Source organism: Buttiauxella ferragutiae (assembly GCF_022637515.1).
GTDB lineage: Bacteria > Pseudomonadota > Gammaproteobacteria > Enterobacterales > Enterobacteriaceae > Buttiauxella > Buttiauxella ferragutiae.
In genome coordinates this window covers 749730-865072 of sequence record NZ_CP093332.1, presented here as the reverse complement: position 1 = coordinate 865072, position 115343 = coordinate 749730, and the positions used below count along the sequence as shown (strand labels likewise).

At 49.4% G+C, this 115343-nt stretch carries 101 protein-coding genes, 1 other RNA gene and 1 riboswitch (1 of these 103 only partly in view); of the genes, 41 read left to right on the top strand and 61 right to left on the bottom strand.

Annotated features, from left to right (window positions below; all coding sequences use genetic code 11):
* Together dsbC and xerD are read right to left on the bottom strand one after the other, a co-directional pair.
* On the bottom strand, positions 1 to 272 hold the 5' end (the start) of the coding sequence (dsbC, locus tag MNO13_RS03985; protein WP_241939556.1) for a bifunctional protein-disulfide isomerase/oxidoreductase DsbC. The gene continues 445 nt to the left of window position 1, outside the view; only the first 272 of its 717 coding nucleotides appear in the window; the start codon lies at positions 270 to 272; its stop codon lies beyond the left edge, outside the window.
* A gap of 24 nt (positions 273 to 296) precedes the next feature.
* Positions 297 to 1193, bottom strand: coding sequence for a site-specific tyrosine recombinase XerD (xerD, locus tag MNO13_RS03980; RefSeq protein WP_074388528.1), 897 nt, complete (start codon positions 1191 to 1193; stop codon positions 297 to 299).
* A gap of 113 nt (positions 1194 to 1306) precedes the next feature.
* On the opposite strand from xerD, the gene fldB reads away from it, so the two are divergent.
* Positions 1307 to 1828 carry a flavodoxin FldB gene (fldB, locus tag MNO13_RS03975; protein WP_064543777.1) on the top strand — a complete coding sequence of 174 codons (522 nt, stop codon included), beginning with the start codon at positions 1307 to 1309 and terminating at the stop codon, positions 1826 to 1828.
* A 7-nt stretch (positions 1829 to 1835) separates the two neighbouring features.
* Here fldB and MNO13_RS03970 read toward each other — a convergent pair whose 3' ends face one another.
* Complete coding sequence (locus MNO13_RS03970; RefSeq protein ID WP_064543659.1) at positions 1836 to 2258, bottom strand: protein YgfX; 423 nt, start codon at positions 2256 to 2258, stop codon at positions 1836 to 1838.
* On the bottom strand, positions 2239 to 2505 hold the full coding sequence (gene sdhE, locus MNO13_RS03965) for an FAD assembly factor SdhE (RefSeq protein ID WP_064513590.1): 267 nt from the start codon (positions 2503 to 2505) through the stop codon (positions 2239 to 2241). The genes MNO13_RS03970 and sdhE overlap by 20 nt, the downstream gene beginning before the upstream one ends.
* Positions 2506 to 2752: 247 nt before the next feature.
* On the opposite strand from sdhE, the gene ygfZ reads away from it, so the two are divergent.
* A complete protein-coding gene (ygfZ, locus tag MNO13_RS03960; protein ID WP_064543657.1) occupies positions 2753 to 3739 on the top strand; it encodes a tRNA-modifying protein YgfZ in 987 nt (328 codons plus the stop codon).
* 151 nt (positions 3740 to 3890) lie between these two features.
* Here the strand turns inward: ygfZ and trhA are convergent, their stop codons facing one another.
* Positions 3891 to 4544 carry a PAQR family membrane homeostasis protein TrhA gene (trhA, locus tag MNO13_RS03955; protein WP_064543654.1) on the bottom strand — a complete coding sequence of 218 codons (654 nt, stop codon included), beginning with the start codon at positions 4542 to 4544 and terminating at the stop codon, positions 3891 to 3893.
* 189 nt (positions 4545 to 4733) lie between these two features.
* On the opposite strand from trhA, the gene MNO13_RS03950 reads away from it, so the two are divergent.
* Together MNO13_RS03950 and MNO13_RS03945 are read left to right on the top strand one after the other, a co-directional pair.
* Complete coding sequence (locus MNO13_RS03950) at positions 4734 to 5462, top strand: MurR/RpiR family transcriptional regulator (RefSeq protein ID WP_064543652.1); 729 nt, start codon at positions 4734 to 4736, stop codon at positions 5460 to 5462.
* Between the two features lie 165 nt (positions 5463 to 5627).
* Positions 5628 to 7061, top strand: a complete 1434-nt coding sequence (locus tag MNO13_RS03945; RefSeq protein WP_064543649.1) for a 6-phospho-beta-glucosidase — start codon at positions 5628 to 5630, stop codon at positions 7059 to 7061.
* Positions 7062 to 7213: 152 nt separating this feature from the next.
* Here the strand turns inward: MNO13_RS03945 and MNO13_RS03940 are convergent, their stop codons facing one another.
* The 11 genes from MNO13_RS03940 to MNO13_RS03890 all read right to left on the bottom strand — a co-directional run bounded on the left by MNO13_RS03940 (position 7214) and on the right by MNO13_RS03890 (position 20034).
* Entirely contained in the window at positions 7214 to 7756 is a 543-nt protein-coding gene (locus MNO13_RS03940; protein WP_241939555.1) for a hypothetical protein, read from the bottom strand.
* A gap of 158 nt (positions 7757 to 7914) precedes the next feature.
* Positions 7915 to 8652 (bottom strand): hypothetical protein, encoded by a 738-nt coding sequence (locus MNO13_RS03935; protein ID WP_241939554.1) that lies wholly within the window; start codon positions 8650 to 8652, stop codon positions 7915 to 7917.
* 25 nt (positions 8653 to 8677) lie between these two features.
* Positions 8678 to 9187, bottom strand: a complete 510-nt coding sequence (locus MNO13_RS03930; RefSeq protein WP_133522195.1) for a hypothetical protein — start codon at positions 9185 to 9187, stop codon at positions 8678 to 8680.
* Positions 9184 to 10371: a hypothetical protein gene (locus MNO13_RS03925; RefSeq protein WP_133522196.1), complete on the bottom strand. Its 1188-nt coding sequence runs from the start codon at positions 10369 to 10371 to the stop codon at positions 9184 to 9186. Before MNO13_RS03925 ends, MNO13_RS03930 begins: the two co-directional genes overlap by 4 nt.
* 86 nt (positions 10372 to 10457) lie before the next feature.
* A complete protein-coding gene (locus MNO13_RS03920) occupies positions 10458 to 13052 on the bottom strand; it encodes a CS1-pili formation C-terminal domain-containing protein (protein WP_241939553.1) in 2595 nt (864 codons plus the stop codon).
* Positions 13053 to 13139: 87 nt separating this feature from the next.
* On the bottom strand, positions 13140 to 13616 hold the full coding sequence (locus MNO13_RS03915) for a CS1 type fimbrial major subunit (RefSeq protein WP_133522198.1): 477 nt from the start codon (positions 13614 to 13616) through the stop codon (positions 13140 to 13142).
* A 71-nt stretch (positions 13617 to 13687) separates the two neighbouring features.
* Positions 13688 to 14425: a hypothetical protein gene (locus MNO13_RS03910; RefSeq protein WP_133522199.1), complete on the bottom strand. Its 738-nt coding sequence runs from the start codon at positions 14423 to 14425 to the stop codon at positions 13688 to 13690.
* A 664-nt stretch (positions 14426 to 15089) separates the two neighbouring features.
* A complete protein-coding gene (locus tag MNO13_RS03905; protein WP_133522200.1) occupies positions 15090 to 15527 on the bottom strand; it encodes a hypothetical protein in 438 nt (145 codons plus the stop codon).
* Complete coding sequence (locus MNO13_RS03900) at positions 15511 to 16251, bottom strand: winged helix-turn-helix domain-containing protein (RefSeq protein WP_241939552.1); 741 nt, start codon at positions 16249 to 16251, stop codon at positions 15511 to 15513. The genes MNO13_RS03905 and MNO13_RS03900 overlap by 17 nt, the downstream gene beginning before the upstream one ends.
* 1060 nt (positions 16252 to 17311) lie before the next feature.
* Positions 17312 to 18997, bottom strand: a complete 1686-nt coding sequence (locus MNO13_RS03895) for an NAD-dependent malic enzyme (RefSeq protein ID WP_133522202.1) — start codon at positions 18995 to 18997, stop codon at positions 17312 to 17314.
* Positions 18998 to 19086: 89 nt separating this feature from the next.
* Complete coding sequence (locus tag MNO13_RS03890; RefSeq protein WP_241939551.1) at positions 19087 to 20034, bottom strand: AEC family transporter; 948 nt, start codon at positions 20032 to 20034, stop codon at positions 19087 to 19089.
* 404 nt (positions 20035 to 20438) lie between these two features.
* On the opposite strand from MNO13_RS03890, the gene MNO13_RS03885 reads away from it, so the two are divergent.
* Positions 20439 to 21773 carry a 2-hydroxycarboxylate transporter family protein gene (locus MNO13_RS03885; protein WP_133522204.1) on the top strand — a complete coding sequence of 445 codons (1335 nt, stop codon included), beginning with the start codon at positions 20439 to 20441 and terminating at the stop codon, positions 21771 to 21773.
* Between the two features lie 101 nt (positions 21774 to 21874).
* Here the strand turns inward: MNO13_RS03885 and MNO13_RS03880 are convergent, their stop codons facing one another.
* Positions 21875 to 22795 carry an N-acetylmuramic acid 6-phosphate etherase gene (locus MNO13_RS03880; RefSeq protein WP_241939550.1) on the bottom strand — a complete coding sequence of 307 codons (921 nt, stop codon included), beginning with the start codon at positions 22793 to 22795 and terminating at the stop codon, positions 21875 to 21877.
* A 172-nt stretch (positions 22796 to 22967) separates the two neighbouring features.
* Here MNO13_RS03880 and MNO13_RS03875 point away from each other — a divergent pair, with 172 nt between their 5' ends.
* Positions 22968 to 24569: a sensor histidine kinase gene (locus tag MNO13_RS03875; RefSeq protein ID WP_241939549.1), complete on the top strand. Its 1602-nt coding sequence runs from the start codon at positions 22968 to 22970 to the stop codon at positions 24567 to 24569.
* Complete coding sequence (dcuR, locus tag MNO13_RS03870) at positions 24566 to 25285, top strand: two-component system response regulator DcuR (protein WP_133522207.1); 720 nt, start codon at positions 24566 to 24568, stop codon at positions 25283 to 25285. The genes MNO13_RS03875 and dcuR overlap by 4 nt, the downstream gene beginning before the upstream one ends.
* Here dcuR and MNO13_RS03865 read toward each other — a convergent pair.
* Positions 25266 to 26219 carry an FAD:protein FMN transferase gene (locus MNO13_RS03865; protein WP_133522208.1) on the bottom strand — a complete coding sequence of 318 codons (954 nt, stop codon included), beginning with the start codon at positions 26217 to 26219 and terminating at the stop codon, positions 25266 to 25268. The genes dcuR and MNO13_RS03865 overlap by 20 nt on opposite strands.
* A gap of 94 nt (positions 26220 to 26313) precedes the next feature.
* Positions 26314 to 29091, bottom strand: a complete 2778-nt coding sequence (locus MNO13_RS03860; RefSeq protein ID WP_241939548.1) for a flavocytochrome c — start codon at positions 29089 to 29091, stop codon at positions 26314 to 26316.
* A 637-nt stretch (positions 29092 to 29728) separates the two neighbouring features.
* Between MNO13_RS03860 and MNO13_RS03855 the strand changes: the two genes are divergently transcribed.
* A complete protein-coding gene (locus MNO13_RS03855) occupies positions 29729 to 31243 on the top strand; it encodes a DASS family sodium-coupled anion symporter (protein ID WP_241939547.1) in 1515 nt (504 codons plus the stop codon).
* A 57-nt stretch (positions 31244 to 31300) separates the two neighbouring features.
* Positions 31301 to 32944: a class I fumarate hydratase FumA gene (gene fumA / locus MNO13_RS03850; RefSeq protein WP_241939546.1), complete on the top strand. Its 1644-nt coding sequence runs from the start codon at positions 31301 to 31303 to the stop codon at positions 32942 to 32944.
* A gap of 57 nt (positions 32945 to 33001) precedes the next feature.
* On the opposite strand, the gene MNO13_RS03845 is transcribed toward fumA, so the two are convergent.
* On the bottom strand, positions 33002 to 34468 hold the full coding sequence (locus MNO13_RS03845) for a sensor histidine kinase (protein ID WP_241939545.1): 1467 nt from the start codon (positions 34466 to 34468) through the stop codon (positions 33002 to 33004).
* A 3-nt stretch (positions 34469 to 34471) separates the two neighbouring features.
* Positions 34472 to 35182 carry a response regulator transcription factor gene (locus MNO13_RS03840; RefSeq protein ID WP_074388527.1) on the bottom strand — a complete coding sequence of 237 codons (711 nt, stop codon included), beginning with the start codon at positions 35180 to 35182 and terminating at the stop codon, positions 34472 to 34474.
* A 143-nt stretch (positions 35183 to 35325) separates the two neighbouring features.
* Between MNO13_RS03840 and MNO13_RS03835 the strand changes: the two genes are divergently transcribed.
* The 4 genes from MNO13_RS03835 to MNO13_RS03820 all read left to right on the top strand — a co-directional run bounded on the left by MNO13_RS03835 (position 35326) and on the right by MNO13_RS03820 (position 38664).
* A complete protein-coding gene (locus MNO13_RS03835; RefSeq protein WP_241939544.1) occupies positions 35326 to 35937 on the top strand; it encodes a cytochrome b/b6 domain-containing protein in 612 nt (203 codons plus the stop codon).
* Between the two features lie 9 nt (positions 35938 to 35946).
* Positions 35947 to 36735, top strand: coding sequence for a molybdopterin-dependent oxidoreductase (locus tag MNO13_RS03830; RefSeq protein WP_241939543.1), 789 nt, complete (start codon positions 35947 to 35949; stop codon positions 36733 to 36735).
* A gap of 35 nt (positions 36736 to 36770) precedes the next feature.
* Positions 36771 to 37028: a pentapeptide MXKDX repeat protein gene (locus MNO13_RS03825; protein WP_237930993.1), complete on the top strand. Its 258-nt coding sequence runs from the start codon at positions 36771 to 36773 to the stop codon at positions 37026 to 37028.
* A 244-nt stretch (positions 37029 to 37272) separates the two neighbouring features.
* Positions 37273 to 38664, top strand: coding sequence for a cytochrome-c peroxidase (locus MNO13_RS03820; protein WP_064543638.1), 1392 nt, complete (start codon positions 37273 to 37275; stop codon positions 38662 to 38664).
* A 52-nt stretch (positions 38665 to 38716) separates the two neighbouring features.
* Here the strand turns inward: MNO13_RS03820 and MNO13_RS03815 are convergent, their stop codons facing one another.
* The 8 genes from MNO13_RS03815 to MNO13_RS03780 form a co-directional block, all read right to left on the bottom strand.
* The gene (locus MNO13_RS03815; protein WP_241939542.1) at positions 38717 to 39460 is read right to left on the bottom strand and encodes an SDR family oxidoreductase; all 744 of its coding nucleotides are present in this window, start codon (positions 39458 to 39460) and stop codon (positions 38717 to 38719) included.
* A gap of 381 nt (positions 39461 to 39841) precedes the next feature.
* Positions 39842 to 42715, bottom strand: coding sequence for an aminomethyl-transferring glycine dehydrogenase (gene gcvP, locus MNO13_RS03810; RefSeq protein WP_241939541.1), 2874 nt, complete (start codon positions 42713 to 42715; stop codon positions 39842 to 39844).
* Between the two features lie 128 nt (positions 42716 to 42843).
* Positions 42844 to 43233: a glycine cleavage system protein GcvH gene (gene gcvH, locus MNO13_RS03805; RefSeq protein WP_064543631.1), complete on the bottom strand. Its 390-nt coding sequence runs from the start codon at positions 43231 to 43233 to the stop codon at positions 42844 to 42846.
* Between the two features lie 23 nt (positions 43234 to 43256).
* Positions 43257 to 44354: a glycine cleavage system aminomethyltransferase GcvT gene (gcvT, locus tag MNO13_RS03800; protein WP_064543775.1), complete on the bottom strand. Its 1098-nt coding sequence runs from the start codon at positions 44352 to 44354 to the stop codon at positions 43257 to 43259.
* A 458-nt stretch (positions 44355 to 44812) separates the two neighbouring features.
* Positions 44813 to 46015 carry an FAD-dependent 2-octaprenylphenol hydroxylase gene (ubiI, locus tag MNO13_RS03795; protein ID WP_241939540.1) on the bottom strand — a complete coding sequence of 401 codons (1203 nt, stop codon included), beginning with the start codon at positions 46013 to 46015 and terminating at the stop codon, positions 44813 to 44815.
* Between the two features lie 24 nt (positions 46016 to 46039).
* Positions 46040 to 47218: a 2-octaprenyl-6-methoxyphenyl hydroxylase gene (ubiH, locus tag MNO13_RS03790; protein WP_241939539.1), complete on the bottom strand. Its 1179-nt coding sequence runs from the start codon at positions 47216 to 47218 to the stop codon at positions 46040 to 46042.
* Positions 47215 to 48531 carry a Xaa-Pro aminopeptidase gene (pepP, locus tag MNO13_RS03785; protein WP_241939538.1) on the bottom strand — a complete coding sequence of 439 codons (1317 nt, stop codon included), beginning with the start codon at positions 48529 to 48531 and terminating at the stop codon, positions 47215 to 47217. The genes ubiH and pepP overlap by 4 nt, the downstream gene beginning before the upstream one ends.
* A 24-nt stretch (positions 48532 to 48555) precedes the next feature.
* A complete protein-coding gene (locus MNO13_RS03780; protein ID WP_064543623.1) occupies positions 48556 to 49134 on the bottom strand; it encodes a YecA/YgfB family protein in 579 nt (192 codons plus the stop codon).
* A gap of 168 nt (positions 49135 to 49302) precedes the next feature.
* Here MNO13_RS03780 and zapA point away from each other — a divergent pair, with 168 nt between their 5' ends.
* The 3 genes from zapA (at position 49303) to MNO13_RS03765 (ending at position 50479) form a co-directional block, all read left to right on the top strand.
* On the top strand, positions 49303 to 49632 hold the full coding sequence (gene zapA, locus MNO13_RS03775; RefSeq protein ID WP_034498319.1) for a cell division protein ZapA: 330 nt from the start codon (positions 49303 to 49305) through the stop codon (positions 49630 to 49632).
* A 41-nt stretch (positions 49633 to 49673) separates the two neighbouring features.
* Positions 49674 to 49857: non-coding RNA, 6S RNA (ssrS, locus tag MNO13_RS03770), on the top strand.
* Between the two features lie 25 nt (positions 49858 to 49882).
* Complete coding sequence (locus MNO13_RS03765) at positions 49883 to 50479, top strand: 5-formyltetrahydrofolate cyclo-ligase (RefSeq protein ID WP_064543621.1); 597 nt, start codon at positions 49883 to 49885, stop codon at positions 50477 to 50479.
* 2 nt (positions 50480 to 50481) lie between these two features.
* Here the strand turns inward: MNO13_RS03765 and MNO13_RS03760 are convergent, their stop codons facing one another.
* The 3 genes from MNO13_RS03760 to rpiA form a co-directional block, all read right to left on the bottom strand.
* Positions 50482 to 51093: a DUF2238 domain-containing protein gene (locus MNO13_RS03760; protein ID WP_064543619.1), complete on the bottom strand. Its 612-nt coding sequence runs from the start codon at positions 51091 to 51093 to the stop codon at positions 50482 to 50484.
* Between the two features lie 116 nt (positions 51094 to 51209).
* Positions 51210 to 52448, bottom strand: coding sequence for a phosphoglycerate dehydrogenase (gene serA / locus MNO13_RS03755; protein ID WP_064543617.1), 1239 nt, complete (start codon positions 52446 to 52448; stop codon positions 51210 to 51212).
* Positions 52449 to 52851: 403 nt separating this feature from the next.
* Positions 52852 to 53511, bottom strand: coding sequence for a ribose-5-phosphate isomerase RpiA (gene rpiA / locus MNO13_RS03750; protein ID WP_064543615.1), 660 nt, complete (start codon positions 53509 to 53511; stop codon positions 52852 to 52854).
* A gap of 167 nt (positions 53512 to 53678) precedes the next feature.
* Here rpiA and argP point away from each other — a divergent pair, with 167 nt between their 5' ends.
* The gene (gene argP / locus MNO13_RS03745) at positions 53679 to 54578 is read left to right on the top strand and encodes a DNA-binding transcriptional regulator ArgP (RefSeq protein ID WP_133522217.1); all 900 of its coding nucleotides are present in this window, start codon (positions 53679 to 53681) and stop codon (positions 54576 to 54578) included.
* A gap of 417 nt (positions 54579 to 54995) precedes the next feature.
* On the opposite strand, the gene MNO13_RS03740 is transcribed toward argP, so the two are convergent.
* From MNO13_RS03740 to tkt, 18 genes are all read right to left on the bottom strand, one after another.
* Positions 54996 to 55739, bottom strand: a complete 744-nt coding sequence (locus MNO13_RS03740; RefSeq protein WP_064543611.1) for an oxidative stress defense protein — start codon at positions 55737 to 55739, stop codon at positions 54996 to 54998.
* A 108-nt stretch (positions 55740 to 55847) separates the two neighbouring features.
* Positions 55848 to 56483, bottom strand: coding sequence for an arginine exporter ArgO (gene argO / locus MNO13_RS03735; protein WP_064543610.1), 636 nt, complete (start codon positions 56481 to 56483; stop codon positions 55848 to 55850).
* A 134-nt stretch (positions 56484 to 56617) separates the two neighbouring features.
* Positions 56618 to 57478, bottom strand: a complete 861-nt coding sequence (locus MNO13_RS03730) for a small-conductance mechanosensitive channel MscS (protein WP_064543608.1) — start codon at positions 57476 to 57478, stop codon at positions 56618 to 56620.
* 488 nt (positions 57479 to 57966) lie between these two features.
* Positions 57967 to 60261, bottom strand: coding sequence for a formate C-acetyltransferase (gene pflB / locus MNO13_RS03725; protein ID WP_241939537.1), 2295 nt, complete (start codon positions 60259 to 60261; stop codon positions 57967 to 57969).
* 29 nt (positions 60262 to 60290) lie between these two features.
* Positions 60291 to 61499, bottom strand: a complete 1209-nt coding sequence (gene tdcD, locus MNO13_RS03720; protein WP_064543605.1) for a propionate kinase — start codon at positions 61497 to 61499, stop codon at positions 60291 to 60293.
* 41 nt (positions 61500 to 61540) lie between these two features.
* Positions 61541 to 62872, bottom strand: a complete 1332-nt coding sequence (gene tdcC / locus MNO13_RS03715) for a threonine/serine transporter TdcC (RefSeq protein ID WP_064543604.1) — start codon at positions 62870 to 62872, stop codon at positions 61541 to 61543.
* An 87-nt stretch (positions 62873 to 62959) separates the two neighbouring features.
* Positions 62960 to 63946, bottom strand: a complete 987-nt coding sequence (gene tdcB / locus MNO13_RS03710) for a bifunctional threonine ammonia-lyase/L-serine ammonia-lyase TdcB (RefSeq protein WP_064543602.1) — start codon at positions 63944 to 63946, stop codon at positions 62960 to 62962.
* Positions 63947 to 64047: 101 nt separating this feature from the next.
* Positions 64048 to 64986 carry a transcriptional regulator TdcA gene (tdcA, locus tag MNO13_RS03705; protein ID WP_064543600.1) on the bottom strand — a complete coding sequence of 313 codons (939 nt, stop codon included), beginning with the start codon at positions 64984 to 64986 and terminating at the stop codon, positions 64048 to 64050.
* A 519-nt stretch (positions 64987 to 65505) separates the two neighbouring features.
* Positions 65506 to 66582 carry a class II fructose-bisphosphate aldolase gene (gene fbaA, locus MNO13_RS03700; protein ID WP_064543598.1) on the bottom strand — a complete coding sequence of 359 codons (1077 nt, stop codon included), beginning with the start codon at positions 66580 to 66582 and terminating at the stop codon, positions 65506 to 65508.
* A gap of 102 nt (positions 66583 to 66684) precedes the next feature.
* Complete coding sequence (gene pgk / locus MNO13_RS03695) at positions 66685 to 67848, bottom strand: phosphoglycerate kinase (protein ID WP_064543596.1); 1164 nt, start codon at positions 67846 to 67848, stop codon at positions 66685 to 66687.
* A 49-nt stretch (positions 67849 to 67897) separates the two neighbouring features.
* Positions 67898 to 68917: an erythrose-4-phosphate dehydrogenase gene (gene epd / locus MNO13_RS03690; RefSeq protein ID WP_064543594.1), complete on the bottom strand. Its 1020-nt coding sequence runs from the start codon at positions 68915 to 68917 to the stop codon at positions 67898 to 67900.
* Positions 68918 to 69234: 317 nt separating this feature from the next.
* The gene (locus MNO13_RS03685) at positions 69235 to 69942 is read right to left on the bottom strand and encodes a nucleoside/nucleotide kinase family protein (protein WP_064543592.1); all 708 of its coding nucleotides are present in this window, start codon (positions 69940 to 69942) and stop codon (positions 69235 to 69237) included.
* Positions 69939 to 70448: an MltR family transcriptional regulator gene (locus tag MNO13_RS03680; protein WP_064543590.1), complete on the bottom strand. Its 510-nt coding sequence runs from the start codon at positions 70446 to 70448 to the stop codon at positions 69939 to 69941. Before MNO13_RS03680 ends, MNO13_RS03685 begins: the two co-directional genes overlap by 4 nt.
* Positions 70449 to 70463: 15 nt before the next feature.
* The gene (glpX, locus tag MNO13_RS03675) at positions 70464 to 71435 is read right to left on the bottom strand and encodes a class II fructose-bisphosphatase (RefSeq protein WP_064543588.1); all 972 of its coding nucleotides are present in this window, start codon (positions 71433 to 71435) and stop codon (positions 70464 to 70466) included.
* Positions 71436 to 71437: 2 nt separating this feature from the next.
* Positions 71438 to 72712 carry a zinc-binding dehydrogenase gene (locus MNO13_RS03670; protein WP_064543586.1) on the bottom strand — a complete coding sequence of 425 codons (1275 nt, stop codon included), beginning with the start codon at positions 72710 to 72712 and terminating at the stop codon, positions 71438 to 71440.
* A gap of 14 nt (positions 72713 to 72726) precedes the next feature.
* Positions 72727 to 74109, bottom strand: a complete 1383-nt coding sequence (locus MNO13_RS03665) for a PTS mannitol transporter subunit IIBC (RefSeq protein ID WP_064543584.1) — start codon at positions 74107 to 74109, stop codon at positions 72727 to 72729.
* Between the two features lie 22 nt (positions 74110 to 74131).
* On the bottom strand, positions 74132 to 74575 hold the full coding sequence (gene cmtB, locus MNO13_RS03660) for a PTS mannitol transporter subunit IIA (RefSeq protein ID WP_064543582.1): 444 nt from the start codon (positions 74573 to 74575) through the stop codon (positions 74132 to 74134).
* Between the two features lie 344 nt (positions 74576 to 74919).
* Positions 74920 to 76911, bottom strand: a complete 1992-nt coding sequence (tkt, locus tag MNO13_RS03655; protein WP_064543579.1) for a transketolase — start codon at positions 76909 to 76911, stop codon at positions 74920 to 74922.
* Between the two features lie 264 nt (positions 76912 to 77175).
* On the opposite strand from tkt, the gene loiP reads away from it, so the two are divergent.
* Positions 77176 to 77934, top strand: coding sequence for a metalloprotease LoiP (gene loiP, locus MNO13_RS03650; protein WP_064543577.1), 759 nt, complete (start codon positions 77176 to 77178; stop codon positions 77932 to 77934).
* Between the two features lie 136 nt (positions 77935 to 78070).
* On the opposite strand, the gene speB is transcribed toward loiP, so the two are convergent.
* The 4 genes from speB to MNO13_RS24410 form a co-directional block, all read right to left on the bottom strand.
* On the bottom strand, positions 78071 to 78991 hold the full coding sequence (speB, locus tag MNO13_RS03645; RefSeq protein WP_064543574.1) for an agmatinase: 921 nt from the start codon (positions 78989 to 78991) through the stop codon (positions 78071 to 78073).
* A 263-nt stretch (positions 78992 to 79254) separates the two neighbouring features.
* On the bottom strand, positions 79255 to 81231 hold the full coding sequence (gene speA / locus MNO13_RS03640) for a biosynthetic arginine decarboxylase (RefSeq protein WP_074388524.1): 1977 nt from the start codon (positions 81229 to 81231) through the stop codon (positions 79255 to 79257).
* Entirely contained in the window at positions 81224 to 81328 is a 105-nt protein-coding gene (locus tag MNO13_RS03635; RefSeq protein ID WP_370090879.1) for a virulence promoting factor, read from the bottom strand. The genes speA and MNO13_RS03635 overlap by 8 nt, the downstream gene beginning before the upstream one ends.
* Positions 81329 to 81473: 145 nt before the next feature.
* Positions 81474 to 81638 carry a hypothetical protein gene (locus tag MNO13_RS24410; RefSeq protein ID WP_422387207.1) on the bottom strand — a complete coding sequence of 55 codons (165 nt, stop codon included), beginning with the start codon at positions 81636 to 81638 and terminating at the stop codon, positions 81474 to 81476.
* A gap of 398 nt (positions 81639 to 82036) precedes the next feature.
* Between MNO13_RS24410 and metK the strand changes: the two genes are divergently transcribed.
* The 8 genes from metK (at position 82037) to ruvX (ending at position 89901) form a co-directional block, all read left to right on the top strand.
* Complete coding sequence (gene metK / locus MNO13_RS03630) at positions 82037 to 83191, top strand: methionine adenosyltransferase (protein ID WP_064543569.1); 1155 nt, start codon at positions 82037 to 82039, stop codon at positions 83189 to 83191.
* Between the two features lie 1059 nt (positions 83192 to 84250).
* On the top strand, positions 84251 to 85645 hold the full coding sequence (locus tag MNO13_RS03625) for a sugar porter family MFS transporter (protein ID WP_121814912.1): 1395 nt from the start codon (positions 84251 to 84253) through the stop codon (positions 85643 to 85645).
* Between the two features lie 71 nt (positions 85646 to 85716).
* Complete coding sequence (locus tag MNO13_RS03620; RefSeq protein WP_121814911.1) at positions 85717 to 86232, top strand: SprT family zinc-dependent metalloprotease; 516 nt, start codon at positions 85717 to 85719, stop codon at positions 86230 to 86232.
* Between the two features lie 92 nt (positions 86233 to 86324).
* Positions 86325 to 87032: a deoxyribonuclease I gene (gene endA / locus MNO13_RS03615; protein WP_064543538.1), complete on the top strand. Its 708-nt coding sequence runs from the start codon at positions 86325 to 86327 to the stop codon at positions 87030 to 87032.
* 75 nt (positions 87033 to 87107) lie between these two features.
* On the top strand, positions 87108 to 87839 hold the full coding sequence (rsmE, locus tag MNO13_RS03610; RefSeq protein WP_121814910.1) for a 16S rRNA (uracil(1498)-N(3))-methyltransferase: 732 nt from the start codon (positions 87108 to 87110) through the stop codon (positions 87837 to 87839).
* Between the two features lie 14 nt (positions 87840 to 87853).
* Positions 87854 to 88801, top strand: coding sequence for a glutathione synthase (gene gshB, locus MNO13_RS03605; RefSeq protein ID WP_121814909.1), 948 nt, complete (start codon positions 87854 to 87856; stop codon positions 88799 to 88801).
* Positions 88802 to 88918: 117 nt separating this feature from the next.
* Positions 88919 to 89482 (top strand): YqgE/AlgH family protein, encoded by a 564-nt coding sequence (locus MNO13_RS03600; protein ID WP_064543533.1) that lies wholly within the window; start codon positions 88919 to 88921, stop codon positions 89480 to 89482.
* Positions 89482 to 89901 carry a Holliday junction resolvase RuvX gene (ruvX, locus tag MNO13_RS03595; protein WP_064543531.1) on the top strand — a complete coding sequence of 140 codons (420 nt, stop codon included), beginning with the start codon at positions 89482 to 89484 and terminating at the stop codon, positions 89899 to 89901. The genes MNO13_RS03600 and ruvX overlap by 1 nt, the downstream gene beginning before the upstream one ends.
* Here the strand turns inward: ruvX and MNO13_RS03590 are convergent.
* Both MNO13_RS03590 and MNO13_RS03585 read right to left on the bottom strand, forming a co-directional pair.
* Positions 89898 to 90362, bottom strand: a complete 465-nt coding sequence (locus MNO13_RS03590) for a type II toxin-antitoxin system HicB family antitoxin (protein WP_241940041.1) — start codon at positions 90360 to 90362, stop codon at positions 89898 to 89900. The genes ruvX and MNO13_RS03590 overlap by 4 nt on opposite strands.
* 84 nt (positions 90363 to 90446) lie before the next feature.
* The gene (locus MNO13_RS03585; RefSeq protein ID WP_241939536.1) at positions 90447 to 91481 is read right to left on the bottom strand and encodes a type IV pilus twitching motility protein PilT; all 1035 of its coding nucleotides are present in this window, start codon (positions 91479 to 91481) and stop codon (positions 90447 to 90449) included.
* Between the two features lie 15 nt (positions 91482 to 91496).
* Between MNO13_RS03585 and MNO13_RS03580 the strand changes: the two genes are divergently transcribed.
* The 5 genes from MNO13_RS03580 to hemW are packed head-to-tail and all read left to right on the top strand — an operon-like array spanning position 91497 to position 94818.
* The gene (locus MNO13_RS03580; protein ID WP_121815739.1) at positions 91497 to 92201 is read left to right on the top strand and encodes a YggS family pyridoxal phosphate-dependent enzyme; all 705 of its coding nucleotides are present in this window, start codon (positions 91497 to 91499) and stop codon (positions 92199 to 92201) included.
* 24 nt (positions 92202 to 92225) lie between these two features.
* The gene (locus MNO13_RS03575) at positions 92226 to 92780 is read left to right on the top strand and encodes a YggT family protein (RefSeq protein WP_064543525.1); all 555 of its coding nucleotides are present in this window, start codon (positions 92226 to 92228) and stop codon (positions 92778 to 92780) included.
* Positions 92777 to 93067 carry a DUF167 family protein YggU gene (gene yggU / locus MNO13_RS03570; RefSeq protein ID WP_241939535.1) on the top strand — a complete coding sequence of 97 codons (291 nt, stop codon included), beginning with the start codon at positions 92777 to 92779 and terminating at the stop codon, positions 93065 to 93067. Before MNO13_RS03575 ends, yggU begins: the two co-directional genes overlap by 4 nt.
* A gap of 28 nt (positions 93068 to 93095) precedes the next feature.
* Positions 93096 to 93689 (top strand): XTP/dITP diphosphatase, encoded by a 594-nt coding sequence (locus tag MNO13_RS03565; protein ID WP_064543521.1) that lies wholly within the window; start codon positions 93096 to 93098, stop codon positions 93687 to 93689.
* Complete coding sequence (gene hemW, locus MNO13_RS03560) at positions 93682 to 94818, top strand: radical SAM family heme chaperone HemW (protein WP_121814905.1); 1137 nt, start codon at positions 93682 to 93684, stop codon at positions 94816 to 94818. The genes MNO13_RS03565 and hemW overlap by 8 nt, the downstream gene beginning before the upstream one ends.
* 358 nt (positions 94819 to 95176) lie before the next feature.
* Here hemW and MNO13_RS03555 read toward each other — a convergent pair whose 3' ends face one another.
* Positions 95177 to 96355 (bottom strand): sugar efflux transporter, encoded by a 1179-nt coding sequence (locus MNO13_RS03555; protein ID WP_241939534.1) that lies wholly within the window; start codon positions 96353 to 96355, stop codon positions 95177 to 95179.
* Between the two features lie 161 nt (positions 96356 to 96516).
* Positions 96517 to 96693: a glucose uptake inhibitor SgrT gene (gene sgrT / locus MNO13_RS03550; protein WP_074388521.1), complete on the bottom strand. Its 177-nt coding sequence runs from the start codon at positions 96691 to 96693 to the stop codon at positions 96517 to 96519.
* Positions 96694 to 96906: 213 nt separating this feature from the next.
* On the opposite strand from sgrT, the gene sgrR reads away from it, so the two are divergent.
* The 4 genes from sgrR to thiQ all read left to right on the top strand — a co-directional run bounded on the left by sgrR (position 96907) and on the right by thiQ (position 102148).
* On the top strand, positions 96907 to 98586 hold the full coding sequence (gene sgrR / locus MNO13_RS03545) for an HTH-type transcriptional regulator SgrR (protein WP_064543511.1): 1680 nt from the start codon (positions 96907 to 96909) through the stop codon (positions 98584 to 98586).
* 45 nt (positions 98587 to 98631) lie between these two features.
* A riboswitch (TPP riboswitch) is annotated at positions 98632 to 98731 on the top strand.
* Positions 98732 to 98768: 37 nt separating this feature from the next.
* Positions 98769 to 99752: a thiamine ABC transporter substrate binding subunit gene (gene thiB / locus MNO13_RS03540; protein WP_064543509.1), complete on the top strand. Its 984-nt coding sequence runs from the start codon at positions 98769 to 98771 to the stop codon at positions 99750 to 99752.
* Positions 99728 to 101365, top strand: a complete 1638-nt coding sequence (gene thiP / locus MNO13_RS03535; protein WP_121814904.1) for a thiamine/thiamine pyrophosphate ABC transporter permease ThiP — start codon at positions 99728 to 99730, stop codon at positions 101363 to 101365. Before thiB ends, thiP begins: the two co-directional genes overlap by 25 nt.
* 78 nt (positions 101366 to 101443) lie before the next feature.
* A complete protein-coding gene (thiQ, locus tag MNO13_RS03530; RefSeq protein ID WP_064543506.1) occupies positions 101444 to 102148 on the top strand; it encodes a thiamine ABC transporter ATP-binding protein ThiQ in 705 nt (234 codons plus the stop codon).
* On the opposite strand, the gene MNO13_RS03525 is transcribed toward thiQ, so the two are convergent.
* Both MNO13_RS03525 and araC read right to left on the bottom strand, forming a co-directional pair.
* The gene (locus MNO13_RS03525) at positions 102145 to 102918 is read right to left on the bottom strand and encodes a DedA family protein (protein ID WP_064543504.1); all 774 of its coding nucleotides are present in this window, start codon (positions 102916 to 102918) and stop codon (positions 102145 to 102147) included. The genes thiQ and MNO13_RS03525 overlap by 4 nt on opposite strands.
* A gap of 87 nt (positions 102919 to 103005) precedes the next feature.
* Positions 103006 to 103851: an arabinose operon transcriptional regulator AraC gene (gene araC / locus MNO13_RS03520; protein WP_064543502.1), complete on the bottom strand. Its 846-nt coding sequence runs from the start codon at positions 103849 to 103851 to the stop codon at positions 103006 to 103008.
* A 340-nt stretch (positions 103852 to 104191) separates the two neighbouring features.
* Here araC and araB point away from each other — a divergent pair, with 340 nt between their 5' ends.
* From araB to rluA, 6 genes are all read left to right on the top strand, one after another.
* Positions 104192 to 105898, top strand: coding sequence for a ribulokinase (gene araB / locus MNO13_RS03515; protein WP_241939533.1), 1707 nt, complete (start codon positions 104192 to 104194; stop codon positions 105896 to 105898).
* A gap of 10 nt (positions 105899 to 105908) precedes the next feature.
* The gene (gene araA / locus MNO13_RS03510; protein WP_133522226.1) at positions 105909 to 107411 is read left to right on the top strand and encodes an L-arabinose isomerase; all 1503 of its coding nucleotides are present in this window, start codon (positions 105909 to 105911) and stop codon (positions 107409 to 107411) included.
* 108 nt (positions 107412 to 107519) lie between these two features.
* A complete protein-coding gene (gene araD / locus MNO13_RS03505; protein WP_133522227.1) occupies positions 107520 to 108215 on the top strand; it encodes an L-ribulose-5-phosphate 4-epimerase in 696 nt (231 codons plus the stop codon).
* A gap of 76 nt (positions 108216 to 108291) precedes the next feature.
* Entirely contained in the window at positions 108292 to 110652 is a 2361-nt protein-coding gene (gene polB / locus MNO13_RS03500) for a DNA polymerase II (protein WP_121814900.1), read from the top strand.
* Between the two features lie 144 nt (positions 110653 to 110796).
* Positions 110797 to 113703 carry an RNA polymerase-associated protein RapA gene (gene rapA / locus MNO13_RS03495; RefSeq protein WP_133522229.1) on the top strand — a complete coding sequence of 969 codons (2907 nt, stop codon included), beginning with the start codon at positions 110797 to 110799 and terminating at the stop codon, positions 113701 to 113703.
* Entirely contained in the window at positions 113703 to 114362 is a 660-nt protein-coding gene (gene rluA, locus MNO13_RS03490) for a bifunctional tRNA pseudouridine(32) synthase/23S rRNA pseudouridine(746) synthase RluA (protein ID WP_133522230.1), read from the top strand. The genes rapA and rluA overlap by 1 nt, the downstream gene beginning before the upstream one ends.
* Before the next feature lie 93 nt (positions 114363 to 114455).
* On the opposite strand, the gene djlA is transcribed toward rluA, so the two are convergent.
* Complete coding sequence (gene djlA, locus MNO13_RS03485) at positions 114456 to 115262, bottom strand: co-chaperone DjlA (RefSeq protein ID WP_064543487.1); 807 nt, start codon at positions 115260 to 115262, stop codon at positions 114456 to 114458.
* Between the last annotated feature and the right edge of the window lie 81 nt (positions 115263 to 115343).

Sequence of the window (115343 nt, the reverse complement as noted above, 5' to 3'; positions counted from 1 at the left end):
TTGCCCACCAGCAATTTGTTGGTGACGTTCACCGGTTGCGCACCGCTGACATCGTACAGTGGCCCCTGGATAACGTGTTTTCCATCTTCAGTGACATACAAAACACCGCTATCGGTTAATACCGTTTTCATGCCCGCTACAGGTGCTGACTGAATATCAGCATTTTGCACGCCTAACTTAGCCAGAGATTGCTTGATTGCAGCATCGTCTGCATGAACAAAACCGGACAAAGAGGCCGCTAATAATGGGAGCAGCCATAAACTCTTTTTCATGATGATTCCTTTATCTTCTACCACTCACGCTCGTGGGTGGTGTTGTTGATGCAGCTGACGTAAACGTTCCGTCGCGACATGCGTATAAATTTGGGTGGTGGACAAATCGCTATGTCCAAGCAGCATCTGTACGACTCGCAGGTCCGCACCATGATTCAGTAAATGCGTGGCAAATGCGTGCCGAAGGACATGGGGTGATAACTTTTCGCTATCGATACCCGCCTGCACTGCGTAATGTTTGATGCGGTGCCAGAATGTCTGACGCGTCATTTGTTGCGCGCGATTGCTGGGGAAGACCACATCAATCGACACGCCATTGAGCAACCATGGTCGCCCATGTTCCAGGTAGTTTTCCAGCCAATAAACAGCCTCTTCACCCATCGGCACCAGGCGTTCTTTATTGCCTTTACCGATGACTCGCACAACTCCCTGACGCAAGCTGACATCACTCATGGTCAGCCCCACTAATTCCGATACGCGCAGGCCAGTAGCATACAATAATTCGAGCATCGCTTTATCACGCAACTCGATAGGTTGGTCAATGCAAGGTGCTTGCAACAAACGATCGACCTGCGCTTCGCTGAGATCTTTTGGCAAACGCTGTGGCAATTTTGGCGATGAAAGCATCACACTTGGGTCGTCATCACGCAATTTTTCACGGTATAAATACTGAAATAATCGACGAATCGCACTCAGCATTCGCGCCGAACTTGTTGCTTTATAGCCGCCTTCAAGACGTTCAGCAAACAGCGACTGTAAATCGCCGGTTTGCACCTTCAACAAATCAAGATCGTGGCGTTCCAGCCACTCCGCTACCATTTTAAGATCCCGGCGATAGGAGTCCAACGTGTTCTGTGCCAGATTCCTTTCAAGCCAGAGCGCATCAAGAAATTGTTCTATTCGGGCCTGATCTTGTTCCACTACAGCCTCACTTACTTGCCTCACCTTTGGCGAATTGTGTCCATTATGCCTGATGCACAATGGGATCTGGTACACTTGCCATCCTGCACGTTTTTAAAAGAGTTGTTAATGCGATGAACATTGGTCTTTTTTATGGCTCCAGCACTTGTTACACCGAAATGGCTGCCGAAAAAATTCGTGACATCATTGGCCCGGAACTGGTGACACTACACAATCTTAAAGATGATGCTCCAGCCATGATGGAACAGTACGATGTGTTGATTCTCGGCATCCCGACCTGGGATTTCGGTGAATTACAGGAAGACTGGGAGGCCATTTGGGATCAACTGGATAATCTGAATCTCGAAGGTAAGCCGGTAGCGCTTTATGGCATGGGCGACCAGCTCGGCTATGGCGAATGGTTCCTTGATGCGCTCGGTATGCTGCACGATAAACTCGCCCCACGGGGTGCGCAGTTTATTGGTTACTGGCCAACTGAAGGTTATGAATTTACTAGCCCGAAACCTGTCATTGCCGATGGGCAATTGTTTGTTGGCCTGGCACTTGATGAAACCAATCAGTACGATTTAAGCGAAGAGCGAATCCAAAACTGGTGTGAGCAAATTCTCGCTGAAATGGCCGAGAAGTTTGCCTGACAGCGACTCAAACTTCCCCATTCCCGCTTGCCTGTTGTTGCAGCATCAGGCGGCGTAAATCACGCCACTCGCCAGTATCCATACTGTCGGCTGATAACCATAAGTGTTGACTGCGCTTGCGCCCCACGCGGCGTAAACGCAGCATCATGCCGCTGCGTAATACCCATGGCGCACCAACCATTTCCCACTCCTGGTTTTGCCACCGCAGGTGGTAGTCGGTCAGGAGTTTCATTTCGCCCTGGCAAGCATGAATCCGGCGCTGGCTACGAACGCTGTCAAATACCACCAGCGAAAGCAACAGCATCCAAATTAGCGTGTAGCTCATCGGCCACGGCATCAGCAGCACAAAGAGTGCCACTAAACCGTGAACCAAAAGGGACAGCCATTGTGCACGCCACGAGACCCGAAGATCAGATTGCCACAGGACCACGTTCTTTATTCCGTGTCTGAATCAGTGTCACCATCCGTTGCAGCTCTGTATCTGCTGGTTTGCCATGATTCATTAACCAGTTAAACAGGTCAGGATCATCACTTTCCAGCAAACGGACAAATAATTGCTTATCCTCAGTGCTTAACGAGTCATATTCATATTCGAAGAATGGCATAATCGAAATATCAAGCTCACGCATTCCCCGGCGGCACGCCCAATGAATTCGGGCTTTGTTATTGATATCCATGTGCTCTTTCCTGGTTCTCTGACAAAGAAGGTACAAATCTTAGTGTAACGTGTTTTCATGGCACGTATTAACTGAATGTTACCGTTTGCGCGCTTTATCGTGAGAAATTTTTATTGTGCGTTGCAGTTGCATTAACCTTGCGAGAAATCCCGTAAGTGCACAATTCACCTTATCAAACTGCTTGCATTGGCAAATGGCTCTTTTACCATTGAGCCAATTCATATGCTCAAAACCCAGGGACATCATTATGGCTTTCACTCCATTTCCTCCACGTCAGCCAACGGCTGCAGCCCGCCTGCCGCTAACACTCATGACGCTTGATGATTGGGCACTGGCAAGCGTGACGGGTAACGACGCAGAAACCTACCTGCAAGGCCAGGTCACCACTGATGTTGCACAACTGGCAGCAAACCAGCACACGCTTTGCGCGCATTGTGACGCAAAAGGAAAAATGTGGAGCAACCTGCGCCTGTTCCATCGTGGCGAAGGTTATGCGCTGATTGAACGTCGTAATCTGCGTGACGCGCAGCTTGTCGAACTCAAAAAGTATGCTGTGTTTTCCAAAGTGACCATCACACCTGATGATGAAAGTGTGCTTCTGGGCGTTGCAGGGTTCCAGGCTCGTGCGGCACTCGCCAATGTTTTCACAACCTTGCCGGACGCGGAAAACCCAGTGGTTCAGGAAGGCGCGACAACACTGCTATGGTTTAACCTGCCCGCCGAGCGTTTTATGCTGGTCACAGATGAAGCCACCGCGCAGGCACTGGCCGATAAATTGCAGGGCGAAGCACAACGCAATGACAGCCAACAATGGCTGGCTTTAGAGATTGAAGCGGGTATTCCGGTTATTGAACCGGTTAACAGCGCACAGTTTATTCCGCAGGCAACCAACCTTCAGGCGCTGGGTGGTATCAGCTTCAAAAAAGGTTGTTATACCGGTCAGGAAATGGTGGCTCGCGCGAAGTTTCGTGGCGCTAACAAACGTGCTCTGTGGTTCCTGGCCGGGAAAGCCAGCCGCTTACCAGAAGCAGGTGAAGATCTGGAACTGAAAATGGGTGACAACTGGCGCCGCACCGGCACCGTACTCGCCGCCAGCCAACTGGATGATGGCCGCGTGTTAGTACAAGTCGTGATGAACAACGATTTAGAAGCCGACAGTGTGTTGCGAGTGCGTGATGATAACGGCAGCCACCTTGTTATCGAGCGGCTGCCTTATTCGTTAGAAGATGAATAAAAATACCCGTCATACTTCAAGTTGCAGGTGCGTTGACTGCACCCGCGCACCCCAGTCACATAGTTAGCTATGCTCCTGGGGACTTACGGCCTGGTCGCCTGCCTGCATCTTGAATTATTTAGGTTATTGTTTGTTTGATACATACCCACGATTAACGGATATACAGATAGATCGCCAGGAAGTGGCAAACGCTGCCGCCCAGCACAAAACCATGCCAGATAGCGTGGTTGAACGGAATACGTTTACAGACGTAGAAAATGACGCCTAACGAGTAAATCACGCCGCCTGCAGCCAATAACGTTACGCTGCCCGGAGCGAGTTTAATCACCATCTGGTAAATCACCACCAGCGATAACCAGCCCATCAGTAAATAGGTCATTAACGATAAGACTTTAAATCGATGCGCGATGGTCAACTTAAAAAGAATGCCGGCGAGTGCCAGCCCCCAAATAACGACCATCAACCCACGCGCCAAAGGCGAATCCAGCCCAACAAGTAAAAATGGCGTGTAAGTCCCGGCTATCAATAAGTAAATAGCACAGTGGTCAAATTTCTTGAGCCAGCGCTTGGCGCGTTGATGGGGAATGGCGTGATACAACGTGGATGCGAGAAACAGCAAGATCATGCTGCCGCCATACAGGCTATAACTGGTTATTGCGGTTACACTCGCGTTGGATTCCACCGCCTGTACCAGTAACAAAACCAGCCCAACAATCCCAAAAACCAGTCCGATACCGTGGCTAATGCTGTTGGCGACTTCCTCCGCCAGTGAATATCCTTTAGTGATCAATGGTTTGTCAGCCATTTGGCTACTCCAGGTGAAACAATAGATGGAAAATTCATCTCGACCAGAATAGCTGAGAACGATTCCAGCGAACACATGTACGCTAAAATAAATCTGTCAGATGTGATAACAATTACCGATACAATCCACTACACCGATACAATCTTGTTACTGACACTTAATCCTTTGGAACATTCAGGAAGAGATACCATGTTTACTCATGCGGCAATTGCTAATCTCAACGGACTAGAAATGATGGTCTACAACTATGTCATTAAAAACCGTGACAAAGTGATGTACATGACTATCCGCGAGTTAGCCGATGCGACCGGCGTTTCTACCACTACCGTGCTGCGTTTTTGCCGCAAGTTAAATTGCGATGGTTATTCCGAGTTTCGCGTTCGTTTTAAATTATATCTTGAACAAAATGATGAACAATTGGTTAATTTTGGCCCGAGCGAAATCATCAGCTTTTTTAAAAGCACTAACAATGAAGAGTTTGATAATTTAATAGACCAGGCGGTAAATATTATTTGTTCATCCGAACGTATTATATTTGTCGGAGCAGGAACCTCTGGCGCATTAGCTAAATATGGTGCGCGTTTCTTTTCTAATGTCGGTAAATTTAGTAACCACATTGATGACCCTTATTTTCCGGTTACCAACGATATGGCTAAAAATGCACTGGCGATTGTCCTCTCTGTCTCCGGTGAAACTGAAGAGATCCTGCGCTTCGCCAGCCAGTTCAGTCTGCATAACTGCAAGGTGTTCTCCATCACCAGCCACGAAAACTCTTCACTGGCAAAACTTGCCGACTTTAATATCTCCTGGCATATTCCGCTTACCCGTGTTGGTGGCGTTTATGACATCACCACGCAAATCCCGGTTATTTATATTTTAGAAACCATTGGCCGTAAATTGGCTAAAAAAATGGCGTAAAAAAACAGCCTGTTTTATCTATGTAACAAATCACATTAACCGTGATTTGTTATATCGTGACAATTAATTCTCATTTGTTAGACTCCAGAATAGAACGTATTAATACACTGCCATTTTGTGATGTATCCCACATTATTTCTGGCACTGACAGTGAGATTAACAAATATGAAAAAATTGACCTTACCAAAAGACTTTTTATGGGGCGGTGCGGTTGCTGCACATCAGGTAGAAGGTGGCTGGAACAAAGAAGGTAAAGGACCAAGTATTTGTGATGTGCTGACCGGTGGCGCACACGGCGTACCGCGTGAAATCACTCAAGAAGTGGTGCCAGGCAAATATTATCCCAACCATGAAGCCATCGATTTCCACGGTCATTACAAAGAAGACATCGCACTGTTTGCTGAAATGGGCTTCAAATGTTTCCGCACCTCTATCGCCTGGACGCGCATTTTCCCGAAAGGTGACGAACTGCAACCCAATGAAGAAGGGCTGAAGTTCTACGACGACATGTTCGACGAGCTGCTGAAGTACAACATTGAGCCGGTCATCACCCTCTCCCACTTTGAAATGCCACATTATCTGGTCACCGAATACGGTGGCTGGACTAACCGTAAAGTCGTTGATTTCTTTGTTCGTTTTGCCGAAGTGGTGTTTGAACGCTACAAGAGCAAAGTGAAATACTGGATGACCTTTAACGAGATCAACAACCAGCGTAACTGGCGCGCACCGTTATTCGGCTACTGCTGTTCTGGCGTGGTTTACACCGAGCACGATAACCCTGAAGAAGTGATGTACCAGGTTCTGCACCACCAGTTTGTTGCCAGTGCTCTGGCGGTGAAGATTGGCCATCGCATTAATCCTGAAATGCAGATTGGCTGCATGCTGGCGATGGTGCCGCTGTATCCGTTCTCCTGCAAACCAGAAGATCAGATGTACGCGCAGGAATCCATGCGTGAGCGTTATGTATTTACAGACGTGCAATTGCGTGGCTACTACCCATCTTATGTGTTGAACGAGTGGGAACGCCGCGAGTTCAACATCAAAATGGAAGCGGGCGACGAGCAAATCCTGCGTGAAGGCGTGTGTGATTACCTCGGTTTCAGCTATTACATGACCAACGCGGTGAAAGCTGACGGCGGCACCGGTGATGCATTATCTGGCTTCCAGGGCAGCGTGCCGAATCCGTTCGTGAAAGCGTCCGATTGGGGCTGGCAGATTGACCCTGTTGGCCTGCGCTACGCACTTTGCGAATTGTATGAGCGCTATCAGAAACCGCTGTTTATCGTTGAAAACGGCTTCGGTGCTTACGACAAAGTGGAAGAAGATGGCTCAATCAATGATGACTACCGCATTGATTACCTAAAAGCACACGTTGCCGAGATGATGAAAGCGGTCACTTACGATGGTGTGGATCTGATGGGTTACACCCCGTGGGGCTGCATCGATTGCGTTTCCTTCACCACCGGTCAATACAACAAACGCTACGGCTTTATCTATGTGAACAAACACGACGATGGCACCGGCGATATGTCTCGTTCGCGCAAGAAGAGCTTTAACTGGTACAAAGAAGTGATTGCCAGTAACGGTGAAAAACTCTGATTGATTTGCTCGCCTGAACGCCCCGTTTACGGGGCGTTTGAGTAATAATAAACATCATTCCAAAGCTAGCGAGTGTAACGTCAACTGTTACGTTCACCATTATCAGCCTCATAAATATTTTCTGGGGTGAGATTTACGACTGGTAAAATATTTTAAATATATTCAATAATACTACTGGGTAGCATGTGTAATTGTAGTATATTGCGTAGCCCTAACTTTCTAACCATACTCCTTTTATAATAAGACAACCGTTTAGGTGTAATCTTAGAATAATCATGCATATCATTACATTCTTCTTTGGATAACACAGAAACCAGAATTTTCTTTTCAATCATTCTTAATCCATGTTTTAATTTTATTGTCGTTGGCACATCCCTTTTGTTATAAGAAAAAATCAACTCTTCCAGGCGGAATCTGGCTGACAAATAATTAAAACCAAATAATTTATGCAAACTCCAATACTTGTTATCATTTACAACAATAATTCTTACAGATATACCTTCCAAATAAATCAATAAGTCTAGATTAAAACCATCACAATTACAGCAAATGATAAAAATATCATCATTAGTTAATGAATTAGAATTAACAAGACTTAACACTTGCTGCTCAGAAATTTTTTTCACACTGGAGTCAGCAAGAATTTTTAAGGCGTAACTCACACCGACAAACAAGTAATAATCATCGGTCACCATGTATATATTCATGATGTAATTCCACCCATCTATAAACAAAAAATAGTAGAGAGTATTTTCATAGAATTGTTTAACATTGAAAACACTGGTATTTAAATCTTCATACTGAAATGCAGGAAATAAAAAATGGCATACAAAAACAAACTACCAGCATTAAATCATTCAATTACCGTTTTTTTAACGGAGTCATCATTTTCAACCAAATAAAATGAATATATATGACCTGGTTTTTTAGGCATATTTTTCGTAATACCAGGGGTAATAAAAATATCTTGAGACAAACCACAGTCACCCCCATTTTTTTTACACTCACTAAATCCCTGCAACCGAATACTACTATTGCCACCGTTTAAAATATTGATAAAACCACCATCATTAGTAATTATTGTGTTATATACACCCTTAACTGGTTTAATTATATATAAAACACCATAGCCTGACAGAAGCTGGAATCCACTCCGGCCTAGTTTTTTATGATAATCGTTTGCTTCATCTTTATTTAAACCAAAGCGATCTTCATCTTTAGGCAAGGTGGGAGAAAAACGCACACGGAAATAGCGCTCTTTATCACGAGGCCCTACGTACAACGCACGGCTGACTTGAAAACTACCAGAAGGAATAATCATACGTGCCGGGCTGATGTGTAAACCGTTTTCTCGCACACCATCAACAGCGCTGCGATTGTGCTCTTGGCCAATTTTATCATATTCAACTTCACGAACCTCCGTTCTCACGAAGGCAGTCATGTCCCCCAAATTGTAGACCTGCTTTTGTAAAGTAGTACGGTCATGGTCAACTACCTCCACTAAGTCGTTGATTTGTACTTGCGGCGCAGCCACAATAGTAAAATTGAATAATAAAAGAGATAGCAAAACTGACACTTTCATTGGCATCATTAACATAGCCCTATTTAATAAATTATTATGTTGATTCAAAAATCAAAGATAGAACACCGGTGTAATCACCAGTGACCCATCCTGTTGCAGGTTTAATAGGGATGAGATTAATCTTACCACTTTTTTCTCCATTAGTAGGTCCCGAAGTAAGTTGGCACTCCACAGTTGAATTGGTATTTTCTACATACATTGCGCAATAGTCATCAACTAAAAATTCAACCCTATAATATATTTCAGAAACACCCGATGTTATCGCAGTTTTGTCACCTGTTTTGAGCGTAACTTTAATACCTCCTAGGGTATTTTTCATAATAATAGGTAATCCCAAAATCGGTTTAAGGTTTTTACGTTGAGCATCCCATACAAACCGCTGTAAATTAGAACTCCAGCCATCTTGGCTTAATACATAAAACTCAACATTAGGAACATTAATTTCCATTTGGATAGTATTGGTTATCTTATCATCAGCGGTAACTGATGCAATACCACAAAAAATAGCTGAAAGAGTGACTATAATACGCATCATCGTATTCAATTTATCACCCGTTCAAATGTAATATCAGCAGTTCCACTGTAATGTGCACCTTGATTACGCACAACGTCTTGTGCATTAATGCCTGTAACCGAAAATGATAAATTAGCTCGCGAGTTTTGCAGAGGAACAGAAAGTGATGTAAAAACAACCTCACTGCTTTTACCTGCCCCTAATAAAACTTTATTAAAGTCAGGACTACCTACCTGCCCATTAGCATTTATGAGTGACGCATTTGGTACAGTTAGTGCAATATCAACGGGAACAGTGTGTTCATTACCATTATTGTTGGTCCTGACTGCACAGGTTGTACCTACGGTATAAGTACATCCACCAATATAAACAGACACCAGGCCTGAAGCACTCAGGTTAAATGGAAGAGCTCCCTGTAATAAATTCACACTTTCAGGAAAGAGTAGAGCTCTTTTCCAACCCTGTTGTGGCTCTAATGAAACTGTATTTGAGGGGAATGAAACATTCAACGCATGGTTAACATTGACAACAATAGGGATATTACTTATCGCACCACTCCCATTACTGAATGTCGGGTTAATTTCTCCTGACATCAAGAAGTCTGTTCCTTCTCTTAGACTTAACGTAGCTGTATAAGTCCCACTAGGGATAAGTAATGGATTCGCGCCAACAAATGAAGGCCTGATTAGTATGGACAAAGTATCTATTAACCAGTTGGCACCTAAATAGCTTGCATTACCATTTGTGTTTCTAGTCCTGCTCGTACAGCCACTTTGGCTATTCTGTCTCCATGATGAAGCATTCCAGTACAAAGCATTCGAGCTCCCGGTACGAGTACATCCGGCTCCAGAACCTAAACCGGGAGTCAATGCATTATTTTGACAATAGTTACAATATAGGCCTCTTATCGTCCCCCCCATTCCGGATAAAGTTAAATTAATAGGATATGCCACACCGTACGAACTAACGATATCAACGACTTTTACTTCATTGGCTGAATATTGGTAATATAATGATTTATCGTCTTGCCAGTTAAAATTGTACCTGCCATTTAACTCATAGGATACTTCTTTGTTATTTTTACATTGCGCCCGCATATCCCCAAAATATGTAACAGTACATATCCCACTGATATTTGTCACCCCAAAACCATTTATTATAAAATCATCACTGGCAAGTGGCGGGTAGTTAAATACTAAAGGAGCTGCAGCCATTCCCTGACCAGTCCATAGCATCATAATAGTAATAAAGACCCACAATAATTTAGACCTAAAAAGAATCATTATTTATTTATCCTTGGTTATCCGTTGCGACCTAATTCACTTTTTGGAGCCATTGCTACCGTCTGCTGACAACGTAAATCTCCTACAAACAAAACATCCCCTTCACGTCGATAATCCTGAATGTCAATCTCAATGTGACACCCCGGAGCTTTGATGTGCTCAATATCCAGTACAGGGATACGCTGGCTAAGTTCCATACTGAAAAAACCATCTGCCTCACTGTAGCTACGGCTGGCATGATTTATTACCGTGGCCCCAGCAAGCGGTGTACCATCATTAGCTAATATGCGGCCTAAGATACTAACCGTGCTGCTCACTTCGATTTTCTGATAATCAACAGCCCCTTTATTTAAATGATAGTTACGACGAGGTGGGTTGATTAATGCACCAGGGGCATCCTTACCTGGGAAATAGTATTGTTGAGTACCTTCAACAAATGGGCGCGCCTCTACAAGATTACGCCCCGGCTTCAATAATGTGCTAGATCCCTGATTGTCCTCCGCCTGAAGCGTTTGCCCTGGAATATCAGAAACAACATCGACAATCATCATTGAATCACCTAACAAGTTTTTACCAGACATTGCAACGCCACCGGATCCCATAGCAATGGTATTACTGAGATTAAAACCAGTGCTGAGACTATTTTCAGGTGTCATTTGAACAAATGAAGTACCGCCTGCTAGAGGTGTAGTAAACGTAGTTGAACCACTCAGTCCCAGGCCATTTTTATCACCAGTAATATTCATGCCCAAACTGTTTAACATCTCATGATCAAAGTTCTGGTTAAGACCCGCAGTGAGGCTGTAATCACTAACATCCCCACTTTTTGCATTATTTGAATTAAGCCCTAAGTTATAGGTTCGCTTATTTTCTTCTATATTCCATGTCAGAGAGAGTTGAATTCCGCTATCTCTATTGTTGGACTCCCCACCCGGACGATCAAAACCAGACACCCTCCAGGTAGCTCTATTCCCCATAATTTTACTCATTACGGTTAACCCTAAGTCAACCCTATACCCATCACTATTATATTTATTATTACAGTAATTATTATAGTTGTTGTGATTGTGGTTTCTGTAATTGTCACTGATTCTATAGCTGTCATTATAATTATCATTACAACTATTTTTGTAGTTATTACTGGTGCTATTGTACCCAAGAATTAAGGTGGAAAATATACCGTCTCCAAGTGTTTTATCCCATGATAGCGACTTGTTATACGTTTTACTTTGGGACTTATTAAGTACGTTTTCATTTCTATTGTAGCTTAGCGTAATTGAACCAAAACCGACTGTGTCACCAAATCGCAATTGGCTATTTAGTAGATTACTTCCAGTAGTTTCATGCGAATATGTACTATAAAAATTACCCCATTCATTCAGTGTATAGTCTACAGTTCCACCTAAACTAGTTTCCGGACCTCTTTGTTGAGTCATCATTCCGACTTGTAGGTCCGGAAGCAGGAGATATTCCCCCTCAGCACCGAAGACAACTTCACCACTGGTATCCACATACTTACCTAATGATGACGTAGAACGACTATTGTTGGTCATGCTGCCAGCAAATATATTATAGTTAAATTTTCGTTCAAAGTTACGCCATTTCAAAGGCTTATAGATCGTTTCTTGAGTACGGGATGATTCCACGCCACCCCGAATAATGCGCACTTCAACTGGATAAATCCCGCCAGGTAATGTGGTGGTATCTAATGTTTGCAACCCTGGTTGAACCAGCACGGTTCGTAGAAGTGAACCATTACGATAAATTTCAACTACGGACTCACTATCAGGGGTTACGTAAATGGGGTATAGACTTGCGCTCTGTTGTTTTCGGACATCAAGCAGAGTATCTGAAGTGCCAAACATAGCACCAATAATAGGTAAGGGTAAGTTACTAACTGGTGAAATACGATTATACAATCCCTCACTCATAGGGGTAAATAACCCCATACGTATAGCATGTCCGTCATCTAGTTCGCGACTGCCATAGACCTGGGGGACAGTATAATTTTTCTCATTACTGTTATATTGCGAATACTGTAAGCTACCTGTCAGCGCCCACTTCCCAACGCTTCCACTAAAATCACCATTATAATATAAATTATTACCAACTCCTTCTGTGAATGAGCCGTTCAAATTATTTCTGAAAATCAGTCCAAATGGACCAGATTCAGGAATTTTATAATAGCTGGACTGATTAACATCTTGTCCAGCATCTTTAGTAACCAATGTTAACTGAGCTGTTTTGAGACGAAAGTCTAATGCGACCAATCCATCAGGACATTTTTTATCAGGAGTACAGTCACCTATCTCCGTTGGTTTTCCTAGAGACTCTAGCCATTGATCCCGAACTGATCCACTAACAAGACTTCCGACAGTATCGGTAAAAGACAATAATTGAACGGTGCCTGTTTTTTGGAGACGAATCAGAGCATCACCCATCCATTTCCCATTTATTTCTACGCGTGCACTCAGAGGAACATCAAAAATGAAAGGAAGAAACTCTTCTGGGGCATCTGCCGATTGTTGTAATAATTCATTATTAGGCGATTCTGCAGCATAATTGACTGAACTATATAACAAAGACAATATAATAATCAATTTGCCTTTCACGAAAATCACCTTATATAATCATGTAATAAGCATTGGCAAACAAAAAAACACCATTAATGATAATAAGCTAATGGTGTTATTTTAATATTAAGAGGCTTCTACAGTAATAACTGTATTACCCATATAATTACCTGTTTGCTTACCGCTTGTTGCTGCTGGAGAGAATGACAAGGTAGCTGCTTTCGACTGAGCAGATGTTGTTGATGCGACAACATCTTGCGCGGTATCGTTAAGCGCTACACCGTCCAGTGAAACACTAACAGCAATTGATTCTGAACCATTAATGAGTGTCGCTGAGGTCACTTTTGCTTTCAGTGATTTGTTTGCAGGAACAGTTAAGGTGACATTACGGTTTTGTGGCAAAAATGATGCGCCAGGAATAACACTACCGAAGCTAATAGTTTGTGAGTTGTTCCAGGTTCCATCAGTATAGTCGGCTGAAATACCCGGTTGTGTAACATCAATTAACTCGGCCTCTAAAGGAACAGTAAGTGTAGTAGCTGCATTTGAGTAAGCAGAGAAACCAGCAAGCATAGCTAAAGTGAAGAGTGATGCAATTTTCATAATAATACCTAATAGTAAATTTAAATTTTGTATATAAAATATCTATGGAGCTCTATAGCGTTAATTAAACATTAAGGTAATTTTATTTTTCTTGAGTTCCCTCCCTCAACTAAAGTGAATGAATGAGTTGAGTCTTTCTCTTTTAAGAAGACCCTGCTTTGACCTGGGTACACATTTAAATCCTCGCCAAAACCATGGCATTTTTTAGTTACGTTAGAACATGTATTTGTATAACGCAGTATTGCGACAGTATTTCCGCTATTAACCACTTTAAATTCATTAGCACCATCATTAATGCGAGTGCTATATATAGAGGTGTTAGGCCTGACAACTACTAAAGTTCCATAGCCTATAGATAGCCCCATTCCTGCTTTAAGGGTATTTGTATCATTATCTTTTATTTGATCAGGACTCAACCCGAAGTTATTATTTTCATTTGGCTGTACTGGCATATAACGTACTCTGAAGTAACGTTCATACTCACGAGTCCCAGTAAATACAATACGACTAACCTGAAAGCTATCCCCTGGAATAATCAATCGGGACGGACTAGCCATAAATGAGATGTTTTTTTTATCTCTGTCTGGTTTTAGCTCGGACTCTTCACCCTTATAATTTATATTGACTTCAACAACTTCAATTTGTACAAAAGCGGTGCTATCCCCAGCATTATATATCTTTTTCTGCAGGGTATTTTTATTGCTTTCAAGCGTATCATTTAACTGACCAATATTGATATTCACAGCAGAAAAAGATTCTGCCGTGAATACAAGTAATGAGAGCAATAAGTAACAAATTTTATTTCGCATGATTTGAGTGCCTTTAATAAAAGTCAATCGTACTACTACAAACAATAAGCAACCTAAACAGTGAAAATTGCAAATATCTCCGCCTGATTTCTAGTGGGAATACTAACTAAATAAAAATATTAAAAAATGAATTGGTGTGATATTTTTTAACTTAAAAAACAGTATGTTAGAAATTCATTAGCCTTTAATGTGTTATTCATATTTCATGAATGCATTATTTAGTCAAAACTTGCACCTATATTGCCAAATTACTAAGTCTATGAATATTTGTAGACACTGAGAAAATCATACGTAAAAAGTTCTAAATGTAGCTATGAGTAATGACTAACCATGGAAGCCAGTACCAATAATTCCGCAAACAGGCCAGATACCACAGTTATTTTTGGAGGACTAAAATTGGATACCAATGAAAAGTTTTACCGTGAGGTAAGAAATTGTCTGAAGATGATGTTTCATTCCAGACATTTCAAGGCTGAAGCTACTGACTAAAAAAAGAAAGATAAAGTCGCTGTACAAATTTCCTATATCCGGGAGATTTCGCGATGCATTCTCTACATGCTATCTGGACTATCGTTGTCGATGAGTCACCACCCTATATCCTGAAGATCAGGTGTTTTACAATGTTCTGCACACTCTAAAATAAAGTTAAAAAACACATCTATTTTTAATTTAAAAAACCAAAATAACCATTTAAAAAAATACGACTTATCGTAGGTTCTGGAGTTGTATAGATGACATATTTAAATTCATCGCCAATTATATTCCCTGAATAAACACTTCGATAATAGAATGCTCTTAGCGCTCTTTGGGATTCACTATTTTTACTGTCAGGAATTATATCCCTTTGGGTCACTAACATGAAATACCTCCCTCGCCAATAGCCCATAATTCCTTGTTGAGTATAGCTTTCTTTGGTAATTTCATGCGTGACAGACATTGTCACTAGCCCGTATTCGCACCGCCCATAGAGACTACCTAACCGTGGATTAAGTATGATGAAACTGGCATTACATCCAAACCCATTAACAAAAGGGATTGCCAGAATCGTACTCACGATGATTAACAAAATAATAAGGTATTTTTTCTTATTTAACTTCAACATATCGAAATCCATTCCTTTGTGAGTTAACATAGATGTAATTACCTGATGGTAATTGAATAGGGATTTCAGTTTCAATTAATGGTCCAAAGCCACAAAATTTATAATCTTTGATTTTTTGACATGACATAACCTTCACCTGAGTGCTATATAAAACCATAAAAAACAGAGTTATTAATATTAAAAAACCAGAAAATACACAATAGGGAATAAATATCGTCATTTTATTTAATACAGGCGTAACTTTAATTTCTCGCTCTTTATTGACAATTAACTCCATAGGGTCATTTTGAATTTGGAGAGGATTGTTTTCCATAGGAGTTTCATTACTTACATCTGTACTTGCTGCGTAAACTGAAACTAAATTATCATTATCTCTATTATCAATAATACTAACACCTACAATACATTTTACCCATCGCGAGTTCCATGAGAACCCTTTTCGATGATGCGTAATAATTACACATTCTCCAGTTATAGGTAAAAATACACTCCTTATTTTTTTTATGGCTACGTTTAATGAATTTAGGGTAACAAATTTATTTGGCCACGCAATATCTAACAACCTGTCTCTATCTATAATTTCACATGATGCCTCTAGTAGTGTAACCAATATGATTCCTTCAGCCACACTAAGTCGCGCAACGCATTTTTCATGATAAAATAACTCACCCGTCGGTAAGTTGAATTTGAAAAGTAAGTTTTTTTCCATAGTGAGTATAGTCATATATTTGAACGTCGAATGTGATGTCGATGGTAACTACGAATTATTACAGACTGCTAACCATAGCATGCAGTTAATAATCTCAGTAACGTGTAGAAACTTCATTCATAAATCATGTAACAATTTTTATAACTACAACTTAATTAAACGATACTTCATTTTCTACTGCAATTATCATTATGAGAAACTAAGAACAGCCACCTTTTAAAAATAATTCGCCCTCACACAGTATATTTTCGTCACAAAAAAGATACCCAACAGACTCAATTAATATATACCCCTGATCAATATATATATTATACAAAATTAATTAACACTCTCCCGATTTTCGTTATCTTAATTTACATATAATAAAACATGACACCCCAACATACTTATAGTAACAAAACACGATTAGCTACAACACTTAGAAACAAGCAGCAATCGAATAGACATTTCCATGATAGTTCATTGCAATTATGAATAAATGAAAATATAAAAATAAATACCCTTATTAAACAGCGACATAGATAATTCATAATTATAGTACTTATGAATTTATTGGAAAGTTTGGTTTTACCGTTATATGTACCTGTTGCCAGCCATATGTAAATTATTTTCCCGAGTGTTTGTGCGCAATATCGCCTGCCGCCTTCGCTCTCTAGTCGGGGCATAGGTGAATGTTAAGTAGGTAATGTATAACTACTTGACGTGAGATCTCGCTTGTTTAATTTTATTATGTCACTCCCCTTTCACTTATGTGATATACATAAGATGATGAAAAAGAGGTAGCTTTTCCACCATATCAGTGGCACTCATGACCATAATGACAAAGCTAATATCTACAGGATATTGACAATACCTAAGTATTATTTGTGTCTTACAAATATATAGCCAAGACTGCATATCCTTCACTTTTTCTAGTTAGGGTATCGAAGACAGGAAAATTTTATCGTTCTGCTGATGTCAGAAAAATAACTGTGGGGTGAAAGGGGTTGACCAAGTGATGAATGAAGTATGACAAGTGATGGGTTGTTTTAACCTAACCGCCTTCTTGATGAAGACGGTTTTTTCTCAATACATATTAGAACGATGCGCGCTTATAGGATGTGTAGCTGGCTTTCCAGTATGTTTTATCGATGTTATTTAACAGCGTCTCTTCACTCATTGTTGGAGCAACCCCTTCCAGTTGCGCGACACGAGCAACTTCAAATGCAATAGTCCGAGATATCTCTTCAATCTTTTCCACCGGCGGTAACAATCCACCTATTCCCGTAGAGGCTAATGGCGAATGTGCCGCAAGCGTCTTACTTGCTACGATCAGCATGCCTTCGGTGATCCGGGATGCTTTTCCAGCCAATACGCCCAGCCCGAGTCCCGGGAATATATAGGCATTATTACACTGTGCAATTTCGTACTCCTGTCCCAGGAAAGAAATGGGTGCAAAAGGACTGCCCGTTGCAACCAGTGCCAGTCCTTGCGTCCATTCAATCAAATCCTTGGGTTGAGCTTCAGCACGAGATGTAGGATTGGAAAGCGGCATAATGATAGGTCGTGGGCAATGTCGGTGCATTTCTTTGACAATTTCTTCACTAAATAAGCCTGGCTGCCCGGATACGCCAATCATCACTGTCGGATGGGCATGACGCACTACATCCTTCAATGAGATATTTGTTGTCTCTACATCCCAGTGGCGAATCGTATCCCTTGCAGTTACCAGACCCTGCTGGAAATCGAGAAGATTAGGCATCTCGTCTGTCAGCAGGCCAAAACGGTCAACCATATAGATATTATTGCGCGCCTGAGTTTCCGTCAGACCATCGTCCATCATCAGCGTTATAATTTTTTCAGCAATACCGCAGCCTGCCGAACCTCCACCCAAAAAGACCACTCGCTGATCGCGTAGACGACTCCCGGCAGTTTTAACTGCAGCCATGAGCGTTCCTGCAGTGACGGCTGCCGTCCCCTGAATATCATCATTAAAACAGCACAACGTGTCGCGGTAGCGGTTCAGCAATTTTGTGGCATTCTTTTGTGCAAAATCTTCAAATTGCAGCAATACATTGGGCCAACGGTTCCTGACTGCATCTACAAACATATCCATGAACTCAATATATTGATCATCGGTAATACGCGGGTGGCGCCATCCCATATACAGTGGATCATCCAAGTGTCGGGTATTGTTAGTACCGACATCCAGCATAATAGGCAACGTTGATGCAGGATGAATACCTCCACAAGCGGTGTATAAAGAGAGCTTACCGATTGGAATCCCCATCCCTCCAACTCCCTGGTCACCTAAACCCAGGATACGTTCGCCATCAGTGACAACAATGACGCGGATATCGTTACGCGAGAAGCTTTGCAGCATTTCATCAATATGATGGCGATTTGGCCAAGAGATGAATAATCCACGTCCTCGGCGATAAATATCAGAAAAATGTTCACAAGCCTCACCCACTGTTGGGGTATAGATAATAGGCAAGGTGTCTTTCATATGCGTTCGCAAAAGATTATAAAACAGCGTCTCGTTGGTATCCTGAATATTTCTCAAATAAATATGACGGGAAATATCTTTTTTAAACTGGCAGAACTGATCCCAGGCGCGCTCGGTCTGCTCTTGAATAGTTTCAACTTTATGAGGCAGTAACCCATGAAGATTAAAGGCTTGTCGTTCGGTATCTGTGAAAGCAAGCCCTTTATTTAACAATGGGTTTTCTAGTAAGACAGAGCCATTATATGGTGTATAAAGTGTTTCTTTGACTAACATTTACCCACTCCTGAACATATCTTTCTTTAAAAAAAATGAAATTATTATCTGCAACTAAATAGCAGAGCTAGAGAATGACAATATGTAAGTTACGAAATTAGATAAATCATTATTCCCTCGGTGACAATACCAATGGCTGTGCCAATCAAAATTGAAGATGATGCTGTTTCAATATAAGTATCACTACGGAGTGCAAACATTCCTGCAGCAATAGCGGATGGCGTTGCACCGATGATAATGACCTGCTGCATTAAAGTATGACTCAATCCAAAAGCCAGACCGGCGATAGCCATTAGCCCCGGCTGGATGAGATTCTTAATACTAATATTGGTAAATGTCTGGAGATTAAGCGCCGGGCGCTCGCCATAAAATAAAAGACCCAGAGCGAAAAGAGAGAGGCCGCCTGCAATTTTGCCCACCATTTCTATTGGTGCGCTCAGCAGATGCGGTAATTGCACGCCCATCAGGCTCAATAGCACGCCAGAGATGGGGATCCAGACAATGGGGTTTCTTACCGCTTTGATGAGATTTTGCAGGACAAGCTTAAAGGGGTTGATATCTTCAAGACTGTTTTCACCCTTTTTATCCCCCATGCGAATCAGGATAATCGTCAGTGGAATCATAAATACACTGGTGATTAGATTGCCTATCAGCACACCTAAAAAGCCTTCTGGTCCGATTAACACCGCCAGCACCGGGGCACCAAAATAGGCCATATCAGGGAAAGCACAGACCAGTGACTGAACCGCACTGGTCTTAATATCATGGCGGAAAACATAGCGTGAGATGAGCAGTGTGATGAAGTAGGAGCCCATCAAACCAATCATCAGAACGGCCATAAATGAAAAGTTCTTTATTTTATCCGGGTCGGTATTCAACGCGCCGATAAAAAGATGGAACGGCAGAGCAAAACGGATAACCACCGTGGCTAAAACTGAGGCATCCTCACGGCGCGTGTAACCTAACTTCCCACTTAACCATCCGAGCAACATGATAAATACCAATGGGAACAGAGATTGTAATAGTAGTGATGACATGGAATCTCCAGAATGCATAATGGTACAGATAGCGCACAATCTATTTCTGGAGGTAATTTAACGATCACCTAATCCCAGTAGGGTGATTGAAATCACACTTACCCCTGTTTAAATACTTTCACGCCGGCTACTTTAGTTACAAATATAAATACCCGCATTGTGAATAGTCTTGTGCGTTCATTCAGTAACTTTACTTACAAAAATAAGAATTAAATTATTTAAATAGAACATTCAACTACCATCACAAAACCCAATACTCAGGGCTATTTAATCACCCTGCCGTATGTTAGGTTTTTAAGCGAAATATCTTCATGGTGATTTAATTATTACGTCACCTTTATTTTTATTACCCTATTATTTTGCCCGCCCCTACATTATTTTTAATATAAAATTAGGTAACAAAAATGGAAAATAACACCCTAAAAAATGCCATTGAAAAAAACGCGTCAGGAGGGCAATCGCTGCGACTTCCTGGTAATTTCGAAGTCGGCTCTGTCCCTTTACTGCTGTTCATTGTTATTGCTGCCATCGTTGCCGTTTCAGGTGCCACTGGGTTACTTCCCAAAAATATGATTGGTGGCCTGGCTATCATCATGACTTTAGGTTTTGCCTTTGCAAAAATTGGCCGCATGATCCCAATTCTGAAAGACATTGGTGGCCCGGCAATATTGTGCCTGATGGTGCCTTCCATATTGGTCTATTTTGGCCTGTTTGAAGAACAAACCATGGCCACCGTGCACCTGCTAATGAAAGAAGCGAATCTGCTTTATTTTGTTATTGCCTGTTTAGTGGTCGGCAGCATTCTCGGTATGAACCGGACGATCCTCATCCAGGGAATGATAAAAATGTTTGTACCACTTGTAGTGGGAACCGGCGCGGCGGTGTTAACCGGTCTGCTGGTTGGTTCATTGTTTGGTTACAGCATCTACCATACATTTTTCTTTATCATCGTTCCCATTATCGGTGGAGGTATTGGAGAAGGGATATTGCCGCTTTCTCTCGCCTATTCCGCCATTCTTGGGCAAACCCCGGATGTGTATGTCGCACAACTGGCTCCTGCCGCGGTGGTAGGTAACATCTTCGCGATTATTTGCGCAGGTGTTTTGTCACGAATTGGCAGCCGACGCCCGTCGCTGTCCGGCAACGGCATGCTGATCCGCAGCCGTGAGGACAACAATTTGTTTATGCAGTCTGAGGGATCGCATCAAACAGATTTTCAGCTGATGGGCGCGGGATTATTGATGATTTGTGCCTTTTTCATCGTCGGCGGCTTGTTTGAGAAGCTGGTACACATCCCTGGGCCGGTGCTGATGATTCTGGCTGCGGTGTTCTGTAAATATGCAAAAGTGATCCCAGCCGCGATGGAGATGGGTGCCTATAGCTGCTACAAATTTGTCTCGGCGGCATTAGTATGGCCGTTGATGATTGGCCTTGGGATGCTGTATGTGCCGCTGGAAAGCGTGGTGTCGGTATTCTCGATTGGCTATGTGGTGGTGTGCGGTTCGGTGGTTATCTCCATGACCTTGAGCGGTTTTTTCATTGCTTCACGCCTGAATATGTATCCGGTGGACGCCGCTATCGTGACGTGTTGTCACAGTGGTTTGGGTGGCACGGGTGATGTGGCGATTTTGTCGGCTTCAAATCGTATGTCGCTGATGCCATTTGCACAAATTGCTACCCGTATTGGTGGCGCATCAACCGTCATCGCAGCAACATTACTGCTGGGTTGGATAATGTAATCACCCGTTCCTGATTGTGCTCTTCAGGCACAAAAAAACGGTGCAAGCATTTTTATGCTTTCACCGTTTTATAATTCATGAGCTGATTAATATTGAAGATGTCACGAGGCTTTTTGGACTGAGCTACGTTTCGCTTCCTCGAGTGCAATTCGCAGATGATCACTATTCTCAGTCAGCAAATCCCGCGCATGCCAGCCATCCAGCCCGGTCAACAGCGTCAGAATCGCCGTTCGACAGTGATGATTGCAGCTTGCCAGCGCGTTCTTCGCTTGTGTACGAGAACAGCTTGCCGCTTCCATCACGATGGCTATCTGCCGCTCGGCCCAATGGGTGCTGGATGCGTTAATGTCGACGCGCAAATTGCCGTAAACACGGCCACTGCGAATCGCAAGCCCTGTCGAGAGCATATTGAGGATCTGCCGCTGCGCCAGTTGCGCCTTTGGATTGGCAAATCCCACCACCACTTCCGGCCCGATATCTGGCGTAATCACGGTATCTGCCAACTGGGCCACTTCACTCTCGGCATCCTGCGTGATAACCGCCACTGGCGCACCAAGCGAGCCCGCGTAACGAAGAGCGCCCCAGACCCATGGCGTTTTCCCGCTGACCGACAGGCCCAGCAACATGTCATTGCGGGTAAACTGGATGGCCTGCAAATCGCTGATACCCCGATTGTAATCGCCTGCGGCGGTATCGCTCGCTTGCAACATCGCTTCTGACCCACCCGCTATCAACCCAATGAGCGCATGATCGTTATCGGGGGCAAACTCGCAGGCCACTTGCATCGCCGCGCGTCCAGACGCCCCGGCACCCGCGATGATTAACCGCCCGCCCCGGCTGAAAGTCGCAATCGCCTGGTCGACTAAACGGGTGACTGTCGGTAAACAGTTGGCTATCGCATAGGTGATTTCGCGATCGTCTTTCAGGATTGCCGCCAGCATATCCTCAGTGGCGAGTTTATCGATATTTTCCGTACCGCTATTGCGTCGTCCCATCATTGAACCGGTTGGCTTACTGCTCATAAAAACCTCCATTTAAAGGGTCCACACATACTATAAGGATATTTATCTGCCACTCCTGCGAGTGGGGTCACGCTTCCCCCCTTCTTAGGGCGATTTGCTTGATTTACGTGGCTTTAAGTCACTTCCCTCATCTGCGATAATCGGTACTTCACCGTTACTCATTGGGATCGCTATGAACGTTTTATCCCCCACCCGTAAGCGCCCGATGAAACTCAGCACGACGGTGACACTGATGATTTGCAGTGTGCTTGGCACGGTGCTGTTACTGGTGTTCGCTCTGTGGTTTTCACAAATCAGCAATGCGACGCGTGACGGATTGAAAGATACGGCACTTGCCGTCGCGCGAACGCTCGCCGATACACCAGAGGTCAAACGCGGCCTGACGTTGCCACCCGACAGCCAGATCATTCAACCTCTGGCAATGGCGGTAATGAAGCGCAACCATTTACTGTTCGCCGTCGTGACCGACATGCAGGGTATTCGCCACTCGCATCCCAATAGCCAGCTCATTGGTCGGCATTACATCGGCAAAGACATCAACCCTACGCTTAATGGCAAAGAAAATGTCGCCATAAACAATGGTGCGCTGGGGCCTGCATTGCGCGTCTATACGCCGGTCTATAATGATAAACAACAGCAGATCGGCGTCGTCGCGATCGGCGTTCCACTGAGCAAAGTGGACGAACAACTCGCTCGTAGCCGCAGGAATGTATTACTCACGATTCTGTTCAGCGCCCTGGTCTGTACTGTCGGCACTCTGATCCTGGTGCGCGTGCTAAAAGAGGCTCTTCTGGGGCTCGAGCCGCATGAAATTTCGGCAAACCTCAAGCAACGCCAGGCAATGCTGCATTCATTAAAAGAAGGGGTGATGGCGGTCGATGAGCATGGGCAGGTGACGCTGATTAATCCCGCCGCCAGAAAAATGCTACAGTCCTCCTCCGGCAATGAGGTTGATGAAGGGCCGTTGCTGGCAGAGCTCAAAGAAGTGTTACAGCATGACAAACCCATCTATGACCAGGAAATTACCTGCAACGGATTGCTGCTTATCAGCAACACCGTTCCGATTCATCGGCAAGGAAACATCGTCGGTGCGATAAGCACCTTCCGTGACAAAACGGAAGTCAGCCAGTTGCTGCAACGTCTGGATGGGATGGTGAATTATGTCGATGCCTTACGCACCACTTCACATGAATTCATGAATAAGCTGCACGTTATCCTTGGCCTGTTGAATATGAAGAGTTATGACAAGCTTGAAGAATATGTGCTGCAAACTGCCCATAATTACCAGACAGACATCGGCGCGATTCAGCACCAGATAAAAGCACCGGTAGTAGCAGGTTTTCTGCTGGGTAAAATACATCGCGCCAAAGAACTGGGCTTTACCCTGACGCTTGCGGAAGAGAGCCTGGTGCCTGATAACGTTAATGAGAAACAGGTAACCGCACTGGTGACGGTGCTGGGTAATCTGATTGAAAATGCACTGGATGCGATGAGTGAACAACCAGAAGGTGAAGTCACTGTCATGCTGCATTTCCAGAATGGTTGGTTAAGTGGCGAAGTCAGCGATGACGGCCCGGGGATTACGCAGGCCAACATCGATGCCATCTTCGTGAAAGGTTTTTCTACCAAAGGTGAGAACCGCGGTGTTGGACTGTTTCTTGCCCACCAACAGTTAAGCGCCCTGGGAGGCAGTATTTCTGTCGAATCCGAACCCGGTGTGTATACCCAATTTTTTGTACATCTTCCCTGGGACAGTAAAAGGACTCCTGCATGATAAATGTTTTAATTGTTGATGATGATGCCATGGTGGCCGAACTTAACCGCATGTATGTGGCAAGAGTCCCCGGTTTCCGCTGCTGTGGCACAGCCTCAACACTGCCCCAGGCAAAAGAGATGCTTAACGATCCGGCGCTTGAGATCGGTCTCGTGCTGCTGGATGTGTATATGCAACAGCATAACGGGTTAGATCTTCTGCCAACGATCCGTGCCTCGGGGCGCGCGATCGACGTGATCATGATTACTTCCGCAGCCGACGCCACAACGGTACAAACATCTCTGCATTACGGGGTGGTGGATTATCTGATTAAACCGTTCCAGTTTCCGCGCTTCGAAGAGGCCCTGAACGCCTGGCGGGAGAAGCGTAAGCTGATGACCACCCAGCCGTACTATGAGCAGGCGGAAGTCGATCGTTTACTGCATGGTGCCAATCCGGAAATCACCGACGACCGACGCCTGCCAAAAGGGCTGACCGCACAGACTTTACGCACTATTTGCCAGTGGATTGACAACCATCCTGGCTCCGAATTCTCTACCGATGAGCTGGCAGCAGCGGTCAATATCTCCCGCGTATCCTGCCGTAAGTATTTGATTTGGCTTGCACAAATCAACATCCTCTACACCAGTATTCATTATGGTGCCACTGGCCGCCCGGTGTACCGCTATCGGCTGGTTGCCGAACAGTACAACCTGCTCAAGCAGTACAGCCAGTAATCCGGTAGCTGTCGTTGAGTAACGAAAAGCGGAACTGGCGCTGAGAAGAGAGGATAACGTCGCGATTTTTGGTCACAAAAATCGCCTCGATATCCTCGCGCTGGCGTAGTGCCGCACAACCTTTCTCAATACCCAATCCGTACAGCAGCGTGGTCCAGATATCACCATCAAGAGAGTTGGCGGAAATAATCGTCACGCTGTGCAGTTCGTTATCCAGCGGATAACCGTTGCGCGGGTCGAGAATATGATGCCAGCGTTTGCCATCCTGCTCGAAATAACGCTCGTAAATGCCTGAAGTGACGACCGACTGGCTTGCCACCTCAATACGACCGATGAGTGCATCCCCTGCCGCAAAGGGTTTTTTTAACCCAACAGACCAGTTCCCCAAAGTATGCACATTGCCACCGAGGTTTATCAGCGCATCCGCCACCCCGTGCTTGCGCAGATAATCGCGAACCCTGTCGGCAATATAACCTTTGGCAATCGCCCCAAGGTCTATTTCCATCCCCGATTGAGCGAGAAAAACGCTGCATGCAGCGTCATCCAGAATCACGTCCTGTGGACGCGTCAGGGGCAGCCTCGCGGCAATCTCTGCGGCTGAAGGCACGCGGTTACCCTGAAAGCCAATACGCCATAGCTTCACCAGCGGGCCAATCGCCAGATTGAACGTGCTGTCTTGCACCATACTGGCGGCCTTCGCGCATTTAATGAGTGTATAAACCGGGCGGCTGACGCTAACCGGATGCCGACCGGCGGCATGGTTGATGTTCATGACCTGAGATTGCGCACGGTTCACCGTGAGTAAATCTTCATACTGTTTAATCAGTTGAAAGACCTGGGAGGCGAGTGCTTCGTTGTGGGAATAGAGTTTGAGCAGGATGGGTGACCCCATCAGTACGGCGGAATAACTATAGACTCGATTGTCGGTTGGCATGGTTGCCGCTCCTGTGTTGTAGCCCCGGCAGGCACCTCGCCACCGGGGAATTGCCGGGTAGCATTGCGCTTACCCGGTCTACACTTGCTGAGCGTCAGGCTCTGGCGTATTTCGCGGCCACACCGCCTGCAAGGGTGCCGAAAATAATCAGATCCGCAACCGCGTTGCCACCGATACGGTTAGCACCATGAATACCTCCCACCACTTCCCCCGCCGCATAGGCGCCAGGAATAGATTGATGAGCCGCATTCAACACTTCTGTATCGGCGTTGATCGTCACTCCGCCCATCGTATGGTGGACCCCAGGTGCAATGCGAATGGCGTGGAACGGCCCTTCGTTTACTGGCGCGCGCAGCGCGGTCGTACGGCCAAAGTCGTCATCCCGCTGGTTTTCCACAAAGCCGTTGTAGCGCTCAAGCGTGGCGAGGAAAGCGTGTTCATCCATGCCCAGCTTCTGCGCCAGTTCGCTTGGTGTGCTGGCACTGGTCACCAGACCTTTGGCGATGTATTCATCTGTAGCTTTGTTTTTCGCCCGCACATGTTCGTCAAAGACGATGTAAGCATAGTGCTCCGGCAGCGCGATAATCGACGCCGACACTTTATCGCGGGTTTCCATCTCATTGAAGAAACGCAGGCCCTGCTGGCTCACAAGAATAGCGCCACCGCCGCGAATCGATTCGGAAATCAGATACGAGGTTTGCTGCTCAACCGTTGGGTGGATTTGAATTTCCCCCATATCCACGGTGCCTGCACCGATTCGCTCGAGCAGTGCGATACCGCCGCCAGTGGCCCCTTTGTGGTTGGTGGTCACAAAACCGTCCAGGTCTGGACGATATTTCACGACCATTGCGCTGTTAGCGCTGAAGCCACCGGTTGCAACCACTACGCTTTTGGCTTGCACCACAATGCTCTCTTGCTCATCCGTCAACAGGCGCACACCGCTCACCGCACCGTTATCGGTCAGGATCTCGTCGACCGAGGTATCCAGCAGCACATCAATGCCGCGTCGGGTGATATTGCGTACCAGCCCGCTAATCAGATAGCCGCCAACCGCCGAGCCGTCACGTGGGCGGTGAGTACGGTCGATGCTCATGCCGCCAGTGGTGGTGATATCGTTAAGCATAATGCCGCGATCAGCCAACCATTCGATGGCTTCCGGTGCATTTTCAACAAAACAGCGCAGCAGCTCTGGGTTGTTTTTGTTTTTGCCCCCTTTCAGGGTTTCCTGGTAGAACAGCTCTTTGCTGTCATGAATCCCTTTCACGCGCTGGAAGCGGGTTTCTGCGGCGTTCATCCCGGCAGAGGCTTTGATGGTGTTTCCGCCGAGGGTCGGCATTTTCTCAACGATAAGGACGCTCGCCCCCTCGTCGTGAGCCTGAATCGCCGCCGCAAGGCCCGCGCCACCGCTACCGACCACCACCACATCGTAGCTTTTCGGTGAATTGTCATCGCCGCCTTCTTCTGCCGCCAGCGCCTTACTGGATTTCAGCATCGCTTTCGAGACGGCTTTTTTCACCGCCTCGCTCTGGCTGGTCGCACCCGAGATCGCATCCACGTGCGGAGTGTTAGCCGACAAAATACGATCGCGGATCTCTTCAAAGCTTGAGGTAAATTCCACGCTTTGCACCGGGCTTGAGGCCAGTTCGATATCAGCAATGTGATCGTTTTCGAGACTCACATTGATAACCAGTTCGTTCACGTCGTCCTGCACGGTTTCGACGAACATGCCTGGCTTGAATTTGGCATCGCCCATGCTCATGTCGCGGATCATCGCCTCCACCAGCGAGAAACGCCACAGCGGTTCAGGGATCTGCCGCGCTTCACGCTGGGTGCTATCGATAAACAGTTCCAGCTCTTCGCCGCTAGCAATACGTGCCGCCCAGTCTGGGTAAGCTATGCAGGCGCGGCCAACGGCGATCAGGTCATAACCATGTTCCAGCGCTTGCTCTACATCTGCCGCATTTACCACTGCGCCGACGCCCATCACCGGCACTTGCGCCAACGTTTCAGAGCGCATGGCACAGTATTTTTCAATCAACGGAGTCGGGTCAGTGGTATCCACAATCGACGGGCGTAAACTTGCGCCAACGGAGAAGTGCAGATAATCCACCCCGCGTGCGGCGAGTTTTTCCAGCAGATACACGGTGTCATCAAAGCGAATACCAGGGATTTCCAGCTCTTCAGGCGAGAAGCGATAACCGATAATAAAAGCGTCGTCGGCGTACTGGCGCACCATTTTGTGCGTGATTTCCAGTACAGCTAGCGGGAATTTCGCGCGGTTGTCGCGGCTGCCGCCCCATTCATCGTCGCGTTGGTTAGAGTTGGGAGAATAGAATTGCTGAATGAGGTAGGTGTTGGCGCCATGAATTTCTACGCCGTCGAAACCGGCCTGAATCGCACGTCGTACCCCTTCACCAAATTTGGCGATCATGTCTTCGACTTCATCACCGGTCAGGGCGCGTGGGACGACTGCCCCTTCACGCGGTGCCGCCAGCGCACTTGGGGCAACGGGCGTTCTTCCGCCAATCAACAGCGGGTCGACCATGCGGCCGCCGTGGTATATCTGCAAAATCGCTTTTGACCCTTCAGCTTTAATCGCCTGCGCGATTTTTGCCAGCCCGGCGATTTTTTCATCGTTATCGATACCGATAGCACCAGGAAACGCCAGGCCGAGAGCATCGATAAAACAGCACTCAACGATGATCGCACCAATGCTGCCTGACCGAACGCGATAATACTCCACCAGTTCGCTGCTCACTGTGCCGTCATAATAACCAGTACAGGTTGTCATCGGCGCCATTAATAAACGGTTTTTAAGCTCAGTTCCATTGGGTAAGGTAAAAGGACGCAACATACGATCGTTACTGGTCATAATAACACTCCAGATTTTAAATATTGAAATTTAGAATTGGGTGACGGAATTATTTTTAGTTATGTTTCTTCATTCCTTTGTCATGGCATTAATATAACTCTTTTTTTAGTTACCAAATTAATTACGTTAGTTAAAAAACTATTTAATACCACCCATAATGACGACACCTCTTTTGTATTATTATTTTTAAAGAACACCACGATAGAAAGTAAATTATTGATAACAGTTTATATACTTTTGTTAAAGGTAATCACCTGATGATTAACACCACAAATTCATTGAATATCAGCATATTAATCAACGCAACCCACATCAGGCAACGCTTACAATCAGTGTTATTTTAACATTTATAGCCACTTTAAAAAGAATACCCCCTCACCAGGCAGAATAACTATAAATAATTACAAAAGTCTTTGCCACCGGTTTTTCTTGATCTCAATCAATTGCGACACGGTATGAAGGTGCAATATATCAATAATAGCTATTTTTATTTAATGCCCATAAATACAGCGATAAATTTTCATATCAGGAATAATCAGACTCAGTCATTAATCATTCAAGAAGGTTTTTAAACTAAAAAAACAGACTGATTATCTCCCGATATAAACGTATTTTTAACTACTTGAAGATACTCATAATGAAAGATAAACCGACAGCTATTATACCGCCTGCTGGCGCAGCGAGTCCGAAAGCGGGGAATAAACACCGCCTGATGATGATGGCGCTGCCGATTATTGTGGCAGTACTTTTACTTTTCGTTCCCGTACCTGAGGGGTTACCTCCTTATGCCTGGCACTACTTCGCCATCTTTGTCGGGGTGATTGTCGGTTTGATCTTTGAACCCTTACCTGGCGCGGTTATCGGTATCACCGGCGTGGTCGTCATCGCCCTTTTCAGTCAGTGGCTTTTGTTCAGCCCTGAGCAACTGGCAGACCCTAAATTTAAGCTGGCCGGGCAATCCTTTAAATGGGCAGTGAGCGGATTTGGAAACTCCACGGTCTGGCTGATTTTCGGCGCCTTTATGTTTGCCGCAGGCTACGATAAGACCCAGTTTGGTCGTCGTCTGGCGCTGATTCTGGTAAAACACCTCGGCCGCCGCAGCCTGACTCTGGGCTACGCCATTGCCTTTGCTGACCTGTTATTAGCCCCTTTCACGCCGTCGAATACCGCACGAAGCGGCGGCACCATTTACCCGATTATTGCCAACCTGCCACCGTTGTACGGTTCAAAACCTAACGATCCCAGCGCTCGCAAGATAGGCTCCTATTTGATGTGGGTCGCGATTACCGCCGCCTGTATCACAAGCTCGATGTTCCTCTCGGCCCTGGCCCCTAACCTGTTGGCGCTGGCGCTGGTGAAAAGCATCGTCGGCATCACTATCTCGTGGAGCACCTGGTTTATCGCCTTCCTGCCGTTGGGTATTCTGCTGCTTCTCACCATGCCGCTGCTCGCTTACTGGTTCTACCCACCGGAAGTGAAGATAAACAATGAAGTCCCATTGTGGGCAACGCGTGAGCTGGAAAAATTGGGCAAGTTATCGCGCAATGAAATCCTGCTGCTGGTGTTCGTTTGCAGCGCACTGATGATGTGGATTTTTGCCGCAGAGTGGATTGAGCCTGCGATGGCTGCACTGTTGATTATCGTCCTGATGCTGTGGACGGGTGTGCTGTCGTGGACAGATATCACGGGCAATAAAGCGGCATGGAACACCTTCGCCTGGTTTGCCACGCTGGTCGCGCTTGCCGATGGCCTCTCTTCCACCGGTTTCATCGCCTGGCTGGGTAAAGAAGGCGGTGAATTAATGCAGGGGATTTCCCCAGGCGTCGCAACGGTAGTACTGCTGTTAGCGTTCTATCTGCTGCACTACCTTTTTGCCAGTACCACCGCGCATACCACAGCGCTTTTGCCTGCCATGCTGACCATTGCCGCCACTATTCCTGGGATGAATATGAATGTCTTCGTCCTGCTGATGGTCACGTCACTCGGTGTGATGGGCATCATCACCCCTTACGGCACAGGCCCGAGCCCGATCTACTACGGTAGTGGTTATCTGCCGACCAAAGATTACTGGCGTCTGGGTAGTATTTTTGGAGCCATTTTCCTCGCGGCCCTTTTATTGATTGGTTATCCCTGGATGTCCATGATGTTCTGATTCATTACCGCCGGAGGCCTCCTTCGGCGGTTTTTATCTTTATGGAGTAAGTGAGCTATGTCGAATAAACCTTTTGTCTATCAGGATCCCTTCCCGCTGGCGTCAGATGAAACCGAATACTATCTGCTCAGCCGTGACCACGTTTCCACCCGCGAGTTTGACGGCCAGCAAGTGCTGAAAATCGAACCCGAGGCGCTGACTTTGCTGGCGCAGCATGCGTTCCACGATGCAGCCTTTATGCTGCGCACTTCTCATCAGAAGCAAGTGGCCTCCATCCTGCTTGACCCACAGGCCAGCGATAACGACAAATACGTCGCGCTTCAATTCCTGCGCAATTCTGAAATTACCGCCAGAGGGATTCTGCCAACCTGCCAGGATACTGGCACCGCGATCATTATGGGCAAAAAAGGCCACCGCGTATGGACTGATGGCGGCGATGAGGCGGCACTGGCGCGCGGTGTCTACAACACCTATACCCAGGACAATCTGCGCTATTCGCAGAACGTCGCGCTGGATATGTATAAAGAGGTGAATACCAGTACCAACCTGCCTGCGCAAATCGATCTCTACAGTGTTGATGGCGATGAATACAAATTCCTGTGCATGGCAAAAGGGGGCGGCTCGGCCAACAAAACCTATCTTTATCAGGAAACCAAAGCGCTCATCACCCCAGCTAAGTTAAAAAACTATCTGGTCGATAAGATGCGTTCCCTCGGCACTGCCGCTTGCCCGCCTTACCACATCGCGTTTGTTATTGGTGGCACGTCCGCAGAAGCCACGCTGAAAACCGTTAAGCTAGCCTCGACCCGTTACTACGACGGCCTGCCAACCGAAGGCAACGAACACGGCCAGGCGTTCCGTGACGTGGAACTGGAGCAACAATTGTTGCAAGAAGCGCAGAATCTCGGGCTGGGTGCCCAGTTCGGTGGCAAATACTTCGCTCACGATATCCGCGTGATCCGCCTGCCGCGCCATGGTGCATCCTGCCCAGTTGGCATGGGCGTGTCCTGTTCAGCCGACCGTAACATCAAAGCGAAAATCAACCGCGACGGTATCTGGATTGAGAAACTGGAAAGCAATCCAGGGCAGTATATTCCGCAAGAACTACGCCAGCAGGGCGAAGGCAGTGTAGTGCGCATCAACCTGAACCAGCCAATGAAAGACATTCTGGCGAGCCTGTCATCCCATACCGTCTCAACTCGTCTGGCCCTCAGCGGCACCATCATCGTGGCGCGTGATATTGCCCACGCGAAGCTCAAAGAATTGCTGGATAACGGTGAAGCGCTGCCGCAGTACGTAAAAGACCATCCGATCTACTACGCAGGCCCAGCCAAAACGCCAGAGGGTTATGCTTCCGGTTCGTTAGGCCCTACAACGGCTGGTCGTATGGATTCTTATGTGGATCTGCTGCAATCGCACGGCGCGAGCATGATCATGTTGGCGAAGGGTAACCGTAGCCAGCAGGTGACAGATGCCTGCCACAAACATGGTGGTTTTTACCTCGGCAGTATCGGCGGCCCCGCAGCAGTCTTAGCGCAGCAAAGTATTAAGAGCCTGGAATGTGTCGCGTATCCGGAACTGGGGATGGAATCTATCTGGAAAATTGAAGTGGAAGACTTCCCTGCCTTTATCCTTGTTGATGATAAAGGCAACGACTTCTTTCAACAGATCCTGGCAAATTTCTGCACCGGATGTCACTAGGGCGGCTAGCCCTGAGTTTACCTGAATAAAAACGCCCCGTTTACGGGGCGTTTTTATTCAGGTCGGCAAAGCAAAGCGGAAGCACGCTCCGGTTTCCGGCCTTTCTACCAACGCAATATCGCTGCCGTGTAGTTGCAACATCTGGCGTACAATCATCAACCCTAAACCGCCGACTCTCACCTGCGACTGGTTCATAATCGAAGGCCGCACAAACAATCCTTCTTTCAGCTCATGCGGGATGCCCGGCCCACTGTCACTGATTTGTACCATCACTTTTTGCCCCTCTTTCCACAGGCGCACCGCAACTGTACCTTGCTCTGGAGTATGACGAATTGCGTTATCCAGCAGGTTAGTTAGCACCCGTTCAATCATCCCCAAATCCGCGTCAATTAATGGCAGCTCTGGCTGGATATCAGCCACTAACTTTAACTGCCGTGTTTGCGTCATCAGCTCGAATTTCTGGAAGACATCCTGCAATAACTCACTGAGGCAGAAGTGCTCTTTTTGCGGCTTCACCACGCCATATTCAAGACGAGCTAATTCAAACAGTGACTGTGCGAGGATGCGGACTTTCTGGCTCTGTGCTAACGCAGTTTCCAGATAACGTTGCTTTTCCGCTTCAGAAAGCGTCGATGACATCACCGATAAGCTTTCCAGATAACCGTGCATCGAGGTTAATGGTGTGCGCAAATCATGGGAAATATTGGCAATAAACTCGCGACGCAACTGGTCTTGTTGTGAAAGACGATGCCACTGATCTGAAATACGTCGAGCCATCATAATCACCCCCTGGCGCAACAGGCTGATTTCGTCATGGCCCGGAACTTTTTCCAGCGGCAGCTCGGCCATCGCCTTCATCTCGGTCATGCCGCCGGCTTCCAGTGCATTTACCTGGCAGGAAAGCGAACGTAACGGATGAGTAATCCAGCGAAATGCCAGCCAGCCAACGATAAGTCCCAGCAAGGCAACCAGACTTATCGAAAGCAAAACCACTTTTAATAACGTATTAAATTGCGCATCACTAGCCAGCACATTGTAATTTTCGCCCAACAAAATAATGTACAAATAGCCTTTCACTACCCCGTTCTGGTGCATCGGTGCCACGCTGAACACTTTTTTGCCATCAACACTACGAGGATCGTCGCCGTAGATCGGATATTGTTTCTCGTTGAGTGCCGTCAAAATTGGTTGCAGATCTACACGATGGCGTTTGATGTGATTTGGTGGCGCAGCGTCGCCGATAATATCGCCTTTCTCATCCAGCAGATAAACTTCAACGCTTGGGTTTACCGTCATCAAATGATCAAACAAGCGGCGCACTGAATCATCATTCAGCCCGTCTTCCCCCAGCAGCGGGTAGCTCTGGTTGATATGCTCGGCAAGCGAGCCAGAAAGTTGCTGAACCACCGCCTGGCTGTACTGCGTGCTGGTGCGGATTTGCAGCCACCCCAGTAAAGAGCAAGAGGTGATGAGTAGCAGGGCAAAGACCAGAGTCAGGCGCTGTGAAAGAGAGAGTTTTCGCATGGTTTACTCGTTGCGCAGTGCGATGAATTTATACCCTTTACCCCACACAGTAAGAATGAATTCAGGCTCTGCGGGGTTGTCTTCAATCTTGATGCGTAAGCGGTTGATATGGGTGTTAACTGTGTGTTCATAGCCTTCGTGTTGATAGCCCCAAACCTGGTTAAGCAGATTCAACCGTGAGAAAACTTTGCCGGGATGTTTGGCAAAAAACCACAGCAGATCGAACTCACGCGGTGTCAGCTCAACAGGCTGTTGTCTGAGGCGCACATCGCGAGCCAGGGGATCAATAGTTAGCCGATCGAAAGTCAGCGTTCCGGCATCCTGCATCAGGTTCTGACTCATCGCTTCCTGGCGGCGGAACAGCGCTTTAACTCGCGCCACGAGTTCCAGCATTGAAAAAGGTTTTGCCAGATAGTCATCCGCGCCAAGCTCCAGCCCCAATACGCGATGCGTTTCGCTTGAGCGAGCGCTGATCATGACGATCGGCGTGTAACGCGTCATGGTTCGCGCATGGCGGCAGATTTCCAGCCCATCAACGCCCGGCAACATAAGATCCAATATCAGCGCATCCCAACCACCCTGTTTGAGCAATTCCAGCCCGAGGGTGCCATCTGCTGCATGCACAATTTCATAGCCTTCTTCCCGCAGGTGCAGTTGCAGAAGTTCAGCAATATTTTCGTCATCCTCAACGATTAATAATTTTTTGGTTTTCATCACTTCTGCCTTATATCCGCTGTTGATAGCAAGTCTATACAACATTCACCCATCGAGTTATCACATTTAATTTAACTTTTCGTGAGGTTTTGGAGAACAGATTTCAGCCACAATCATTTCAACGCAATAACCGGAATTACACGATGGAAAGGCCAATATTTCAGGTTAAACCCGCCCTGGTTCATCCGCTGTGGCTGAGGATTTGCCACTGGTTGAATGCCCTTGCCATGCTGATTATGGTGACAAGTGGATGGCGGATATATAACGCTTCACCGTTGTTTAATTTTACCTTTCCAGCTGAATTAACGCTCGGTGGCTGGCTAGGCGGTGCCTTGCAGTGGCATTTCGCAGGCATGTGGCTATTTGGTATTAATGGCGTGATTTACCTGCTGATTAATATTTTCAGCGGCCGCCTGAAACACAAATTTTGGCCTCTGTCGCCGCGTGCATTAGCCAATGATTTTATTGCCGCACTACGGGGAAAACTGGCTCATGGGGATCTCAGCCACTACAACACTGTGCAGAAACTGGCGTATCTGTTTGTGATGATCGACGGGATCATTCTGGTGTGTTCAGGTCTGGTGGTGTGGAAATCAGTACAGTTTCCGTTATTGCGGGAATTACTCGGCGGTTATGACAATGCACGTTTTATTCATTTTTATGCCATGTCCGCAATGGTGGGGTTTGTCGTCATCCATCTGATTATGGTGGCGCTGGTTCCACGAACTTTACTCGCGATGTTACGTGGCCGATAGGGAAAAATAATGAGCAAAAATAATAAGATTTTTTCTGATTCTGACAAGGCCGCAATTATTCAGGATGCGACACAGCAAATTAATAAACAGTTATCGTCTGAAGGCCGTCGTCGTTTTTTGAAGCAAGGTTTAACCCTCGGTGGTTTAATGATGCTGACCGGCTGCGATATTAGCAGTAATGAATCAGTCGAAAATAGCTTAAGCCGTATTTCACGATTCAATGACCGCGTACAAGGCTGGTTATTTAACGCCAATGATTTGGCACCGGTTTATCCCGAAAGCATGATGACGCGTCCATTCCCTTTTAATGCTTTTTACAGCGAAGACGAAGCGCCTAACATTAACGGCGACGATTATCGCCTGGAGGTTGCGGGACTAGTGGCAGATAAGCGCCCGTGGACGCTGGCACAGCTGCACCAGATGGCGCAGGTTAGCCAGGTCACACGCCACATCTGTGTTGAAGGCTGGAGTGCGATTGGTAAATGGGGCGGCGTACCGTTTTCTTTATTCCTTAAAGGAATTGGCGCTGATTTAAATGCCCGTTATGTCAGTTTTAAATGTGCTGATGATTATTACACCAGCATTGATATGGCAACCGCATTACATCCACAAACCATTATTGCTCTGACTTACGATGGTGAAATATTGCCGCGTAAGTATGGTTTCCCGATGAAATTAAGAATGCCCACCAAGTTGGGTTACAAAAACCCCAAACATATTCAAGTTATAGAAGTCATCAACCGCTATCCCGGTGGTTATTGGGAAGACCAGGGTTATAACTGGTTTGGCGGAAGTTAATCAATGTAGTTAATGAAACGTAAAGGAAAGACAAAATGAAAAAACTCTACACTGCTCTGATGTGCTCAGCATTATTCTTTGGCGTAGCTGGCGCTAATGCTGCGGATAATATGTCTAAAGATAATATGGCAATGTCTCACGACTGCGGCAAAGATGGCATGAAGAAAGATTGCATGGCTAAAGATGGTATGAAGAAAGATTCCATGTCTAAGGATCATATGTCTAAAGACTCTATGTCTAAAGATTCTATGGCCAAAGATGGCATGTCTAAAGACGAGATGGGTAAAAAGTAATTCCCACACCAACGTCAGGATAATGGCAGTTGTCTGAATTTTCAGGCAACTGCCATTTTGACTTTCTAATTTATCAATCTTAGGGGAAAACACTCAGCTTATTTTCGCTCATCGGCGAATCCTATTTAAACAATAGCTCTTGCCAATTATATAGATTGATAATCCTCAAGGAGTCAGATCCTTTTCTTTCACATGATGGGAAACGCATAAAAAGCGTATGACAACCTATGGAAAGGACAACCAGATGAAAAAAATAATAACACTATCCGGGATAGCCATTGCGGGTGTAGTCGTCGGCTATTTTAGCCTGGTGGCTTATGTTTATCACCATGATAATCAAAGAACTGCAGCATTCCCTCCGCAAACCAATCCTTCACCACATAATGTAAAAGTCCTGAATATATTGCAGGAAAAAGGTTGTGACTATTGCCACACGCCTTCGACCAAATTGCCCTTTTATGCTTCATTCCCTGTGGCAAAACAGCTTATGGAGTACGATATTCAACTCGGTTACAAATCGTTTAACCTGACCCAGGTTCGTGAAAGCCTGCTTGATAATAAAGCAGCGCCGCAAAGTGATATCACTAAAATTGAGTGGGTGATGGGACATCAGACCATGCCTCCGACCCGTTATAATGCTCTGCATTGGGCTGGTGTGATGAATCAAGAGGAACGTAACGTTTTACTTGATTGGGTGAAACAGCAGCGGCTGAATTATTACACTACGTCGGATATGGCAGATAATCGCCGTAATGAACCGGTGCAACCTATCCCCAAATCTTTGCCAGTCGATGCTCAAAAGGTCGCACTGGGAATGCGCCTTTACCATGATCCACGACTCTCTGGCGACAACTCCATCTCCTGTGCACATTGTCATCAGCTTGGTGCAGGTGGTGTGGACGGACGTAAAACATCCAGAGGTGTTGGCGGTGAAATTGGCCCGATTAATGCTCCTACCGTCTATAACTCGATATTCAATATCGAACAATTCTGGGATGGACGTGCCGCCGATCTTCAGGCTCAGGCGGGTGGACCTCCGCTTAACCCTATCGAAATGGCTTCGAAATCCTGGGATGAAATTACCGACAAGCTAAATAAAGACCCGATCCTGACACGCGACTTCACCGCCGTGTATCCACAAGGGTTCTCGGGAACGTCCATAACGGATGCGATTGCCGAGTTTGAGAAGACCCTTATTACGCCGGACTCGCCATTTGATAATTATCTGCGCGGGGATGACAACGCAATCACATCGCAACAGAAACGCGGTTATCAGCTATTTAAAGACAATAAATGTGCCACCTGCCATAGCGGGAAAATACTTGGCGGGCGTTCGTTTGAGCCGCTTGGACTGAAGAAAGACTTTGGTTTTGGTGAGGTCACTGCCGCAGATATCGGGCGCATGAATGTCACTAACGATGTGCGCGACCGTCTGCGCCAAAAAGTCCCGACGTTACGTAACGTCGCCCTGACTGCGCCTTACTTCCACCGCGGGGATGTCGAAACGATGGATGAAGCAGTGAAGCTGATGCTGAAATATCAGGTAGGGACTAGCTTACCGCAAAGCGATGTCGACGACATTGTGGCTTTTCTGAATACGCTAAACGGTGTCTACACGCCTTATCCGGTTAACTAAAACCGTTTGCAGGAAAAGGCAGTTCACCTGAAGTTTCAGGCAACTGCCTTTTTTATTTACCGCCGGCTAAATCGAGGAAACTGCCTGTCACATAGGAGGCTTTATCACTAAGCAGCCAGACGATGGCCTGAGCGACTTCTTCTGGCTGGCCGCCACGTTTCATCGGTAAGAGATCTTTTACCCGATCAACTCGCCCGGCTTCGCCACCCGAAGCATGCATTTCGGTATAAATAAAACCAGGACGCACGCCATTGACACGAATCCCCTGCGCCGCAACTTCCACAGAAAGCCCTGTTGTCAGGGTATCAACCGCACCTTTTGACGCCGCATAATCAACATATTCACCAGGTGCGCCCAGACGTGATGCTGCCGACGAGACATTAACTATCGCCCCGCCATTTCCACCATGGCGAATTGCCATGCGTTTGACGGCTTCGCGGCAACAAAGAAAATAACCAGTGACGTTAGTCGCTAACACGCAGTTAATGCGTTCAGCAGTGAGTTCTTCGATGGTGGATTGTTGGAACAGAATGCCCGCGTTGTTGACCAGCGCGGTCACGGGGCCGAAGGCGTTATCGATTTCGACAAACATTGCCATGACTTGCAGTTCATCGGCGATATCCGCTTTGATAGCAATCGCTTCGCCGCCCGCCGCGTGAATAGTTGAAATCACTTCATCGGCTGCTTGTTTATTACGCTGGTAGTTTACGACGACTTTGTAGCCAGATTGCGCCAGCAGGATGGCGGTGGCTTTACCGATACCACGGCTTGCGCCGGTGACTAATGCGACGGCCATTTTACCTCCAACGTTGTAGCGCCCTCACCCCGCCCCTCTCCCCCAGGAGAGGGAGAAAACCGAACGGATCCCCTCTCCATCAGGGAGAGGGAGAAAACCGAACAGATCCCCTCTCCATCTGGGAGAGGGAGAAAACCGAACGGATCCCCTCTCCATCTGGGAGAGGGAGAAAACCGAACGGATCCCCTCTCCATCAGGGAGAGGGAGAAAACCGAACAGATCCCCTCTCCATCAAGGAGAGGGAGAAAACCGAACGGATCCCCTCTCCATCAGGGAGAGGGAGAAAACCGAACGGGTCCCCTCTCCATCAGGGAGAGGGAGAAAACCGAACGGATCCCCTCTCCATCAGGGAGAGGGTTAGGGTGAGGGTGGTGTTAAAACTTACTGATATTCGCTCATCGGCACGCAAGAGCAGAACAGATTGCGGTCACCGAACACATCGTCCAGGCGTTTCACGGTCGGCCAGTATTTGTTGCCATGGCCTGTCGGGAACACTGCCAGTTCGCGGGTGTACGGGTGCGTCCAGTCAGCAACGATTTCGTCCTGAGTGTGCGGTGCGTTAACCAGTGGGTTATCTTCCAGCGGCCATTCACCACGCGCAACGCGGTCGATTTCGGTGCGAATAGTCAGCATCGCGTCGATAAAGCGATCCAGCTCCAGTTTGCTTTCAGATTCCGTTGGCTCAACCATCAGCGTACCCGCTACCGGGAACGACATCGTTGGCGCGTGGAAACCGAAGTCAATCAGGCGCTTAGCAATATCCAGCTCGCTGATGCCGGTTTCTTCTTTCAATGGACGAATGTCGAGAATACATTCATGCGCCACATGCCCACTGCGCCCGGTGTAGAGAATCGGGAAAGCAGATTTCAGGCGAGTCGCAATATAGTTGGCATTCAGGATTGCCACCTGGCTTGCCTTCTTCAGACCCTGCGCGCCCATCATGCGGATGTACATCCAGCTGATTGGCAGAATGGATGCGCTACCAAATGGTGCTGCGGAAACCGCGCCCTGCTGAGTCAGCATCTCTTCAATCTGCACCACGCTATGGCCTGGTACAAACGGTGCCAGGTGCGCTTTCACGCCGATTGGCCCCATACCTGGACCGCCACCGCCGTGTGGAATGCAGAAGGTTTTGTGCAGGTTAAGGTGCGAAACATCCGCGCCGATGTAACCCGGAGAAGTGATCCCCACCTGTGCGTTCATGTTCGCGCCATCCAGATAAACCTGGCCGCCGAACTGATGCACGATCTGACACACTTCACGGATCGTTTCTTCGTACACGCCGTGGGTTGACGGGTAAGTCACCATGATACAAGACAGCGCATCGCCAGCCTGTTCGGCTTTCAGACGCAGATCGTGAAGATCGATATTGCCTTGTTTATCACACGCCACCACGACCACTTCCATGCCAGCCATTTGCGCTGACGCCGGGTTGGTGCCGTGAGCAGAACTTGGGATCAGACACAGATTACGGCTGCCTTCGTTACGGCTTTCGTGATAACGACGAATCGCCAGCAGGCCAGCATATTCGCCCTGAGCACCGGAGTTTGGCTGCATACACAGCGCATCGTAACCGGTGAGTTTCACCAGCCAGTCAGACAGCTGGGAAATCATCTGATGGTAACCTTCCGCCTGGTTTGCCGGGCAGAACGGGTGCAGTTCAGCAAATTCCGGCCAGGTGATTGGGATCATTTCAGCGGCCGCGTTCAGCTTCATGGTGCAAGAGCCGAGTGGGATCATCGCCTGGTTGAGCGCCAGATCTTTGCGCTCAAGCGAGTGCATATAACGCATCATTTCGGTTTCGCTGTGGTAGCGATTGAACACCGGATGCGTCAGGAATTCGTCATTACGCACCATAGCTGCCGGTATAGACAGGCTGTCACCCGCAACGTTTTGATCTAATTTGTCGATGTCCAGACCGTGGTTATCGCCCAGCAACACCGTGAACAGCGCCTGCACATCTTCGCGGGTAGTCGATTCATCCAGCGTGATGCCAACCGCGTTCAGAATATCGCTACGCAGGTTGATTTCATTGGCTTCGGCGCGTGCCAACACAGCGGCTTTATCGCTGACTTCAACACACAGAGTGTCGAACCAATGTTTGTGACGCAGCACCAGACCTTTTTGTTGCAGGCCAGCAGCCAGAATATCGGTCAGACGGTGGATACGCCCGGCAATACGTTTCAGGCCAGCCGGGCCATGGAACACCGCATACAGACTGGCGATGTTTGCCAGCAGAACCTGGGAAGTACAAATATTGGAGTTGGCTTTTTCGCGGCGGATATGTTGCTCGCGAGTTTGCATCGCCATGCGCAGCGCAGTCCGGCCCGCAGCATCGCGGGAAACACCGATAATACGGCCTGGCATAGAACGTTTGAATTCGTCACGGGCTGCGAAGAATGCAGCATGCGGGCCACCGTAACCCATTGGCACGCCAAAACGCTGTGCGGAACCAAATACGATGTCAGCACCTTGTTTACCCGGTGCAGTCAGCAGAACCAGTGTCATAAAGTCAGCGGCAACACTCACGATGACTTTACGCTGTTTCAGCTCAACAATCAGAGCGCTGTAGTCATGGACTTCACCGGTGGTACCCACTTGTTGCAGCAGCACGCCAAATACGTCCTGATGATCGAGCACTTTCGCCGCGTCATCAACGATGACGTCGAAGCCGAAGGTTTCAGCACGGGTGCGTACTACGTCCAGCGTCTGTGGATGTACGTCAGCAGCAACAAAGAAGCGGTTGGCGTTCTTCAGTTTGCTGACGCGTTTAGCCATCGCCATCGCTTCTGCGGCAGCGGTTGCTTCGTCCAGCAAAGAAGCCGAGGCAATATCAAGACCGGTTAAATCCAGAGTCACTTGCTGGAAGTTAAGCAGAGCTTCAAGACGGCCTTGTGAAACTTCAGGCTGGTACGGGGTGTACGCGGTATACCAGCCTGGGTTTTCGAGCATGTTACGCAAGATGACAGGTGGCGTTTGCACCGCGGTGTAACCCATGCCGATATAGGTTTTAAAACACTTGTTACGTCCGGCAATGGTCTTTAATTCAGCCAGGGCCGCGAATTCCGTAGCAGCCTCACCCACCTGCGGTGGCTCAGCAAGCTGGATATCAGCAGGAACGATTGAAGCAATCAGCTCGTTAAGCGAACGAGCACCTACTGTTTCCAGCATTTCATGTTGCTGTTGTGCGTTCGGTCCAATGTGACGGTCGATAAACGCTTCGTGATTTTCAAGCTGACGTAAAGACTGGGTCATGAGCGGTGATTCCTGATGTGTGTTTCCCCTTCTCCCTCAGGGAGAGGGCCGGGGTGAGGGTTGATGTGCTGATATTCCCCTCACCCTAACCCTCTCCCCAGAGGGGCGAGGGGATGAGTCGGTGTCGATTACTCGTCTTCTAACAGCGCTTCGTACGCCGTTGCATCCAGCAATTCGTCCAGTTCGGATTCGTCGCTAGCTTTGATTTTGAAGATCCAACCGCCAGTGTATGGCTCGCTGTTGATAAGCTCTGGCGTATCGCTCAGCTCGTTGTTCACAGCGATGATTTCACCGCTGATAGGTGCGTAAATGTCAGAGGCCGCTTTTACAGATTCAGCCACGGCGCAATCATCGCCAGTGCTGACCGTGGAGCCAACGTCTGGCAGATCGACAAACACCATATCGCCCAGCAGCTCTTGCGCGTGTTCGGTGATACCTACGGTGTAAGACCCATCAGCTTCTTTACGCAGCCATTCGTGTTCTTTGCTGTATTTCAATTCGTTCGGCACATTGCTCATTGTTTTTCTCCTGATTTCGAAATTCACTGCGCGACAGCTTTACCGCCGCGAACAAAAATAGGTTTAGTCACTTTTACCGGCATTTCTCGGTTACGGATTTGCACAATGGCTGTTTCGCCAATGCCCGCAGGAACGCGTGCCAGAGCAATGCTGTAGCCCAACGTTGGTGAGAATGTCCCGCTGGTGATTACGCCTTCATGAATGTTGCCTGATTCATCCGTAAAGCGAACAGGCAGCTCATTACGTAATACGCCTTTTTCGGTCATGATCAAGCCAACGAGCTGGTCGGTGCCTTTCTCGCGCTGGAGTTCCAGTGCTTCACGGCCAATGAAATCGCGGTCTTCTGGCTGCCAGGCGATGGTCCAGCCCATATTGGCGGCCAGCGGAGAAACGCTTTCATCCATTTCCTGGCTGTAGAGGTTCATGCCGGATTCCAGACGTAGTGTGTCACGCGCGCCCAGTCCGCAAGGCTTCACGCCAACCTCAACGAGTTGCGCCCAAAATTCGGCCGCTTTCTCATTTGGCATAGCAATTTCGTAACCCGCTTCGCCGGTATAACCGGTGGTCGCAACAAACAGGTCACCCGCCTGAACACCGAAGAAGGGTTTCATGCCTGCCACTGCTTTACGCTGTTCTTCGGTAAACAGCTGCGCAGCTTTGGCCTGAGCGTTTGGCCCCTGAACGGCAATCAGCGCCAGGTCATCACGCACGGTGACAGAAACGCTGAACGGTTCGGCGTGTTGATTAATCCAGGCCAGGTCTTTTTCACGCGTGGCGGAATTCACCACCAGGCGGAAATAATCTTCGCTCTGGAAATAGATAATCAGGTCATCGATGACACCGCCGGAGGCGTTGAGCATGGCGGTGTAGAGGGCTTTACCCGGCTGGGTCAGTTTGGCAACGTCGTTTGCCACTAAGTAACGGAGGAATTCGCGGGTACGGCTGCCTTTAAGATCAACAATGGTCATGTGTGAAACATCAAACATACCGGCATCGTTGCGCACTGCGTGGTGCTCATCAATCTGCGACCCATAGTGCAATGGCATCATCCAGCCATGGAAATCCACCATACGTGCACCGCAGAGATTGTGCTGTTCAAACAAAGGGGTCTTTTGAGTCATTTTTTCCTCTTTAACCATCTGGTTGAAAAGCGCTGTTCGCTTTTCTTTTCGTCAGACGAAACCCAGCATCACCATCGATCCCGAGGGCGACGCAAACGTTACCTTTTGTCTGAACTTACCACTGAATGGGGGAGTAAACCATAAGGCACAAACCGTCATTGCATTAGCTTATGACCAAAACCAGGGAGGCATGATGCAGAGTATTCGACTGCAAAAATGCGAGACGCTGCGCATAATTAAGAAGTGTTTAAGTCAAAATTTAGTGTTAGCTAACATTTACGACCATTTCAGAAACAATTTCACTACAACGCTAAAAACGTGGGATGAGAAAAAGTAATCCGAGATAAGGGGTGAGATTAGAATTTTTCAAATGAGGGAAGGTGATCTCAGTCACACTGGATGCGCTAAGTCATGCGAGTTACAGCGCTGCGGCTGCAACTCGCAAGTATGAGGAGTGTTTAACGAAGCCAGCTCGGTAAATCGTGTAGCCCCATCGCCTGACGGACAAGCTTTGATTTCACACCAGGAAGGGTATCAGCCAGTTTCAGGCCAATATCACGCAGCAGTTTCTTCGCCGGATGTTGACCGGCAAATAGGTCACGGAAACCCTGCATGCTGGCAAGCATCATCGCCGCACTGTGCTTGCGGCTGCGCTCGTAACGCCGTAGATATAAATACTGGCCGATGTCTTTACCCTGGCGGTGCAAACGACGCACTTCATCAATCAGTTCAGCGGCATCCATAAACCCAAGGTTCACACCCTGCCCGGCTAACGGATGGATGGTGTGTGCGGCGTCGCCCACCAGCGCCAGACGGTGCGCGGCAAAATTACGCGCGTAGCGGCCAGTCAACGGGAACACCTGGCGTTCACTTTCAACGTGACACAATCCAAGGCGCATATCGAATGCCACCGACAGCGCCTGGTTAAATTCTTCAGCACTCGCCTGTTGCAGACGTTCCGCTTCCAGCGGTGACAACGACCAGACAATCGAACATAAATGTGGGTCGCTTAACGGCAGGAAAGCCAGAATGCCCTCGCCGTGAAATATCTGGCGAGCCACCGCTTGATGGGGTTCAGTAGTGCGAATGGTCGCCACCAACGCATGATGGCGATAATCCCAAAACGTCAGTGGAATATCCGCCTGGTTACGCAGCCAGGAGTTTGCGCCATCAGCACCAACCACTAAGCGTGCAGTCAGCATCGCACCGTCTTTAAGGGTAATAAACGCTTCGTTTTCACCCCATGCGACTTGCTGCAATTCGGCAGGCGCCATCAGGGTGACATCGCTGCATTGTTCCGCGCGTTGCCATAAAGCATGATGGATAACGGCGTTTTCGACGATGTGACCAAGGTGACTGAAGCCAAAGGTTTTATCGTCAAAAGCGATATGCCCAAAGCTGTCTTGATCCCACACTTCCATGCCGTGATAACAACTGGCACGCTGGGCGATAATTTTCGGCCACGCGCCAAGGTGAGTCAGCAGCTTTTCACTGGCGGCATTGATGGCTGAAACACGCAATGCGGGTGCAGATTCCGCGGCCAGCGGCTGCGGGAGATGGTTCTCAAGCACCGCGACACGTAAGCCACTCCCTTGCAAACCACAGGCAACTGCCAGTCCGACCATGCCACCACCAACAATCGCCACATCAACGCTTTGCAAATTGACTCTCCTTAAAAACCTGTTTTAACGCGCAACCCAACCGAGGGTGCGCATAGCCAGCAAATCACGTGCCGGAGTTAAATGTTCCATTGCCATCAAACCAAGATTGCGCCCCACCACCAGTGGAGCCCAATGGTTAGCGAATACCTGAACTAAGCCATCGGTCACGCCAATGGTGGCAATTTTATCTTCGCTACGACGTTGCTGATATTCAGCCAGAACTGCATAACTGCCAATATCCTGGGCAGCTTCATGTGCAGCGGCGAGGTTTTCAGCCAGCGACATCACATCGCGCAGGCCGAGGTTAAAGCCTTGCCCGGCAATCGGATGTAGCGTTTGCGCAGCATTGCCCACTAGCGCAACGCGGTGAGAAACCGACTGCGTCGCCGTGGTCAGTGCCAGCGGATATTGCGCGCGCGCGCCCGCATGTGTGATTCGCCCAAGCCGCCAGCCAAATGCGCGTTGCAGTTCATTACAAAATTGCTCGTCATCCCACTGGGCAATTTCAGCCTGAGCAGATAATGGATGGCACCACACCAGCGAACAACGTCCGTCGGACATCGGTAACATCGCCAGCGGGCCGTGCTCGGTAAAACGCTCAAACGCGCGCCCGTTGTGCGGTTGTGAAGTGGTGATGTTGGCGATCACCGCAACCTGATGGTAATCCTGTTGCTGCCAGGTAATGCCAGATTGCGCGGCGAGCGGCGAGCGAGAGCCATCCGCCGCCACCAGCAATTTACCTTCAATACGCTCACCGTTATCCAACTGGACGCTGACTTTATCGGTTTCACGGGTGAACGAGGCAACGCGCTGCGGGCAATGTAATGCCACGCCCGGTGCTTTGCGCAGTAAAGCGAACAAACGCAGCCCGACATCATGCAGTTCCACGACTTGCCCGAGTGCCGGAATCTGATAATCCTGCGCATCCAGCGTGACGAAACCGGCATGGCCGCGATCGCTGACATGAACCGTGGTAATCGGGGTTGCACAGTCTTTGATGGCAGGCCACACGCCGATACGCGTCAATTGCTGGCAAGTCCCCTGCGCAATCGCGATAGCTCGCGCATCAAAACCAGGATGTGCCGCAGATTCCGGGGCCACCGCTTCAATTAAATGAACCGGCAACTTACCGTGAGTTAAACGGGAAATAGCCAGCGCCAGCGTCGCCCCAGCCATGCCTCCGCCGACAATAATCACGCTCATGAGTGACGCGCCGCCGCCATTAACGCTTCGATGTCGTCTGCCGACTTCACTACGCTGGCTGTCAGGTTTTCATTGCCGGTGGCGGTGATGAGTATGTCGTCTTCAATACGAATCCCAATACCGCGGTACTCGGCGGGAACATCTGCATCAGGCGCGATATACAAACCAGGCTCCACGGTAATCACCATTCCAGGCTCAAGCTTGCGTGAACGATCCACGCCATAAACGCCGACGTCGTGAACATCCAGCCCTAACCAATGGCTCAGACCATGCATAAAGAACGGACGGTGCGCGTTTTCGGCGATCAACTTATCTACGTCACCGTGAAGAATGCCGAGCTTGACCAGGCCCGTCACCATAATGCGAATCACTTGCGCGGTGACTTCCTGCATTGAGGTGCCAGGGCGATAGAGTTGCAGAGAGGTTTCGAGGGATTCGAGCACGATGTCGTAAATCGCCCGCTGCGGTGCGCTAAATTTACCGTTCACCGGGAAGGTACGCGTGATATCGCCCGCATAGCCGTGGTATTCGCAACCGGCATCGATCAACACCAAATCACCATCGCGCATTTGGCTCTCGTTTTCGGTGTAATGCAGAATACAGGCGTTTTCACCGCTGCCAACAATGGTGTTGTAAGACGGGAAACGTGCGCCGTGGCGGTTAAATTCGTGAAGGATTTCACCTTCGAGCTGATATTCAAACATCCCTGGACGGCATTTTTCCATCGCTCGGGTATGCCCAAGTGCGGTGATTTCACCGGCACGACGCATCAGCGCAATTTCTTCTTCCGACTTAAACAGACGCTGTTCGTGAACCCACGGACGCCAGTCAGTTAAGGTAGCCGGAGCGGTGAGATTCTGGCGAGAACCGCGGCGTAGTTTATCGAGTGCAGCAAAAACGATGGTGTCAGCCCAGGCATATTCGCCCTGCGCGTGGTAAACCACATCGAGGCCATTAAGCAGTTGGTGCAACTGTTCGCCGATTTCGGAGAACGCCAGCGCACGGTCAACACCCAGTTTTTCTGGTGCGGCTTCCTGGCCCAGACGGCGACCAAACCATATTTCAGCGGTTTTATCGCGCAGGCGGTTAAACAGAACGCTGTGGTTGTGGGTTTCGTCGCTTTTAATCAACACCAATACCGCTTCAGGTTCGTTAAAACCGGTGAAGTACCAGAAATCGCTATTCTGGCGATACGGGTATTCGCTGTCGGCACTGCGTGTTACCTCGGGAGCGGCAAAGATGAGCGCGGCGCTTGCCGGAGCCATTTTGGCCAACAACGCCTGGCGGCGCCGGAGAAATTCGTGCTGATTCATCACACCTCCTGAAGCTTATTATTTTTAGTGTAGCGTTGGTTTTTGCACTTCTGGCGCGGTCGGAACCGGGCGGGTAAAGGTGTCGTGACACAGCAATGCCGCCACGCGCACGTACTCGACGATCTCTTCGAGCGACATTTCCAGCTCTTCTTGATCTTCGTCTTCGTCGTAACCCAATTGCGCGATGTTACGCAAATCGTCGATAGCTTCACCGGTTTCACCGGTCACTTTATCGAGCTTAGGTTGCGTGACACCCAGGCCAAGTAAGAAATGGTTTACCCACCCCGCCAGCGCATCAGCTCGCTGGAATACCGTTACGTCGTCGCCATCTGGCAGGTAAAGCTGGAACAGAAAACCGTCATCTTCAAGCGAATCACCGGTTGCACCATGCATCTGGCGCAGAGTATCCGCAAGGTTTTGGCTGAAGGCCAGGCCTTCGTTTGTCAGGTCATGAAGCAGCGGTTGCCAGCTGGTGTCTTGATTACCACCGCATAGCATACCGCTGATTAAGCCGTGCATTTCTGAAGGCGTCATACCGACACCTTGTTGGTTCAATAGTTGGCCGACTAAGTCGTAGTCAGGCATAGTGTTCTGTATAGACATGCGCATTCGCCATCGTTGGCTGTGAGAGTTCATGTTATGCTACCACCAGGGACCCCAAGGCACCAGAAAAGGGCTTGTATCTTCATTTCGGGATAGCTATAGTGACGCCCCTTTCGTAGCCTGGCACAGGTTAGCGAGAGGCAGGCGAGTTAACAGCAGGAAGGTGGCATGTCTGCACAACCAGTCGATATCCAAATTTTCGGTCGTTCATTGCGCGTGAATTGTCCGCCTGAACAACAGGATGCACTGAATCTTGCGGCTCAAGAGCTTGATCAGCGGTTGCAAGATTTAAAAGTTCGCACTAGAGTCACAAATACTGAGCAGTTAGTTTTCATCGCAGCATTGAACATTTGCTACGAATTGGCTCAGGAAAAATCGAAAACCCGCGACTACGCTTCTAACATGGAAGAACGTATTCGGATGTTACAGCAGACCATCGAACAAGCGTTGCTTGAGCAAGGTCGCATAACTGAAAGACAGGGTCCAAATTTTGAATAACACTTCACGGTTACCTATGGTAGAGTAACTTTGAAGACCAAATTTCTCTGAGATGTTTGCATGCGGGCCAGTCCCCTGAGCCGATATTTCATACCACAAGAATGTGGTGCTCCAGATTCTGTGAGCATGCTCGGTCCGTCCGAGAAGCCTGATGATTCTGACGCTGCATTCACCTTGAACCAAGGGTTCAAGGGTTACAGCCTGCGGCGGCATCTCGGAGATTCCCTCTTTCTACCAACCAGTCATCGCTATGACGAAAATTCAGCTAATTCCATCGCTTCGACAAGAAATCAGACAACACATTCGGCAACGACGCCGTGCGCTTACCCCCACTGAACAACAACACTTTGCTCATCTTGCAGCCGAACGAATGCTGGCATATCAGCCGGTAACCGATGCCGGTACCGTCGCCCTGTTTTTGTCATTTGATGGCGAACTGGACACCACACCACTCATCCGTGCGTTATGGCGAGCAGGAAAATCGGTCTATCTACCGGTGCTTCATCCATTCAGCAAAGGCAACCTGTTGTTTTTGCGCTATAGCGAAAATAGCCATTTGGTGATGAATCGCCTGAAGATTCTTGAGCCGAAGCTTGATGTCCGTGATGTATTGCCGCTGGATAAACTGGATGTGCTGATTACGCCATTAGTCGCGTTTGATGAGCAAGGACAAAGGCTGGGAATGGGCGGTGGTTTCTACGACAGGACGTTGCAAAACTGGCAGCAGCATGGTTTGTGGCCGGTTGGGCTGGCACATGATTGCCAGCATGTTCCGGCCTTACCCGCTGAAGAGTGGGATATTCCCTTGCCCGCAGTGGTGACGCCATCGCGAGTTTGGGAATGGTAGCGTCAGGCGATACGCAGTTTGAGCAGTTGTTTGGTATGCCAGTATTGCAATATCAAGACCGTGGTCAGTGCGCCAAGAAGCGCACAAAACATATCTGATTGCGTGTCCCAAATATCACCCTGAGTCCCCAAAAACTCGTCAGCCCCCTGCCCCAATGCCAGCGCTGCCGCCCATTCAATCAGTTCATATACGGCACTGATGGCGAGTGCTATGCAGCACACCAGAAACGCGACCATTTTGCGCCCATGAACATAGCCACCACGAATCAAAATCTCACGTGCCGCCAGCGCAGGAACTAGCCCCTGGAAAAAATGGCCAAGCTTGTCATAGGGATTACGACTCAGACCCAACCACTCCTGAACCTCAAAACCCATCGGCACTTTGGCGTAGGTGTATAAACCGCCAACCATCAAAATAATGGCATGCAGGAAAATCAAAAAATAGAGCAATGGCGTAAGGGGAAAACGCGAGTGGGTCGCTAAAAGCAGAGGAACAATGATAATGACTGGAGTCACTTCCATCAGCCAGGTGAGCCGATCCGTAGTGCTAAACCCCGTATAGATGAGAATCAGCAGAAGTATAAAGGCACCGGATTTTAAGAATGTACTGGTCATGTAGCTTCGCCGTATGACTAAAAGCTTAACTATCAGTGGGACACGCGAAAAAAACAACTCTGGAAACGGATTTTAAGAGTCAAGTGGGGAGCCAGATTAGCTCCCCAATTATTTAATTAGTACAGCAGACGGGCGCGGATAGTCCCCGGAATCGCCTTCATCGATTTCAGCGCAGCTTCAGCAACATCTTCTTCGGCATCGACATCAATAACCACATAGCCCATCTGCGGAGTGGTTTGCAGATACTGAGCGGCGATGTTGATACCCTGCTCGGCAAAAATCTGGTTCAGCGCGGTCAAAATCCCCGGGCGGTTTTCGTGAATGTGCAGTAAACGGCTGGTGCTGCCACCGTGTAACGGCAGAGAAACTTCCGGGAAATTCACCGCAGAGAGTGTAGAACCGTTATCGGAATATTTAGCCAGTTTGCCAGCCACTTCCAGACCGATGTTTTCCTGTGCTTCCTGAGTCGAGCCGCCAATGTGCGGAGTCAGGATCACGTTATCAAACTCACACAGTGGCGAAGTGAATGGATCGCTGTTAGTTGCCGGTTCAGTCGGGAATACGTCGATTGCAGCACCTGCCAGATGCTTACGCGCCAGCGAATCACACAATGCAGGAATATCAACAACCGTGCCACGTGCGCAGTTGATCAGCAGTGCGCCCGGCTTCATCAGCGCCAGTTCGTTGACGCCAATCATGTTCTTGGTAGAGGCATTTTCAGGCACATGCAGACTCACCACATCGCTCATATTGAGCAGGTCAGAAAGATGCTGAACCTGAGTCGCGTTACCCAGCGTCAGTTTGTTTTCGATATCGTAGAAGTAAACGTGCATACCCAGCGCTTCAGCCAGAATCCCCAACTGAGTCCCGATATGGCCGTAACCAATAATGCCGAGTTTTTTACCGCGTGCTTCATAAGAGCCAACCGCCAGTTTATTCCACACACCACGGTGTGCTTTGGCGTTAGCTTCCGGAACGCCACGCAGCAGTAATAGCAGTTGGCCGATAACCAGTTCAGCTACAGAACGCGTGTTAGAGAATGGGGCATTAAACACCGGAACGCCACGTTTAGCGGCAGCATCCAGGTCGACCTGGTTTGTACCAATACAGAAGCAGCCGACAGCCACCAGCCTTTCAGCCACGGCCAGAACATCTTCAGTTAAGTTGGTACGGGAACGCAGACCGATGAAATGCGCATCACGGATCGACTCTTTCAGGGCATCGCTGTCCAGCGCGCCTTTATGGTATTCGATGTTGGTATAGCCTGCTGCGCGAAGGTTATCCACGGCTTTCTGGTGTACACCTTCCACCAGCAGGAATTTAATCTTGTCTTTATCCAGTGATACTTTTGCCATTTCCCGACCCTATTTTTAGTACTGATGTTGTGCTGTGTGATAAGACACCCTTCTGCCAAAATATCAAAAAATACGGGCGGGGCAATATAAACGATTGCGCAGTCCGCAAAGCAAAAAAGGAATAAGCGGCATGGGGCAGCACAAAACTCTGAGTAGCAGAGAGAATCAGGAATGAACAGCAGGTGGTTGGCAGGAATGTGACATATGTCACCAAATTTAGCGTTAGATTATTTTGTCATTTTTTATATGGATATGGGGCGTATATACCCAAAATAATTCGAGTTGTTGGTAGGCGGCAAGTGAACAAATCCCGATGAGCTTACTCAGGTAAGTGATTCGGGTTTGTGAGTGCAGCCAACACCCCTGCAACTTGAAGTATGACGGGTATAAAACGCCCCCCAGATCATTTCACAATGGTTTTCACACCATCAGCAGTACCAATCAACGCAACATCCGCACCACGGTTAGCAAACAGCCCCACGGTGACCACGCCAGGCAAGCCGTTAATCGCATTTTCGAGCGCGATAGGCTCAACGATGCTGAGGCCGTAAACATCAAGAATGATGTTGCCGTTATCGGTTACTACGCCCTGGCGGTATTCCGGGCGACCGCCCAGCTTGACCAGTGCGCGCGCCACGCAACTACGAGCCATTGGAATCACTTCCACTGGCAGTGGGAAGTTACCCAGGATGCCCACCTGCTTGGACGAATCGGCGATACAAATAAACTTTTCCGCGACAGACGCGATGATCTTTTCGCGGGTCAGTGCTGCACCGCCGCCTTTAATCATTTGCATCTGGCCGTTGATCTCATCTGCACCATCGACATAGATACCGAGGGTATCCACTTCGTTGAGATCGTAAACAGTGATACCAAGGCTTTTCAGTTTGGCGGTGGAAGCGTCGGAGCTAGAAACGGCACCATCAATCTGATGTTTGATAGTCCCAAGAGCATCAATAAAGTGCGCGGCGGTTGAGCCGGTACCCACACCAACGATAGTGCCTGGTTGCACGTATTGTAATGCTGCCCAGCCGACTGCTTTTTTCAGTTCATCCTGCGTCATGGTTAATTGCCTGTGCTGTGAAAACTGACGCGCATTATAGAGCAAGCCGCCAAAAAATGTCCTGCGATTGGCGCAGAACTCGGACGAACATTGCGGATTTGGTCTGGATCAGCGGCAAATTTATGTCATAGTGCAGCCATAACAAAAACAGGAGTCAGCAAACAACAATGAAACGCCCGGACTATAGAACGCTACAGGCGTTGGATGCCGTAATTCGTGAACGAGGGTTTGAGCGCGCCGCTCAAAAACTCTGTATTACTCAATCCGCCGTCTCGCAACGTATCAAGCAACTGGAAAATATGTTCGGCCAGCCATTGTTAGTACGCACTGTTCCGCCTCGTCCAACCGAGCAAGGGCAAAAGTTGCTGGCATTACTGCGTCAAGTCGAACTGCTTGAAGAAGAGTGGCTGGGCGATGAACAAACCGGTTCTACCCCGCTGCTGCTGTCACTTGCGGTCAACGCCGACAGCCTGGCAACCTGGTTGCTGCCTGCTTTAGCGCCGGTTCTGGCCGACTCCCCTATTCGTCTGAATCTTCAGGTTGAAGATGAAACCCGAACCCAGGAACGCCTGCGCCGTGGTGAAGTGGTTGGCGCGGTTTCTATTCAACCACAGCCATTGCCAAGCTGCCTGGTCGACAGACTTGGAGCGCTGGATTATCTGTTTGTCGGTTCGAAAGACTTTGCCGCACGTTATTTCCCGAACGGAGTTACCCGCTCGGCACTGTTAAAAGCCCCTGCCGTGGCGTTCGACCATCTCGATGATATGCACCAGGCGTTCTTACAACAGAACTTCGATCTGTCGCCGGGTAGCGTCCCGTGCCACATCGTTAACTCATCGGAAGCGTTTGTACAATTGGCACGTCAGGGCACCACATGCTGCATGATCCCGCATCTGCAAATCGAAAGAGAGCTGAAAAACGGCGAATTGATCGACCTGACGCCAGGCTTGATGCAGCGCCGCATGCTGTACTGGCACCGCTTCGCACCAGAAAGCCGCATGATGAGAAATGTCACCGACGCGCTGCTTGAGTACGGGCATAAGGTTTTGAGGCAGGACACTGAATAGAAAAAGGCCGCAATCCAATAGCGGCCTTTTTTTTGTCGGATGGCGCTAACGCTTATCCGACCTACGATTTTACGATTTTGTAGGGTGGATAAGCGCAAGCGTCATCCGACCAACAATTTTGCGATTTTGTAGGGTGGATAAACGCAAGCATCATCCGACCAACAATTTTGCGCTTTTGCAGGGTGGATAAACGCAAGCGTCATCCGACCAACAATTTTGCGCTTTTGCAGGGTGGATAAGCGCAAGCATCATCCGACCAACAATTTTGCGCTTTTGTAGGGTGGATAAGCGCAAGCATCATCCGACCAACAATTTTGCGCTTTTGCAGGGTGGATAAGCGCAAGCATCATCCGACCAACAATTTTGCGCTTTTGTAGGGTGGATAAGCGCAAGCGTCATCCACCATCTATCAATGTCTTACTGTGCTGCTGGGGCTGTAGCCGGAGCGGAAGCCGCTCCCAGTTCAAACACCACATCAACCTGGTCATCAAACTGAATAGTCTGCTGATCGTAGGTATCCTGAGCAGAAACTGGTGCAGCTGCGTCAGCTTTCATCATCCGCACCATCGGCGCCGGCTGATAGTTAGAAACATGATAACGCACGCTATATACCGGCCCCAGCTTACTGTTGAAGCCTTCGGCTAACAGTTTCGCCTGACGAGATGCATCGTCGATAGCCGCTTTACGCGCTTTATCTTTGTATTGTTCTGGGTTTGCTACACCAAGCGATACGGAACGAATTTCGTTCAGACCCGCTTTCAGCGCGCCATCAAGCAACTCGTTCATTTTGTCGAGTTTACGCAGTGTGACTTCAACCTGACGCACGGCACGATAGCCTTTCAGCTGCGTTTTGCCATCTTTCAGATATTCGTATTCTGGTTGAGTGCGCAGGTTGGCAGCATTGATGTCTTTCTTCTCGACACCACTTTGCTGCAAGAAGGTCAGATACTGTGCAACGCGATCGTCAGCTTGTTTCTTAGCGGATACCGCATCTTTAGCAGACACATTGACTTCAATGGCGAGCGTGGCAATGTCAGGAACAGCATCCACGCTTGCAGTGCCGGATGTTACGATATGCGGGCCATTTGGCAACTCATCGGCCAATGCCGGAACCGAACCAAATCCAACTAAAGCGGCTAATGCCAGAGTTTTCAACTTCACTGTAATACCTCCATGCTACATTCCACTGTCATTCCGCCCGTAAAATCCACGGGCGTCTGGCAGCAAGCTTAGCCTGTAATGGTAACTTGTCTATCGGATTAAGGCGAATTAGCCTATCAGCGAAGAAATATGGTGCACCCCATCCGCCGCCAGTTGCAATGCGATAAACCACATCACCAACCCGACAACGCCGTTAATAATACGCTGCGCTTTAGCAGTGCGTAACCGGGGAGCAAGCCAGGCGGCGAGAAGGGCCAGGCCGTAGAACCACAGAATTGATGCACTCACGGTACCCAACGCAAACCAACGCTTTGGTTCATCGGCCAGTTGCCCACCGAGGCTACCGAGCACTACAAAAGTATCCAGATAAACATGCGGATTAAGCCAGGTGACAGCCAGCACAGTGGCGACAATTTTCCAGCGTCCCTGTTTCAGAACTTCCGCTGAAGCCAGTTCCACGCTGCTGCTCATCGCGGTACGCAACGCGCCCCAACCGTACCACAGCAAAAATGCCACGCCGCCCCAGGTCACAATGGCCAGCAACCACGGTGACTGCATCAACAGCGCGCTACCGCCAAAGATACCAGCACAAATCAGCAGCAAATCGCTGATTGCACAAAGCGAAGCAATCATCAGATGGTATTGGCGACGAATCCCCTGGTTCATAACAAAAGCGTTTTGCGGCCCGAGAGGCAGAATTAACGCAGCACCCAATGTAAGACCTTGAAAGAAATAAGATAACACGGTGATTTACTCTTCAATTTGTATCAATTGAAGAAGAGTTTAGTGGGGAAATATTATTAGAGGAAATGGATAATTTTAATGGTTTATAAGCAGAACTAATAAAACAGGGGCCAGCCGAAGCTGGCCCAGAAAAATCACTCTTGCGCAGGTTCTTTCACGCGTTTGAAATTCACATCCATTTGCGGGTAAGGGAAGCTGATCCCTTGCGCATCAAACTCACGTTTAACACGTTCCAGCACATCCCAATAGACGTTTTGCAGATCGCTGCTGTTGCTCCAGGCACGCACCACAAAATTAATCGCAGAAGGCCCAAGCTCATTAAGTCGCACGGTAATATCCCGGTCTTTCAGCACACGCTCATCACTAGTGATGATGTCGGTCAGAATTTGTTTAACCTTGTCGATATCCGAATCGTATGCCACACCGATGATGAATTCGTTGCGGCGCACCGGTTCGCGGGAGAAGTTAATGATATTCCCGGCGATAATTTTGCCGTTTGGCACGACGACAATCTTGCCATCCAGTGTGCGTAACGTGGTGGAGAAAATCTGCACATTCAGTACCGAGCCTGCAATACCGCCGAGATCGACATACTCGCCCGCACGGAATGGACGGAAGGTAACCAGCAGTACGCCAGCCGCCAGGTTAGAGAGCGAACCTTGCAGCGCCAGGCCGATGGCCAAACCTGCGGCACCCAACACCGCGATGACGGACGCAGTCTGGACCCCCACGCGCCCTAAAGCGGCAATTAAAGTGAAAGCGATGATGCCGTAACGCACCAGAGCACAAAGGAAATCAGCTACAGTGGCATCAATACTACGCGCTACCATCACGCGGTTGATGGTATTGGAAACCACGCGAGCGACAATCATCCCGACGATAATAATCGCCAGTGCCGCCACAATGTTGACGGCATAGCTCAGCAGTAACGCCTGGTTGCGCACCAACCAGCCTCCGGCATTATTAATACTGTCTACTACGTTGAGATCTTCCATTCACTGTTCCTTGTCATTACCAAAATTCTGCGCCTCAAAGGCACAACAGAGACTTTAAAGATTAAACAAAACAATAGAATATGCCAACTTAGTCACAATTTTGCCACAAAAATGCAAAAAACCCCGCACAAGGCAGGGTTTCAGATTACTGACAAAGGGTGATAAATGTGTTTTGTAGGGTGGATAAGCGTTAGCGTCATCCACCATTTACGCCAGTTATGTCGGATGACGCTGCGCTTATCCGACCTACGAAGACGTTTGTCATCAGTCTCAAACCCCGCACAAGGCAGGGTTTCAGATTGCTGACAAAGGGTGATAAATGTGTTTTGTAGGGTGGATAAGCGTTAGCGTCATCCACCATTTACGCCAGTTGTGTCGGATGACGCTGCGCTTATCCGACCTACGAAGACGTTTGTCATCAGTCTCAAACCCCGCACAAGGCGGGGTTTAAAATGGCACTCACTTCTCTGCGATTTCAGGATGAGAGATTAAATCGAGTGCGTAAAGGTACGAGAAATCACATCCTGCTGCTGTTCACGCGTTAACGCATTAAAGCGCACCGCGTATCCAGAAACGCGAATGGTCAGCGTCGGGTAATTTTCTGGGTGCTCGACGGCATCCATCAGCATTTCACGGTTCATCACGTTAACGTTCAAGTGCTGCCCGCCCTCGGCTCTTACATCGTGATGGAAATATCCATCCAGCAGACCCACCAGGTTTAACTGGCGCACTGCGTCATCTCGTCCCAGCGCGGCAGGCACAATTGAGAAGGTGTAAGAGATGCCATCTTTCGCATAACTGAACGGAAGTTTAGCGACAGAGGTTAATGACGCGACCGCACCTTTACGATCCCTGCCGTGCATCGGATTTGCGCCCGGGGCAAATGGCATTCCGGCACGACGGCCATCTGGCGTGTTACCGGTTTTCTGTCCATACACCACGTTTGAGGTGATCGTCAGGATCGATTGTGTCGGCACCGCATTGCGATAGGTTGGCAGCGCCTGGATCTTCTTCATAAAGCGCTCAACCAGATCGCAGGCAATGGCATCAACGCGATCGTCATTATTACCATATTGCGGATATTCACCTTCAATAACGAAATCAACCGCCAGCCCAGTCTGGTCACGCACCGGTTTTACCGTGGCGTACTTAATCGCAGAAAGCGAATCCACCGCGACTGACAAACCGGCAATTCCACACGCCATAGTGCGATAAACATCTCTGTCGTGCAGTGCCATCAGCGACGCTTCGTAGCTGTATTTGTCGTGCATGTAGTGAATAAGATTGAGCGCAGTCACGTATTGCGTCGCCAGCCAGTCCATAAAGTGATCGAGGCTATTCATCACCTTGTCATAGTCCAGCACGTCATCCAGCAACATCGGCATTTTCGGCCCAACCTGGATTTTTAGCTTTTCGTCCATACCGCCGTTGATGCAATACAACAGCGTTTTTGCCAGGTTGGCACGTGCCCCGAAGAACTGCATCTGTTTGCCGATCACCATTGGGCTGACGCAGCAGGCAATAGCGTAGTCATCACTGTCAAAATCACAGCGCATCAGATCGTCGTTTTCGTACTGTAACGATGAAGTTTCGATGGACACTTTGGCCGCATAAACCTTGAACGGCTTCGGTAAAGCTTCCGACCACAGGATAGTCAGATTCGGTTCTGGTGCCGGCCCCATGGTGTAAAGCGTGTTCAAATAGCGGTAGGCGTTTTTGGTGACCAGTGTGCGCCCATCAAGCCCCATACCGCCGATAACTTCTGTCGCCCAAATTGGGTCGCCGGAGAACAGAGAGTCAAATTCCGGGGTACGCAGGAAACGCACCATACGGATCTTCATAATGAAATGATCGACTAACTCTTGTGCCTGAAGCTCTGTCAGCACACCCGCTTTGAGGTCACGCTCGATATAAATATCGATAAACGAGGTAGTGCGGCCCAGTGACATCGCCCCACCATTTTGTGATTTCACCGCGGCCAGGTAGGCAAAATAGAGCCACTGCAATGCTTCCTGCGCATTGCCTGCCGGACGAGAAATATCAAAGCCGTAATTTGCCGCCATTTCCTGAATTTGCAACAAAGCACGGCGATGCTCCGACAGCTCCTCGCGCAGACGGATGACATCCTCAAGCTTTTCACCGCGCTCCAGTTGATTTTGCAAGTCAGCAAACTGCAATTCACGTTCGCGCACTAAATAAGCGATGCCGTACAACGCCACGCGGCGATAGTCGCCAATAATGCGACCGCGCCCATAACCGTCCGGCAGGCCGGTCAAAACACCCGATTTGCGGCAGCGCAAAATATCTGGTGAGTAGACGTCAAACACCCCCTGATTATGTGTCTTACGCAACGAAGTAAACTGGTATTCGAAGTCTGAGTCCATTTCACGACCATAAGCTTCAAACGAGCTTTTGATCATGTTGATGCCGCCATACGGATGTAAGGCGCGTTTCAGCGGCTTGTCGGTTTGCAAACCGACGATTTTTTCATGTTCTTTGACGATGTAACCCGGAGCATGCGCAGTAATCGTCGTGGCAATATTGGTATCGAAATCGACTGGCGCATGGGTAGCATTTTCGATGCGAATGCCATCCATCACCTTTTCCCACAGTGCGGTGGTCGCCGGAGTTGCGCCCGCTAAGAATGATTCATCACCCTCATACGGCGTATAGTTCTGCTGGATAAAATCCCGAACATTAATTGCCGTTTTCCATTCAACGCCCGAGAATTGCTGCCAGGCATGGGAATAATTTTCGTTGGTAATATCAACATCCACTTTCATTACTTCATCCTCTGTACAACATTATTAATTCAGGCGTATTCCGTGATACGACATTCTTTTCCTAAATGCAGGGCATCAAGCGCAATCATTTTTTCTTCGTTAGTCGGAATTACCGCGCAAACGATGGCAGAGCTGTCGCTGGAAATAATTCGCTGCCCGATACGATTAGGTTGGTTATTTCTTTCAATATCCAGGTCGATACCAAATACACGCAACCGTTCTGCCACCAGGCGACGAATCAGTATTGAATTCTCACCAATACCACCGGTAAAAATAACGCCATCAAAATTATTTAACGAAGCAGCATGGGCGCCTATGGTTCGGGCAATGCGGTGAACAAAAGTTTTAATCGCTAATTGCGCACGCACATCGCCATCATGCCAGGCTTTTTCCAGAGTGCGCAAATCTGACGATAAACCCGAAAGACCCAGCAGGCCGGACTCTTTATTGACGACTTGTTCAAGGTCGTCCATCGATTGCTGGGTCTGACGAGCAAGCCAGGCCATTGCGCCAAAATCCACGTCTCCGCAACGGGTGCCCATAATCAGCCCCTCGAGCGGTGTCATACCCATTGAGGTATCAACGCTTTCACCATTTTGAACCGCACAAACCGAAGCTCCATTTCCTAAGTGAGCAATCACCAACCCTGAATTTACTGGGTTCAAGCCAGGTAACTCACCCGCTTGCTGGGAGACATAGCGATGCGACGTGCCGTGGAACCCATAACGGCGAACCCCGTACTCTTCAAAATAGCGGTATGGCAGGCCGTACAGATAAGCTTCAGGCTTTAATGTCTGATGGAAACTGGTATCAAATACCGCGACCTGTGGAACATCCGGGAAACGAGTCCGCGCAGATTCCACCCCGTGTAAATTGGCGTAATTGTGCAATGGTGCCAACGGTGAAACCTGGCGAATCTGTTCTATAACCTCATCGGTAATTAAAACTGACTCACTAAATAAAGATCCACCGTGGGCAATACGGTGACCGACAAAAGCCACACTATCGATTAAATTCCGTATTTCAAGTTCAGCGGCTATTGCAGAAAGCGCTTCTTCATAATTCTGGTGAGCCAGAATAACTGGCTCTCCAGAATTGACCGTTAAAAAAGCTTTCTCAGTATTAATACCCTCACAAATTCCGGCTAAAAGTACATCGCAAGTTTCTGCATCTAATACTGAGAACTTAACCGAAGAAGAACCACAGTTAATCGTCAACACTACCGGATAATCATTCATTTTTAAATCCCACTCATCCTGAGCCAATATACCCAAAATAATTAGATAAGCTTGTAAACAATATTAAGAATGGTCAGCAAACCAATTACTGTGACAAAAATGTTTTCAGTTTTTCCTTTATATTTCGCCAGCGCAGGTGTTTTGCGAATCGCATACATTGGCAGCAGGCAAAGCAGTGAAGCGATAATCGGTGCCCCCATGGCTTCGATTAAATCGAGGATGTTCGGGTTTGCGTAAGCCACAACCCAGGTCGACCCCATGATAAACACCATGCTGATGAGGTTGAGCTTCCCACCGGATACTTTGGTTTTATCCCCTTTGTAGCCAAACTTGAGGACCAGGCCATTGAGCCCTTCGAGGGTGCCAAGATAGTGACCAAAGAAGGATTTGAAAATTGCCACCAGAGCAATAATCGATGCGCCATATTCAAGCGTGGTGGCGAAAGTCGATTTTGTGCCAGACATTGAGGAGAAGTGGTTCGCCAGGTATGAAAGCACAGGAATGTTTTGCGCTTTGGCTTCCGCCATATTTTGTGGAGAAAGCGTGAACAGACAGCTAAAGGCGAAGAACATCACGACGGCAACCATCAGCATGCTGGCGCGAGAGATAATCTTCGAACATTTGTCTTCAGTGTACTGCTTGCCAAAATCTTGCTCATACTCTTCACGTTTGGAAACCACGAACGAAGAGACAATCGGTGAAAAGTTAAAGGAGAAGACCATGATGGAAATACCCAGCCATACGGTCACCAGAATGCCATCACTGCCGGTAAACGAAATATCACTTAGACTGACTTGATCGATAACCGCAGAGTTCCAGTAAGGAATCAGCGACACGGAGATCAAGATTAAGCAGGCAATGAAAGGGAACACCAAATAGCTCATCACTTTGACCATCAGGTCTTTGCCAAAGTAGATAACGAAAGCCATTAACAACAGCAGGAACAGTGCCACCACACCACGGTTAAGCGGCATGAGCTGGAGCTGGTTTTCCCAGAATGTCATGAAGGTGTTGGTGATGGTGACACCGTATATCCACAACAATGGGCAGATGGCGAAAAAGTACAGGAAGGTAATGACCACACCACCTGTTTTACCAAAATGTTCTTCAACTGTTTCAGTGATATTTCCGGAGGGATTGCTGCCTGAAAGACACAAACGCGCGAGCGCCCGGTGGCAATAGAATGCTATCGGAAAGGCAAGAAACAACATGATGAGAATTGGAATTAAACCGCCATAACCGGCACGAATAGGGAAAAATAAAACCCCGGCACCGATGGCCGTTCCAAATAAGCCTAATGTCCAGGTAGTGTCAGATTTGCGCCATTGCGATGTAACTTTTTGACCAACAAGTGTTGCATCTGTATTACTCATAATAAAATTCCTTTAAGTAATTTTATACGCGTTATATTTCAAGCTGCATCGCTATTATCTGTGATGCAGCTTTAATTATTAGGGGGATTAATCTACTGAGCCTGTAATCTGCGAAACACGCGAAAGGTCGATGTTCCCGCCAGAAATAATACTGACTGTCTTACGCCCTTTAATGTAGTGATCTAACTTGCCGCTTAATAATGCCGCAGTGGCTAATGCGCCAGCACCTTCAGTGACGACTTTATTACGTTGAATCAGTGCCACCATGCTATTACGAATATCATCTTCACTCACTAATACAATATCAGTCACTAACTTCTTGACAATTTCATAAGTGATTCGGCCAGGGCGCGCAACATCACAACCATCAGCTAAAGTACCTGATGTACGATGCGACATAAGCTCACCTTTATAGAACGAAGCTGCCATACCATGCACGTTTTCAGCCTGAACGCCGATGATATTAATTGTCGGGTTAATGGATTTAATCGCTAGCGCAATACCGGCAATTAAACCACCGCCGCCAATAGGTACAATCACGTTATCGACGTCGTATAAATCTTCGAGGATTTCGAGGCCGATAGTCCCCTGACCAGCAATCACTTTTTCATCGTCATACGGTGGAATGAAGATACGTCCTTCCATCTCAACGATTTCACTCACTTTGGCGATAGTGTCGTTGAAGTTATCGCCGTGCATCACAACTTCGGCAGAGTAGTCAGAGGTTGCGGCAACTTTAGATTTTGGTGCGCCATTAGGCATCACAACTTTGCCGTTAATACCAAGGATGGCACAAGATAGTGAAACACCCTGCGCGTGGTTACCTGCAGAACACGCTACTACTCCTTTGCTTTTTTCTTCTTCGGTTAAAGAACTCAGCTTATTAAAGGCACCGCGTATTTTAAATGAACCGGTACGCTGCATATTTTCAAACTTTAAAAATATTTCGCCCTTGCAGCATTCGCTAAGATAATTTGAGCGTGGCATTCCTGTTTTATAGATATAACCAGCAAGTCTTTTCTTTGCTTCTAGTACATCAATAATAGTGACAGGAAGTTCATAGTCGATATGCATGTTGACCTCAACATTTTAAAAACAGAAATATAGGCGGTGATAATATAATCAAATTATCACTGGGAATTGTTTATAGAATTCAGTTCAATTACTGAGTTTAATTAAGCTACTTCAGTTAATTGATTAAATTGAAACCGAGTACGTAATGAATGTTTTTTCGCAAGCTCAACTAATGTTGCTGCCGATTGAGTAATTCGATAATTTTTAGACCATACGGCGGCATAACGAGCGATGGGTAATTTATCTTCCACAGGGATTTTAATAAATGAGTTGGAGCCAAATGGAGAAATCATATCTCGTGGAATGACCGTCAGGAAATCAGCATTCAATACGAGATTATAAATCGTGACGACTGAGTCTGTTTTAACGATGTTTTCACTCTTAATATTATTTTTTTGCAGCGTGGTGAGAAGTTCACTGTAATATCCCATTTCCGTTTGCGGCAACACCCATTGTTCTTGCGTCAGATCGCTAAGCGTTGTTGTCCCTTGAATCTTCCGGGTTCGGTTCGCTACCAGAATGAACTCTGACTCAAACAATGGTTCGATATGCAGATCCTGTAACAACATCTCGTCGCTCAATGTACCAATCGCAAAATCCAGACGACCATCGCGGATTGCAGGTAAGAAAGAGGACAGTTGAGCTTCGAACATCGAAACCTGAGCCTGTGGGAAAACTTCTTTAAACTCTTTCATCATCCCTGGCAAAAAAGTAAAACCAATCAGAGAGGGGTAACCGAATGAAACATCGACCACACCGTTGCCGACCATTTGATTCATTTCACTACACAGATTTCTCAACTCACGTGTGATGGACTCTGAGTAAGTCAGTAGAACTTTGCCTGCTTCGGTTAATTTTACACCGGTATTTTTTCTGATGATAAGTTCTAAGCCAAAATAGGCTTCCATATCACTAATAATTTTGCTGACCGCAGGCTGAGTCAGACTAAGTTGTTTTGCAGCAGAACCAAATGAACCACTCCTCACCACTTCCTGAAAGACAAGCAACTGTTGTGTTTTAGGTAATGTATTATTGTCCATGAAGTTCTGCGCCTAATTAATTTCCATGCCGCAGATCATAACGAATAGTGATACCGATGTTATGTGGCTTGACTCACAAATACTCGACCATCAATTGCATACAAAGCAGTCAAATAAAAAATATCATTTAAAAACAATGAATTACAGAATGGCGATCTGCCCTTAACATGATGAATATCAACCTTATATACCCTGATAAAATAAAGTTATGGAGATAATTTAAACATATAAGCTTAAATAAGCCGCTGTTTATGCTGTTTTTTATTATGGCAAGAGAAGATTTATCTTAAGTGGACTTCACGATATTAAACTAATTTTGTTATTTTTAAAATTTAATTAATGAAAGCTCTAATAATATTTGAATGTGTATTTAAGTAAGATTTTTTATATAAAAATTAATAAAAGTGAATATGGATCGATATTTCAATAATAAATCTTGAGATAAAAGCGATTGCGCTCTCATCGTGATAGAAAAAGCCCGCACGAGGCGGGCTTGATTCAAGCATTGACTGCTTCAAATTACAGAACGTCGATCGCGTTCAGTTCTTTGAATGCTTGCTCCAGACGGGTGATCATAGAAGTCTGAGCAGAACGCAGCCATACACGTGGATCGTAGTATTTCTTGTTCGGTTGGTCTTCGCCTTTCGGGTTGCCCAACTGGCCTTGCAGGTAAGCTTCGTTCGCTTTGTAGTAGTTCAGGATACCTTCCCATGTTGCCCACTGGGTATCGGTATCGATGTTCATTTTCACTACGCCGTAGCTTACGGAGTCTTTGATTTCTTGAGCAGAAGAACCAGAACCACCGTGGAATACGAAGTTCAGGCTGTTGTGCGGCAGATTATGTTTCTTAGAAACATAGTCCTGAGAATCGCGCAGGATAGTTGGGGTCAGAACCACGTTACCTGGTTTGTAAACGCCGTGAACGTTACCGAAAGAAGCCGCGATAGTGAAACGTGGGCTAATAGCATTCAGTTTTTCGTAAGCGTAATCAACGTCTTCTGGCTGAGTGTACAGAGAAGATGCGTCCATATGGCTGTTATCTACGCCATCTTCTTCGCCACCGGTGCAACCCAGTTCGATTTCCAGAGTCATGCCGATTTTAGACATACGCTCCAGATACTTAGAACAGATTTCGATGTTCTCTTCCAGGGACTCTTCTGACAGGTCAATCATGTGAGAAGAGAACAGTGGTTTGCCAGTTGCTGCGAAGTGTTTTTCGCCAGCGTCCAACAGGCCGTCTAACCATGGCAGCAGTTTCTTAGCGCAGTGGTCAGTGTGCAGAATAACTGGAACACCGTAATGTTCAGCCATCAGATGCACATGGTGCGCACCAGAGATACCACCGAGGATTGCAGCTTGTTGGCCTTCAGCTTTCAGGCCTTTACCCGCCATGAACGCTGCGCCACCGTTGGAGAACTGAACGATAACTGGTGCTTTAACTTTTGCAGCAGTTTCGATAACGGCGTTGATAGAGTCAGTGCCTACGCAGTTAACTGCTGGCAGAGCAAAATTGTTTTCTTTTGCTACCTGGAAAACTTTCTGTACGTCATCACCGGTGATAACACCTGGTTTTACGAAATCAAAAATCTTAGACATGTTTGGTTGTCCTGTATCGTCGGCCGTTAGAAAAAACGTTTGTGCCACCTAAGACTTAGCGGCGGCAAAAATTAAACGGGCAGGAGACCCTGCCCATCATCATTACTTCTTAGCGCGCTCTTCGAGCATAGCTACTGCTGGCAGAACTTTACCTTCCACGAATTCGAGGAATGCGCCGCCACCAGTGGAGATGTAGGAGATTTTGTCTGCAATACCGAACAGGTCGATAGCTGCCAGGGTGTCACCGCCGCCTGCAATAGAGAACGCTTCACTGTCAGCGATAGCGTTAGCAACGATTTCAGTACCTTTACGGAAGTTCGGGAATTCGAACACGCCAACCGGGCCGTTCCACAGAATGGTTTTTGCATTCTTCAGGATTTCAGCCAGTTGCTGCGCAGAAGCATCACCGATATCCAGAATCTGCTCGTCAGATTTCACGTCGTTTACAGATTTCAGAGTTGCAGTTGCAGTCTCAGAGAACTCAGTCGCTACGCGAACATCAGCAGGAACTGGGATGTCACAAATAGTCAGCAGGCGTTTAGCTTCGTCAACCAGGTCTGCTTCGTACAGGGATTTACCGACGTTGTGGCCTTGAGCTGCAACGAAGGTGTTCGCGATGCCACCACCAACAATCAGCTGGTCAGCAATTTTGGACAGGGAATCCAGAACGGTCAGTTTGGTAGAAACTTTAGAACCGCCAACGATAGCCACCATTGGGCGAGCAGGTTCTTTCAATGCTTTACCCAGTGCGCTCAGCTCTTCAGCCAGCAGCGGGCCTGCACAAGCGATATCTGCAAATTTGCCAACGCCGTGGGTAGAAGCCTGTGCACGGTGTGCAGTACCGAAAGCGTCCATGACGAATACGTCGCACAGTGCAGCGTATTTTTTAGACAGGGTTTCGTCGTCTTTCTTTTCGCCTTTGTTAAAGCGAACGTTTTCCAGAACAACCAGTTCACCCGCAGCAACTTCAACGCCATCAAGGTAATCTTTAGCCAGGCGAACCGGAGCAGACAATTTGTCTTTCAGGTAGTTAACAACCGGCAGCAGAGAGAATTCTTCGTTGTACTCGCCTTCAGTCGGACGACCCAGGTGAGAAGTTACCATCACTTTAGCGCCTTGTTTCAGGGCTAATTCGATAGTTGGCAGTGATGCACGGATACGTGCGTCAGATGTCACTTTCCCTTCTTTAACTGGTACGTTCAAATCTGCACGGATCAGAACACGTTTTCCAGCCAGATCCAGATCGGTCATCTTAATTACAGACATGGTGAATCCTCTCGTTGATTCTTAAAGTTTTGCGGACGCTTTATGCGCCTTACCTGAAACCACTTGCGGCCATGACTAACGTCGTGTCGAGCATTCGGTTAGCAAAGCCCCATTCGTTATCACACCAGACTAAAGTTTTAATCAGATGTTGCCCACTGACCCGCGTTTGTGTGCCATCAACAATGGCACTGTGCGGATCATGGTTAAAATCAGTCGAGACCAACGGTAATTCCGTATAGTCAACTATACCATGAAATGAATCACGTGCTTCTTTTTGCAGCAACCTATTGACTTCATTAGCATTGACTGCTTTTTTCACCGTCACGCTTAAATCGATCGCCGTGACGTTAATGGTCGGAACACGTACCGCAATCGCCTCGAAGCGATCGTTAAATTGCGGGAAAATACGTGTGATACCAGCAGCAAGACGCGTATCAACAGGAATAATAGACTGGCTGGCGGCACGTGTGCGGCGCAAGTCTGGATGATAGGCGTCGATAACTTGTTGATCGTGCATCGCGGAATGGATGGTGGTCACTGTGCCCCATTCAATACCGTACGCATCATCAAGCAATTTGATAATAGGAATAATGCAGTTTGTGGTGCAGGAAGCATTCGAAACAATGCGATGTTCAGCAACCACACTTTCATGATTCACACCGTAAACCACGGTGGCGTCGAGGTCGTTACCGCCGGGATGAGAGAAGAGGACTTTTTTGGCACCGGCTGCCAGATGCGCTTCACCGTCTGCACGGGAGCCAAACACACCGGTACAATCCAGCACCACATCCACGCCCAGTTCACGCCACGGTAAATCAGCAATATCCGGTTCGTGCAGAATACGGACGGTGTCATCACCTACCCATAACTGGTTGCGTTCCTGACGAACGTCCCAGGCGAAACGACCATGGCTAGTGTCATACTTCAACAGATGCGCCATGCCCGCAGCATCAGCCAGTTCATTGATTGCTACGACGGTAATTTCCGCACGGCGACCGGATTCGTACAATGCACGTACCACGTTGCGCCCAATGCGACCGAAGCCATTAATTGCTATGCGAACGGTCATATCTCTCCTGCCAGAATCCCTGAGACTAAGTGGCTGACAGAGTAATCCAGCAATCGTCTGAGGGGAATCCTCGCACTCTCGAAACTGCAATTGTTTGCTTAATTGTCGAACATTTATTCGACTGAAACGCTTCAGCCATGTTAAGCGATACGGGGAATAAATGGAACGTTACCCCATGACAGGCAACCGATCTTCTGACATACGTCACAAATTTGATGGAATAAATGCAACAAGAAACCCACGTTGAATGAATAACAACCAGCTATCAGCAGGAATAATGGAAATACCACAGAGTCGTTCACACGACCCTGCCGGTATCAATTGAGATGATAGCCACCCTGCTCATCCATAACTAACTGCATATCGGCAGACAGGCTTCCTTCGAGCACACGTAAAACATTCGGCCCATCAGTGGCGTGGAAAAATTCCTCCGCCTGCTCACGGCTCAAGCCGCCACGTATTTTTCGGCTAATCAATCGTTCGGAAAGCAATTCCGCAGGAGCAGCGATAAACACAGAAAAATCGCAAAGGGGGCGCAATGCCTGCCACTCTGGCTGATTGAGCAGCAGCCAATTGCCTTCAACCACCACAATGGGCGCTTCAACGGTAATCGCATTTTCCAGCGGATCGTGCAGATTACGATCGTACTGCGGCCAGCGACTGCCAGGCTTTTGCAGATCCTGCAATGCACCAGTTAGCTTCTGAATATTAAACGTTTGCGGTGCGCCTTTATGTTGCTTGAGATTGTTCGCAAGCAGATATTCGTTGTAGTGATGGAAGCCATCCATCGGTAAAGCCTGTATCGCAGGTAATGCCGGATCGAGCGAAGACAAATATTCCCAAAACGCCACCAGCGTTGACTTACCGGTGCCGGGTGGAGCCGCCAAAAATACCACCAGCCGACGCTGTAATTGCTTTTGCTTTGCGGCGAGTTGCTTTAATAAAGGCTTATGTAACGCTTCGACTTCTTGTTCTTTAAAACAGGCTTGTGTCTCTAATCCATTAATAATTAATGTGACTTTCACCAGACTAGCTCCTTCAATAATGAAGTCACCGCCAGAGATAACGCCGTTTTCACTAAGCCGCCATAACGCGCTTCGGAATAGATTGAGAAATCCGAATACTTCATGCTTTTTATTGCATTAAACAATGTCGCGTTTTGGGTAATCGAATTGAGGTTCGCAATAAAATCGTAAGTGACGTCATCATGAAACTGAATTGCCACTTTGCTGTGTTGCACAAAATCACAGAACTGGGAAAAACAGGTAATATCGGCATACAGCCATTTATCCATTTTCCCCAGCGCGTAAATCAGGCGCAGCGCAACGTCGATATCATCCAGCGGCCCACTTCTGGCAAGCAAAGGCTTAACCGCGTACTCAACGATCTCTTCATCATTATCAACAAATAACGAAGGTAGAAATTGCCTGATGCCGGAAAGCAAAATATCGTGCGCGACGCTCATAAATGAGGCCAAATCACTTTGCGCTTCCAGTTGTTCAAGTACTTCATCTTCGTTCAAGGTGGTCATTAATAGCTCAGTACATTAGAGGTGATGTAAAGAGTCTATAATATTACAGGTACGCTCTATACCATTAATCAAGAGCGTTTGAGTGCGTACAACATCACCTTCTTCGCGCACTCCCTGCAAAATATCCCCGCCGGTTACGCCGGTTGCGGAAAATAATACCTCGTCGCTTTTGACGATTTCATCAAGGCTGTAAATACGATTGATTTCGACGCCCATTTCACGGCAGCGGCGTTGCTCAGAATCAGCAATTTGGCGATGTTCAGGCGTCTCCCCTTTTGCCTGGCAGAAATCCATTAATTCCACCTGCATTTCGCCACCTAATGCTTTCACCGCACAGGCAGAAATTACGCCCTCTGGTGCGCCGCCAATGCTGTACATCACGTCGTATTGATTATCCAGCAAGCAAGTCATCACGCTTGCAGCCACGTCACCATCCGGTAATGCAATCACTTTCACGCCCAGGCTTGTAGCTTCGGCAATTATTGCCTGGTGGCGGGGTTTATCGAGGGTCACCATCCGCAAACGCTCCAGCGGTTTGCCGAGCGCGTTGGCAATATTTTTTAGGTTATCTGCGAGCGTTGCCGCAAGGCTAATCACCCCTTTGGCTTTCTTGCCCACCACGATTTTCTTCATATACATATCGGGGGCATGCAGCAAGGTACCAACCGGTGCGCAGGCCATCACCGCCAGCGCATTGTTTTGCCCCATCGCCACCATGCGCGTGCCTTCGATGGGGTCAACGGCGATATCGATTTGCCGGGAATCGCCCTTTCCTAACATCTCGCCGATATACAGCATCGGCGCGTGGTCAATCTCCCCTTCGCCAATGACAATCCGCCCCTGCATATCAATTTGATTAAGTGCATCACGCATTGCCTGCACAGCCACGCCATCAATCTGATTCTTATCGCCGCAGCCGATCAATGGCCAGGCTGCAAGCGCGGCCCGTTCCGTGGTGCGGAAAAATGGATAAGCCAGCGTTTTCATGGTTAGGCCTCCACACCGATATCAACGCCAAAATGGGCTAACAGATGCTTTTCCGCCGCTTCGTTCCAGACGCCGTGTGTTTCAGCCACCAGTTCGGCAAGGCGTTTAAATAATGGATCGGTTTCACCCAGGCTGGCGAATTCAGTGATTGCCGTCAGCGGCATGGTGACACCGTTGTAAATCAGCTTTTTACCGCCCGGGATATCCGGCAGATTCAGCACGGTTTCAGGAACCGCATCCAGGCCACCCACATGCGTAACCATAAACGAAGGCTGTAATCGCCCGCTGGCAGCAAGTTCAATGGCTTCAATCATGTCATCGGCGGAGCCGCCAGATGTGCCAACAATATGCGTGCTGCCGTAATGCACGTTGTAGAAATTAAACGGCACCTTGAAGTTTTTATCCGTTGGTCCGGCGAAGAAATTCAGGCAGCCGTCGTCAGCGAGCAGGTCATCACCCAGCTCAATCACCGCAGGTACGGCGGCATAAACGAAGACGTCATCAAAGCCCGTACCACCGGTCATCTCACGTAACGCCGCCGCAGGGTTATCCAGTTCTTTGCTGTTCACATACACCAACTCGATACCGTTTTTGGCCGCCAGCTCTACAGGCAAGAGTTTTTGTGCCTGTGCCAGTCTGGCTTCATCGATATCAACCACCACCACTTTGCCCGGTTTGATATTGCCGTTAATTGCATAATCAATGGCACCGATGCCCATCGGCCCGGCACAGGCTAATAATGCCAGGTTGCCACCGGGTTTAATTCCCATGCGATGTTCATAAACGTATTGCGTGGTGTGATAGTTCGCTTTATAAGCCCCAATAATACAGCACATTGGCTCCGCTAAAGAGGCGGCTGCAAAATATGATCCTCTATAAGGTAAAACACAGCCCAGATCGATAGCCTGTTTTGGGATAATCATATACGTGGCATTGCCACCGAAGTATTCATAGCTATAACCGGCTGAATATCCACTCGGCAAACCCATTGCCGGTTGTAATACATAACGCTGGCCTTTCTTATATTGGCCGAGAAGATTATTCCCGACTTCGACAATGACTCCTGCGCATTCATGCCCGGTAATTACTGGGTGGTTATTTAAATCATCTGGTACACGTTTATGGTCACTCGCCAGTAGCGCCGCTTTCCATGTTGATAAACACACGCTATCTGAAATAACGCTCACTAATAACTCATCATCAGTGATTGCCGGTAATTCAAACTCACGGATACGGACGTCCCGCTTGCCATAAATGGCTGCAACTTTAGTTTTCATAAGAATCCTTATTATTAAGCCTTAGCGGTTAATTCATTAAATAACGCATCGAGTTTCGGGTCGCCAATATAGTTATTAATCAGGATCAGCGGTTTGTTAGTCACCAGTTTGACGCGCCCTTCCAGGCTGGCATGCGTGACGATTATCTCTGCGTGTTCAGGTACATTTTCTATGGCGTAGTGTTTAACTTCTGTTTCTATGCCCTGTTTTTGCAGACGCTTACGAAACGTGGTGGCTCCCATAGCGCTTGAGCCCATGCCCGCATCGCAAACAAACGCGACCAATTTCACTGGACCGGTACTCCACGCCCCTTCCTGTTTCATCGCTTTCATGGCGCTGGCAGTCTCATCAAAGTTGTCCTCTTTCTCGACTTCTTTGCTGCGATCCAGTTTCAGAATGAATGCGGTAATCACAAATGAAACGGCTGTCGCCACGGTGACACCGGCAATGGTGGCAAAGAAGGCACCACGCGGCGTGAGGGCGAGATAAGCAAAGATGGAACCCGGACTTGGCCCTGCAACCAGGCCGCCACCCAACAGATTAAAGGTATAAATTCCGGACATCCCGCCCGCAATCATGGCAATCAGCGTCAACGGCTTCATTAAAACATACGGGAAATAGAGTTCGTGAATACCGCCCAGGAAGTGAATGATCATCGCACCTGGTGCGGATTTTTTTGCCATTCCTTTGCCAAACACTGCAAAACCAAGCAGCAAACCGAGCCCAGGGCCTGGATTCGACGCCACCATAAAGAAGATAGATTTCCCGGTGTCAGACGCTTGCTGCATGCCTAATGGGTAGTAAACACCCTGATCGATTGCATTGTTCAGGAACAGGATCTTCGCGGGTTCGTTAATCAGCGACAACAGCGGTAAATAACCGGTGCTGACCAACGCTTCAATGCACTCTTTCACGAAATTGTTCGCCACTAACACCGCAGGGCCAATAATTTCAAAGGCAAACAGGCAAAGCAGCATCCCGGCAATACCCAATGAGAAGTTATTAATCACCATCTCAAAGCCTGGCGGAATACGCTTCTCCAGCGTGCGGTCGATAACTTTAATCACCCAGCCACCGAGTGGCCCCATGATCATCGCACCGATGAACATCGGAATATCGGCACCGACTATCACGCCGATGGTACCAATTCCGCCCATCACCGCACCGCGTTTCCCACCAATTAAATGGCCACCGGTTGAGCCAATCATCACCGGTAGCAAATAGGTGATCATTGGGCCGACTATTTTGGCGAAATGTTCATTAGGCATCCAGCCGGTTGGAATAAATAACGCGGTAATAAAACCCCACGCGATAAATGCGCCGATATTGGGGATAACCATAGCTGTAAGAAATCCGCCGAAAGCCTGGACTTTGGCACGAGCTGATTTATTTTTCATATTTATCCTGACGAGAGAATGATTACTCTTGAGTGATAATATCCTTGAGTTGCTGATCGGTTTTCGCATTCAGCAAAGCTTCAATTGTTGATTCTTCACAGAACATTTCGCTTAATGCCTGAATAGCACCGATATGCTCATCTGAATCAGCCGCTGACAACCCGATTAATAATTTCACCGGTTCGTGGTTATCGCCAAAACCCACGGTGTTTTTTAATAGCGTAAGAGATAAACCTGTTTTAATTGCGCCGCATTCTGGCCTGGCATGAGGCATCGCAACAAAAGGAGCCAGAATATAATATGGGCCAGTTTCCTGGGTGGTCTTTTTAATTGCATCAATGTATGAAGCGGTGACATAGCCTTTTTGCAATAGCACTTCCATTGAATAATCTATTGCCTGTTGCCAGTCATCGGCAGAGTTTTTTATAGATATGGCAGCATCAGGGAAATAATCTATTAACCGCATACTGTCTTCCTCATTTTGTAGGGTGTTTTTATTTTCAATTAAAGTATGACGGCGTGGAAAATAAATCAAATGAGGGAGAGGAAATGTTATTTATTGAGTGAGAAAAATTTTAATCAATAAATTCAAGGAATTAAAAATGCAAAAAAATAAAATATAAACATGTCAATAGCAATAATTTTAACCTGATCACAAATTCATGTTTTGTGTTATTTGCGACTATGCAATGAAGATCACAATTTAATACTTGATTGATTATACTTTTGCGATGTAAGACAACCCGTTTTATTGAGGATAACCATAAAAAACGGGTCGCCTGAGCGACCCGTTTAACTAGCATGAAGCGATTACAGAACTGCTTTAGCCTGTTTCACTACGTTTGCAACAGTGAAACCAAACTCTTCGAACAGCAGTTCAGCTGGAGCAGACTCACCAAAGGTCGTCATACCCACAACAGCACCGTTCAGGCCAACGTATTTGTACCAGTAGTCAGCGATGCTGGCTTCGATAGCAACACGCGCAGCAACCGCTTTCGGCAGTACCGCTTCACGGTAAGCAGGGTCCTGTTTGTCGAATGCATCGGTAGACGGCATGGAAACCACGCGCGCTTTAATGCCTTCAGCAGTCAGTTGATCCCAGGCTGCAACCGCCAGTTCAACTTCAGAACCGGTGGCAATCAGGATAAGCTCAGGCGTGCCTGCGCAGTCTTTCAGAACGTATGCGCCACGGGCGATATCCGCCAGTTGCTGTTCAGTACGATCTTGCTGTGCCAAGTTCTGACGGGAGAAGATCAGCGCGGTCGGGCCGTCGTGACGTTCTACAGCGTATTTCCACGCCACCGCAGACTCAACCTGGTCACATGGACGCCATGTGCTCATGTTCGGCGTCACACGCAGGGCAGCAAGCTGCTCCACTGGCTGGTGAGTCGGGCCATCTTCACCCAGACCGATTGAGTCATGGGTGTAGACCATCACCTGGCGTTGCTTCATCAGTGCTGCCATACGCACCGCGTTACGGGCATATTCAACAAACATCAGGAAGGTAGAGGTGTACGGCAGGAAACCACCGTGCAGCGCGATACCGTTGGCAATCGCCGTCATACCGAATTCACGTACACCGTAATGGATGTAGTTACCGGCCAGGTCTTCGTTGATGGCTTTGGAACCAGACCAGATAGTCAGGTTAGACGGTGCAAGGTCAGCAGAGCCGCCAAGGAATTCAGGCAACAAGTGACCGAATGCTTCGATGGTGTTCTGGGACGCTTTACGGCTGGCGATTTTCGCAGGGTTAGCTTGCAGGTTCTTGATGAACTCTTGCGCTTTAGCTGCGAAATCAGCAGGCATGTCGCCTTTCATACGACGGATAAATTCTGCGGCTTCTTGCGGGAAGGCGCGAGCGTAGGCAGCGAACTTCTCGTTCCATGCCGCTTCTTTCGCCTGGCCTGCTTCGCGAGCATCCCACTGAGCATAAATATCTTGCGGGATTTCGAATGGCGCGTGTTTCCAGCCCAGTGCTTCACGGGTCAGTGCGATTTCTGCGTCACCCAAAGGTGCGCCGTGGGAATCGTGGGTACCGGCTTTGTTTGGTGAACCGAAACCGATGATGGTTTTGCACATCAGCAGTGAAGGTTTGTCGGTAACCGCTTTGGCTTCTTCAACAGCGCGTTTGATAGCGTCTGCATCGTGGCCGTCAACGCCGCGCACAACGTGCCAGCCGTAGGCTTCAAAGCGTTTCGCTGTATCGTCAGTGAACCATCCTTCAACGTGGCCGTCGATAGAGATACCGTTGTCATCATAGAAGGCAACCAGTTTACCCAGACCCAGCGTACCCGCCAGCGAGCAAACTTCGTGGGAAATGCCTTCCATCATGCAGCCATCACCCATAAAGGTGTAGGTGAAGTGGTCAACGATGTCATGACCAGGACGGTTGAACTGTGCCGCCATGGTGCGTTCTGCGATTGCCATACCGACTGCGTTCGCCACACCCTGACCCAGCGGGCCAGTTGTGGTTTCAACACCCGCGGTGTAGCCCACTTCCGGGTGACCCGGAGTTTTGGAATGCAGCTGACGGAAGTTTTTCAGTTCTTCAATCGGCAGGTCATAGCCTGTGAGGTGCAGCAAGCTGTAAATCAGCATTGAACCATGGCCGTTAGACAGCACGAAGCGGTCACGGTCAGCCCATGCAGGGTTCTGCGGGTTATGGTTCAGGAAATCGCGCCACAGGACTTCGGCAATGTCGGCCATACCCATAGGGGCACCCGGGTGACCGGATTTGGCTTTTTGTACTGCGTCCATGCTGAGTGCACGAATAGCATTGGCAAGCTCTTTACGAGAGGACATTTTGACTCCAGATCGGATGGTTGAAGGTCAGGCCTTGACTACTATGCGTTATGGGCTACGCCCAAAAAATTGCCATCAATGTACCGCAAGCCGTGTGCCATGTACATGGAGCATCCTTTTGTCCGGTTAAGAAATCTCTGGAAGCTGCTCGCATGTTGCGCATGTTGATGCGCAGCATGCGTTAACTTCTTTATACTCAAGCCACCAGCCAGCGATATGTGGCTCGATCCCCCAGAGTAGTTGTCATTTATTAAGGATATTGGCATGAAGATGCGCCCAATTTTACTGAGCCTGAGCGTTGCAGTCCTGGTGAGTGGTTGCCAGAATATGGATTCCAACGGCCTGCTGGCTTCCGGTGCTGAAGTCTTTCAGGCGTACACATTAAGTGATGCGCAGGTCAAAGAGCTGAGCGACAAATCCTGTGCCGAACTGGACAGCAAAGCGTCTATCGCACCGGCCAGTAGCGAGTATGCGCAACGCCTGAACAAAATCGCTGCGGCATTGGGCGATAACATCAACGGCATGCCGGTGAACTACAAGGTTTACGTCACCAAAGACGTGAACGCCTTCGCGATGGCCAACGGCTGTATCCGCGTGTACAGCGGCCTGATGGACATGATGAACGATAACGAAGTCGAAGCGGTTATCGGCCACGAAATGGGCCACGTGGCGCTCGGCCATGTGAAGAAAGGGATGCAGGTCGCGCTGGGGACTAACGCAGCGCGTGTTGCAGCGGCCTCTGCGGGCGGAATGATTGGCAGTTTGTCACAGTCACAGCTTGGCGATTTGGGTGAGAAACTGGTAAATGCACAGTTCTCCCAGCGTCAGGAATCGGAAGCCGATGACTATTCGTATGATTTGTTGAGAAAACGTGGCATCAACCCAATTGGCCTGGCAACCAGTTTTGAGAAATTGGCTAAAGGGGAAGAAGGCCGCCAAAGCTCAATGCTCGACGACCATCCAGCGTCTGCAGAACGTGCGCAACACATTCGTGACCGCATGACGGCAGATGGGCTGAAGTAATTTTCAAATGACTGCCTCAGGCGTAATTGTCGCAGGCAGTTTGGACTCGGGCAGCGCGCAGCCACCGGAGCGTACACAAAGTACGTGAGGATGGCGAGCACTGCCCGGGTTCAAAATGGCAAGTAAAATAGCCTGATTACTCGCCTTTCTTAGCCGCCTGGATATACAACATCTCCAGCGCCAACGTCGCGCCCGCCAAAGCAGTAATTTCAGACTGGTCGTAAGCCGGAGCCACTTCTACAACGTCCATACCAACGATGTTCAAATCTTTCAAACCACGAACCAGTTTCAGCGCGCGATCGGTAGTCAGACCACCGATAACCGGCGTACCGGTGCCTGGTGCGAAAGCAGGATCGATGCAGTCGATATCAAAGGTCAGATAAACTGGCATATCGCCAACAATTTGCTTCACCTGCGCCAGCACATCGTCAACAGTACGGTCGTTCACCTGGCCTGCATCCAGCACGGTAAAGCCATTATCTTTGTCGAACTCGGTACGAATACCAATCTGCACAGAATGATTCGGGTCGATCAGACCTTCTTTTGGCGCGGTGTAGAACATGGTGCCGTGGTCGAACTCGCAACCGTTCGCATAGGTGTCAGTGTGCGCATCGAAATGCACCAGCGCCATTTTACCAAAGTGCTTAGCGTGAGCGCGCAACAGCGGCAGAGTCACGAAGTGGTCGCCACCGAAAGAGAGCATACGTTTACCGGCAGCCAGCAGTTTTTCTGCGTGAGCTTGCAGGCGTTCGCTCATATCACGCGCATCACCGAAGGCATAAACCAGGTCGCCACAGTCAACAACGTTCAGACGCTCACGCATGTCGAAATTCCACGGGAAGCGGTTACCTTCCCACGCCAGGTTGGTAGAAACCTGACGAATAGCCGCAGGGCCATGACGCCCGCCTGCACGGCCAGAGGTTGCCGCATCAAAAGGAACGCCAGTGATCACCCAATCGGCATCGCTGTCATACGGCATGAAGTTCAGTGGAAAACGTAAAAAACCGAAGGCATTGGATACCAGGGAATTGTCGTACTGATGGCCTAAGGTGCTCATGGTTTGACCTCACGATGATGGTAATTATTTGCAAAAAAAAGTCCCTTCCGCGTCGTTAACCCGACGAGGAAGGGACTGGATTCATTCAGACTGCTTGTTGGCGGATTATCGCCGAATGTAACCTTATTTGTATACTAATTACTCTAGTAATTCGCGTTACAGGTAGGCGGCAAAGGAGCTTATCCCCGGGAGCTTACTTAAGTAAGTGACTGGGGTAAGTGAGTGCGGCCAACACCCCTGCGACTCGAAGTACGCCGAGTAATTTACTCGTCTTCTAAATAAGTATAGCCATACAACCCAGCCTCAAACTCTTCGAGGAACTGCTGCTGCAAACCGGCATCCAGATCGGTCTGTTTCACCTGATCGCGGAAATGTTTGAGCAGAGTTTTTGGATCAAGCTGAACGTATTCCAGCATGTCCGCAACGGTATCGCCTTCATCAGAAAGCTCCACCTCTACGCTGCCGTCAGGGAAGACAAACACGTCAACCGCTTCGGTATCACCAAACAGGTTGTGCATGTTGCCCAGAATTTCCTGGTATGCCCCAACCATAAAGAAGCCCAACAGCGGTGGGTTTTCTGCATCGTATTCTGGCATCGGCATAGTTGTCGCAATACCGTCACCATCGATGTAGTGATCGATAGCACCGTCGGAATCACAGGTGATATCCAGCAGTACCGCACGACGCTCTGGGATCTGGTTCAGACCTTCCAGCGGCAGTACCGGGAACAGTTGATCGATACCCCACGCATCCGGCATGGACTGGAACAACGAGAAGTTGACGTAAATCTTATCCGCCATACGTTCTTGCAGTTCGTCGATGATCGGGCGGTGTGCGCGGTTGCTAGGGTCAAGCAGGCGCTGAATTTCATGGCACATGCTCAGATAAAGCTGCTCCGCCCAGGCACGCTCCTGCAAAGAGAAACTCCCCGCCGAGTAGCCGGTATGGATATCATGCAGATCGTTCTGGCTATCGTGCAGCCATTCACGCAGCGAGCGACGGTTGTTCGGCTCGTGCATTTCGCCCCAGGTTTCCCACATGCTTTGCAGTGCACGGGACGCATCTGCAGCCGGAGCCGTTGGCGTGGTGTATTCGTTGCGTTCAACACCGATGATGTTAGACACCAACACGGTGTGGTGCGCGGTCACCGCACGGCCAGACTCGGTGATAACCGTCGGGTGCGGCAGGCCGTTTTCTTCACATGCGTCGCCAATCGCCCAAATGATGTTGTTCGCATATTCGTTCAGGCCATAGTTGACCGAACAATCTGACTGCGAACGCGTGCCTTCATAGTCCACGCCCAGACCGCCGCCGACATCGAAGCATTCGATGTTTACGCCCATCTTGTGCAGCTCAACGTAGAAACGCGCCGATTCACGCACGCCGGTGGCGATATCGCGAATATTCGCCATTTGCGAACCGAGGTGGAAATGCAGTAATTGCAGGCTGTCGATACGACCGGCTTCACGCAACATTTCAACCAGTTGCAAAACCTGCGTCGCCGCCAGACCAAATTTTGATTTCTCGCCGCCTGAAGACTGCCATTTACCGGAACCTTGCGATGCCAGACGTGCACGCACGCCAAGACGCGGCACCACATTCAGACGCTCAGCTTCTTCCAGCACAATGCGAATTTCTGACATCTTCTCGATGACCAGATAAACCTTGTGACCCATCTTCTCGCCAATCAACGCCAGGCGGATGTATTCACGGTCTTTATAGCCGTTACAGACAATCACCGAACGGGTCATGCCCGCATGCGCCAGTACCGCCATCAATTCGGCTTTAGAACCCGCTTCCAGGCCCAGCGGCTCACCGGAATGAATCAGCGATTCAATGACGCGGCGGTGTTGGTTTACTTTGATTGGGTAAACGAGGAAGTAGTTTCCGTTGTAGCCATAAGACTCGCGCGCACGTTTAAACGCGGCATTAATTGAACGCAGGCGGTGCTGCAAAATCTGCGGGAAACAGAACAGTGCAGGCAAACGCTGCCCCTGTGCTTCACGGGCTTTTACGAGTTCAGCGAGATCAACACGAGCCTCTGGGACATCAGGGTCCGGGCAAACGGTAATGTGACCGAGTTCGTTGACGTCGTAATAGTTATTGCCCCACCAGGCAATATTGTAAGTACGCAGCATTTTGCTGGCTTCCTGGGAGCTCATGGCAACCTCCTGCATGGAGCGGTGTACATCCTGCTCGCCCACTGACGAACCCGAAACAGAAGAGATTTTGTCAGACATGGCGAACCTCAAATTTAAACGAATGTGCAAAACAGTTGACTACTATCGCAGGGGTATCCCGCAATAACAACCCATTAACAGCGCGTATCGGCAGCATAAGACGCTGACAGACAAACTGTGCGACCGGTTTCTTTTTCATATCATTGTAAAAACACGTAACCGAGCTTCGTAGAACGAATCGGCGAAACCACGAGAATACTCTTATCGATGACAAGAGAGCCCTTGTTCAGAATTTCACGGGTTTAAAAACCGGCCCGAGAGTCCTGAGAAGCGCCGAGATGGGTATAACATCGGCAGGAATGCAGCAAAGAGATGCTTATTGAGAGAGGCAAATGCGCACCAGACTGGTGAGCCAGATTCTGTGAATTACAGCGGTTTTTCAATCCTGACACCTCCACACATACCATTTAGGGCATGCGACAAGCCAAAGCTAAGAAATTTGCTCAACCCGGCTGGAAGTGGGCAACACGTAGAAATGTGTGCTTGTTGAATGAGCCGCGCGCGCCGCTTTATACCGATAACAGCCAAAAATTGCAAAACAAAAATCCCTGCTTTGCGGCACTGTCAGTAAAAATTGCCATCCAAGATTATGCTTAGAAACTTGCGGGTAGAAAAATCACTGGTAATCTGATTAAGGGATAACCTAGAATAGCCGTCCAGATGTTAATCCATCTATACCGATTAACTGTTAGACTGCCTGAAATTAATCCTGTGGCTAAAACTCCGAATATCAGTATATCGCACTGATACGAGCGCCAATTAGCGGCAGTCTGCACTAACCTAATTCTCTTAGGGTGAATAAAATATGGCCAAGCACCTCTTTACGTCCGAGTCTGTATCAGAAGGGCATCCCGATAAAATCGCTGACCAAATCTCTGATGCGGTCCTCGATGCGATCCTCGAGCAGGATCCAAAAGCACGCGTAGCTTGTGAGACTTACGTTAAAACCGGCATGGTTCTGGTTGGCGGTGAAATCACCACCAGCGCCTGGGTTGATATCGAAGAAATCACTCGCCAAACGATTCGTGACATCGGCTACGTGCATTCTGATATGGGCTTTGATGCCAATTCTTGTGCCGTGTTAAGCGCGATTGGTAAGCAGTCCCCGGACATCAACCAGGGCGTTGACCGTACCGATCCACTGGAACAAGGTGCGGGCGACCAGGGCCTGATGTTTGGTTATGCAACCAACGAAACCGAAGTGCTGATGCCAGCGCCAATCACTTACGCGCACCTTCTGGTTCAACGCCAGGCTGAAGTTCGTAAAAATGGCTCCCTGCCGTGGCTGCGCCCGGATGCGAAAAGCCAGATCACTTTCCAGTACGACGACGGTAAAATCGTCGGTATTGATGCCGTTGTTCTGTCTACTCAGCACTCCGAAGATGTTCAACTTAAAACGCTGCAAGAAGCGGTAATGGAAGAGATCATCAAGCCGGTTCTGCCAGCAGAATGGCTGAACGCTTCCACCAAATACCACATCAACCCAACAGGCCGTTTTGTTATCGGTGGCCCAATGGGTGACTGCGGTCTGACCGGTCGTAAAATTATCGTTGATACCTACGGCGGTATGGCTCGTCATGGTGGCGGTGCGTTCTCTGGTAAAGATCCTTCGAAAGTTGACCGTTCCGCAGCATACGCGGCGCGTTATGTCGCGAAAAACATCGTTGCTGCGGGTCTGGCTGACCGCTGTGAAATCCAGGTGTCTTACGCCATCGGCGTGGCAGAACCGACTTCTATCATGGTTGAAACCTTCGGTACCGAGAAAATCTCTACCGAACAACTGACCCTGCTGGTGCGCGAGTTCTTCGACCTGCGTCCGTACGGCCTGATTCAGATGCTGGATCTGCTGCACCCAATCTACAAAGAAACTGCCGCATACGGTCACTTTGGTCGTGAGCATTTCCCTTGGGAAAAAACCGACAAAGCAGAATTGCTGCGTGATGCTGCCGGCCTGAAGTAAAATCCGTCAGAGCTCCAGACATTAAAGGCCAGCGCTCTGCTGGTCTTTAAGACCGATGACAAACCTCTACGTAGGTCGGATAAGCGCAGCGTCATCCGACACTTTTATCTGCAACAACAGGCGAAAATGGTGGATGGCGCTATCGCTTATCCCCCCTACAACACCTGTTTAATGACCTTTGTCAGCAATCTAAAAGGCCAGCGCTCTGCTGGTCTTTAAGACCGATGACAAACCTCTTCGTAGGTCGGATAAGCGCAGCGTCTTCCGACACTTTTATCTGCAACAACAGGCGAATATGGTGGATGGCGCTATCGCTTATCCCCCTACAACACCTGTTTAGTGACCTTTGTCAGCAATCTAAAAGGCCAGCGCTCTGCTGGTCTTTAAGACCGATGACGAACCTCTTCGTAGGTCGGATAAGCGCAGCGTCATCCGACACTTTTATCTGCAACAACAGGCGAAAATGGTGGATGGTGCTATCGCTTATCCACCCTACAACACCTGTTTAGTGACCTTTGTCAGCAATCTAAAAGGCCAGCGCTCTGCTGGTCTTTAAGACCGATGACAAACCTCTTCGTAGGTCGGATAAGCGCAGCGTCTTCCGACACTTTTATCTGCAACAACAGGCGAAAATGGTGGATGGCGCTATCGCTTATCCCCCTACAACACCTGTTTAGTGACCTTTGTCAGCAATCTAAAAGGCCAGCGCTCTGCTGGTCTTTTTTATTTCCACAACCCCCATCTGCCCCCCAGCCATCTCCAACAAACGCCCAGTGAAAGCGATTACATATGCGTTAAAAGATAGTTAATTAAGATTAATCCTCATGACAGATTAATGTTGACGCACTGTTTACATAAATGTTCAGACTAGTCCGGATTACTTATTTTCTCTTTTATTATCAGCATTTAATGCTATGTTTTATATAATAAATTTATACATACACTTCTTGACATTAGTGTAATCGATTACACTAACGTGAGTTGCATCACATAATTTCACGTAGCGTTGCCCTACCCTTAATAGCGAGACACCCCCAAATAATTCAACTGGAGAGCACTATGCCTGACATAAAAAAACAAGGGCGCTCGAACAAAAGCATGACCTTTTTCGTCTGTTTCCTTGCGGCCCTGGCAGGTTTGTTGTTTGGCCTTGATATCGGCGTTATTGCCGGTGCGTTGCCGTTTATCGCGAAAGATTTCCAGATAACCGCACATCAACAAGAGTGGGTTGTCAGCTCGATGATGTTTGGTGCAGCAGTCGGTGCAGTGGGTAGTGGCTGGCTCTCGTTCCGTATCGGGCGCAAATACAGCCTGATGATTGGCGCAGTGCTATTCGTTGCAGGTTCGCTCTGTTCTGCGTTTGCACCGAATACCGAAATCCTGATTCTTTCCCGCGTGTTGCTTGGGCTGGCAGTCGGTGTTGCGTCTTATACCGCACCGCTTTATCTGTCTGAAATTGCGCCAGAAAAAATTCGTGGCAGCATGATTTCGATGTACCAGCTGATGATTACCATCGGGATTCTCGGTGCTTACCTTTCTGATACCGCATTCAGCTACAGCGGCTCATGGCGCTGGATGCTGGGCGTCATTACTATTCCAGCCCTGATTCTTCTGGTTGGCGTGTTCTTCCTGCCAGACAGCCCGCGCTGGTTCGCTGCTAAACGTCGTTTCCACGATGCCGAGCGCGTCCTGTTGCGCCTGCGTGATACCAGTGCCGAAGCCAAACGTGAACTGGAAGAAATCCGTGAAAGCCTGAAAGTTAAACAAAGCGGTTGGTCGCTGTTTAAAGACAACAGCAACTTCCGCCGTGCGGTGTTCCTCGGCATTCTGCTTCAGGTGATGCAGCAGTTCACCGGTATGAACGTGATCATGTATTACGCGCCGAAAATCTTCGAAATAGCGGGCTTTACCAACACCACTCAACAAATGTGGGGCACCGTAATTGTTGGGCTGATCAACGTACTGGCGACATTTATTGCGATCGGTCTGGTGGACCGCTGGGGCCGTAAACCGACGCTGGTACTGGGCTTCATGGTGATGGCTGTTGGCATGGGCATACTGGGTACCATGCTGCACATTGGTATTCACTCCCAGGGCGCGCAATACTTCGCCATCGCAATGCTGTTGATGTTTATCGTCGGTTTTGCAATGAGTGCGGGTCCACTGATTTGGGTGCTGTGTTCTGAAATCCAACCGCTGAAAGGCCGCGATTTTGGTATCACCTGCTCTACCGCCACCAACTGGATTGCCAACATGATCGTCGGCGCAACATTCCTGACCATGCTTAACACTCTGGGTAACGCGAATACCTTCTGGGTCTACGCGGCGTTAAATCTGTTCTTTATTGTGCTCACTCTGTGGCTGATTCCAGAAACCAAACACGTTTCCCTGGAACACATCGAACGTAACTTGATGAAAGGCCGCCGCTTACGTGAGATTGGCGCTCACGAATAAACCACACTCGCCCCTTTCCACAATGGAGAGGGGCTTGCACCCTGCTTCGCCTGGCACTAATCTGTGCCGTTATGAAATCCCCAAGACTCCCCATCGCACTCCAACAGGCCGTTATGCGCTGCCTGCGAGAAAAACTCCAACAAGCCAATCAGCAGTTGGGCCGAAACTATCCTGAACCGAAACTGGTCTATCAGCAGCGCGGCACTGCTGCGGGTACCGCATGGATGGATAGCTACGAAATTCGTCTAAATCCGGTATTGCTGATGGAAAATCAGCAAACTTTCATTGATGAAGTTGTGCCGCATGAACTGGCACATCTGTTGGTCTGGAAACACTTTGGCCGCGTAGCACCACACGGCAAAGAGTGGAAATGGATGATGGAAGCGGTGCTTGGCGTCCCCGCTCGTCGCACGCATAAGTTTGAAGTGCAATCCGTGCGTAAGAACACCTTCCCCTATCGCTGCCGCTGCCAGTTACATCAGCTTACCGTCCGACGCCATAACCGTGTGGTGCGTGGCGAAGCAGAATACCGCTGCGTTCAGTGCGGCGACCTGTTAAAAGCAGACGCTACAACCTCCTGTAATTAAAAATAATAATCGGAAAGTTTCCTGATTTAGCTTATTGAATCCTGATAACCCATCAGTTAGGGTGCGAGCACGTTTTAGTAAGGATTCTGGAAATGTCTCGCAAATATTCTTTGGCTGTTGCAGTTGTTGCAGCCCTCTCCTCTTTTTCCGCACTCAGTGCCGGTATTAATAATTTCTCTCAAGCTAAAGCCGCTGGCGTCAAAGTGAATGCCGACGCGCCGGGTGACTTCTATTGCGGATGTAAAATCAGCTGGGAAGGGAAAAAGGGCGTTCCCGATCTCGAGTCCTGCGGTTACAAAGTCCGTAAGAATGAAAACCGCGCAACACGCATAGAGTGGGAGCATGTCGTACCGGCCTGGCAGTTCGGCCATCAGCGCCAGTGTTGGCAAGATGGCGGCCGTAAAAACTGCTCCAAAGATCCGGAATATCGCAAGATGGAAAGCGATATGCACAACCTGCAACCCGCAGTAGGCGAAGTGAATGCTGACCGTAACAACTTCATGTATAGCCAGTGGAATGGCGGCGAAGGTCAGTACGGGCAATGTGAAATGAAAGTCGACTTCAAAGATAAGATTGCCGAGCCACCTGCGCGTGCGCGTGGTGCTATTGCCCGTACTTATTTCTACATGCGTGACCAATATCAGCTCAACCTTTCTCGCCAGCAAACCCAGCTGTTTGAGGCGTGGAACAAGCAATATCCGGTCACTGCCTGGGAATGTGAGCGCGATGAGCGCATATCCAAAGTTCAGGGTAATCATAACCCTTATGTGCTACGAGCTTGCCAGGCGCAAAACAGCTAACCTACACTAGCGGTTTAGTCCCCTCTCCCTCAGGGGGAGGGAGAAAAACACGACCTCTTTTGGATATTAAAAACCATGCGTATACCCCGCATTCACCATCCTGAATTACTCACCGTTGGCCAGGACGTGGCACTTTGTGAAGATGCGGCTAACCACGTCGGCCGTGTACTGCGCATGAATGCAGGCCACGCACTGCAGTTGTTCGATGGCAGCAATCAAGTTTTTGATGCTGAAATCGTTCAGGCAGATAAGAAAAGTGTGCGGGTGAAAGTGCTTAGTGCCACCATCGATAACCGCGAATCCCCACTGCATCTGCATCTTGGTCAGGTCATGTCGCGTGGCGAGAAAATGGAGTTCACCATTCAGAAGGCCGTTGAGCTGGGTGTGAATGTGATTACCCCTTTGTTTTCTGAACGCTGTGGCGTAAAACTGGATGCCGAGCGGCTGAATAAAAAGCTCTCGCAGTGGCAGAAAATTGCCATTGCTGCCTGTGAACAGTGTGGACGCAATGTGGTGCCGGAAGTGCGCCCGGCGATGGATCTTGAAGCGTGGTGTGCTGAGGACGATGCAAGTCTCAAGCTCAATCTGCATCCACGCGCTAACGCCAGTATTAATACCTTGCCGCAACCTGTTGAACGTGTGCGCCTGCTGATTGGCCCGGAAGGCGGTTTAACTGCTGACGAAATCGCCATGACCTCGCGCCATCAATTTACTGATATTCTGTTGGGACCTCGCGTTCTGCGTACTGAGACTACCGCGCTCACCGCGATTACCGCACTGCAAGTGCGTTTTGGCGACCTGGGCTAAAACCGGAGAAAACAATGATCAAGCTTGGCATCGTGATGGATCCCATCGCAAACATTAACATCAAGAAAGACTCCAGTTTTGCCATGCTGCTGGAAGCCCAGCGCCGTGGTTACGAACTCCACTATATGGAAATGGCCGATCTGTATTTGATCAACGGTGAAGCGCATGCGCGCACCCGTCTGGTCACTGTCGAGCAGAACTACGATAAATGGTACGAATTTGGCAGCGAGCAAGATATTCAGCTTGCCGATCTCGACGTGGTGTTGATGCGCAAAGACCCGCCGTTTGATACCGAGTTTATCTACGCTACCTATATTCTTGAGCGCGCCGAAGAACAAGGCACGCTGATCGTTAACAAACCGCAGAGCCTGCGCGACTGTAACGAAAAGTTGTTCACCGCCTGGTTTGCTGATTTAACCCCAGAAACACTTGTCACTCGCAACAAAGCACAGTTGAAAGCATTCTGGCAAAAGCATGGCGACATTATCCTCAAGCCGTTAGATGGCATGGGCGGCACGTCGATTTTCCGCGTCAAAGAAGGCGACCCTAACATTGGCGTTATTGCTGAAACACTAACAGAGCTGGGCAATCGTTACTGCATGGCGCAAAACTACCTGCCAGCCATTGTTGATGGCGACAAACGTGTTCTGGTTGTTGATGGTGAACCTGTTCCATATTGCCTGGCGCGTATTCCGCAAGGTGGTGAGACTCGTGGTAACCTGGCGGCTGGCGGTCGTGGCGAACCACGTCCATTGACTGAAAGCGATTGGGAAATTGCCCGCCGTGTCGGCCCAACATTGAAAGCCAAAGGATTGATTTTTGTTGGTCTGGATATCATCGGTGACCGCCTCACTGAGATTAATGTCACCAGCCCAACCTGCATCCGCGAAATCGAAGCCGAGTTCCCTGTATCGATCACGGGTATGCTGTTCGACGCTATCGAAGTACGTCTGGCGAAATAGCCTGCACCACCCCGGCCCAAGGATGGGCCGAGTGTCCAGTGCAGTTCAAAAGTGATAAACTGACTATTCCTCGCGCATCTAATGCCGCTTTTTCAACCGGAACCAGAACCTCTGACAATGAATTTACAGCATCACTTTCTAATTGCCATGCCGGCGCTCCAGGACCCTCTGTTTAAGCGTGCAGTCGTTTATATCTGTGAATACAGCGAAGATGGCGCAATGGGGATAATCATCAATAAACCTCTCGAAAATCTTCAGGTTGACGGTGTTCTGGAAAAACTCAAAATCGATCCAGAGCCGCGTGACCCAGCCATTCGCCTTGATAAACCGGTGTTTATTGGCGGCCCACTGGCAGAAGACCGTGGTTTTATTCTGCACTCCCCACCGGACTGTTTTGCTTCAAGCATCCGAATTTCAGATGACACAGTGATCACCACATCCCGTGATGTACTCGAAACCATTGGCACCGCAAAGCAGCCAGCCGATATTATTGTCGCGCTCGGCTACTCGTCGTGGGAAAAAGGGCAACTGGAACAAGAGATTTTAGACAACGCCTGGCTCACAGCACCAGCAGACGCGTCGATTCTTTTCCACACCCCTATTTCTGAACGCTGGCGTGAAGCAGCAAAATTAATCGGCATTGATATTCATAATATGCCTAGTGAAGCGGGGCACGCTTAATGAGCAGCGGAACACTGTTATCCTTTGATTTCGGCACCAAAAGTATTGGTGTCGCCATCGGTCAGCGTATTACCCGAACGGCACGGCCTTTAACAGCACTGAAAGCACAAGACGGTACCCCTGACTGGAACGTCATCGAGAAAATCCTTAAAGAGTGGCAACCCGACGAAGTGATTGTTGGCTTACCTCTGAATATGGACGGTACCGAGCAACCGCTTACTGTCCGCGCAAGAAAGTTTGCCAATCGCCTGCATGGCCGTTTTGGTGTAAAAGTTTCGTTGCAAGATGAGCGCCTGAGTACCGTTGAAGCCCGTGCTGGTTTGTTTGAACACGGCGGTTTCCGCGCGCTTAACAAAGGCAGCATTGATTCAGCCTCTGCGGTCATCATTCTTGAAAGCTGGTTTGACTATAACCCTTAGTCTTTTTTGCTATCAGGCATGTCTGAAGACGCACCGATCAGCTCATGCCTTGCCGCGACTGCCAGAAAATGGCTGCGATCCTTGTAACCAGATGACGGCTGTTTTACACGGTTATCAATCCGCTCCAAAAGTGCATCTGGCAGAGAAATATTGATTCGCTGCTGCTTCCCCTCCAAAGCTGACAAATCCACATCCACCAACAGCCACTGCTTGCAGTACGCGTATTCAGGATTTGCCGCATAAACAAATGGCCCGGCATCTTTAAGTTGGGTGATATCCATTCCTCGCTCAACCATGAAATCAACAATCGATAAAATCGCCTCGCGTACCATCAGTGCAATTTCATCTTGATTATCTGCCGCTGAAATACAGCCGAAATCATCATTGCATAACGCAGGAACAATCATGCCATACGCTTCGTTATCGTTTGCAGGCATCTCCACGCCAACAGAAAAAAACATAGGCTTTACTCCTGAATTGGAAGAATCCATTGACCTTCCTTGAGATGAAAATCATACACACACAAACACACAGAAGCAATAATTCTAATCATCGGAATATCCCTCACCCCAGCCCTCTCCCCCAGGAGAGGGAGCAATACCAATACGACCTTCCGCACGTAACCGCGCTTGGCTGTGCGAAAAACTCTGCATGCCATATTGCTGCCCGGTTTGAATCTGCCCGGGCAACTGATGAGCTTTCCCTTCACGGATAAGGCTCGCTACGGCTGGTGTATTCACCAACAACTCGAACAAAGCCACCCTTCCACCCTGGGCATCAAGCTGTAATTTCTGCGCCAGCACCGCTTTTAAACTGCCGGCCAATTGGCTGCGCACCATGTTTTTTTCTTCCGCAGGAAAGACATCCACCAGCCGTTCTACAGCTTGTGCGGCTCCGCGAGTATGCAATGTTGCCAGTACCAGATGGCCTGTTTCCGCAGCGGTGAGCGCCAGGCGTATAGTTTCGCTATCGCGTAACTCCCCCAATAAAATCACGTCGGGATCTTCACGCAATGCCGCACGTAACGCTGCAGCAAACGAGCGGCAATGTGTGCCAGGTTCTCGTTGTTGAATCAGGCAGCGCTTTGATTGATGGACTAACTCAATAGGATCTTCCAGTGTCAGGATATGCCCATCTAGCTGATGGTTGAGATGCTCAACCATCGCCGCAAGCGTGGTGGATTTACCGCTGCCTGTCGCGCCAGTCACCAGAATTAGCCCGTCTGGGGATTGCAACAATTCGGGGATCAACGGTGGAACGTTTAGCGCCTCGAGTTTGGGACAGTCCGACGCCAATAACCGCAAGGCAAGTGAGTTGCCTTGCAGCTGGTGAAAAGCGTTCGCCCGCAACCGTACCCCTGACTTTAGCGTCACGGCGAAATCCACTTGCCCGCTTTCTTCCAGTTGTTCCTTTTGTGCTTTTGACAGCCAGTCATCAAGCAATGCTTGTGGTTCAGGCGCGCCGCCAGGCAGTAGTTCAAGCCGTCCTTGCCGCCGCCAACGAGCAGGAAGCTGCGCGCACAGGTGTAGATCAGAGACATTATGCTTTACACTAAGGGCCACAATTTCTTCGATATCCATATCACTTTCCAACCTATGAACGAGATAACGCACAATCTGGCACAGGTTCAGCACAAAATCTTAGCGGCAACTGAACGCTGCGGCCGTGCTCCAGAAGAAGTTACTTTGCTTGCAGTAAGCAAAACCAAGCCTGCAAGCGCTCTCGCAGAAGCGATTGCTGCCGGCCAACGCGCATTCGGTGAAAACTACGTGCAGGAAGGCGTGGATAAAATTCGTTACTTTGCCGATAACAGTGAAGCCACACTGGAATGGCACTTTATTGGCCCTTTGCAGTCGAACAAAAGCCGTCTGGTGGCTGAACATTTTGACTGGTGCCACACCGTCGACAGGTTACGTATTGCTACTCGTTTAAGCGAACAACGCCCGGTTGAGCTTCCACCGCTTAACGTGCTGATTCAAATCAACATCAGTGATGAACAAAGCAAGTCTGGTATTGCGCTGAGCGAGCTTGAAACGCTTGCGGCTGGTGTCGCTGAATTACCGGGTTTGGTATTACGAGGTTTAATGGCGATCCCTGCCCCTGAGCCTGATTACGAGCATCAGTTAGCGGTTTGCCAGAAGATGGCAGCGGCTTTCGAATCGCTCAAAAACCGCTATGCAACGGTTGATACGTTGTCCCTGGGCATGACCGATGACATGGACGCCGCGATTGCCGCAGGCAGCACCATGGTGCGCATTGGAACCGCTATTTTCGGCGCGCGGGATTACTCCGCTCGTTAATCACCATAATTATTGAGGAACGCCATGCTGACGTTGACTTTCCTGGTCAAAACACTGATTGAACTGTATGTGATGGTGCTATTGATTCGCATCTGGATGCAGTGGTCGCGTTGTGATTTTTACAACCCTTTTGCACAGTTTATCGTCAAGATTACCCAGCCGATTGTCGGGCCACTGCGTCGGATAATCCCTTCAATTGGGCCGATCGATACTTCTTCCCTGTTGGTGGCGTTTATTCTCACCACGCTGAAGTACCCGATTCTGCTGCTTATTCAGGTCGGTGCGCTATCACTTGACCCAATGAACCTGCTGGTTGGCTTGTTATCGTTGCTCAAGTCCGCCGGTACGCTGGTATTCTGGGTGATTATTATTCGTTCGCTGATGAGCTGGATTAGCCAGGGTCGCAGCCCAGTAGAATATGTGCTGATGCAATTAACTGAACCGATGATGGCACCGATTCGCCGCATTATCCCGGCAATGGGCGGGATTGATTTCTCCGCGATGGTGGTGATTTTGATTCTGTATGCGCTGAACTACCTTGGTATGGATCTGTTCCCGGGGCTTTGGTTCTTGCTGTGAGTGCAGTGAGTCAAACCGCAGACGGGCTGGTTTTACGGCTGTACATTCAGCCGAAAGCCAGCCGCGATAGTATTGTCGGGCTGCATGGCGACGAACTAAAAGTCGCCATCACTGCCCCACCGATTGACGGCAAAGCTAACGCCCATCTGGTAAAATATCTGGCTAAACAGTTCAAAGTCGCCAAAAGTCAGGTGCTGCTTGAGAAAGGCGAACTGGGCCGCCATAAACAAATTAAAATTATCGACCCGCAACACATCCCGACGGAAGTCGCGGCATTGCTCGAATAATTACCTAATTTCACAGGATTTTCTCACTATGCAAAAAGTTGTCCTCGCGACCGGTAACGCCGGTAAAGTGCGTGAACTCGCCGATTTACTGAGCAATTTTGGTCTGGATGTCGTGGCGCAAACCGAACTGGGTGTGGAGTCTGCCGAAGAAACGGGCCTGACATTTATCGAGAACGCCATTCTGAAAGCACGCCATGCGGCGCAGATAACGGGTTTGCCAGCCATTGCTGACGATTCAGGTCTGGCGGTTGATGTGTTGGGTGGTGCGCCGGGGATTTATTCTGCCCGCTACGCAGGCTTAGAAGCCTCCGATCAGCAGAACCTCGAAAAGCTTCTGGCTACACTGAAAGATGTACCAGACGAGCAACGCAAAGCGCGTTTCCATTGTGTGCTGGTTTATATGCGTCATGCAGAAGACCCCACTCCGCTGGTTTGCCACGGCAGTTGGGAAGGCCAGATTACCCGTGAAGCTGCGGGTGCCGGTGGCTTCGGCTACGATCCTATTTTCTTTGTCCCGAGTGAAGGCAAAACTGCCGCTGAATTGACTCGTGACGAAAAACGCGCCATTTCCCACCGCGGGCAAGCGCTAAAACTGTTACTGGAAGCAATGAAAAATGGCTAATTTGCCACCACTGAGTCTCTATATTCACATCCCGTGGTGCGTGCAGAAGTGCCCCTACTGTGACTTCAATTCCCATGCACTTAAGGGCGACGTGCCGCACGATGAGTATGTCGCCCACCTGTTGCGCGATCTGGATATCGACGCGCCAATGGCACAAGGACGTGAAATAAAGACCATCTTTATTGGTGGTGGTACGCCTAGCCTGCTTTCAGGAGAGGCGATGCAAAACCTGCTGGACGGTGTGCGTGCGCGCCTGCCGCTGGCAGCCGATGCGGAAATCACAATGGAAGCTAACCCCGGAACGGTAGAAGCTGACCGTTTCGTGAGTTATCAACGAGCTGGCGTGAACCGTATTTCTATTGGTGTGCAGAGTTTCAGCGAGCCTAAGCTCAAACGTCTGGGGCGTATTCATGATTCTGGTGAAGCGAAACGCGCGGCGAATCTGGCAAGCGGACTCGGTTTGCGCAGCTTTAACCTCGATTTGATGCACGGCCTGCCGGATCAATCGCTAGAAGAAGCGCTGGACGATTTGCGCCAGGCAATTGCACTCAACCCGCCGCATCTTTCCTGGTATCAGTTAACGATTGAGCCGAACACTTTGTTTAGTTCGCGTCCGCCAAAACTGCCGGACGACGACGCATTGTGGGATATTTTCGAGCAAGGCGATAAGCTGCTGACTGCGGCAGGTTATCAGCAATATGAAACCTCGGCCTATGCTAAACCGGGTTACCAGTGCCAGCACAACCTGAACTACTGGCGCTTTGGCGATTACCTGGGGATTGGCTGTGGCGCACACGGCAAGGTAACGTTCGAGGACGGGCGCATTGTTCGTACCGCGAAAACACGCCATCCACGCGGTTATATGGAAGGTAAATACCTCGACAAGCAGCACGATGTGGAACAAGCCGATAAACCGTTCGAGTTCTTTATGAATCGTTTTCGTTTGCTCGAAGCGGCGCCACGCAACGAATTTAGCTTATATACCGGGCTTGATGAGTCGGTGATTCGCGCGCAGTTAGATGAAGCGATAGCTAAAGATTACCTGGTTGAGACTGAGGATTATTGGCAGATTACCGAGCACGGGAAGCTGTTTTTGAATTCGCTGTTGGAGCTGTTTTTGGCTGAATAATCAGGCATTGTCTGGCGGATGACGCTTGCGCTTATCCGCCCTACAAAAACCGATTTGCATTACTGGCGGATGACGCTTGCGCTTATCCGCCCTACGAAAACCGATTTGCATTACTGGCGGATGACGCTGCGCTTATCCGCCCTACGAAAACCGATTTGCATTACTGGCGGATGACGCTTGCGCTTATCCCCCCTACGAAAACCGATTTGCATTACTGGCGGATGACGCTTGCGCTTATCCGCCCTACGAAAACCGATTTGCATTACTGGCGGATGACGCTGCGCTTATCCGCCCTATGAAATGCAGTTGTAGGTCGGATAAGCGCAAGCGTCATCCGACATTACTCCAACACCAAAACTTAAATATTCTTCACCCGGCTGGTCAAAACCAACGCAAACACCGCTAACCCGGCAATCAACCAATACACTGAATAATGCCCAAAACTCTCGGTCAGCGCGCCTTGTAAAACCCCCGCCAGAATCACGCCCGTCGAAATACTATTGGTGAACAACGTGGTCGCCGACCCCGGCCTGCCCGGCATCAAATCCTGGAACCACAACATGCCAATCCCGGCAACAATGCCGATAAATACCGCGTTAAATAGCTGAAGCAACAGCAGCGCCGTGCGGCTGTGGAACATAATGAGTCCGACGTAGAACAACACGCCGGCGGCTACGGCAATCACCATCATGCGCCGTTTACCAAAACGCTTTACATAATAGCCCGCAAGGATCATCGCCGGGATCTCAAGCCCCGCCGCCGTCCCCATCAACAGCCCAGCCAGCGATTCGGGCAGGCCTAAATCACTGCTGATCCACAACGGCATGTCGATGATATACATGGTGTTGCAGGTCCACATCAGCATCGAAGCGATAAACAACAGACGGACGTTTTTATCTTTCCAGCCGCTGACCTGGGTAAGCGCCACATCTGCGGGCTGCTCAATCCTTGCGACCGAGGGTAATGCGAAGAAAATCAACGCCAGCGAGATAACAAATATCCCCGCGGCGATAAGAAACATAGTGGTGAAGCCGTAGTTTAATGCCAGCATAAACGATAGCGGCGGGCCAATAACCCAGGCAAGCGAGAGCTGCGCACGCATTATCGAGCTGAACATCACCACTTCACGCGCTGAGTTATCGGCATATTCACGGGCAAGGGCAAATATTTGCGGCATCGCGGTGTTGGCAATAGAGGCGAACATCACGCCAATGGTGATTAACGTCAGGTAATGACGGTTAAAAGCAAAAAGCACACAGTTTGCTACAGCCATCACGCAACAAACCATAATCAGTTTGCGACGATCGCCCCGGTTATCTGAACGCTTCGCCAACGCCAGACTGACGAGGATCCCGGCTATCGCATTGACGGTATAAAACAGGCCAACCCAGAATGGGCGCACTTCCACTTCGCGACTTAAAAACAGGCTAAGAGTGGGCGCCTGGAGTGCCCCCGCAATCCCCATCATGAAAGCCACAATCATAAATGCGGCGTACACCGGGTTAAGGCGTCGTCCTTTGGTCAGAAACCAAATCATGCAGAAAGATCCTTTTTACTTAAGCGGGTGATAAGTGTGCAAGGCCTCGACTATACCCTAAATAATTCGAGTTGCGAGAAGGCGGCACTGCGGCTCGAAGAATGACGGGTATAAAAAAGCCAGCAGTATTAATCTGCTGGCCAGGTGAAAACCACCAATTCTCAGTCACACTTGCTGTCAGCGATTTGGTGCTCTACGAACGCGGACTCCCACTGCATTAAGTTCTCAAGCATCTCCAGACGTTGCTCTGCTTTCAGGCGAGCCAGCCATCCAACAGAAACACTTTGGGTTGCGGCAAAATACTGTTGATAAAACTTAACCACTGGCGACCGTTTCATAAAAACCCCAAATAATTCAAGTTGTGGGAAGGCGGCAAACGCGTGAGTCCCCAGGAGCATAGATAACTATGTGACTGGGGTGAACGCGAGTAGCCAACGCACCAACGACTTGAAGTATGACGGGGTTGTACCTCCTCGCTTTCAACGTTGATGATTATTGGCGTAATATGAGGAAAGTTAAATTGATGAGTTTCTGCCGGGAGTTCCTCTTTTATGTCGTCTGGTCGTCTGCAACAACAGTTCATCCGTTTGTGGCAAAACTTTGAAGGTAAGCCGCAAGAAACGACGTTGAATGATTTGGCCGATTTGCTGAATTGCTCCCGCCGCCATATGCGTACATTGCTTAGCGCGATGCAGGAAAAGGGCTGGCTGAGCTGGAAAGCGGAAGTCGGACGCGGCAAGCGTTCACAGCTTGAGTTCTTGTATACCGGCCTTGCACTCCAGCAACAGCGCGCCGAAGACCTTCTTGAGCAGGACAGGATTGACCAACTGGTGCAGATAGTCGGCGATAAAGCTGCCGTGCGCCAAATGCTGATTTCTCACCTTGGGCGCAGCTTCCGGCAAGGGCGGCATATTCTGCGCGTTCTCTACTATCGCCCGCTGCTCAATCTGTTGCCCGGCTCCGCTTTGCGCCGTTCAGAAACGCATATTGCCCGGCAAATTTTCAGCGGACTGATCCGTATAAATGAGGAAAATGGGGAACTGGAAGCGGATATTGCGCACCACTGGCAACAAATATCCCCATTACACTGGCGTTTTTATCTGCGCCCCGGCATTCATTTTCACCATGGCCGTGAGCTGGATATGCTGGATGTGACGACGTCCCTACAACGCATCAGCTCTTTGCCGCTGTATTCGCATATCACGGAAATTACTTCTCCGACAGCCTGGACGCTGGATATTAAGCTCTCACAGCCCGATAACTGGCTGCCGTGGTTGCTGGGTAGCGTTAACGCGATGATCCTGCCACGCGAATGGCAAACCTTAAGCCATTTTTCCCGCCAGCCAGTCGGCACCGGTCCCTATTCGGTGGTGCGCAATAATACTAACCAGCTGAAAATTCAGGCCTATGACGATTACTTTGGTTATCGCGCATTGATTGACGAAGTGAATTTCTGGGTGCTGCCGGACATTGGCGAAGAGGTCAGCTGTGCGGTGCAATTATCGGGAATGCCCGACAGCGAGAAAGCCGTCGAAAGCCGCCTTGAAGAAGGCTGCTACTACATTTTATTTGATAACCGCTCAAGCGCCGGCAGCAATAAAGAAGTGCGCCGCTGGCTCAGTCATGTGCTGGCACCGATTCATCTGCTGTATAGCGCGGGCGAGCAAAACCAGCAGTACTGGTTCCCGGCTTACGGACTGCTGCCACGCTGGCACCACACGCATCCACAACCAGCCGTCGAAAAACCGGCCGGGCTGGAATCCGTGACGCTGACGTTTTATCGCGATCACGTCGAACATCGGGTAATCAGCAAAGTGATGGAAGAATTGCTGGCACGTGTTGGCGTAAAACTGGTGGTTCAAGAAGTCAGTTATGAAGAGTGGCATCAGGGCGATGCTGTCAGCGATATCTGGCTCAATAGCGCGAATTTCACCCTGCCGTTAGAGTTTTCGCTTTACTCGCATCTTTATGAAGTGCCGCTGATTCAAAAGTGCATTGCTATCGACTGGGAAACGGATACCCGCAACTGGCATAACGGCGAGCTTTCTCTGCCTGAGTGGTGCCAGAACCTGGTTGAAAACAATGATATTTTACCGTTAATCCACCACTGGCTACGCATCGAAGGGCAACGCAGTATGCGTGGTGTGCGTATGAACACACTGGGATGGTTTGACTTTAAATCGGCGTGGTTTGCCCCACCGGAGCCAACCCCCCTGCGGCTTGAAATATGACGGGTATAATGCTTTCGAATCATTCACAAAGTTATTACAATGCACGCGTTCTCAACGGGGTGCTAAGGCGAAAGTCTGGCTGAGATAATACCCGTCGAACCTGATCCGGATAACGCCGGCGAAGGGATTTGAGGCTCTATTCTCAAATGTCCTTTGCCACCCCTAATTCTAAGAGGTGCAAAGTGTTCAAAAAATTCCTGCCGTTGCTGGCACTGATCGCCGCCCCCGTTTTTGCCAAACCCCTGCTGACTGTTTATACCTACGACTCCTTTGCTGCCGACTGGGGGCCAGGGCCTGCGGTGAAAAAAGCCTTTGAGGCTGACTGTAATTGCCAGCTGAAATTCGTGGCGCTGGAAGATGGCGTTTCGCTGCTCAACCGCCTGCGGATGGAAGGTAAAAACAGCAAAGCTGACGTGGTTCTGGGACTGGATAACAACCTTCTGGAAGCTGCCGCGCAGACTAAATTATTTGCGCCGAGCAAAACAGACATTAGCGCGTTGAAGATCCCAGGCGGCTGGACAAACGACACTTTCGTTCCCTTCGATTACGGCTATTTCGCTTTCGTCTACGATAAAAACAAACTGAAAAACCCACCGAAAAGCCTGAAAGAACTGGTCGAAAGTGACCAACAATGGAAAGTGATTTATCAGGACCCGCGCACCAGCACACCAGGCCTGGGCCTGCTGCTGTGGATGCAGAAAGTGTATGGCGATAAAACGCCTGAAGCCTGGGCAAAGCTTGCGAAGAAAACGGTCACCGTCACCAAAGGCTGGTCCGAGGCTTATGGCCTGTTCCTGAAAGGTGAAGGCGATTTAGTGATGAGCTACACCACCTCTCCGGCTTATCACATTATTGAAGAGAAAAAAGATAACTATGCTGCGGCTAATTTTAGCGAAGGGCATTATTTACAGGTGGAAGTGGCCGGACGCCTGGCATCCAGCAAGCAGCCTGAACTGGCTGAAAAATTCATGAAATTTATCACTTCACCGGGCTTCCAGAACACTGTGGCCACCGGCAACTGGATGTATCCGGTGACCGATGTGAAATTGCCTGAAGGATTTAACGGGCTGGTCAAACCGAACAACACGCTGGAATACAGCGCCGCAGAAGTGTCTAAACAACGCGCCAACTGGATTAGCGAATGGCAACGCGCCGTCAGTCGCTAATTCCCGGCTGGCTGATTCCAGGGCTATGTGCCGCCACACTGGTGGTAGCCGTAGCCCTGGCGGCTTTTATGGCGTTGTGGTTTAACGCGCCACAAACCGATATCCGTGCGCTGGTGCAGGATAGCTATTTGTGGCACGTGCTGCGTTTCTCTTTCTGGCAGGCGTTTCTCTCAGCAAGCCTTTCCGTGTTCCCGGCTATTTTCCTCGCTCGCGCCCTGTATCGCCGCCGCTTCCCCGGGCGCGTTGCGCTGTTACGCCTGTGCGCAATGACGCTGGTTCTGCCCGTGTTGGTGGCGGTATTCGGGATTCTGACAGTGTATGGGCGCGAAGGCTGGCTGGCCGTGTTGTGCGCAAGGCTTGGCATCGAATGGAGTTTCTCGCCTTACGGCCTGAAGGGCATTCTACTGGCCCACGTCTTTTTCAACTTACCGATGGCGACACGCCTGCTGCTACAGGCACTGGAAAATATCCCCAACGAACAACGCCAGGTTGCTGCGCAACTGGGCATGCAAGGCTGGAATTTCTTCCGTTTTGTCGAGTGGCCGTGGTTGCGCCGCCAAATTCTGCCCGCTGCGGCACTGATTTTTATGCTCTGTTTCGCAAGCTTTGCCACCGTGCTATCGCTGGGTGGCGGCCCGCAGGCGACCACTATCGAGCTGGCTATCTTCCAGGCGCTGAGTTACGACTACGACCCCGCACGGGCGGCTCTGCTCGCCATGGTGCAGATGGTTTGCTGTTTGGGTCTGGTGCTGATGAGCCAGCGGCTGAGCAGAGCCATTTCAGCCGGCGTCAGCCAAATGCAAAGCTGGCGTGATCCGCAAGATAACCTGCGCCGCAAACTGTGCGACGGGCTACTCATCACCCTTGCTCTCTTGCTGTTATTACCGCCGCTGCTGGCAGTAATCATTGATGGCATCAATAGTGGCTTTAACAGCGTGTTGTCGCAACCGGTACTGTGGCAGGCATTATTTACCTCGTTAAGAATTGCGGTTGGCGCTGGGTTAATAAGCGTGGTCATCACGGTGATGTTGCTGTGGAGCTCGCGGGAATTGCGCCTGCGCAACCGCGCTTTTGCAGGCCAGGCGCTGGAGCTCAGCGGTATGTTGATTCTGGCGATGCCGGGTATCGTGCTGGCGACCGGCTTTTTCCTGCTGCTCAATAACACCGTGGGCCTGCCGCAATCCGCCGATGGCATTGTGATTTTCACCAATGCGTTGATGGCAATTCCCTACGCGCTAAAAGTGCTGGAAAACCCAATGTTAGATGTCGCAGAACGCTACAACAAGCTGTGCCAGTCGCTGAACATTACGGGCGTAAACCGTCTGCGTTACATTGAGTTGCGTGCACTCAAGCGCCCACTGGCACAAGCACTGGCGTTTGCCTGCGTGCTGTCGATTGGTGATTTCGGCGTGGTGGCGTTGTTCGGCAATGAAGATTTCCGCACGCTGCCGTTTTATCTCTATCAACAAATTGGTTCATATCGCAGCCAGGATGGTGCCGTTACCGCGCTTGTCCTGCTGATACTGTGCTTTGCTTTATTCACATTGATTGAAAAACTTCCGGGACGCTATTCCCAAAATGATTCGGGTTGCAGGAAGGCGGCAAGTGAATGAAGACTGGGAACATAGAAAACTATGTTACCTGGATGAATGAAAGCAGCCAACACACCTGCAACTTGAAGGATGAAGGGAATGCTAACGCTAACTGATGTAACCTGGCTCTATCACCATTTGCCGATGCGTTTTTCGATGAAGATTCACGCTGGAGAACGCGTTGCAGTACTGGGGCCTAGCGGCGCGGGGAAAAGTACGCTGCTCAGTTTGATTGCCGGGTTTCTGACGCCCGCCAGCGGGCAGATTATGCTGCATGGCGAAGACCATACCCGCACGGCTCCCGCGCAACGTCCGGTTTCAATGCTCTTCCAGGAGAACAACCTTTTCACGCATCTGACGGTGCGGCAAAACATTGGCCTGGGGTTGAATCCTGGCCTGAAGCTCAATGCCACACAACAGGAACGGCTGAAAACGATTGCCGGGCAAATGGCGATCGGCGAACTGCTCGACCGCCTGCCGTCGCAACTTTCTGGCGGCCAGCGGCAACGTGTCGCCCTCGCCCGTTGTCTGGTGCGCGAACAACCTATTTTACTGCTGGATGAACCGTTTTCGGCACTCGACCCGGCGCTGCGCCAGGAAATGCTCCAGTTGCTTGATGACTTATGCCGACAGCAACAACTGACGCTAATCATGGTGTCACACAGTATTGAAGATGCGGCGCGGATAGCCGAAAGAAGCCTGGTGGTGGTCGATGGCCGTATCGCCTGGGATGGCGACACAGCGACCTTATTGAGCGGAGAAGCCAGCGCATCTGCGTTATTGGGGATAAATGTTAGGAATTAATGTTGCCCGGTAAGCACTTTCCATAAAATGCTACGGTAAATCGGCATCATCGGGTGCATCTGAATCGCGACAAAACTACCAATCGCCAGCGCCGTTATGGCTGGTGCCAGCCAGTGCAAACGCGCTCGTGGTAAATATTTGGTCAAGCTATCCTGACCCGCTTTACCGCTTCGCCACCAGCGCCAGCACAACCATGCCGCCAGCCAGATAACCAACGCCACCAGCAACAACAGCCATTTAAAGCTGCCGCTTTGCATATCCGCAGGAATATCAATCGCCGCACCCGCCAGAATCCCCGGTAGAAAATAGATCGGCGGCCAGAAGATACAGCCAATAATATTCGGCACGATAAATTTAGAAACCGGCAGGTCTAACATGCCCGCCACCATGGGTACCAGCGGGCGCGTCGGGCCAACAAAGCGGCCAACCAGGATGGTAAACATGCTGTGCTGATGCAGCGCATGTTCGGTTTTATCCAGCAGCGCCTTGTTCTTTTTCATAAACGACCAGCGATGCAACGGCGCTTTGAAACGCCCACCCAGCCAGAACGAAATCCAGTCCCCCAACAGGCAACCGACAACCCCCGCAGCCCAGGCGTTATAGAAACCGACCTGGCCGCCGCCAATTAGCGCACCCAAGCCTGCCATCATTACGGTACCCGGCAGGATAAGTCCGACCAGCGCCAGTGATTCCAGGAAGGCCACCAGCATCACCGCAAAAAGCGAATATGCCACTGACTGAGTAATAAAGTGTTCCAGCAAAGCTTCCATAAATCATCCGTCAAGTAACGAGTTGGCGATTCTCCTGAGTGTGATGAGAGGCGTCAAGCCAAGTTTTGTTTGACCCAATTATAGTAATCATTCACATCCTGCACGAAACTCACTCGGGCTGGCACCCGTACATTTCTTAAAGACGCGCGAAAAATAGAGCTGATCTTCAAAACCGACATTACGCCCTACGCTGGCAATTGGCATACGAGTGGTGCTCAGCAACAATTTGGCCTGAAGAATGCGTTGATCCTCACGCCAGCTCAACACACTGACACCCAGTTGCTGGCGGAACAAATGCGACAAGCGTGACGGCGACAAACAGACGTGCTGCGCAACGCTGGCAATATCAAAATGGTGATCGGCCAGATGGTCGCTGATGTACTGGCAGGCATCGCGGACGCGGTTATCCAGCGGTGGATTGAGTGATGCGTTCAGCACTTCCATGCGCCGTAACAGTAGTTGCTCTAACAGGTTAATCGCCAGCAATTCGGCATAGCGCCCTTCCGCCTGTCCGGCTTCAATAATTTGCCCAAACAACTGGGAAAAACTTTGTTGGTGGGCGTCATCCGGGCGGAAAAAACCGGTGTGTGCGAAGATAGGATCCCAGTTTAACCACTCCTGCCAATAAGCCCGTGGGCGGAAGTAAACCCACTGGTGATACCACTCTTTGCTGTCCGGTGCGCGGCCATAGTGGTGCACTTCCCCCGGTGGAAACAGCAGAATATCCCCAGGGCGGCAGACATAGTTTTTCCCCTGGTTATTGATAACCCCTTCACCCCGCACCGTTAAATTCAGGATGTAACCTTTCATTCCTAATGGCCGGTCGATGAAAAAATCCAAAGGCCCTTCAGCTTCTATCGGCGTTAATCCGGCGACTAAGTGGGCGTTAAAAGAGTACCCCGGCAACAAGGGATCATTTTGCAATTCAGGCATCAATAAGCTCACTTTTCAATTGAGTCACAGAAACAATTTGTCCATATCCGTGCTATTCCTTGCCAGGACAACACTGTCTGAACCGTAAACCGTCAGATTTTCATCATAAAGCCGCAACTTACCTGAACCGGTGCTTTTTACCTGGCAATCGAGGGCTTTTGTGAAGATAACCAAAGTGTTTATAAAAGTAGCAGAAATGTCCACATCGATTATTTGCGGAGCGTCACACTTCTCAACGGCACAGCACATTTCTCCATAACTTCAGCGAATACGACCTGACTGTTTTCCGGCATAAAAACTAATGTCATTTGCATAGATAACCAGGTCAGGGAGTTAAAAAATGTCGATTGCGCTGGGCCTCGATTTTGGCAGTGATTCAGTTCGCGCTTTAGCCGTAGATTGTGAAAGCGGTGCCGAACTGGCGACAAGCGTGGAATGGTATCCGCGCTGGCAAGAAAGCCAATATTGCGATGCCGCCAATAACCAATTTCGCCACCATCCACGGGATTACATTGAATCCATGGAGCAGGCGGTAAAAACCGTTCTCGCAGAACTGACCGCTGAACAACGCGCCCGAGTTTGTGGCATTGGCGTCGACAGCACCGGCTCAACTCCCGCGCCGATTGATGCTAACGGCCATGTTCTGGCGCTGACGCCAGAGTTTGCCGACAACCCCAACGCCATGTTTGTGCTGTGGAAAGACCACACTGCCGTTGAAGAAGCCGAAGCGATTACTCGCTTGTGCCACCAGCCCGGGAAAAATGACTATTCCCGTTACATCGGCGGTATTTATTCCAGCGAATGGTTCTGGGCAAAAATCCTGCACGTCACCCGCGCTGACCCAAAAGTGGCACAGGCTGCGGTGTCGTGGATTGAACTGTGTGACTGGGTTCCGGCGCTGCTTTCCGGCACTACTCGCCCGCAAGATATTCGCCGTGGCCGCTGTAGTGCCGGGCATAAATCTTTGTGGCATGAAAGCTGGGGTGGCCTGCCTCCGGCCAGTTTCTTTGATGAATTAGATCCGTTGATTAACCAGAATCTGGATTACCCGATGTTCAGCGAAACCTGGACTGCGGATATTCCGGTCGGCACGCTTTGCTCTGAATGGTCTGAGCGTCTTGGCCTGCCACAAAACGTGGTGATTTCCGGTGGTGCGTTTGACTGCCATATGGGTGCCGTTGGCGCGGGTGCACAGCCCAACACGCTGGTGAAAGTGATTGGCACCTCGACTTGCGACATTTTGATTGCCGACAAACCGACCGTTGGCGAGCGTGCAGTGAAAGGAATTTGTGGGCAAGTCGACGGCAGCGTGGTGCCCGATTTTATTGGTCTTGAAGCCGGGCAATCGGCATTTGGTGATATCTACGCCTGGTTTGGACGCGTACTGGGTTGGCCGCTGGAACAACTGGCGCAACAGCACCCTGAACTGCGTGAACAAATTAATGCCAGCAAGAAGCAATTGCTGCCCGCACTGACAGAAGCCTGGGCGAAAAACCCTTCACTTGAACATCTGCCAGTGGTGCTCGACTGGTTTAATGGCCGCCGCACCCCAAATGCCAATCAGCGTCTGAAAGGCGTAATTACCGATTTGAACCTTGCCACCGATGCACCAGCGCTGTTCGGCGGGCTGATTGCCGCTACCGCATTTGGTGCCCGCGCGATCATGGAGTGTTTCACTGAACAAGGGATCCCGGTCACCAACGTGATGGCGCTTGGCGGGATCGCCCGTAAATCCCCCGTGATCATGCAGGTGTGCTGTGACGTGCTGAATCGCCCATTGCAGATCGTCGCTTCGGATCAGTGTTGTGCATTAGGCGCGGCCATTTTTGCCGCCGTTGCCGCAGGCGTTCACGAGGATATTTCCACCGCGCAACAAGCGATGGCCAGCCAAATCGAAAACACCTTGCAGCCTATCCCGCAACGCGCCGAACGCTTTGAACAACTTTACCGCCGTTATCAGCAGTGGGCTGTTAGCGCCGAACAACATTATCTCCCTTCAGCCCCCGCAGCGGTGACTCCCGCAGCCCAGGCCACAGTGACCCATTAAGGACATAACGATGAACATTTTTGAACAATATGAAGTGTGGTTTGTAATTGGTAGCCAGCATCTTTACGGCGCGGAAACGTTGCGTCAGGTGAATCAACACGCCGAGCAAGTGGTGAATGCACTCAATAAAGAAGCCAAACTGCCATGCAAACTGGTGCTGAAACCTTTGGGAACCACGCCTGACGAAATTACCGCTATCTGCCGCGATGCGAGTTACAGCGATAAATGCGCGGGCATGGTGGTGTGGCTGCATACCTTCTCGCCTGCCAAAATGTGGATCAATGGCCTGAGCATTCTCACCAAGCCGCTGCTGCAATTCCACACCCAGTTCAATGCGCAGATCCCATGGGGCAGCATTGATATGGACTTTATGAACCTGAACCAGACCGCGCACGGCGGCCGCGAGTTCGGTTTTATCGGCGCTCGTATGCGCCAGCAACACACAGTGGTAACCGGCCACTGGCAGGATCCGCAAGCCCATCAACGCATTGGTTCGTGGATGCGCCAGGCAGTGTCTAAACAAGATACTCGCCAACTCAAAGTGGTGCGTTTCGGCGACAATATGCGTGAAGTTGCCGTCACTGACGGCGACAAAGTAGCAGCGCAGATGAAGTTTGGTTTCGCGGTGAACACTTATGCAGTGGGCGACCTGGTGCAAGTGGTGAATGCCGTCAGCGACGGTGACGTTAACGCATTAGTCGATGAGTATGAAAGCAGCTACCGCCTGAGCGCCGCTGCACAAATCAACGGCGACAAACGCCAGAATGTGATTGATGCAGCACGCATCGAATTGGGGATGAAACAGTTCCTCGTACAGGGCGGATTTAGCGCCTTTACCACCACCTTTGAAGACCTGCACGGCCTGAAACAGCTTCCGGGTCTGGCAGTGCAACGCCTGATGCAGCAAGGCTACGGCTTTGCAGGCGAAGGCGACTGGAAAACCGCTGCCCTGCTGCGCATCATGAAAGTGATGTCGACGGGTCTGGAAGGCGGCACCTCTTTCATGGAGGACTACACCTATCACTTCGAAAATGGCAACGATATGGTGCTCGGCTCCCACATGCTGGAAGTTTGCCCGTCGATCGCCATTGCAGAAAAACCGATTCTTGATGTGCAGCACTTAGGGATCGGCGGCAAAGAAGATCCTGCACGCCTGATCTTCTCCACAAAAACTGGCCCGGCGCTGAACGCCAGCCTTATCGATCTCGGCGATCGTTTCCGCCTGCTAGTGAACTGTGTTGATACCGTTGAAGCACCGCATCAGTTGCCGAAACTGCCGGTCGCCAACGCGCTGTGGAAAGCCCAACCAGACCTGCCAACCGCTTCTGAAGCGTGGATCCTGGCAGGCGGCGCGCACCACACGGTATTCAGCCAGTCACTGACGCTTGACGATATGCGCCTGTTCAGCGAACTGCACGGTGTTGAGCTGACGGTGATTGATAACGACACTCGCCTGCCTGCGTTTAAAGATTCGCTGCGCTGGAACGAGGTTTATTACAGCTTCAAACGCTAAGGCGTTTTGCCCCTCACCCCGGCCCTCTCCCCAAAGGGGCGAGGGAGGAAAGAAAGTCCCCTCTCCCTGGGGAGAGGGTTAGGGTGAGGGGAAATCCCGGAGAACGATATGTTAGAACAACTCAAACGCCAGGTACTTGAAGCTAATCTCGCGCTACCTAAACATAATCTGGTGACGCTGACCTGGGGTAATGTCAGCGCAGTCGATCGTGAACGCGGCGTGCTGGTGATCAAACCTTCCGGCGTTGATTACAGCATCATGACCGCCGAAGATATGGTAGTGGTGAGCCTCGAAACCGGTGAAGTGATTGAAGGGAATAAAAAACCGTCTTCCGACACCCCGACTCACCGTTTGCTGTACCTGCAATTTCCGCACATCGGCGGCATTGTCCACACCCATTCACGCCACGCGACCATTTGGGCGCAGGCTGGGCAATCAATCCCCGCTACCGGCACCACTCACGCGGATTACTTCTACGGCACCATTCCTTGCACCCGCAAAATGACTGATGAAGAGATCAATGGTGATTACGAGTGGCAAACCGGCGAAGTGATCGTAAAAACCTTTGCCGAACGTGGAATCGACGCCGCACAAATGCCTGGCGTGCTGGTGCATTCCCACGGCCCATTCGCCTGGGGCAAAGATCCGGTCGATGCGGTGCATAACGCAATCGTTCTGGAAGAAGTGGCGTATATGGGCATATTCTGCCGCCAACTCGCACCAGAATTATCCGATATGCAGCAAACGCTGCTCGATAAACATTATTTGCGTAAACATGGTGCGAAGGCTTATTACGGGCAGTAAACCGCTGTACATAAAATCAGTAATCCTGCTTAAAGTGGTCTATAATCAGACCACTTTTTCTTGATGAGAATGCAGCGTGTCACAAGCCCGCTCTGGTTTTTTGCTAACGCGACATTGGCGAGATACACCGCTCGGTACTGAAGTTGATTTTTGGCTGGCAACAGACGATGGTCCGGTTAAGGTGCGTCTGCCGCGCCAGGAATCGGTCGCGTTTATTCCTCAGTCGCAACAGTCTGAAGCCATGCGCTTGCTCGCAAATGAAAGCCAGTACCGGCTCACGCCGCTGCCCCTCACAGACTTTCACCGTCAGCCCGTCTGTGGCCTTTATACCCGCCAGCATCGCCAACTCATGCGTATCGAGAAGCTGCTGCGCGATGGCGGTGTCAAGGTTTATGAAGCCGATATTCGTCCGCCAGAGCGCTTCCTTATGGAGCGTTTTATTACCGCGCCAGTCTGGTTTAGCGGTGAGTCGCAAAATAATCTGGTGGTTGATACTAAGCTGAAACCCGCACCGGACTACCGCCCACCGCTGAAATGGGTGTCGCTGGATATCGAAACCAATCGTCATGGCGAGCTGTATTGCATCGGCCTTGAAGGGTGCGGGCAGCGCGTTGTGTACATGCTTGGTCCGGAAAATGGTGACGCCAGCGGGCTCGATTTTACGCTGGAATATGTCGCCAGCCGCCCGCTGCTGATTGAAAAGCTTAATAACTGGTTTGCACAGCACGATCCCGATGTGCTGATCGGCTGGAATGTCGTGCAGTTTGATTTGCGTGTATTGCAAAAAATGGCGGATCGCTATCAAGTCCCGCTGCGTCTTGGGCGTGAGAACAGTTTGCTGGAATGGCGAGAGCATGGCTTCAAGCAAGGTGTGTTTTTCGCACAAGCCGCCGGACGGGTGATTATCGATGGTATCGAAGCGCTGCGATCTGCCTTCTGGAATTTCTCATCGTTCTCCCTGGAGACCGTTTCCCGCGAACTGCTCGGCGAAGGCAAAGCGATTGATAACCCGTGGCAACGAATGGACGAAATTGACCGCCGTTTTGCCGAAGATAAGCCGGCACTGGCGAAATACAATCTGAAGGATTGTGAACTGGTGACGCGGATTTTTCACAAAACAGAACTGATGCCATTTTTACTCGAGCGGGCAACCGTTAACGGCTTACCGCTCGACCGGCATGGCGGGTCCGTCGCCGCTTTTGGTCATCTTTATATACCACGGATGCACCGCGCCGGTTACGTTGCCCCAAATCTTGGCGAAGTGCCACCGCAAGCCAGCCCCGGCGGTTATGTGATGGACTCTCGTCCGGGTCTTTACGACTCGGTATTAGTACTGGATTACAAAAGTCTTTACCCGTCGATTATTCGCACTTTTCTTATCGATCCTGTTGGCCTGGTTGAAGGTATGGCGCACCCGGAACCAGAGCATTCCGTTGACGGCTTTTTGGGGGCACATTTTTCCAGAACGAAACATTGCCTGCCGGACATCGTCGGGCAAATCTGGTCAGGCCGTGACGAGGCAAAACGTCATGGCAATAAGCCGTTATCGCAAGCGCTGAAAATTATCATGAATGCTTTTTATGGCGTGTTAGGCACCAGTGCCTGCCGTTTCTTTGATCCTCGTCTGGCCTCGTCGATCACCATGCGTGGGCATCAGATCATGTTGCAAACCAAGGCGTTGATCGAATCTCAGGGTTATGACGTGATTTACGGTGATACAGATTCCACTTTCGTGTGGCTAAAAAAAGCACATTCAGAAGATGATGCTGTGCGTATCGGCAACGAATTGGTTGAGCATGTCAATGTGTGGTGGAAAGCGCATCTGCAAGAAACGCAGCAGGTAGACAGTAAGCTTGAACTGGAATTTGAGTCGCATTTTTGCCGCTTCTTAATGCCGACGATTCGCGGTACCGTTGAAGGCTCCAAAAAGCGCTATGCCGGGATGATTCAGGAAAATGATCGGCAACGCATGGTGTTTAAAGGGCTGGAAACTGTACGCACTGACTGGACGCCACTGGCGCAGGCATTCCAGAAAACCCTTTATTTACGGATTTTCCGTAACGAACCGTATCAGGATTATATCCGCGAAACTATTGCCAGTTTGATGGCGGGTGAGCTGGATGACCAATTGATTTACCGTAAACGCCTGCGTCGTCCGCTAAGTGAATATCAAAAAAATGTACCGCCGCATGTGCGGGCTGCACGCCTCGCAGATGAGCATAATCAACGGCTTGGCCGCGCGCCACAGTATCAGAACCGTGGGACTATCAAGTACGTGATCACCACTAACGGCCCTGAGCCAGTGGATTACCAGCAATCCCCTCTGGACTATGATCATTACCTGACTCGCCAGCTCCAACCGGTGGCCGAAGGAATTTTACCTTTCCTTGAAGATGACTTTGCTACACTGATGACAGGGCAATTAGGGCTATTTTGACGGTGACGAATGCGCTCCCTTCCAGTACCATAGCGCCCTCCTGAAGTACCCTTAAATCTACTTTTAGACAACCGCTCCCTTTTCTGTGCGGTCGTTATGCTATTGCCTGCAAATCTTAGTAACTGATAATAGAGCCGAAATCTTATGCCTTTTACACTTGGTCAACGTTGGATCAGCGACACCGAAAGCGAACTGGGACTGGGAACTGTGGTCGCTTTAGACCCACGGATGGTTACCTTGCTCTACCCTGCCACCGGTGAAAATCGCCTGTATGCCAGAAATGACTCGCCTATCACCCGTGTGATGTTTAACCCAGGCGACACCATTACCAGCCATGAAGGCTGGCAACTAAAAGTTGATGAAGTTAAAGAAGAAAACGGCTTACTAGCCTACATTGGTACGCGTCTGGACACTGAAGAAACCGGTACGATGCTGCGTGAGGTTTTCCTCGACAGCAAACTGGTGTTCAGTAAGCCGCAAGACCGTCTTTTTGCCGGGCAAATTGACAGGATGGATCGTTTCGCTCTGCGTTACCGTTCCCGCGTCTACCAAAGCGAACAGTATCGCCAACCATGGAGCGGGCTGCGCGGTATGCGCACCAGTCTGATTCCACACCAGTTGAACATCGCCCACGATGTTGGCCGTCGCCATGCACCGCGCGTATTACTGGCTGATGAAGTAGGTTTGGGTAAAACCATCGAAGCCGGGATGATTCTCCACCAGCAACTGCTGGCTGGCAGTGCTGAGCGCGTATTGATTGTGGTGCCGGAAACCCTGCAACACCAATGGCTGGTTGAAATGCTCCGCCGCTTTAACCTGCGTTTTGCTCTCTTTGATGACGAGCGTTATGCCGAAGCCCAGCACGACAGCGATAACCCATTCGAAACAGAACAACTGGTTATCTGTTCGCTGGATTTTGTGCGCCGCAGTAAGCAACGTCTTGAGCACCTTTGTGAAGCTGAATGGGATTTGATGGTGGTCGATGAAGCCCACCATTTGGTGTGGAGCGAGAAGGCACCAAGCCGTGAATACCAGGCGATAGAACAGCTCGCTGAACATGTTCCGGGTATCTTGCTGTTAACCGCAACGCCGGAACAGCTGGGTATGGAAAGCCACTTCGCGCGTCTGCGTTTGCTGGACCCGAGCCGTTTCCACGATTTCGAGCAATTTGTTGAAGAACAGCAGCATTATCGCCCGGTAGCTGATGCCGTTGCACTGCTGCTGGCGGGTAACCATCTGACTAACGATCAGCTCAATATGTTGAGTGAGTTGATTGGCGAGCAGGATATTGAACCGCTGCTGCAAACCGCGAACAGTAACCGTGAAGGTAGCGATGCGGCTCGCCAGGAGCTGATCTCCATGCTGATGGACCGCCATGGCACCAGCCGTGTGTTGTTCCGTAACACCCGTAATGGCGTGAAAGGTTTCCCGAAACGCGAACTGCATACCATTCGTTTGCCGCTGCCGATGCAGTATCAAACCGCGATTAAAGTGTCCGGCATTATGGCGGCGCGTAAATCTGTGGAAGAACGCGCTCGCGACATGCTCTACCCGGAGCAGATTTATCAGGAATTTGAAGGCGATAGCGGCACGTGGTGGAACTTCGATCCGCGTGTTGAATGGCTGATGGGTTACCTGACCAGCCACCGTTCTCAGAAGGTGCTGGTGATTTGTGCCAAAGCCGCGACAGCATTGCAACTTGAACAAGTTCTGCGTGAACGCGAAGGTATCCGTGCCGCCGTGTTCCATGAAGGCATGTCCATCATCGAGCGTGACCGTGCAGCCGCATGGTTTGCCGAAGAAGATACTGGCGCTCAGGTGCTGTTGTGTTCCGAAATTGGTTCCGAAGGTCGTAACTTCCAGTTCGCCAGCCAACTGGTGATGTTCGATCTGCCGTTTAACCCGGATCTGCTGGAACAGCGTATTGGCCGTCTGGACCGTATCGGCCAGGCGCACGATATCCAGATCCACGTTCCTTATCTTGAGAAAACCGCGCAATCCGTACTGGTGAAGTGGTTCCATGAAGGCCTGGATGCTTTCGAACATACTTGCCCAACTGGCCGCACAATTTACGACAGCGTGTATCCGCAACTGATTGAGTATCTTGCAGCACCGGAAAATACCGACGGTTTCGATGCGCTGATTAAGCAATGCCGTGAGCAGCATGATGCGCTGAAGATTCAGCTTGAGCAGGGCCGTGACCGCCTGCTAGAAATTCACTCCAACGGCGGTGAGAAATCCCAAGCGTTGGCTGAGTCCATTTCGGAGCAGGATAACGACACCAACCTGGTGAGTTTTGCCCTGAACTTATTCGACATCGTCGGCATTAATCAGGATGACCGCGGCGACAACATGGTGGTGCTGACCCCTGGTGATCATATGCTGGTGCCTGATTTCCCAGGTCTTCCGGAAGACGGTTGCACCATTACGTTTGAACGTGATGTGGCGTTGTCTCGCGAAGACGCACAGTTCGTCACCTGGGAACACCCGATCATCCGCAACGGCTTGGATCTGATTCTGTCTGGCGACACCGGTAGCTGTGCGTTGTCTTTGTTGAAAAACAAAGCGTTGCCAGTCGGCACGTTGCTGCTGGAGCTGATTTATGTTGTTGAGGCGAAAGCGCCGAAGCAATTGCAGCTCAACCGCTTCCTGCCGCCAACGCCAGTGCGTATGTTGGTGGACAAAAACGGCACCAACCTTGCCGCTCAGGTGGAGTTTGAAAGCTTTAACCGCCAGCTCAGCACGGTGAATCGCCATACCGGCAGTAAGCTGGTGAATGCGGTACAGCAAGATGTCCACGCTATTTTGCAATTGGCAGAAGAGAAAGTGGAAGCCGCAGCACAAGTGTTGATCAAAGCGGCTCGTGAAGAAGCTGATGAGAAGCTGAGTTCCGAGCTTTCCCGTCTGGAAGCGCTGAAAGCGGTCAACCCAAACATTCGTGACGATGAACTCGAAGCTATCGAGAGCAACCGTCAACAAGTGTTGGAAAGCCTTGCGCAAGCCAACTGGCGCCTGGATGCATTGCGTCTGATCGTGGTGACACACCAATAATGTTAATGGAACCCTATAACCCGCCACTGGAGCCATGGTTAGTCATCCTTTATCAGGACGAACATATCATGGTCGTCAACAAGCCTTCGGGCTTGTTATCTGTACCGGGGCGTCTGGATGAGCACAAAGATAGCGTGATGACCCGCATTCAGCGCGACTTCCCGTTGGCGGAATCAGTGCATCGCCTGGATATGGCCACCAGCGGCGTGATTGCCGTTGCGCTGACTAAAGCGGCTGAGCGTGAGCTGAAGCGTCAGTTCCGTGAACGTGAGCCGAAGAAACAGTATGTGGCACGGGTTTGGGGTCATCCTCAGCCGGAAGAGGGGCTGGTAGATTTACCGCTGATTTGTGACTGGCCAAACAGGCCTAAACAGAAAGTGTGTTATGAAACCGGCAAAGCGGCACAGACGGAATATCAGGTGCTGGAGTATGCGGCGGATAATACCGCGCGTGTGCTGCTAAAACCGATCACCGGGCGTTCGCATCAGTTACGCGTCCATATGCTTGCAATGGGACACCCGATTCTGGGCGATCGTTTTTACGCGTCACCTGAAGCGCTAGCGATGGCGCCGCGTTTGCAGCTCCATGCGGAAATGCTGACTATCACTCACCCTGAATATGGCACGCCGATGACGTTCCGTGCTCCGGCTGACTTCTAAATCCCCTCATCCTAACCCTCTCCTACAGGAGAGGGAATTGTCCGGTTTTCTCCCTCTCCCTGAGGGAGAGGGCCGGGGTGAGGGTCTCTTCTATTACTTAAACCCTTTTGCCGTCTTGATCAGATCGTACGCTTTCTGAATTTCCTGCGCTTTCTGTTTGGCCATCTCCATCATTTCTGGCGGCAAGCCTTTGGCGACCAGTTTGTCGGGATGGTGTTCACTCATTAATTTGCGGTATGCGCGCTTAATGATAGTGGCATCATCGCTACTTTTGACGCCCAGTACGTTGCATGCATCTTCAAGCGTTGGCCCACGTTGTTGCTGGAAACCACCTTGCGATTGGTTGTAACCACCACCGAATTGCTGCCCGCCTTCCATCATGCGTAAGAACTGGTCGAACTGCATTCGTGAAATGCCGAGTTCTTCGGCAATTACGTACAACACTTCCCGCTCGTTCGGATGCAGAGAACCATCAGCAAACGCCGCCTGAATTTGAATTTCAAGAAACATCCGAATTAGGTCAAAACGCCCGAAACATACGCTGCGTAGCTGACGCATTTTTTCACGCAGCGGGTAACCATTTTCTTTACCCACCCGGAACGCATGCTGTGCGGCACTTCGCGCATCACCGTGTAACTGCATACGATCCATTAATAGTGAGGCTATCTGGATATCCGCTTCCGTGACGCGCCCTTTTGACTTAGTCAGGTGGCCCATCACTTCAAATGTGGTGCTAAAGAACAATGACTGGCGCTGTTGTTGGTTAGAAAACCAGGACTGACGGCGGCTGCGCACCTTGTCAATGGCATGACCGATCAGCAACCCGATAACCACACCCCAGAAGCCACCACCCATAATAAGTGCTATTGCGACACCGAGTACTTTTCCCCAATACTGCATATACTCCCCAAATCGTCATGTCGTCGGCTAGAATTTGCTTTATCATACCCGTCATTGATAGTAGTGCCTAACGGCAGACTA

Bases quoted from the DNA above. Each gene is read 5' to 3' on its own strand.
- fldB (WP_064543777.1), top strand. From the start codon at position 1,307: ATGAACATTGGTCTTTTTTATGGCTCCAGCACTTGTTACACCGAAATG.
- sdhE (WP_064513590.1), bottom strand. From the start codon at position 2,505: ATGGATATCAATAACAAAGCCCGAATTCATTGGGCGTGCCGCCGGGGA.
- ygfZ (WP_064543657.1), top strand. From the start codon at position 2,753: ATGGCTTTCACTCCATTTCCTCCACGTCAGCCAACGGCTGCAGCCCGC.
- trhA (WP_064543654.1), bottom strand. From the start codon at position 4,544: ATGGCTGACAAACCATTGATCACTAAAGGATATTCACTGGCGGAGGAA.
- MNO13_RS03950 (WP_064543652.1), top strand. From the start codon at position 4,734: ATGTTTACTCATGCGGCAATTGCTAATCTCAACGGACTAGAAATGATG.
- MNO13_RS03945 (WP_064543649.1), top strand. From the start codon at position 5,628: ATGAAAAAATTGACCTTACCAAAAGACTTTTTATGGGGCGGTGCGGTT.
- MNO13_RS03940 (WP_241939555.1), bottom strand. From the start codon at position 7,756: ATGGTGACCGATGATTATTACTTGTTTGTCGGTGTGAGTTACGCCTTA.
- MNO13_RS03935 (WP_241939554.1), bottom strand. From the start codon at position 8,652: ATGATGCCAATGAAAGTGTCAGTTTTGCTATCTCTTTTATTATTCAAT.
- MNO13_RS03925 (WP_133522196.1), bottom strand. From the start codon at position 10,371: ATGGCTGCAGCTCCTTTAGTATTTAACTACCCGCCACTTGCCAGTGAT.
- MNO13_RS03915 (WP_133522198.1), bottom strand. From the start codon at position 13,616: ATGAAAATTGCATCACTCTTCACTTTAGCTATGCTTGCTGGTTTCTCT.
- MNO13_RS03910 (WP_133522199.1), bottom strand. From the start codon at position 14,425: ATGCGAAATAAAATTTGTTACTTATTGCTCTCATTACTTGTATTCACG.
- MNO13_RS03905 (WP_133522200.1), bottom strand. From the start codon at position 15,527: ATGTTGAAGTTAAATAAGAAAAAATACCTTATTATTTTGTTAATCATC.
- MNO13_RS03900 (WP_241939552.1), bottom strand. From the start codon at position 16,251: ATGACTATACTCACTATGGAAAAAAACTTACTTTTCAAATTCAACTTA.
- MNO13_RS03895 (WP_133522202.1), bottom strand. From the start codon at position 18,997: ATGTTAGTCAAAGAAACACTTTATACACCATATAATGGCTCTGTCTTA.
- MNO13_RS03890 (WP_241939551.1), bottom strand. From the start codon at position 20,034: ATGTCATCACTACTATTACAATCTCTGTTCCCATTGGTATTTATCATG.
- MNO13_RS03885 (WP_133522204.1), top strand. From the start codon at position 20,439: ATGGAAAATAACACCCTAAAAAATGCCATTGAAAAAAACGCGTCAGGA.
- MNO13_RS03880 (WP_241939550.1), bottom strand. From the start codon at position 22,795: ATGAGCAGTAAGCCAACCGGTTCAATGATGGGACGACGCAATAGCGGT.
- MNO13_RS03875 (WP_241939549.1), top strand. From the start codon at position 22,968: ATGAACGTTTTATCCCCCACCCGTAAGCGCCCGATGAAACTCAGCACG.
- dcuR (WP_133522207.1), top strand. From the start codon at position 24,566: ATGATAAATGTTTTAATTGTTGATGATGATGCCATGGTGGCCGAACTT.
- MNO13_RS03865 (WP_133522208.1), bottom strand. From the start codon at position 26,219: ATGCCAACCGACAATCGAGTCTATAGTTATTCCGCCGTACTGATGGGG.
- MNO13_RS03860 (WP_241939548.1), bottom strand. From the start codon at position 29,091: ATGACCAGTAACGATCGTATGTTGCGTCCTTTTACCTTACCCAATGGA.
- MNO13_RS03855 (WP_241939547.1), top strand. From the start codon at position 29,729: ATGAAAGATAAACCGACAGCTATTATACCGCCTGCTGGCGCAGCGAGT.
- fumA (WP_241939546.1), top strand. From the start codon at position 31,301: ATGTCGAATAAACCTTTTGTCTATCAGGATCCCTTCCCGCTGGCGTCA.
- MNO13_RS03845 (WP_241939545.1), bottom strand. From the start codon at position 34,468: ATGCGAAAACTCTCTCTTTCACAGCGCCTGACTCTGGTCTTTGCCCTG.
- MNO13_RS03840 (WP_074388527.1), bottom strand. From the start codon at position 35,182: ATGAAAACCAAAAAATTATTAATCGTTGAGGATGACGAAAATATTGCT.
- MNO13_RS03835 (WP_241939544.1), top strand. From the start codon at position 35,326: ATGGAAAGGCCAATATTTCAGGTTAAACCCGCCCTGGTTCATCCGCTG.
- MNO13_RS03830 (WP_241939543.1), top strand. From the start codon at position 35,947: ATGAGCAAAAATAATAAGATTTTTTCTGATTCTGACAAGGCCGCAATT.
- MNO13_RS03825 (WP_237930993.1), top strand. From the start codon at position 36,771: ATGAAAAAACTCTACACTGCTCTGATGTGCTCAGCATTATTCTTTGGC.
- MNO13_RS03820 (WP_064543638.1), top strand. From the start codon at position 37,273: ATGAAAAAAATAATAACACTATCCGGGATAGCCATTGCGGGTGTAGTC.
- MNO13_RS03815 (WP_241939542.1), bottom strand. From the start codon at position 39,460: ATGGCCGTCGCATTAGTCACCGGCGCAAGCCGTGGTATCGGTAAAGCC.
- gcvP (WP_241939541.1), bottom strand. From the start codon at position 42,715: ATGACCCAGTCTTTACGTCAGCTTGAAAATCACGAAGCGTTTATCGAC.
- gcvH (WP_064543631.1), bottom strand. From the start codon at position 43,233: ATGAGCAATGTGCCGAACGAATTGAAATACAGCAAAGAACACGAATGG.
- gcvT (WP_064543775.1), bottom strand. From the start codon at position 44,354: ATGACTCAAAAGACCCCTTTGTTTGAACAGCACAATCTCTGCGGTGCA.
- ubiH (WP_241939539.1), bottom strand. From the start codon at position 47,218: ATGAGCGTGATTATTGTCGGCGGAGGCATGGCTGGGGCGACGCTGGCG.
- pepP (WP_241939538.1), bottom strand. From the start codon at position 48,531: ATGAATCAGCACGAATTTCTCCGGCGCCGCCAGGCGTTGTTGGCCAAA.
- MNO13_RS03780 (WP_064543623.1), bottom strand. From the start codon at position 49,134: ATGTCTATACAGAACACTATGCCTGACTACGACTTAGTCGGCCAACTA.
- zapA (WP_034498319.1), top strand. From the start codon at position 49,303: ATGTCTGCACAACCAGTCGATATCCAAATTTTCGGTCGTTCATTGCGC.
- MNO13_RS03765 (WP_064543621.1), top strand. From the start codon at position 49,883: ATGACGAAAATTCAGCTAATTCCATCGCTTCGACAAGAAATCAGACAA.
- MNO13_RS03760 (WP_064543619.1), bottom strand. From the start codon at position 51,093: ATGACCAGTACATTCTTAAAATCCGGTGCCTTTATACTTCTGCTGATT.
- serA (WP_064543617.1), bottom strand. From the start codon at position 52,448: ATGGCAAAAGTATCACTGGATAAAGACAAGATTAAATTCCTGCTGGTG.
- rpiA (WP_064543615.1), bottom strand. From the start codon at position 53,511: ATGACGCAGGATGAACTGAAAAAAGCAGTCGGCTGGGCAGCATTACAA.
- argP (WP_133522217.1), top strand. From the start codon at position 53,679: ATGAAACGCCCGGACTATAGAACGCTACAGGCGTTGGATGCCGTAATT.
- MNO13_RS03730 (WP_064543608.1), bottom strand. From the start codon at position 57,478: ATGGAAGATCTCAACGTAGTAGACAGTATTAATAATGCCGGAGGCTGG.
- pflB (WP_241939537.1), bottom strand. From the start codon at position 60,261: ATGAAAGTGGATGTTGATATTACCAACGAAAATTATTCCCATGCCTGG.
- tdcD (WP_064543605.1), bottom strand. From the start codon at position 61,499: ATGAATGATTATCCGGTAGTGTTGACGATTAACTGTGGTTCTTCTTCG.
- tdcC (WP_064543604.1), bottom strand. From the start codon at position 62,872: ATGAGTAATACAGATGCAACACTTGTTGGTCAAAAAGTTACATCGCAA.
- tdcB (WP_064543602.1), bottom strand. From the start codon at position 63,946: ATGCATATCGACTATGAACTTCCTGTCACTATTATTGATGTACTAGAA.
- tdcA (WP_064543600.1), bottom strand. From the start codon at position 64,986: ATGGACAATAATACATTACCTAAAACACAACAGTTGCTTGTCTTTCAG.
- fbaA (WP_064543598.1), bottom strand. From the start codon at position 66,582: ATGTCTAAGATTTTTGATTTCGTAAAACCAGGTGTTATCACCGGTGAT.
- pgk (WP_064543596.1), bottom strand. From the start codon at position 67,848: ATGTCTGTAATTAAGATGACCGATCTGGATCTGGCTGGAAAACGTGTT.
- epd (WP_064543594.1), bottom strand. From the start codon at position 68,917: ATGACCGTTCGCATAGCAATTAATGGCTTCGGTCGCATTGGGCGCAAC.
- MNO13_RS03680 (WP_064543590.1), bottom strand. From the start codon at position 70,448: ATGACCACCTTGAACGAAGATGAAGTACTTGAACAACTGGAAGCGCAA.
- glpX (WP_064543588.1), bottom strand. From the start codon at position 71,435: ATGAAAACGCTGGCTTATCCATTTTTCCGCACCACGGAACGGGCCGCG.
- MNO13_RS03670 (WP_064543586.1), bottom strand. From the start codon at position 72,712: ATGAAAACTAAAGTTGCAGCCATTTATGGCAAGCGGGACGTCCGTATC.
- MNO13_RS03665 (WP_064543584.1), bottom strand. From the start codon at position 74,109: ATGAAAAATAAATCAGCTCGTGCCAAAGTCCAGGCTTTCGGCGGATTT.
- cmtB (WP_064543582.1), bottom strand. From the start codon at position 74,575: ATGCGGTTAATAGATTATTTCCCTGATGCTGCCATATCTATAAAAAAC.
- tkt (WP_064543579.1), bottom strand. From the start codon at position 76,911: ATGTCCTCTCGTAAAGAGCTTGCCAATGCTATTCGTGCACTCAGCATG.
- loiP (WP_064543577.1), top strand. From the start codon at position 77,176: ATGAAGATGCGCCCAATTTTACTGAGCCTGAGCGTTGCAGTCCTGGTG.
- speB (WP_064543574.1), bottom strand. From the start codon at position 78,991: ATGAGCACCTTAGGCCATCAGTACGACAATTCCCTGGTATCCAATGCC.
- speA (WP_074388524.1), bottom strand. From the start codon at position 81,231: ATGTCTGACAAAATCTCTTCTGTTTCGGGTTCGTCAGTGGGCGAGCAG.
- MNO13_RS03635 (WP_370090879.1), bottom strand. From the start codon at position 81,328: ATGCTGCCGATACGCGCTGTTAATGGGTTGTTATTGCGGGATACCCCT.
- MNO13_RS24410 (WP_422387207.1), bottom strand. From the start codon at position 81,638: ATGGTATGTGTGGAGGTGTCAGGATTGAAAAACCGCTGTAATTCACAG.
- metK (WP_064543569.1), top strand. From the start codon at position 82,037: ATGGCCAAGCACCTCTTTACGTCCGAGTCTGTATCAGAAGGGCATCCC.
- MNO13_RS03625 (WP_121814912.1), top strand. From the start codon at position 84,251: ATGCCTGACATAAAAAAACAAGGGCGCTCGAACAAAAGCATGACCTTT.
- MNO13_RS03620 (WP_121814911.1), top strand. From the start codon at position 85,717: ATGAAATCCCCAAGACTCCCCATCGCACTCCAACAGGCCGTTATGCGC.
- endA (WP_064543538.1), top strand. From the start codon at position 86,325: ATGTCTCGCAAATATTCTTTGGCTGTTGCAGTTGTTGCAGCCCTCTCC.
- rsmE (WP_121814910.1), top strand. From the start codon at position 87,108: ATGCGTATACCCCGCATTCACCATCCTGAATTACTCACCGTTGGCCAG.
- gshB (WP_121814909.1), top strand. From the start codon at position 87,854: ATGATCAAGCTTGGCATCGTGATGGATCCCATCGCAAACATTAACATC.
- MNO13_RS03600 (WP_064543533.1), top strand. From the start codon at position 88,919: ATGAATTTACAGCATCACTTTCTAATTGCCATGCCGGCGCTCCAGGAC.
- ruvX (WP_064543531.1), top strand. From the start codon at position 89,482: ATGAGCAGCGGAACACTGTTATCCTTTGATTTCGGCACCAAAAGTATT.
- MNO13_RS03590 (WP_241940041.1), bottom strand. From the start codon at position 90,362: ATGTTTTTTTCTGTTGGCGTGGAGATGCCTGCAAACGATAACGAAGCG.
- MNO13_RS03585 (WP_241939536.1), bottom strand. From the start codon at position 91,481: ATGGATATCGAAGAAATTGTGGCCCTTAGTGTAAAGCATAATGTCTCT.
- MNO13_RS03580 (WP_121815739.1), top strand. From the start codon at position 91,497: ATGAACGAGATAACGCACAATCTGGCACAGGTTCAGCACAAAATCTTA.
- MNO13_RS03575 (WP_064543525.1), top strand. From the start codon at position 92,226: ATGCTGACGTTGACTTTCCTGGTCAAAACACTGATTGAACTGTATGTG.
- MNO13_RS03565 (WP_064543521.1), top strand. From the start codon at position 93,096: ATGCAAAAAGTTGTCCTCGCGACCGGTAACGCCGGTAAAGTGCGTGAA.
- hemW (WP_121814905.1), top strand. From the start codon at position 93,682: ATGGCTAATTTGCCACCACTGAGTCTCTATATTCACATCCCGTGGTGC.
- MNO13_RS03555 (WP_241939534.1), bottom strand. From the start codon at position 96,355: ATGATTTGGTTTCTGACCAAAGGACGACGCCTTAACCCGGTGTACGCC.
- sgrT (WP_074388521.1), bottom strand. From the start codon at position 96,693: ATGAAACGGTCGCCAGTGGTTAAGTTTTATCAACAGTATTTTGCCGCA.
- sgrR (WP_064543511.1), top strand. From the start codon at position 96,907: ATGTCGTCTGGTCGTCTGCAACAACAGTTCATCCGTTTGTGGCAAAAC.
- thiP (WP_121814904.1), top strand. From the start codon at position 99,728: ATGGCAACGCGCCGTCAGTCGCTAATTCCCGGCTGGCTGATTCCAGGG.
- thiQ (WP_064543506.1), top strand. From the start codon at position 101,444: ATGCTAACGCTAACTGATGTAACCTGGCTCTATCACCATTTGCCGATG.
- MNO13_RS03525 (WP_064543504.1), bottom strand. From the start codon at position 102,918: ATGGAAGCTTTGCTGGAACACTTTATTACTCAGTCAGTGGCATATTCG.
- araC (WP_064543502.1), bottom strand. From the start codon at position 103,851: ATGCCTGAATTGCAAAATGATCCCTTGTTGCCGGGGTACTCTTTTAAC.
- araB (WP_241939533.1), top strand. From the start codon at position 104,192: ATGTCGATTGCGCTGGGCCTCGATTTTGGCAGTGATTCAGTTCGCGCT.
- araA (WP_133522226.1), top strand. From the start codon at position 105,909: ATGAACATTTTTGAACAATATGAAGTGTGGTTTGTAATTGGTAGCCAG.
- araD (WP_133522227.1), top strand. From the start codon at position 107,520: ATGTTAGAACAACTCAAACGCCAGGTACTTGAAGCTAATCTCGCGCTA.
- rapA (WP_133522229.1), top strand. From the start codon at position 110,797: ATGCCTTTTACACTTGGTCAACGTTGGATCAGCGACACCGAAAGCGAA.
- rluA (WP_133522230.1), top strand. From the start codon at position 113,703: ATGTTAATGGAACCCTATAACCCGCCACTGGAGCCATGGTTAGTCATC.
- djlA (WP_064543487.1), bottom strand. From the start codon at position 115,262: ATGCAGTATTGGGGAAAAGTACTCGGTGTCGCAATAGCACTTATTATG.